This window comes from Flavobacterium pallidum, assembly GCF_003097535.1.
GTDB lineage: Bacteria > Bacteroidota > Bacteroidia > Flavobacteriales > Flavobacteriaceae > Flavobacterium > Flavobacterium pallidum.
On sequence record NZ_CP029187.1, the window covers coordinates 2,422,201 to 2,537,543 of the forward strand.

88 protein-coding genes and 1 tRNA gene (1 of these 89 running past the window's edge) are annotated in these 115,343 nt (G+C 44.9%); 40 read left to right on the forward strand and 49 right to left on the reverse strand.

Features of this window, described 5'->3' with window-relative positions; genetic code table 11:
* A protein-coding gene (locus HYN49_RS09950) for a type I restriction enzyme HsdR N-terminal domain-containing protein (RefSeq protein ID WP_108903974.1) crosses the window boundary here: on the reverse strand, nucleotides 1-328 show its 5' portion. 134 nt of this gene lie to the left of the window's left edge; only the first 328 of its 462 coding nucleotides appear in the window; the start codon lies at nucleotides 326-328; its stop codon lies beyond the left edge, outside the window.
* Nucleotides 329-415: 87 nt separating this feature from the next.
* Here HYN49_RS09950 and holA point away from each other — a divergent pair, with 87 nt between their 5' ends.
* Nucleotides 416-1,420, forward strand: coding sequence for a DNA polymerase III subunit delta (gene holA, locus HYN49_RS09955; protein WP_108903975.1), 1,005 nt, complete (start codon nucleotides 416-418; stop codon nucleotides 1,418-1,420).
* Between the two features lie 131 nt (nucleotides 1,421-1,551).
* Nucleotides 1,552-2,502, forward strand: coding sequence for a phosphoribosylaminoimidazolesuccinocarboxamide synthase (locus HYN49_RS09960; protein ID WP_108903976.1), 951 nt, complete (start codon nucleotides 1,552-1,554; stop codon nucleotides 2,500-2,502).
* 67 nt (nucleotides 2,503-2,569) lie between these two features.
* Here the strand turns inward: HYN49_RS09960 and HYN49_RS09965 are convergent, their stop codons facing one another.
* From HYN49_RS09965 to HYN49_RS09980, 4 genes are all read right to left on the reverse strand, one after another.
* Nucleotides 2,570-2,911: an MmcQ/YjbR family DNA-binding protein gene (locus HYN49_RS09965; protein ID WP_108903977.1), complete on the reverse strand. Its 342-nt coding sequence runs from the start codon at nucleotides 2,909-2,911 to the stop codon at nucleotides 2,570-2,572.
* Between the two features lie 74 nt (nucleotides 2,912-2,985).
* Nucleotides 2,986-3,441: a GNAT family N-acetyltransferase gene (locus tag HYN49_RS09970; RefSeq protein WP_108903978.1), complete on the reverse strand. Its 456-nt coding sequence runs from the start codon at nucleotides 3,439-3,441 to the stop codon at nucleotides 2,986-2,988.
* Nucleotides 3,428-5,206, reverse strand: coding sequence for an AMP-dependent synthetase/ligase (locus HYN49_RS09975; protein ID WP_108903979.1), 1,779 nt, complete (start codon nucleotides 5,204-5,206; stop codon nucleotides 3,428-3,430). The genes HYN49_RS09970 and HYN49_RS09975 overlap by 14 nt, the downstream gene beginning before the upstream one ends.
* Nucleotides 5,207-5,368: 162 nt before the next feature.
* A complete protein-coding gene (locus HYN49_RS09980; protein ID WP_108903980.1) occupies nucleotides 5,369-5,950 on the reverse strand; it encodes a Crp/Fnr family transcriptional regulator in 582 nt (193 codons plus the stop codon).
* A gap of 133 nt (nucleotides 5,951-6,083) precedes the next feature.
* Between HYN49_RS09980 and HYN49_RS09985 the strand changes: the two genes are divergently transcribed.
* Entirely contained in the window at nucleotides 6,084-8,441 is a 2,358-nt protein-coding gene (locus HYN49_RS09985; protein ID WP_108903981.1) for a GAF domain-containing protein, read from the forward strand.
* Here HYN49_RS09985 and HYN49_RS09990 read toward each other — a convergent pair.
* Nucleotides 8,438-9,610: a Pycsar system effector family protein gene (locus HYN49_RS09990; protein ID WP_108903982.1), complete on the reverse strand. Its 1,173-nt coding sequence runs from the start codon at nucleotides 9,608-9,610 to the stop codon at nucleotides 8,438-8,440. The genes HYN49_RS09985 and HYN49_RS09990 overlap by 4 nt on opposite strands.
* A 25-nt stretch (nucleotides 9,611-9,635) precedes the next feature.
* Here HYN49_RS09990 and HYN49_RS09995 point away from each other — a divergent pair, with 25 nt between their 5' ends.
* Complete coding sequence (locus tag HYN49_RS09995) at nucleotides 9,636-13,370, forward strand: metallophosphoesterase (RefSeq protein WP_108905027.1); 3,735 nt, start codon at nucleotides 9,636-9,638, stop codon at nucleotides 13,368-13,370.
* Here HYN49_RS09995 and HYN49_RS10000 read toward each other — a convergent pair whose 3' ends face one another.
* On the reverse strand, nucleotides 13,371-13,685 hold the full coding sequence (locus HYN49_RS10000; RefSeq protein ID WP_108903983.1) for a hypothetical protein: 315 nt from the start codon (nucleotides 13,683-13,685) through the stop codon (nucleotides 13,371-13,373).
* 204 nt (nucleotides 13,686-13,889) lie between these two features.
* On the opposite strand from HYN49_RS10000, the gene xth reads away from it, so the two are divergent.
* Both xth and HYN49_RS10010 read left to right on the forward strand, forming a co-directional pair.
* On the forward strand, nucleotides 13,890-14,663 hold the full coding sequence (xth, locus tag HYN49_RS10005) for an exodeoxyribonuclease III (protein WP_108903984.1): 774 nt from the start codon (nucleotides 13,890-13,892) through the stop codon (nucleotides 14,661-14,663).
* Nucleotides 14,664-14,732: 69 nt separating this feature from the next.
* Nucleotides 14,733-16,739 carry a tetratricopeptide repeat protein gene (locus HYN49_RS10010; protein ID WP_108903985.1) on the forward strand — a complete coding sequence of 669 codons (2,007 nt, stop codon included), beginning with the start codon at nucleotides 14,733-14,735 and terminating at the stop codon, nucleotides 16,737-16,739.
* Between the two features lie 20 nt (nucleotides 16,740-16,759).
* Here HYN49_RS10010 and HYN49_RS10015 read toward each other — a convergent pair whose 3' ends face one another.
* Entirely contained in the window at nucleotides 16,760-18,301 is a 1,542-nt protein-coding gene (locus HYN49_RS10015) for a T9SS type A sorting domain-containing protein (RefSeq protein WP_108903986.1), read from the reverse strand.
* Between the two features lie 217 nt (nucleotides 18,302-18,518).
* Between HYN49_RS10015 and HYN49_RS10020 the strand changes: the two genes are divergently transcribed.
* From HYN49_RS10020 to HYN49_RS10050, 7 genes are all read left to right on the forward strand, one after another.
* Nucleotides 18,519-29,885, forward strand: coding sequence for a LamG-like jellyroll fold domain-containing protein (locus HYN49_RS10020; protein ID WP_108903987.1), 11,367 nt, complete (start codon nucleotides 18,519-18,521; stop codon nucleotides 29,883-29,885).
* Nucleotides 29,886-29,912: 27 nt separating this feature from the next.
* Nucleotides 29,913-30,092 carry a YgaP family membrane protein gene (locus tag HYN49_RS10025; protein WP_108903988.1) on the forward strand — a complete coding sequence of 60 codons (180 nt, stop codon included), beginning with the start codon at nucleotides 29,913-29,915 and terminating at the stop codon, nucleotides 30,090-30,092.
* Nucleotides 30,093-30,250: 158 nt separating this feature from the next.
* A complete protein-coding gene (locus HYN49_RS10030; protein ID WP_181368944.1) occupies nucleotides 30,251-30,877 on the forward strand; it encodes a DNA/RNA non-specific endonuclease in 627 nt (208 codons plus the stop codon).
* Between the two features lie 91 nt (nucleotides 30,878-30,968).
* Nucleotides 30,969-31,433 (forward strand): YMGG-like glycine zipper-containing protein, encoded by a 465-nt coding sequence (locus HYN49_RS10035; protein WP_108903990.1) that lies wholly within the window; start codon nucleotides 30,969-30,971, stop codon nucleotides 31,431-31,433.
* A gap of 221 nt (nucleotides 31,434-31,654) precedes the next feature.
* Nucleotides 31,655-33,103: an MBOAT family O-acyltransferase gene (locus HYN49_RS10040; protein WP_108903991.1), complete on the forward strand. Its 1,449-nt coding sequence runs from the start codon at nucleotides 31,655-31,657 to the stop codon at nucleotides 33,101-33,103.
* 6 nt (nucleotides 33,104-33,109) lie between these two features.
* Nucleotides 33,110-34,066, forward strand: a complete 957-nt coding sequence (locus tag HYN49_RS10045; protein ID WP_108903992.1) for a hypothetical protein — start codon at nucleotides 33,110-33,112, stop codon at nucleotides 34,064-34,066.
* A gap of 87 nt (nucleotides 34,067-34,153) precedes the next feature.
* Nucleotides 34,154-34,228, forward strand: a tRNA-Val gene (locus HYN49_RS10050).
* Between the two features lie 37 nt (nucleotides 34,229-34,265).
* On the opposite strand, the gene HYN49_RS10055 is transcribed toward HYN49_RS10050, so the two are convergent.
* The 3 genes from HYN49_RS10055 to HYN49_RS10065 form a co-directional block, all read right to left on the reverse strand.
* On the reverse strand, nucleotides 34,266-34,910 hold the full coding sequence (locus HYN49_RS10055; RefSeq protein ID WP_146185083.1) for a hypothetical protein: 645 nt from the start codon (nucleotides 34,908-34,910) through the stop codon (nucleotides 34,266-34,268).
* Nucleotides 34,911-34,966: 56 nt separating this feature from the next.
* Nucleotides 34,967-35,659, reverse strand: a complete 693-nt coding sequence (locus tag HYN49_RS10060) for a Bax inhibitor-1/YccA family protein (protein ID WP_108903994.1) — start codon at nucleotides 35,657-35,659, stop codon at nucleotides 34,967-34,969.
* A 174-nt stretch (nucleotides 35,660-35,833) separates the two neighbouring features.
* Nucleotides 35,834-36,178 (reverse strand): hypothetical protein, encoded by a 345-nt coding sequence (locus tag HYN49_RS10065; RefSeq protein WP_108903995.1) that lies wholly within the window; start codon nucleotides 36,176-36,178, stop codon nucleotides 35,834-35,836.
* A gap of 359 nt (nucleotides 36,179-36,537) precedes the next feature.
* On the opposite strand from HYN49_RS10065, the gene HYN49_RS10070 reads away from it, so the two are divergent.
* Both HYN49_RS10070 and HYN49_RS10075 read left to right on the forward strand, forming a co-directional pair.
* On the forward strand, nucleotides 36,538-37,185 hold the full coding sequence (locus HYN49_RS10070) for a YciE/YciF ferroxidase family protein (RefSeq protein WP_394336394.1): 648 nt from the start codon (nucleotides 36,538-36,540) through the stop codon (nucleotides 37,183-37,185).
* Nucleotides 37,186-37,332: 147 nt separating this feature from the next.
* Entirely contained in the window at nucleotides 37,333-38,196 is an 864-nt protein-coding gene (locus HYN49_RS10075; RefSeq protein ID WP_108903996.1) for an alpha/beta hydrolase, read from the forward strand.
* 61 nt (nucleotides 38,197-38,257) lie between these two features.
* Here the strand turns inward: HYN49_RS10075 and HYN49_RS10080 are convergent, their stop codons facing one another.
* From HYN49_RS10080 to HYN49_RS10110, 7 genes are all read right to left on the reverse strand, one after another.
* Entirely contained in the window at nucleotides 38,258-38,479 is a 222-nt protein-coding gene (locus HYN49_RS10080) for a hypothetical protein (protein ID WP_108903997.1), read from the reverse strand.
* Nucleotides 38,452-38,634: a hypothetical protein gene (locus HYN49_RS10085; RefSeq protein ID WP_108903998.1), complete on the reverse strand. Its 183-nt coding sequence runs from the start codon at nucleotides 38,632-38,634 to the stop codon at nucleotides 38,452-38,454. The genes HYN49_RS10080 and HYN49_RS10085 overlap by 28 nt, the downstream gene beginning before the upstream one ends.
* A gap of 133 nt (nucleotides 38,635-38,767) precedes the next feature.
* On the reverse strand, nucleotides 38,768-41,482 hold the full coding sequence (locus HYN49_RS10090; protein ID WP_108903999.1) for a T9SS type A sorting domain-containing protein: 2,715 nt from the start codon (nucleotides 41,480-41,482) through the stop codon (nucleotides 38,768-38,770).
* 932 nt (nucleotides 41,483-42,414) lie between these two features.
* Nucleotides 42,415-43,368: a DUF6731 family protein gene (locus tag HYN49_RS10100; RefSeq protein ID WP_146185084.1), complete on the reverse strand. Its 954-nt coding sequence runs from the start codon at nucleotides 43,366-43,368 to the stop codon at nucleotides 42,415-42,417.
* Between the two features lie 212 nt (nucleotides 43,369-43,580).
* A complete protein-coding gene (locus tag HYN49_RS10105) occupies nucleotides 43,581-44,576 on the reverse strand; it encodes a hypothetical protein (RefSeq protein ID WP_146185085.1) in 996 nt (331 codons plus the stop codon).
* A 321-nt stretch (nucleotides 44,577-44,897) separates the two neighbouring features.
* Nucleotides 44,898-45,092, reverse strand: a complete 195-nt coding sequence (locus HYN49_RS15090) for a hypothetical protein (RefSeq protein ID WP_146185086.1) — start codon at nucleotides 45,090-45,092, stop codon at nucleotides 44,898-44,900.
* Nucleotides 45,093-45,206: 114 nt separating this feature from the next.
* Complete coding sequence (locus HYN49_RS10110; protein WP_108904003.1) at nucleotides 45,207-45,632, reverse strand: hypothetical protein; 426 nt, start codon at nucleotides 45,630-45,632, stop codon at nucleotides 45,207-45,209.
* Here HYN49_RS10110 and HYN49_RS10115 point away from each other — a divergent pair.
* Nucleotides 45,631-46,266: a DUF6266 family protein gene (locus HYN49_RS10115; protein ID WP_108904004.1), complete on the forward strand. Its 636-nt coding sequence runs from the start codon at nucleotides 45,631-45,633 to the stop codon at nucleotides 46,264-46,266. The two genes, HYN49_RS10110 and HYN49_RS10115, sit on opposite strands and share 2 nt — an antisense overlap.
* Nucleotides 46,267-46,399: 133 nt before the next feature.
* Here the strand turns inward: HYN49_RS10115 and HYN49_RS10120 are convergent, their stop codons facing one another.
* Nucleotides 46,400-46,609, reverse strand: coding sequence for a helix-turn-helix domain-containing protein (locus HYN49_RS10120; protein WP_108904005.1), 210 nt, complete (start codon nucleotides 46,607-46,609; stop codon nucleotides 46,400-46,402).
* Between the two features lie 3 nt (nucleotides 46,610-46,612).
* A complete protein-coding gene (locus tag HYN49_RS10125; protein WP_108904006.1) occupies nucleotides 46,613-47,152 on the reverse strand; it encodes a DUF2975 domain-containing protein in 540 nt (179 codons plus the stop codon).
* A gap of 241 nt (nucleotides 47,153-47,393) precedes the next feature.
* On the opposite strand from HYN49_RS10125, the gene HYN49_RS10130 reads away from it, so the two are divergent.
* Nucleotides 47,394-48,563: a proline dehydrogenase family protein gene (locus HYN49_RS10130; protein ID WP_108904007.1), complete on the forward strand. Its 1,170-nt coding sequence runs from the start codon at nucleotides 47,394-47,396 to the stop codon at nucleotides 48,561-48,563.
* A 102-nt stretch (nucleotides 48,564-48,665) separates the two neighbouring features.
* Here HYN49_RS10130 and HYN49_RS10135 read toward each other — a convergent pair whose 3' ends face one another.
* Both HYN49_RS10135 and HYN49_RS10140 read right to left on the reverse strand, forming a co-directional pair.
* Entirely contained in the window at nucleotides 48,666-49,106 is a 441-nt protein-coding gene (locus HYN49_RS10135) for a carboxymuconolactone decarboxylase family protein (protein WP_108904008.1), read from the reverse strand.
* Nucleotides 49,107-49,170: 64 nt separating this feature from the next.
* Nucleotides 49,171-49,746, reverse strand: a complete 576-nt coding sequence (locus HYN49_RS10140) for a Crp/Fnr family transcriptional regulator (protein WP_108904009.1) — start codon at nucleotides 49,744-49,746, stop codon at nucleotides 49,171-49,173.
* 322 nt (nucleotides 49,747-50,068) lie between these two features.
* Here HYN49_RS10140 and HYN49_RS10145 point away from each other — a divergent pair, with 322 nt between their 5' ends.
* Nucleotides 50,069-50,851 (forward strand): helix-turn-helix domain-containing protein, encoded by a 783-nt coding sequence (locus HYN49_RS10145; RefSeq protein WP_108904010.1) that lies wholly within the window; start codon nucleotides 50,069-50,071, stop codon nucleotides 50,849-50,851.
* A 70-nt stretch (nucleotides 50,852-50,921) separates the two neighbouring features.
* Nucleotides 50,922-51,773, forward strand: a complete 852-nt coding sequence (locus tag HYN49_RS10150) for a VOC family protein (RefSeq protein WP_108904011.1) — start codon at nucleotides 50,922-50,924, stop codon at nucleotides 51,771-51,773.
* Between the two features lie 210 nt (nucleotides 51,774-51,983).
* On the opposite strand, the gene HYN49_RS10155 is transcribed toward HYN49_RS10150, so the two are convergent.
* The 4 genes from HYN49_RS10155 to HYN49_RS10170 form a co-directional block, all read right to left on the reverse strand.
* Nucleotides 51,984-53,768: a chloride channel protein gene (locus tag HYN49_RS10155; protein WP_108904012.1), complete on the reverse strand. Its 1,785-nt coding sequence runs from the start codon at nucleotides 53,766-53,768 to the stop codon at nucleotides 51,984-51,986.
* A gap of 69 nt (nucleotides 53,769-53,837) precedes the next feature.
* Nucleotides 53,838-55,511, reverse strand: coding sequence for a gamma-glutamyltransferase (gene ggt, locus HYN49_RS10160; RefSeq protein WP_181369016.1), 1,674 nt, complete (start codon nucleotides 55,509-55,511; stop codon nucleotides 53,838-53,840).
* The gene (locus tag HYN49_RS10165) at nucleotides 55,511-56,095 is read right to left on the reverse strand and encodes an acyl carrier protein phosphodiesterase (RefSeq protein ID WP_108904014.1); all 585 of its coding nucleotides are present in this window, start codon (nucleotides 56,093-56,095) and stop codon (nucleotides 55,511-55,513) included. The genes ggt and HYN49_RS10165 overlap by 1 nt, the downstream gene beginning before the upstream one ends.
* A 50-nt stretch (nucleotides 56,096-56,145) precedes the next feature.
* Nucleotides 56,146-56,556 carry a DUF1801 domain-containing protein gene (locus HYN49_RS10170; RefSeq protein WP_108904015.1) on the reverse strand — a complete coding sequence of 137 codons (411 nt, stop codon included), beginning with the start codon at nucleotides 56,554-56,556 and terminating at the stop codon, nucleotides 56,146-56,148.
* Nucleotides 56,557-56,727: 171 nt separating this feature from the next.
* Here HYN49_RS10170 and glmM point away from each other — a divergent pair, with 171 nt between their 5' ends.
* Nucleotides 56,728-58,131, forward strand: a complete 1,404-nt coding sequence (gene glmM / locus HYN49_RS10175) for a phosphoglucosamine mutase (protein ID WP_108904016.1) — start codon at nucleotides 56,728-56,730, stop codon at nucleotides 58,129-58,131.
* 71 nt (nucleotides 58,132-58,202) lie between these two features.
* Here glmM and HYN49_RS10180 read toward each other — a convergent pair whose 3' ends face one another.
* A complete protein-coding gene (locus HYN49_RS10180) occupies nucleotides 58,203-58,724 on the reverse strand; it encodes a L,D-transpeptidase family protein (protein WP_245892160.1) in 522 nt (173 codons plus the stop codon).
* 246 nt (nucleotides 58,725-58,970) lie between these two features.
* Between HYN49_RS10180 and HYN49_RS10185 the strand changes: the two genes are divergently transcribed.
* Nucleotides 58,971-59,693: a DUF4197 domain-containing protein gene (locus HYN49_RS10185; protein ID WP_108904017.1), complete on the forward strand. Its 723-nt coding sequence runs from the start codon at nucleotides 58,971-58,973 to the stop codon at nucleotides 59,691-59,693.
* 8 nt (nucleotides 59,694-59,701) lie between these two features.
* Nucleotides 59,702-60,403: a DUF4197 domain-containing protein gene (locus tag HYN49_RS10190; protein ID WP_108904018.1), complete on the forward strand. Its 702-nt coding sequence runs from the start codon at nucleotides 59,702-59,704 to the stop codon at nucleotides 60,401-60,403.
* Between the two features lie 235 nt (nucleotides 60,404-60,638).
* On the opposite strand, the gene HYN49_RS10195 is transcribed toward HYN49_RS10190, so the two are convergent.
* A complete protein-coding gene (locus tag HYN49_RS10195; protein WP_108904019.1) occupies nucleotides 60,639-61,436 on the reverse strand; it encodes an ABC transporter substrate-binding protein in 798 nt (265 codons plus the stop codon).
* Nucleotides 61,437-61,499: 63 nt separating this feature from the next.
* Here HYN49_RS10195 and rlmH point away from each other — a divergent pair, with 63 nt between their 5' ends.
* Nucleotides 61,500-61,973 carry a 23S rRNA (pseudouridine(1915)-N(3))-methyltransferase RlmH gene (rlmH, locus tag HYN49_RS10200; RefSeq protein ID WP_108904020.1) on the forward strand — a complete coding sequence of 158 codons (474 nt, stop codon included), beginning with the start codon at nucleotides 61,500-61,502 and terminating at the stop codon, nucleotides 61,971-61,973.
* A 27-nt stretch (nucleotides 61,974-62,000) separates the two neighbouring features.
* Here the strand turns inward: rlmH and folP are convergent, their stop codons facing one another.
* Complete coding sequence (gene folP, locus HYN49_RS10205; protein WP_108905030.1) at nucleotides 62,001-62,828, reverse strand: dihydropteroate synthase; 828 nt, start codon at nucleotides 62,826-62,828, stop codon at nucleotides 62,001-62,003.
* Between the two features lie 88 nt (nucleotides 62,829-62,916).
* On the opposite strand from folP, the gene HYN49_RS10210 reads away from it, so the two are divergent.
* The 5 genes from HYN49_RS10210 to tpiA all read left to right on the forward strand — a co-directional run bounded on the left by HYN49_RS10210 (nucleotide 62,917) and on the right by tpiA (nucleotide 67,028).
* On the forward strand, nucleotides 62,917-63,459 hold the full coding sequence (locus HYN49_RS10210) for a DUF1599 domain-containing protein (RefSeq protein ID WP_108905031.1): 543 nt from the start codon (nucleotides 62,917-62,919) through the stop codon (nucleotides 63,457-63,459).
* A 58-nt stretch (nucleotides 63,460-63,517) separates the two neighbouring features.
* Entirely contained in the window at nucleotides 63,518-64,627 is a 1,110-nt protein-coding gene (locus HYN49_RS10215; protein WP_108904021.1) for a MauE/DoxX family redox-associated membrane protein, read from the forward strand.
* 12 nt (nucleotides 64,628-64,639) lie between these two features.
* On the forward strand, nucleotides 64,640-65,716 hold the full coding sequence (locus HYN49_RS10220; protein ID WP_108904022.1) for an ABC transporter permease: 1,077 nt from the start codon (nucleotides 64,640-64,642) through the stop codon (nucleotides 65,714-65,716).
* Nucleotides 65,717-65,781: 65 nt separating this feature from the next.
* On the forward strand, nucleotides 65,782-66,279 hold the full coding sequence (locus HYN49_RS10225; RefSeq protein WP_108904023.1) for a TlpA family protein disulfide reductase: 498 nt from the start codon (nucleotides 65,782-65,784) through the stop codon (nucleotides 66,277-66,279).
* A complete protein-coding gene (gene tpiA, locus HYN49_RS10230; RefSeq protein ID WP_108904024.1) occupies nucleotides 66,279-67,028 on the forward strand; it encodes a triose-phosphate isomerase in 750 nt (249 codons plus the stop codon). Before HYN49_RS10225 ends, tpiA begins: the two co-directional genes overlap by 1 nt.
* Nucleotides 67,029-67,081: 53 nt before the next feature.
* Here tpiA and HYN49_RS10235 read toward each other — a convergent pair whose 3' ends face one another.
* The 3 genes from HYN49_RS10235 to HYN49_RS10245 all read right to left on the reverse strand — a co-directional run bounded on the left by HYN49_RS10235 (nucleotide 67,082) and on the right by HYN49_RS10245 (nucleotide 69,198).
* On the reverse strand, nucleotides 67,082-68,251 hold the full coding sequence (locus HYN49_RS10235) for an acyltransferase family protein (protein WP_146185087.1): 1,170 nt from the start codon (nucleotides 68,249-68,251) through the stop codon (nucleotides 67,082-67,084).
* Nucleotides 68,252-68,281: 30 nt separating this feature from the next.
* Nucleotides 68,282-68,728, reverse strand: a complete 447-nt coding sequence (locus tag HYN49_RS10240; protein WP_108904026.1) for a DUF1569 domain-containing protein — start codon at nucleotides 68,726-68,728, stop codon at nucleotides 68,282-68,284.
* 110 nt (nucleotides 68,729-68,838) lie between these two features.
* Entirely contained in the window at nucleotides 68,839-69,198 is a 360-nt protein-coding gene (locus tag HYN49_RS10245) for a TfoX/Sxy family protein (RefSeq protein WP_108904027.1), read from the reverse strand.
* 784 nt (nucleotides 69,199-69,982) lie between these two features.
* On the opposite strand from HYN49_RS10245, the gene HYN49_RS10255 reads away from it, so the two are divergent.
* On the forward strand, nucleotides 69,983-73,420 hold the full coding sequence (locus HYN49_RS10255) for a methylmalonyl-CoA mutase family protein (protein ID WP_108904029.1): 3,438 nt from the start codon (nucleotides 69,983-69,985) through the stop codon (nucleotides 73,418-73,420).
* 64 nt (nucleotides 73,421-73,484) lie between these two features.
* Nucleotides 73,485-75,026 (forward strand): T9SS type A sorting domain-containing protein, encoded by a 1,542-nt coding sequence (locus tag HYN49_RS10260; protein ID WP_108904030.1) that lies wholly within the window; start codon nucleotides 73,485-73,487, stop codon nucleotides 75,024-75,026.
* Nucleotides 75,027-75,189: 163 nt separating this feature from the next.
* Here HYN49_RS10260 and HYN49_RS10265 read toward each other — a convergent pair whose 3' ends face one another.
* On the reverse strand, nucleotides 75,190-76,989 hold the full coding sequence (locus HYN49_RS10265; RefSeq protein ID WP_108904031.1) for a tetratricopeptide repeat protein: 1,800 nt from the start codon (nucleotides 76,987-76,989) through the stop codon (nucleotides 75,190-75,192).
* A 74-nt stretch (nucleotides 76,990-77,063) separates the two neighbouring features.
* Between HYN49_RS10265 and HYN49_RS10270 the strand changes: the two genes are divergently transcribed.
* From HYN49_RS10270 to HYN49_RS10290, 5 genes are all read left to right on the forward strand, one after another.
* The gene (locus tag HYN49_RS10270) at nucleotides 77,064-77,747 is read left to right on the forward strand and encodes an alpha/beta fold hydrolase (RefSeq protein ID WP_108904032.1); all 684 of its coding nucleotides are present in this window, start codon (nucleotides 77,064-77,066) and stop codon (nucleotides 77,745-77,747) included.
* A gap of 104 nt (nucleotides 77,748-77,851) precedes the next feature.
* Nucleotides 77,852-79,375: a DUF4153 domain-containing protein gene (locus HYN49_RS10275; protein ID WP_108904033.1), complete on the forward strand. Its 1,524-nt coding sequence runs from the start codon at nucleotides 77,852-77,854 to the stop codon at nucleotides 79,373-79,375.
* A 99-nt stretch (nucleotides 79,376-79,474) separates the two neighbouring features.
* Complete coding sequence (locus HYN49_RS10280; RefSeq protein ID WP_181368945.1) at nucleotides 79,475-81,178, forward strand: tetratricopeptide repeat-containing sensor histidine kinase; 1,704 nt, start codon at nucleotides 79,475-79,477, stop codon at nucleotides 81,176-81,178.
* A 53-nt stretch (nucleotides 81,179-81,231) separates the two neighbouring features.
* Nucleotides 81,232-81,852 (forward strand): response regulator transcription factor, encoded by a 621-nt coding sequence (locus tag HYN49_RS10285; protein WP_108904035.1) that lies wholly within the window; start codon nucleotides 81,232-81,234, stop codon nucleotides 81,850-81,852.
* 206 nt (nucleotides 81,853-82,058) lie between these two features.
* A complete protein-coding gene (locus HYN49_RS10290; protein WP_108904036.1) occupies nucleotides 82,059-82,787 on the forward strand; it encodes a hypothetical protein in 729 nt (242 codons plus the stop codon).
* An 86-nt stretch (nucleotides 82,788-82,873) separates the two neighbouring features.
* On the opposite strand, the gene tamL is transcribed toward HYN49_RS10290, so the two are convergent.
* The 4 genes from tamL to HYN49_RS10310 all read right to left on the reverse strand — a co-directional run bounded on the left by tamL (nucleotide 82,874) and on the right by HYN49_RS10310 (nucleotide 92,815).
* Nucleotides 82,874-85,177, reverse strand: coding sequence for a translocation and assembly module lipoprotein TamL (tamL, locus tag HYN49_RS10295; RefSeq protein WP_108904037.1), 2,304 nt, complete (start codon nucleotides 85,175-85,177; stop codon nucleotides 82,874-82,876).
* Nucleotides 85,174-90,273 (reverse strand): translocation/assembly module TamB domain-containing protein, encoded by a 5,100-nt coding sequence (locus tag HYN49_RS10300; protein WP_108904038.1) that lies wholly within the window; start codon nucleotides 90,271-90,273, stop codon nucleotides 85,174-85,176. The genes tamL and HYN49_RS10300 overlap by 4 nt, the downstream gene beginning before the upstream one ends.
* Nucleotides 90,274-90,444: 171 nt before the next feature.
* Complete coding sequence (locus HYN49_RS10305; RefSeq protein WP_108904039.1) at nucleotides 90,445-91,455, reverse strand: glycosyltransferase family protein; 1,011 nt, start codon at nucleotides 91,453-91,455, stop codon at nucleotides 90,445-90,447.
* Nucleotides 91,456-91,465: 10 nt separating this feature from the next.
* A complete protein-coding gene (locus HYN49_RS10310) occupies nucleotides 91,466-92,815 on the reverse strand; it encodes a GH1 family beta-glucosidase (RefSeq protein ID WP_108904040.1) in 1,350 nt (449 codons plus the stop codon).
* Between the two features lie 460 nt (nucleotides 92,816-93,275).
* Between HYN49_RS10310 and HYN49_RS10315 the strand changes: the two genes are divergently transcribed.
* Nucleotides 93,276-93,737 carry a hypothetical protein gene (locus HYN49_RS10315; RefSeq protein ID WP_108904041.1) on the forward strand — a complete coding sequence of 154 codons (462 nt, stop codon included), beginning with the start codon at nucleotides 93,276-93,278 and terminating at the stop codon, nucleotides 93,735-93,737.
* Nucleotides 93,738-93,757: 20 nt separating this feature from the next.
* Here HYN49_RS10315 and HYN49_RS10320 read toward each other — a convergent pair whose 3' ends face one another.
* The 4 genes from HYN49_RS10320 to HYN49_RS10335 all read right to left on the reverse strand — a co-directional run bounded on the left by HYN49_RS10320 (nucleotide 93,758) and on the right by HYN49_RS10335 (nucleotide 95,895).
* On the reverse strand, nucleotides 93,758-94,570 hold the full coding sequence (locus tag HYN49_RS10320) for an oxygenase MpaB family protein (protein ID WP_108904042.1): 813 nt from the start codon (nucleotides 94,568-94,570) through the stop codon (nucleotides 93,758-93,760).
* Between the two features lie 8 nt (nucleotides 94,571-94,578).
* The gene (locus HYN49_RS10325; RefSeq protein ID WP_219928744.1) at nucleotides 94,579-94,905 is read right to left on the reverse strand and encodes a potassium transporter KefB; all 327 of its coding nucleotides are present in this window, start codon (nucleotides 94,903-94,905) and stop codon (nucleotides 94,579-94,581) included.
* 67 nt (nucleotides 94,906-94,972) lie between these two features.
* Nucleotides 94,973-95,272 carry a winged helix-turn-helix domain-containing protein gene (locus HYN49_RS10330; RefSeq protein WP_108904043.1) on the reverse strand — a complete coding sequence of 100 codons (300 nt, stop codon included), beginning with the start codon at nucleotides 95,270-95,272 and terminating at the stop codon, nucleotides 94,973-94,975.
* On the reverse strand, nucleotides 95,269-95,895 hold the full coding sequence (locus tag HYN49_RS10335; protein WP_108904044.1) for a hypothetical protein: 627 nt from the start codon (nucleotides 95,893-95,895) through the stop codon (nucleotides 95,269-95,271). Before HYN49_RS10335 ends, HYN49_RS10330 begins: the two co-directional genes overlap by 4 nt.
* Nucleotides 95,896-96,092: 197 nt before the next feature.
* On the opposite strand from HYN49_RS10335, the gene HYN49_RS10340 reads away from it, so the two are divergent.
* Together HYN49_RS10340 and HYN49_RS10345 are read left to right on the forward strand one after the other, a co-directional pair.
* Entirely contained in the window at nucleotides 96,093-96,710 is a 618-nt protein-coding gene (locus tag HYN49_RS10340) for an FMN-binding negative transcriptional regulator (protein ID WP_108904045.1), read from the forward strand.
* A 92-nt stretch (nucleotides 96,711-96,802) separates the two neighbouring features.
* Nucleotides 96,803-97,252 (forward strand): PA2169 family four-helix-bundle protein, encoded by a 450-nt coding sequence (locus tag HYN49_RS10345; protein ID WP_108904046.1) that lies wholly within the window; start codon nucleotides 96,803-96,805, stop codon nucleotides 97,250-97,252.
* A gap of 90 nt (nucleotides 97,253-97,342) precedes the next feature.
* Here the strand turns inward: HYN49_RS10345 and HYN49_RS10350 are convergent, their stop codons facing one another.
* The gene (locus HYN49_RS10350) at nucleotides 97,343-98,257 is read right to left on the reverse strand and encodes a hypothetical protein (protein ID WP_146185088.1); all 915 of its coding nucleotides are present in this window, start codon (nucleotides 98,255-98,257) and stop codon (nucleotides 97,343-97,345) included.
* A 338-nt stretch (nucleotides 98,258-98,595) separates the two neighbouring features.
* On the reverse strand, nucleotides 98,596-99,330 hold the full coding sequence (locus tag HYN49_RS10355; RefSeq protein ID WP_108904048.1) for a DNA-formamidopyrimidine glycosylase family protein: 735 nt from the start codon (nucleotides 99,328-99,330) through the stop codon (nucleotides 98,596-98,598).
* 643 nt (nucleotides 99,331-99,973) lie between these two features.
* Between HYN49_RS10355 and HYN49_RS10360 the strand changes: the two genes are divergently transcribed.
* Nucleotides 99,974-101,944: a fibronectin type III domain-containing protein gene (locus HYN49_RS10360; protein ID WP_181368946.1), complete on the forward strand. Its 1,971-nt coding sequence runs from the start codon at nucleotides 99,974-99,976 to the stop codon at nucleotides 101,942-101,944.
* A gap of 150 nt (nucleotides 101,945-102,094) precedes the next feature.
* On the opposite strand, the gene HYN49_RS10365 is transcribed toward HYN49_RS10360, so the two are convergent.
* The 6 genes from HYN49_RS10365 to HYN49_RS10390 form a co-directional block, all read right to left on the reverse strand.
* Nucleotides 102,095-102,304 carry a YgaP family membrane protein gene (locus HYN49_RS10365; protein WP_219928745.1) on the reverse strand — a complete coding sequence of 70 codons (210 nt, stop codon included), beginning with the start codon at nucleotides 102,302-102,304 and terminating at the stop codon, nucleotides 102,095-102,097.
* 33 nt (nucleotides 102,305-102,337) lie between these two features.
* Nucleotides 102,338-110,287 carry a T9SS sorting signal type C domain-containing protein gene (locus HYN49_RS10370; RefSeq protein ID WP_108904051.1) on the reverse strand — a complete coding sequence of 2,650 codons (7,950 nt, stop codon included), beginning with the start codon at nucleotides 110,285-110,287 and terminating at the stop codon, nucleotides 102,338-102,340.
* Nucleotides 110,288-110,781: 494 nt separating this feature from the next.
* A complete protein-coding gene (locus HYN49_RS10375; RefSeq protein ID WP_108904052.1) occupies nucleotides 110,782-112,524 on the reverse strand; it encodes a 7TM-DISM domain-containing protein in 1,743 nt (580 codons plus the stop codon).
* Nucleotides 112,525-112,687: 163 nt separating this feature from the next.
* Nucleotides 112,688-113,065 (reverse strand): PH domain-containing protein, encoded by a 378-nt coding sequence (locus HYN49_RS10380; protein WP_108905033.1) that lies wholly within the window; start codon nucleotides 113,063-113,065, stop codon nucleotides 112,688-112,690.
* Nucleotides 113,066-113,206: 141 nt separating this feature from the next.
* Complete coding sequence (locus HYN49_RS10385; RefSeq protein ID WP_108904053.1) at nucleotides 113,207-113,752, reverse strand: hypothetical protein; 546 nt, start codon at nucleotides 113,750-113,752, stop codon at nucleotides 113,207-113,209.
* Nucleotides 113,753-113,896: 144 nt separating this feature from the next.
* Entirely contained in the window at nucleotides 113,897-114,250 is a 354-nt protein-coding gene (locus tag HYN49_RS10390; RefSeq protein WP_108904054.1) for a winged helix-turn-helix transcriptional regulator, read from the reverse strand.
* A gap of 146 nt (nucleotides 114,251-114,396) precedes the next feature.
* Here HYN49_RS10390 and HYN49_RS10395 point away from each other — a divergent pair, with 146 nt between their 5' ends.
* Complete coding sequence (locus tag HYN49_RS10395) at nucleotides 114,397-114,993, forward strand: FMN-dependent NADH-azoreductase (RefSeq protein WP_108904055.1); 597 nt, start codon at nucleotides 114,397-114,399, stop codon at nucleotides 114,991-114,993.
* The last annotated feature ends 350 nt before the right edge of the window (nucleotides 114,994-115,343 follow it).

Below are 115,343 nucleotides of genomic sequence, written 5' to 3' on the forward strand. Positions count from 1 at the left end.
TATTATAGCGTGCAATCTGGTCGAAAGTATTTTGGGTAATCCGCACTTCGGGCGCTTTGCATTCCACCAGTATATTGATGTGGCCGTTGTTGTGGAAAACCACAGCATCGTAGCGTTTGGTTAAATCGTTTACCTTCAGCAGTTTTTCAACATTGATCAGCGAATGAGGATATTTTTTCTGTTGTAAAAAAAATTGCACCACATGCTGCCGCACCCATTCTTCCGGTGTAAGGATTACGAATTTTTTACGTATCGGGTCAAAGATCGAGATTTTATTTTCGCTATTTTTGAACCTGAAATCGTATGTCGGGAAATTGAGCTGCTGCATGCGCAAATATAATTAAGAATTAAGAATTATGAATTTCGAATTGCAAGACGGAATCATAATTTGAAATTCATAATTCATAATTAATTTATGGATGAAGTCGTAAAAATCGTTAACGATATCAAAGCCGGAAGCATTAAACCCATTTATTTCCTGATGGGCGAGGAGCCGTATTATATCGACAAACTGTCTGATTATATTGAAGAAAATGTATTGTCGGAAGAGGAAAAAGGCTTCAACCAGTCGGTGTTGTATGGCCGCGACGTGAGTATGGAAGACATTATCGGTTCGGCCAAAAGATATCCGATGATGGCCGAAAGGCAGGTGGTCATCGTCAAGGAAGCACAGGAACTTGCGAAAACCATCGATAAGCTCGAAGGTTACGCCGACAATCCGATGCCGTCCACGGTTTTGGTTTTCTGTTATAAATACAAGACACTCGACAAACGCAAGAAAGTTACCAAGCTCCTGGAAAAAAACGGACTCGTTTACGAAAGTAAAAAGCTATATGAAAACCAGGTAGGGCAGTGGATCACGCGTGTGTTGCAGGGCAAGGGCTATACAATGGAGCCAAAAGCGAATGCGATGCTGGTGGAATTCCTCGGCACTGATTTAAGTAAAATCAGCAACGAGCTCGACAAACTCCAGATTATTTTACCCAAAGGCACCGTAATCAATGCGAAACATATTGAGGAAAATATCGGTTTCAGTAAAGATTATAATGTTTTTGAACTGCGTAAAGCCATCGGTGATAAAAACCAGGTGAAGGCTTACCAGATCGCGCACTATTTTGCTGAAAACCCTAAGGAAAATCCGATGGTCGTGACAACGAGCCTTGTTTTCAGTTTCTTTTTAAGCCTGTTGCAATACCATGGGCTGAAAGACAGGAATCCGAAAAATGTAGCTTCCGTTTTGAAGGTCAATCCTTATTTCCTTAAGGACTACGACATTGCACTGAGGAATTACCCGATGAAGAAAGTCAGCGCCATCGTTGCTGCCTTACGCGATATTGATGTAAAAAGTAAAGGTGTAGGTGCCAATTCGCTTTCCAATGCAGATTTATTGAAGGAAATGCTGGTGCATATTTTTAGTTAAGTCCGGAAGTCAGTAAAGACCTGGAGTCCGAAAGACTATTGACAGTTTACCTCGCAAGGAAACTTTCGGACTTCCGGACTTCTGGACTTTGCTGACTTTTATTTACATTTGCCCCCATAAACAACAACACAATGAGCAATACGATTACCCGGACGGATTTCAATTTCCCCGGACAGAAATCCGTTTACCACGGCAAGGTCCGTGATGTTTACAATATCAATGATGAGCTTTTAGTGATGGTCGCTACGGACAGGCTTTCCGCGTTTGATGTGGTGATGCCAAAAGGAATTCCGTTTAAAGGCCAGATCCTGAACCAGATTGCCACGCGTTTTATGGAATTGACTCAGGATATCGTCCCCAACTGGCTCGTCGCCACGCCGGACCCGAATGTCGCGGTAGGACATTTATGTGAACCGTTTAAGGTGGAAATGGTCATCCGCGGTTACCTTTCAGGCCATGCTGCGCGCGAATATGCTTTGGGTAAAAGGATGCTTTGCGGTGTCGTGCTTCCCGAAGGATTGAAGGAAAACGATAAATTCCCGCAACCTATTATTACACCCACCACAAAAGCGGATAACGGTGAACACGATATGGACATTTCAAGAGAAGAAATCCTGTCGAAAGGCATTGTTTCTGAGGAGGATTATCTGGTGCTGGAAAATTATACCCATGCTTTATTCCAAAGGGGAACGCATATTGCCGCTGGCCGCGGGTTAATTCTTGTCGATACAAAATACGAATTCGGGAAGACCAAAGACGGCAGGATTGTCCTGATCGATGAAATCCATACGCCGGATTCCTCACGTTATTTTTACGGAGAAGGCTATCAGGCGAGGCAGGACCATAACGAGGAGCAGAAACAGCTTTCGAAGGAATTTGTACGCCAATGGCTGATCGCGAATGGTTTCCAGGGCAAGGACGGACAGCAGATCCCGGATATGGATCAGGCATATATCGACAGTGTTTCGGAAAGGTATATTGAATTGTATGAAAATATCCTGGGTGAGCATTTTGTAAAGGCTGATATCGATGCAATTTCGGAAAGGATTGAGAAGAATGTGTTGGATTTTCTGAAGAAGTAGCATTTTGGATTCTCGGATTTTCAGATCATCAGAAAGTCTGAAAATCCGACAATCTGCTGATACCAAATCACAATTCCTTTCTCACCTTCGCGGGCAATTTCGCCTTCACCAACTCATATGACTGTTTCAGGTATTTTTCCCAATCCGATTTTGGCATAATAGTAATATCATCTGCCAAAACCCATTTGTAGCGTGCTACATACGGCGCCGGACGGAAACCCGACCGTGAAGACAATTCGTCAAACTCTTCATCGGTGACTTTAAATGAAGCTGAAGTTGGTTGTTGGTCCAGTCCTGTAACGCAGAACATTTTCCCAGCTATACAAAAGCAAAGGTCCTGTCCCCATTTGATATCTTCTGTGGCATGAGGCATTTTCATGCAGATTTCGCGGAGGTCTTCGATGTCCATATAGTTAGTAGGTTATGGGAAATAATAGTAGTTTAATCAGTTTATTATAGTTTGTTATTATGTTCCGGTTTTCATTATCGTTTGTAAACCATCTTATACAAATCAAAACCTTCTGCCCAGTAATCGTCGACGGTTTTCGTAAGCTCAAATCCATTTTTTGAGTAAAAACCATAAGCGAGCTGTGAAGTCCTGACGCAAATTTCGCGAAGCTGTTCCATACCCTTCAACACATGGAGCCGGTACTGCAACAAAGCCGTTCCCGCGCCAGTGCCCTGAAAACCGGGATGGATGCAGTCCCAGCTGATTTTTGCAGTCGTTTGTTCGGCTTCAAAATTAATGCCCCCGCCACCGATAATGACACCTTCAGCTTCAATTACGTAATACAGTTCAATTTCATTGTCGAGGTAATAGTTATAATCGGCTGATTCGCTTGGAGCAAAATATTTCGGAGTATTCCACTGTAACAATTCCAGCAATCGGGGTTTGTCGGCTGCATCATAAGCCCGGATATTGAATTCACGAGTTGCCATAAATCTTTTGGTAAAGGTCGCGGTATTTCTCCATAACGATTTTACGTTTCAGTTTCAGGGTAGGGGTGAGTTCGCCGCCATCAATCGACCAGATTTCAGGAGTGAGTTCAAAACGCTTGATCTGTTCCCAGTTGCCGAATTTCTTATTCAATGCTTCCACTTCCTCATCGATGCGTTTGATGACATCGGCATTGTTTGCGATTTCTTTATGTGTACTGCCGATGTTGATATGATGCAGCCTCGCCCATTCCTTCACAAATTCAAAATTAGGCTGGATAAAAGCGCCCGGCATCTTTTCGCCATCGCCGATGACCATAATCTGCTCGATAAACCGGGATTGTTTCATCGCATTTTCAAGCAACTGCGGTGCTATGTATTTCCCACCCGAAGTCTTGAACATTTCCTTTTTCCTGTCGGTAATCTTCAGGAAACCTTCGTTGTCAATCACCCCTATATCGCCGGTATGGAAATAACCGCCCTGCAATACCTCTGCCGTTTTTTCAGGATCTTTATAATAGCCCATCATGATATTCGGGCCTTTGCAGAGGATTTCGCCATCTTCAGCAATTTTTACCTCGACGTTTTCAATGACACGGCCTACTGTGCCGATTTTAAATCCGCCGTTTCGCCTGTCGTTTACAGCAATTACCGGTGAAGTTTCAGTCAAACCGTAGCCTTCCATTACATAAATTTCTGCAGCAGCGAAAACACGTGCCAGTCGTGGTTGCAGTGCGGCGCTGCCTGAAACCATCAGCTCAAGTTTCCCGCCGAGGCCTTCTTTCCATTTACTGAATATCAGTTTACGCGCAATCGAAAGCTGGAATTCATACCAAAATCCGTTTTTGCCATCAGGCTCATATTTCAGCCCCAAATCAATCGCCCAGAAAAATAATTTCTTTTTAATGCCGGTGAGTTCGGTTCCTTTGGCATAAATCCTGTCGTATACTTTTTCCAGGAGGCGTGGTACGGCCGTAATCACATTGGGTTGTGCTTCTTTTAAATTATCCACAAGCTTGTCGATGGATTCCGCGAAATATACCGAAACGCCATAATATTGGTAGATGTACAGGATCATCCTTTCATAAATATGGCAGATGGGCAGGAAGCTCAGCGCACGGCTTTTTCCTTCTTCAAAAGGGATCCTTGGCGCACTACCCAGTACATTTGCCACGATATTCTTATGCGAAAGCATGACGCCTTTCGGTTTTCCTGTAGTACCTGAAGTGTAAATGATGGTAGCCAGGTCATCGGTGTGTATGGTCGATTTTATTTGCTCCACGTCCGCCTGGTTACTGTCATCTTTTCCGAGTGTGAGCAATGTTTCCCAATGCTCACAGCCTTCAATCTGGTCAAAACAGAAGACTTTTTCCAGCGAAGGCACATTGGCCCGGATCTGGTTTACTTTTGCCAACACTTCGGTATCGGAAACAAAACAGTATTTCGATTCGGAATGGTTTAATATGTATTGGTAATCGTCTTCGGAAATCGTCGGGTAAATCGGGACATTCTGCGCGCCGGTCTGTAAAATCCCGATGTCCATGATGTTCCATTCGGTGCGGTTTGAAGAAGAAATCACGGCAATCTTGTCGTCTTTTTTCACACCCATACGCAGCAGTGCCCGGGATACGGCATTGGCTTTCGTAATATATTCCCTTGTTGAAGTTGCTATCCAGGCACCGTTGTATTTGGTCACAAGCGCTTCTTTTAAATCGTGTTTTTCAAGCTGGTGGTATGGGAAATCGAATAGCCGGGTAATTTGTGTCATCTTGGTGGGTGGAATTTGATGCAAAGTAATGAAAAAGTTGTAGAGTGGCAAAAAAGCGGCTGAGTAGCTAAGCGGCTGAGTTTTCGACATTATCCTTGAAGTTTTTTTAGAGCGCAAGAAAAAAAGCAAATTCTGCAGCTCAGTGACTCAGCAACTCAGTAACTATTTCCTCGCCAGCCTTGTCCTGATCTTACTCAGGAATTCAGCCGAAATCCCTAAGTAGGAAGCGATATGGTGTTGTGCCACGCGCTGCGGGATGGTCGGATATTGTGCAATAAATTCAAGGTATTTTTCAGTGGCAGTTTTTGCAATGGTATTGAACAGCCGGTTTTGGGTCACAGCCATGTTGCGCATGAGCAGGATCCGGAAGGCACGCTCGAACTTTGGCGCTTTGGCAAAAAGGGCTTCTTTGGCTTCCGATGTAAACATCAGGAATTCGCAATCCTCCAAAGTCTCGATATACAACTGGCTCGGTTTGGTTTCAAATATGCTGAACGACACATCGCTGACCCAGGCATCTTCGAGTGCAAATTGCAGGATCACCTCAAAGCCATTCGCATCAATATAATATTTGCGGATGCAGCCGCTGACTACAAATGCTTCAAAATCGCACTTTTCGCCTTCACGCAGCATGACCGTCTTACGAGGCACTTTTTTATATTCCAGCAACGAATGGAATATTTCGAGTTCAGCAGCTGTGAAAGAAACATAGCGGGAAATGGCAGCGTCGATTTGGTCGTACATGGGGTTGAGTTAGGAAAGTCCGAAAGTTATAAAGTTAATATGAAATATTTATTTTTTACGTAATAATTCTTCCTGACTTCCTGACTTCCTGACTTTCACGACTATTCCCTACCTTTGCAAAAAACTTCCCGTCATGATTCTCGAAAAAGCCATTGACAATCCATTCGAAGTACAGATTTCCTTCCATAAACTGCTTGAAAATCTTGAAGCTATCGCTGCCGCAGATGTTGATTACCGTGCGCATTATGCTAAAGGATTGCTTGAGGCTGCGGCCGCCGTTCCAGAACTCAGGGATGGGATCCGTGATTTTTCGACAATTAAACTTCATACCGAACTGATCAGGAATTTGTTGGCAGATTTATTCCCGACGGCTTTAACCAACAATGAAATCAAGGCGATTACAATCCCTTTTCACAATATTACCTTCAATTATTCGACACGTTTCCAGCAAATCCTGAACAATGCCGGCCCGGATTTCGATATGGAAGTCAGGGATTTCACTGATGAAAGTTTTTATGTCATGAGCTGCTGCATGATCCTGAACGGGTATTACGGTTATAATTTCGATTTCAGCAAACCCTTCTTTTATGATATCCCGGATGCGGCGGGCATTATGCGCCATTACCGCATTTTATATAATGCCGATTTCATTGAAATTTTCCCGACTGAAAAATCGCTGCCCATTGCTGCGGAAGATGTGGATTTATTAATCAACAATTTCGATAATGTGGCGCTTTGGAAAGAAAAATTTCCGTCCAAAAGCTGGATTATGCGTGGTTTCGGTATTATGACTTTATACGATGCCACAGTCGAAAGTGCTGTATCCAACTTAAAAACGAACCTGCTCACGCCGAAAAATGAAGCAGACAAGGATAACATCCATGAAAGTTTCCAGAATATTTTCCGTTCGATTTTCCGGTTTAACGATTTGCATATTGGTTACAGCGCCATAGATGCGGTGACGAACCACTTTTCGGTTTCGCCGTTTGAAAAAAAGATCAGCAGTTTCCTGACCTGTGGCAATGACGACCCGGATTGTGATTATTTCCTCTGCCATACTTCATTGTCTGATTTGATTCATGAGAAGAAATACTTTGTGATTTCTGACGTAGAACAATTCCTGAAGGACAACCCTGATGCTACACTCGCAAAGAAATTACTGGACCAGGATGTACGCAGCGCGATTTTTGCACCTGTTGTCAAAAATGGCAATCTGCTCGGAATTATTGAATTGGTTTCTGCTACAAAAAAACGCCTCAACACGATCAATTCCAATAAGCTCGATATCGTCATGCCGTATCTTGTAGATACGATTGACCGGTATTATTCGGAAATCAACAACCAGATAGAGGCTTTGATCCAAAAGGAATATACGACGATTCATCCGAGCGTGTATTGGAAATTTCGCGAAGAAGCGCACAGCCACCTCAACGATGCCTCTTCATTGCATGAAATTGTTTTCAACAACGTGTATCCATTGTTCGGGCAGATAGATATCAAAGGCTCGTCAGACCGCAGGAATGCGACGACCAAAGAAGATATCATTGAGCAGGTAAGTTTGCTGAAATCCATCTTCGAAAGCATCAACACGGGAAAAAAGCTTCCGATTTTTGAGCAGAAGATTTTCGAACTGAGTCAATACCTGGCTTCACTAAACGACGAAATTAAAGCCGATTCAGAACATATCATACAAAATTACATCCGCAGTGAAATCCACCCGGTGCTGAAGCTGCACAAACCCGAGCGTCCTGAAACGAAGCAACTGATTGAAAGTTATTTCGAAAACCTCGACCGCAATTCGGACACGGTGTATGCTGCACGTAAGAAATATGATGCGACGGTGTCGATCATCAATAAGAAGATGGCCGATATTCTGGATAAAAAGCAAGTCGAGGCACAGCAATATTACCCGCATTATTATGAGCGTTTCAAGACCGATGGCGTGGAGCACAACCTCTATATCGGGAATTCGATTACGAATGAGGCCGAGTTTGATTTTCTATACCTCTACAACCTGCGGCTTTGGCAATTGCAGGTAATGTGCGAAATGGAAAACCAATACCATTTATTGCAGCCGTCCCTGCCTTATCCGATGGAAGTTGCGTCCTTAATCCTTGTCATCAACCTTCCCATAACGATCCGTTTTCGTATGGATGAAAAGCGTTTTGATGTAGATGGTTCCTACAATGCGCGTTACGAGGTCATCAAAAAGCGCATCGACAAGGCATTCATAAAAGGAAGTACGGAACGCATTACACAGCAGGGCAAAATTACGATTGTGTATGCACAGCAGGAAGAAGAGCAGGAATACAAAAGGTATATTGCTTTTTTACAGCATAAGAAACGGCTCGGGCCAAAAGTCGAGTTCTTTGAGATCGAGGATCTGCAAGGCGTTTCCGGACTTAAAGGCATCCGGGTGGAAGTGCTTTATGACGAAACCAGCCAGAAATTGTACAGCTACGGCGAGTTGCTGAAGGAAATCGAAAACTAAGCGCGAATCGACTGGAATGCGAATACAAAAGCGATTACAGAAATTACGATCCCAATCATGAAAATGTTATACGTGATACGCAGCAGTTTGTATTTTCGGTTTAAAACCAATCCGAGGAAATACAGGTCGCGGATCATGCTGTTGTATAAATAATCCTTGTCTTTCATCATTTCGTTCATCGCCCATTCGTATTCATCAAGCGGCATTTTATAGAAGTTCCCGAAGAAAAGGAGGTTCACTTTTTTGTCTTCAATTTCCTTTCTAGTAAATGATCCGGAAGTGACTTTCGGGCGTGTGGAAAGTATCGCAAAGATGATCGAAATGACACTGAACAAAAGCAATACGAATGTTGGGATGACCAAATGTGCGTTTCCCGGACTGTCCAGTTTCGGGATTAAAGTGGAAAGTGAAATAGAGATGATGATGGCATTTACAGACAACAGGATATTGGCTTTGCTGTCGGCAATCTGGCTTAGTTGGGTATGGTTGTTCAGCGTCACTTTAAACATCGTTTCTACACCGCGTTCAGGTTTTTCGCTGTCTTTTTTCTTTTTATCTTTTTTGCTGGAATCCAGTGTTTTATCACCTATCATTTCCTGTAACCGGCTAATGTTCTTATCTTTCTTTGGCTGCCATTTTTCTTTGGCATAATTGGTGTAGTACCTATGTTTTTGCGTCAGCATTTTAAGGTTGCCTTCAAGCCATTCCATATCGCTGAAACTCTGGTTCGCGCACACTTTCCATTCCTGCCTGAGTTGTTCGCTGATAGTGAAATAATCCTTCTTTGCAAAGTGGGCTGCATCGGCATCACGGATAATAAATTCCGCTTTGGTTTGGGGGTCCTTACGGATATCTGTGGCCAGGATCAGGCTTTCCGTTAATTCGATGACGTGAATATCAAGTGGCTCATTTTTTGCAAAATCCCGAAATATGGCAACACTTTTCTGCTCGTGTTCTTCACAGCCACTGGTGTAGCCGGTATCATGGAACCAGGCGGCAAGCAGTAATGCGGTATGCTCATTTTCTGCCGGTTTTTCCGCTTCCGAAATCTTTTTTACCGCTTCCACCACACGTAAAGTATGGTTGAAATTATGGTAAGTATATGCCGGAGATAACTTATCTTTGAATAGCGTAAATACAAATTGTTCCGCTTTTTCTATAATGCCCATGATAAAATTTTACTGGAACCAAATTATGAAATTATTTTGTTGGAAATACGGAACCTCCACACAAATTTTCCCCTTCATCACTGTCTTTTTTTTATTGACATTACTGAATTCCTGCGCGACATATGAAGCGCAATATGGAAAAAATGTGTCAAAAAATGCTGTGTTATCTACTACCGAAGCCAAACTCGAGCACACGTTCTTCCTGGTTGGCGATGCCGGAAATGCCGACAAGCCCAATGCACAGCATACGCTTTCATTTCTCAAAAAAAGGCTTGACAATGCGCGGCAGCAAAGCACACTATTATTTTTAGGCGATAACATTTATCCTGCCGGGATGCCGATGCAGGGCAAGAAAGAAAGAAAACTTGCCGAAGTCAAACTTGACAACCAGGTGGCATTGGCGCAGGATTATAAAGGGAGAACCATCTTTATTCCCGGAAACCACGATTGGTACAGCGAAGGACTGCAAGGCCTGAAACGCCAGGAAAAGTATATTACCGAAAAGTTGCAGCAGAAGAAATCATTCCTTCCTAAAAATGGCTGCGGCATCGATAATGTCAAAATCAGCGATGATATCACGCTGATCATTATCGATTCGCAGTGGTATATGGAAAACTGGGACGAGAACCCTACCATTAATGATGACTGCGACATCAAGTCACGCGAGGATTTCTTTAACGAACTCGAAGACCAGCTTACAAAGAACCAAAAGAAGACCATATTGCTTGCCGTACACCACCCGCTGATCAGCAATGGCACGCATGGCGGCCAGTTTTCGATGGCCAAGAGCCTGTTTCCGTTCCAGTCGGATGTGCCGTTGCCGGTTGTCGGGTCAGTGATTAATTTCATCAGGAAAACTTCCGGGCTGGACCCGCAGGACCTCATGAATAAGAAATACACGGCTTTGGTACAACGCATCAAACCGATGATCCAGGACATGCCCAACGTGATTGTCGTGTCGGGGCATGAACATAATTTACAATACATCGAAAGGGAAAACATCAAACAAATTGTGAGTGGCGCCGGTTCTAAATCGGAGGCCGCGCGGGCGATTGATCCAAATGATTTTTCTTTCGGCGGCAATGGTTATGCGGTTTTGGAGGTATATGAAAAAGGCGAGGCCTGGGTTTCATTTTTCGGAATGAAGAAAAAACAGGAGCAATTGCTGCACAAATTTAGGGTGAATCCGCCGGTGTTGGAGAAAGAAGTGAAGGTATATCCGTCATCATTTCCTGCAAAATACGACGCTTCGGTTTACAATGATTCTCTGTTGCACAAATCCGGCGTACACAATTTCTTTTGGGGAAAGCATTACAGGAAATATTATGGCACAAAAATCCCTGTCCGTACTGCGTTGCTTGATACTTTGTATGGTGGATTATCACCGGTTACTGCCGGCGGCGGACACCAGTCGATGTCGTTGCGGCTCGAGGACAAGTCAAAAAAGCAATATACGATGCGTGGCCTTCGTAAAAATGCGGTAAAATTTATCCAGACCATGGCTTTTAAGAAGCAGTTCGTGGAGCAGGACTTTAAAAACACGTATGCTGAGGATTTTCTGTTGGATTTTTACACCACTTCACATCCATACACGCCCTTTATTGTGGGTGATCTGGCGGAATCGGTACAGATCAGCCATACGAACCCAAAGTTGTTTTACGTGCCAAAACAAAATGCGCTTGGGGAATTCAATGAGGAGTTTGGCGATGAACTGTATATGATTGAGGAACGTGCCGATAAAGGATTTGAAAAGCTGAAAAGCTTCGGCAAGCCTGATGCGATTGCAAGCACTGACGATGTGTTGCTGAACCTGCGTAAGGATGAAAAATACAAAATCGATGAAAAAGCCTACATCCGGGCACGCCTTTTCGATATGCTCATTGGCGACTGGGACCGCCATTATGACCAATGGCGCTGGGGTGAATACAACGAAAAGGATAAGGTCATCTACCGCCCGATACCACGTGACCGCGACCAGGCTTTCTCGAAATACGACGGCTCACTTTTGTGGCTGATTATGAAAATGCCCGTATTGCGTCATATGCAGTCGTTTAAGGATGATATTGCGAATGTAAAATGGTTCAATATGGAAGCCTATCCGCTGGACCTTGCTTTCATCACTGCCGCTACGAAAAAAGACTGGGAAGACCAGGCGGATTACCTGAAAAACAACCTTACCGATAAAGAAATTGAAACGGCGTTCAACAAATTGCCAAAAGAAGTCAATGATGCCACGATTGACGAAATTAAGAAAAACCTAAAGTCAAGGCGCGGTCACCTCAAGGAATATGCAGACCATTATTTTGAAGTCTTGCAGAAAACGGTTTTGATTGTCGGTACGGATAAAAAAGACAAATTTGTCATCAAAAGGATTGGGGATGACCAAACCGGCGTAAGTGTTTACAGGATTAAGAATGACAAAGAGGTTTTGATCAGCAGCAGAATATATGACAGGGATGATACCCGCGAAATCTGGATTTACGGACTTGATGATGACGATGTGTATGAAGTCGATGGAAAAGAAAATCACGCTATCAAAATCCGTCTTTTCGGAGGGCAGAACCACGATGTTTACCATGTGAAAAACGGCAAGAAGATCAGGATTTATGATTTCGCCTCAAAGGAAAATGATTTTGATACCGATGGGCATACCAAAAAAATCCTTTCCGACGATTATGACCTGAACCAGTATGACTACAAACGCCCTAAATACAATGCTATAGCGGGTTTCCCCAATGTCGGATTTAACCCTGATGATGGTGTGAAAGTGGGGATTTCAATGACCTATACCGTCAACGGTTTCAAGCGCAATCCCTATTCTCAGAAGCATAATATAAAAGCAAATTATTACTTCGCGACAGGCGGCTACGAACTGATATACAAAGGCAATTTCCCAAATATTACCAGCGATTGGGATTTCCAGATGGACGGTCGCATTACGAGCCCAAATTTCAGTTTTAACTTCTTTGGCTATGGCAATGAGACCAAAAACCGCGAGGAGGAAATAGACGATGATATGGATTACAACCGTGTAAAGGCCCAAATCATGTACGCTGCGCCTTCGCTGAACTGGAAAGGGGAGTTGGGTGCTTTTTTCACCGCTCAGGCAACCTTTGAATCGATAGAAGTAGAACGCAGTGAAAGCAGGATTATGGGTGCCGGAATTGTGGATCCGAAAGTATTCCGCACACAAAATTTTGCCGGGCTGAACCTGCGTTACGGCTTTGAAAATTATGACAATCCATCAAACCCGACATTGGGCATGAAGTGCTATATTGAAGCCGGAAGTGTCGTTAATATGGCCGATACGAAAAGAAACGTGCCACATCTGGAAGGCATGATCGGCTTCAGCCATAAGGTGCTTACAAGCGGAAAACTGGTCTTTGCCTCACAACTGAAATCCAGACTGCTTTTCAGCAATGATTTCGAATTTTACCAAATGGCAACGATAGGCGGGGATTTTGATATTCGTGCCTTCCGCAGTGAGCGTTTTTCAGGGAAAAGATCGTTCTTCCAGAGTTCCGACTTAAGGCTGCAGTTTGGAAAAATCAAGAACAGCATCGTTCCGATGCGTTATGGTATGCTTGCAGGATTTGATTACGGCCGCGTTTGGTTGCCTACTGAATTCTCGGAAAAATGGCATACTGCCTATGGCGGGGGATTGTGGCTCAGCGGCGTGAATGCGGTCACTGCGAAACTGAATTATTTCTATTCTTCTGAAGGCGGAAGGATATCATTTGGCCTGGGCTTCGGGTTTTAATTATTCGTCCAGTTCGTGCTTGATATTTTCAATTTCTTTGGAAGCCAATTGGCAGATCGTGTCTACGTCAGGTTGTGACAGGCTGGTGATGATTAGTTTTATCGATTGCCCGTCATCAGAAACGATGTGTTTGCTGGAATTGCCTTTGTTGGCGCGCAATGCAAGTAAGGCGCTGTTTCGCAGTTCTATAATAAATTCCTTTAAGCGCGGTTCGCGGTGCAGGAAGTTTTCTTCGTTTCGCTTTACAAGATTGTAAAGGGGCGTAAGTTGTGACTTTATGCCATTTGTGTCACTGGTAATTATCTCAATTTTCATAGGATTCAGGTTTTTCGGCCGTACATTTTACAGCAACCTAAAATTACACACTTGAAAAATGGGAAAATTACAAGATTTTTCAGGAACGTTATGTCATTTTATAACAACTGATCATGGCTTTGATCTGATGAAATAACTTACGATTGCTTTCAGTCTTTCATTTGCAGCCTGTTCCTGAAAATCGTAACTTGGAACAAAAACTTTATGAAAATTGCAACGTATAATGTCAATGGTGTCAATGGACGACTGTCAGTATTGCTTCGCTGGCTCCAGGAATCGCAACCCGATGTGGTGTGCCTGCAGGAATTAAAAGCACCGCAGGAAAAATTCCCGATTGAAGAGATCAATACTGCGGGATACAACGCCATCTGGCAGGGACAGAAACAGTGGAATGGTGTTGCCATCCTTGCAAAAGGGATGGAAATACAAGAGATAGGACGCGGTCTTCCCGGGGATCCTGAGGATTTGCAGAGCCGTTACGTCGAAGCCATCGTTAATGGTGTCGTCATAGTATGCTTATACCTTCCCAACGGAAATCCTGCACCAGGTCCAAAATTTGATTACAAGCTGAAATGGTTCGAAAGGCTTCACGCCCGTGCGGCGTCACTATTGGCACACAAAGCACCGGTAATCCTTATCGGTGATTTTAATGTCATGCCTACGGAACTCGATGTTTATAAACCGGAACGCTGGGTAAATGATGCCTTATTTCGGGAAGAAGTTCGTGCTGCATTCCATAAGTTGGTATCGCAAGGCTGGACTGATGCCATACGAAAATTATACCCAGAGGAAAAAATTTATACTTTCTGGGATTATTTCCGCGATGCCTACGGACGCAATGCCGGGCTGCGAATCGATCATTTCCTGTTGAGTCCTGAGCTTTCTGGCCAATTAAAATCAGGTGGTGTGGACCGGCACGTCCGCGGATGGGAAAAGACGAGCGATCATGCGCCGGTTTGGATCACACTTGAACCATAAATATCCACTTGGTTTTCTTGTTAATTTATGTTAAAATAAATTTCATAACTTGCAGCAAAACATATCGCTATGGTCCCCCATATATTATCTTTTCGGAAAATACTTCCGGGTTTATTCGTATTGCTGGCTATCAACGTTTTTTCACAAACAAAAAAGATAGACAGCCTCAATGCTGCGCTCGTGAAATACGACGCTGATAAAATGGCGCACGGCAACAAACTTTCCCTAAAAGATTCCGTAAAGATCAGGATCTACGAAAACCTTTCAATCGAATACTACATGATATCCGATGCCAAAAACGGCATGGATTATTCGACAAAAGGAGTGAGGCTTTCTGAAAAGTTGGATTATAAAACCGGGCTGCTCAACGGAAACCTGATGCTTGGCGTTTACTACAGCATACTGCATAACTTTGATAAAAGCATGTGGCATTTTAAAAAGGCTTTGGCGGTGGCCAGACAAACCCATAACCTCGAAATGGAACAGGGCCTTTACAATAATATCGGGAGCGCTTATTCTGAACATGGAAACTATGAAGAAGGCTTGGCCTATTTCTATAAAGGGCTCGGCATTGCAAAAAAGAGGAAGGACAAAGGCGTTTCCACTTTTTACAACAATATCGGGATCATATACGGCATCCAGGGGCGTTATAAAGAAGAAATCAGCAATTACATGCAGTCCCTGAAATACCAGGAAAAACTTAAATCGTGGTATGGGATTGGATTGACGGCGCAGAATATAGCGGAATCCTATTATAAACGAAATTTGATGGATGAAGCCGAAAAATGGTACACACGCGGCGTAACATATGCACAAAAAGGGGGTAATAAAATTTCAGAAGCCAACAACCATGAAGGGCTTGGAAAAGTGTCATTATTCAGGAAGGATTTTTCGGGAGCCGTTACCCAGCTCGAAATGTCATTGTCCATGCGTAAAATTACGGGAGATTCTGCCGGAATTTCTTCATCGTTGGTAAATCTGGGCGGTGTGTACCTCAAAAAAGGCAATTTTCAAAAGGCACTTTCAAACCTTAATGAGGGGCTATCCATTGCCAGGAAGGTGGGTAATCTCGATGCACAAAAGCTGGGATATTCATACCTCGCGGAAACCTATGGCGCCATGGGCAAGTACAAGCAGGCTTATGAAAGCCATGTGCAATTTAAAACGTTGAGCGATTCGATATTCAATGCTGAAAGAGATAAAAAGCTGACGGAACTCCGCCTCACAAACGAATTTAATACCAAGCAGAAAGAACAAAAAGCTTTGCAGCAAAAGAAAGATGCCGCTACGGCACTCAAAGCCAGGCAGCAGCGCAGTGCGATATATGCGGTTTTAATTGCGCTGATCATCGTGACGTTCTTTGCCTTCTGGATCAATTACAACCTGCAGCGCAATAAAAAACAGAAGAGGATTATCGAGGAGCAAAATGAAAAGATCGGGCATTCGCTTGACGAAAAGGAAACGCTATTGCGGGAAATCCACCATCGGGTGAAAAACAACCTGCAGATTATCTCAAGTTTATTAAATATTCAATCTGAAAATATCAAGGATGAAACCTTACTCTCTTCCATCCAGGAAGGACAGAGCAGGGTACAGGCGATGAGTCTGATCCACCAGAATTTATACCAATCAGAACACCTCAATACTGTAGATATTGAAAATTACCTGCGGGAATTGGTAGTATACCTTTCGCAGATGTTCCGTGCTGACTCAAAAAATATTGAAACGAAAATTAATACTGACGGCATCCAGTTTGATATCGATACTGCGATTCCACTAGGCCTTATTGTAAACGAATTGGTTTCGAATGCATACAAGTATGCATTTGAAAACAGGGAGAATGGTAAGATCAGCATACGGATTCATGCTAGTGGCGATGCTTATGAATTGCATATCGAGAATGACGGGAAACCTTTGCCAGCCGATTTCGATATGAAGACAACAAAGTCATTGGGTTTGAGGCTCGTATCGATTTTAAGCAGGCAATTGCGCGGAAAATTATCTTTTCATTCTGATGAACGAAATACTTCTTTTGTGGTGTCGTTTAAGGATTTGAAATCATTGGCAACTGACTAGAATTAAGATATCCGGTTATCCTATTGTTTCACGAACTTCAGCCCTTTTCCGTTAGCATTCACCAGGTAAGTGCCTTGTGCCAGCGAACTTACATCCACGGTCTGTCCTGCATCCACACTGAAATCTACCACCTTTTGCCCAATCATATTCCATATGGTCCCGCTGACCGCTGTATTTGCAGTAAACCGGATGTCATTTTTCGCCGGATTCGGGTATAATGCCATTTTGATGTCCTCATTTTCCGGCACACCCAATGGCGCACTGCTGATTCTGGTAAGGAAAGGATAACTCTGGAAATCGTCGGCGTCGTGCGTAAAATCGCCAAAATCGGCATCACCATATGCCATACCGCTAAGGTAAATAGCGCCGTCGGCGGCAATCCTGACACTATCGGTGCGGTCATAGGAATCGCCGCCCGCCATGACCGCCATTTGTGCATTACCATTGGAATCATATTTTACAAGGACCGCGTCATCATTGTAGTCGCCATTGTCCGTTATGATGCCATTTCCCCAGTTTACCACGCCTTTCGTACCGCCAGCAAAATAAATATTCCCTTCGTTGTCGAGCTCAAGGAAATTCTTTACGCCAGTAGTCACACTGCCGATGCCGCTTACTTCCCTGACCCATTGGTATTCCCCGGCACTGTTCAGTTTTGCAAGGAAGAAATCGCTAAATCCCCCTTCAGTCGGTCCTTCTGTATTAATCGGCCCGAAATCATAGCTTCCGAAAAGATAGGAACTGAAATAAACAGCATCCGGCGTTTTTGCTTTTATCTGAGGGAAAGGGCAGGTCACGTCTTCCACATATTTGATCCATTGGAATTGTCCCGCGGCATTATATTTTACGGCATAAGTATTGTAACCGAATGGCGCTCCGGCTGCAACACCGCCGAATGTAGCAATGCTTTCGGCACAGGCACCCGCGCCATAAATATTCCCCTGGTTGTCTACGCTGATCGATGTCACCATCTTGGCATATTCCTGCGTGATGGTCAATTGCGTTGCTCCGGAAGCGTCGAGTTTCATGATATATGAATAATTGTAATCATCATACCCGATGTAAATATTGTTGCCGGAATCTGTAACGATGGTGCGGAAATCATTGACGAAACTGTCCTGGATTTCAATCGGCCTGTACCAGAGCATGTTTCCGTCGGGATCAAATTTCACCATCAAGTACTGCACGTCATCCAGACCCGTTAAAAACGCTATATTGTCAAAAACGATCGAATGCCTGTAGCCAAGCGCCATGATCAGGTTCCCGTCATTATCGGTAGCCATTTCATACACCGTCACTTCGCCGGACAGTATTTTGGAATACAGCAGGTTTCCTCCGGTATCATATTTGTTGCAAAAGACGTTTCCCATAACGTCGTTGTATGGCACAGGGTTTTCCTTATAACCAGCCATATAAACATGGCCCGAATTATCAGTTGCCAAAGGATAGCTGATGCCGTCGGGATTCATGCCGAAAGTGATTTCGGGCGTTTGCAGCCACTCGAAGTTTTGTGATTGTGCTGCAGTGATGCAAAGCAGCAACAGGAAGGTAATTTTTTTCATAAGCTTTGGTTTTGTTTCCGACGTAACGTCGTTGGTAAGATGGATGATGGCGTGACGGGTTGCGTAATATTCGGGTAGATTTTAACTTTTTTTTTAAAAATGAATTTCAAATGTCACAGCCCAGCGCCATTTCATCCCGCGTACGCCGCCGTTCAGAACATTTTTTTTTTCATGTAAAACAGATTGACATCCTTTACATTAAAATAAATCTTTGGTCATGAGAAAAATCTACTATTCAATCCTCCTCGTTTTTGCTGTGGTGCTGCAGATTTCGGCACAGGGAACCGGCAAAGCACTCGATTTTGACGGTAATGATGATTATGTTACTGTTGGTGCAGGCACGCCGGTTGCAGGATCCTGGACCATATCGGCCTGGGTACAGCCAAAAGATGCTACAAAAAACATGCATATCTTCGATTCCAGGTCACCCAGTGAATACGGGTTTGATATGCAGATCCTGAACGGGAATACCATTCATTGCGACATCGGCAATGGTACGTCATGGAAAACCACTACGGCTAACGCGACTTATAACTATACGCCAGGCGTATGGTTTCATGTGGCACTTTCAGTGGATTATTATGGCTATTACATTTATGTGAATGGAAAAATCATCGCCAGCGGCCCATTGGATTATGTTGAAGATAATATTTTAATTGACAATAACCATCAGTTGCAGATCGGAAGAAATCCAAACTTCAATACGTATTTCCGTGGTGCGATAGATGAAGTAAGGGTGAATATTACTTCAGGCCATCCCACCGAAGCGCAGATGACTGCTGAAATGAACAGCCCGGTATACACGATTCCGAGCGGTATTATTTCATACAGTTTTACCAACGCAGCTACAACTGCTAACGGAAACAACCCGGGACAAACCACTGTGGTGAACAGCGTAAATGGAACACGCTATGGTACGATGCAGAATTTTTACCTGCAAAGCGCCATCGGGAACTGGACTACGGACAGGGATTATTATTCAGTATTAGTGAACGGGACTACGTATTACCAAAGCCTTGCCGCAGCATTTAGCGCGATTAACAACGGCGTGCATACCGGAGCGATTTCGGTAAAGATAATCCGTGATTCGGTAGAACCGCAAACACCTATCCTGGATGCCAGCGGAACCGGTGCAGCATCATATTCCTCCATCAACATATCGCCGGTCGGTGGTGTGGAACGCACGATTACGGTGAGTGGAAATGAAGGCATTTTTATCCGAAATGCGCAAAATGTAACCATCGACGGCCTCAATACCGATGGCAATGCGCTTACGATAAGAAACATCACGCCAGGATTCCAGACCATCACTACATTTGGTTCCACTGGGAATAACGTCATTACGCGGTGTAAATTGCTGGGATCGGGTGCGAGTGGCGTTGTGAGTTATACGACACACACCGTGGGCAACAGCCAGGGCAATACGCTTTCTTACTGTACGATCGGGCCATATGACAGCAGCCTGCCGCAATACGGTGTGTATTTATACGGAGATCCGAATCCGATTTCTTACTCTAATATTTCGAATAACACGATTTACGATTACACCTTAAGCGGTGTATATGCAAGAAGCAAAGTGATTAATATTACGGTTGCAAATAACAAATTGTTCCAGACGGTGTCAAGGGCGATTACCTCAGACCATTCGGCGATACACCTGGGCAACAGTTATGGTGCCAATACAGAATCCGTGATCAGCGGAAATACGATAGGTTATGCGAACAGCAATGGAACCGGCACATATACATTGACAGGTTCGGGTAAATTCACTGCCATCGACTGTAGTTTCGGGGATTCAGGTATGGGAACCCTTGAGGGCGGAATGACCAGGATTGAGAACAACACGATCGCCGGCATTGCGATGTCAGGCACATCAGCCGCAAATGCATTTAATGCGATCCATATGCACCATGGGCAATGCAATATCACTGGCAACACTATCGGAAGCTTAAGTGCTAACGGCAATATTAACTACAATTCCACAACTACAGCTGAAGTTAATATATACGGTATTTACAAATCGGGTATCGGAACATTTGTCATCAATTCGAACAATATTGGCGGTATTACAATGGCTTCCTCCGGTATCGTCAAAATGAAAGCAATTGGTATGACCGGGCTTCCACAAGTGGATGGAGCAATACATACGTGCAACAATAACATCATCGGAGGGACGGTTGCAAATTCCATATTGAATAACGCGACAGCATCCGGTTCGGATTGCGTTGGGGTTTACGCAGAACGCGAATCTACGATCAGCGGCAACACGATCCGCAATCTTACAGGCTACTCACCGGATATTAATGGGAAAGTCAACGGGGTCTATAGCTTTATGACTTTTTCAACAAACTATTCCCCATTTTTTTACATCAATACCAATACGATTTATAATATTTCAAATCTTAATGCTTCCACTACAGGTTATGTTGTGGGCATTGAAAATTATGGATATGGAAGTGTGCCGACTACCGAAATAAACCGAAACCAGATTTATTCGATCATTGGTAATTCACCTACGGGTTTTATCAGCGGGATTAAAATCTTAGGCAAGGGTAATTTTGATTTTAAGAACAATATGATCGCTTTGGGCAGCGGAATCAGCGTGGGTGCCACTATTGAAGGCATCTGTTCCCCTGGGCTGAATTCACCAAACTCGGATATCACAGCGTTTAATAACAGCATTTACATCGGCGGCACGCAGACTTCGGGCGCAGGAAATTCAAAAGCTTATTCTGTGAGTAACGCAAGAGCCAGGATTTACTATAACAATATATTCGCGAATTTCAGGAGCAATTCAGGCGGTACTGGTACCCATTGTAGTATGGATACCTATACGCAGGTGAATTATCTTGCTATGAATAACAACTTATATTTCGGTAACGGTAATGGGTATGTGATGGCGTATGTAAACGGACTTTCCTATCCAAGTACCAATATGAGCGGGTACAGGAATGCCTTAGGTGCACCACAGGAAACAAGTACGATCTTCTCAAATCCACAGTTTATCGATGCGACGGCAGCAACGCCAAACCTGCATATCAGCCCGACCATTCCGACACGTATTGAAAGTACCGGTGGAGACAACACCGGTTATCCGGCTGATGATTTTGATGGAGAGACCCGTTCGTCGCTTACGCCAATCGATATTGGTGCCGATGCAGGAAACTTTACTGTTTTTGCTGCCCCGTCGATTACGTCATTAAGCAGTGCTTCAGGCTGCGTCGGGACATCATTAACAATCAACGGCAATAATTTCTACCAGGTGACGGCTGTGAGGATTGGTAGCACGAACTGTACAATTACGGCAAATACTTCAAATAGTGTCACGGTTACGATTCCTGCCGTGGCATCAGGAACTTCAGGAGTGGTTACGATAGATGCGTTTACAGGTTCCGTTACAGGCGGCAGTACTTTTACGATTTACAGCGCACCGGTAATAACCCAGCAACCCCAGGATCCGCCAACGATCTGCAGCACGGCAGGCACGGCGCTCATCAGTGTTTCGGCAACCGGTGCAACAACATACCAATGGAGGCGAAACGGGATTAATTTGACCAATACGCCACCATTCAGCAATGTAACAACGGCTACGCTTACGATTACAGATCCAACTACTGCGCAAAATGGTTCCGGTTTTGATGTGTTGATTAATAATCCCGGAAATTGCGGGACTGTATTGTCAACAATGGCGACCCTTACGGTAGTGCCAAGGCCTACGATTGGAATTTCCGGTCTGACAACAGTGTGTAATGGAGGCTCTACAACGCTTACGGCAACTGGTGCGACTTCATATAGCTGGAGTCCATCCACCGGATTGAACACAAGTACAGGAAGTACGGTTATTGCAACACCATCTGCGACCACTACCTATACGGTAACGGGCATTAACAGCAGCAACTGTTCTAATTCACAGACGGTCACTGTCACGGTAAATTCACTCCCAACTGCCGATATCACTCCGTCGGCGGCAACGATTTGTGTGGGCAGCGGTGTAACTTTGACCGCTTCAGGAGGAACGTCATACAGCTGGAGTCCGTCTACAGGACTGAATACCACCAATGGGGCTGTGGTAACCGCTACACCCTCGTCAACAATTACTTATACAGTATCGGTAACTAATGCCAACGGCTGTATCAGTACGAAGACAGTTACGGTAACCGTAAATACCACCCTGCCAACTGTTGATGTTACCCCTTCAGCACCGACAATCTGCACAGGTAACAGCACCACGTTAACCGCAACAGGTGCTACAACATACAGCTGGGCTCCGGCTACCGGACTGAGTGCAACAACCGGCGCTACAGTAATTGCAAGTCCGGCATCTACAACCACTTACACGATTACCGGAACAACAAATGGATGCAGCAGTACAAAACAGGTTACTGTAAGCGTAAATGTAAAGCCCAGTGTGAATATAACTCCTGCCTCAGTGACAATCTGCTCCGGTTCAGGAACTACATTAACGGCGACAGGTGCTTCAACATATGCGTGGAGCCCGTCAACTGGCTTGAGCGCTACAACAGGCGCTACTGTCACTGCCACTCCGACGACGACAACTACCTACACTGTAACAGGAACGGGTTCTAACGGTTGTACCAATACGCAGACCGTGGTGGTTACGGTAAATACTACCCCTTCCGTAAATGTAACGCCCGCATCACCCTCTGTTTGTACCGGGGGAAGCGTTGCATTGAATGCTACTGGTGCCAATTCCTATACCTGGAGCCCTGCTACTGGATTAAACACTACAACCGGCGCCTCAGTCACAGCCAATCCAACAGTAACCACAACTTATACCATTACAGGAACTACAAATGGCTGCAGCAGCACCAGGCAGGTTACGGTCACAGTAGGGTCACAAAATATAGATGTCATTGCTGCTTCACCAAATATTTGTCCGGGGAGCGGAACAACGCTGACTGCTTCAGGAGCAACCACATATACCTGGTCGCCTGCTACCGGATTGAGTGCTACCACCGGTGCTTCGGTAACAGCCACCCCAACCGTTACAACTACCTATACCGTAGTGGGGACAACGGGAAGTTGTACTGGTTCGAACACTATTACCGTTACTGTTAAGGCGTTGCCAACAATATCAGTGACGCCATCATCGGCTACGATTTGTGTGGGTAGCAGTACTTCTTTGACCGCCAATGGTGCAGATACTTACACCTGGACACCATCTTCGGGATTGAACGCCACCACAGGCGCAACGGTCACTGCAAGTCCGGCAACCACTACGACCTATACGGTTACAGGAACAGGTACTAACGGATGTACTGCGTCTCAAACGGTTACGATTACAGTAACGCCCCATACACTTACAACAATTTCCCCGGCTGCGGTTACAAAATGCCAGGCAGATCCTGCCGTTCCTATTGCTGTTACAGATGTTGAAGCAAACGTAACTACATTATCTGAAAATTTTGACCTTGGCGTAGGAACCTGGACGGTATCAAATGCAGGCTCATCCCCGGCGACAGGAAACTGGAAATCAGTCAACTCTTCTTTCGGCACTGTGAAACTGATGCAGGCGCAGGGCGTTATCAGTTCGAATGCGGTAGATACGAAATTAACTTCGCCCTCGTTCAGTACAATGGGTTATGAAGGTGCCTCTTTATCGTTTAAGCAATATTATGCCAATTCCATCAGGATTGCGGCTACCGTACAAATTTCTGTTGATGGCGGGACCAACTGGCAGCAATTGGCGGATTATACATTCAGTACTTATACAAGCCTTACAACAATGACACTTGACCTTGGAAATTACCTGAATTATCCAAATGTAAAAATCAGGTTTTTCTACAGTGCTCAGGGGGCAACAAATGGCTGGTATATCGATGATGTGAAAATTACCACCGTTCAGCCGACGACCACCTGGACACCAGTAACAGGATTATTCTCCAATGCGGCAGGAACAATTCCCTATGCCGGTGAAAACAGGCTTAAAGTGTATGCGAAACCTTCAAATACGACAACTTATTCGGCTACAACGATTCCTGCCAGCGGCTGTCCCAACGAAGTAAGGAATGCTACTGTCACTGTGAATCCAATGCCTGTGATTGGAGTTTCTCCGGCTGCTACCATCTGCGAGGGTTCCTCAACAATACTGATTGCGAATGGCGCCAGCGGTTATACCTGGAGTCCCTCAACAGGATTAAACACGACAACAGGCGGCACCGTAATTGCCAATCCATCGGTTACAACAACCTATACTGTAACGGGAACAACCAACGGCTGCAGTGCCACCAATACGGTCACTGTTTCAGTCATAGCAAATACTCATCCTGTCATCAATGTTCCAAATGCCACCAAATGTTCAGCGGAACCAGCAATACTATTGTCGGTAAATGATCCCGGAGTGGATGTTACGGTACTTTCTGAAAATTTTGATACCGAAGCGCCTGATTGGTTGATATCAGGGGAGCCATATTCAGCGGTCGAGGCGGCATGGCAATATGAAGACAGTTTCGTTCCGGGCAATGGAAAACTGGTCAGGACACATCCGGGAGATGTATCTCCGTCTGCTTTTGTGTACACCTGGCTGAAGTCGCCTTCCTTCAGTACTGTAGGCCATTCGGATTACAAGCTGACTTTCGAGCAAAAATATAACAACAGCCCTAATGAATCGGCAATCAGGGTTGAAATATCCACTGATAATGAGGCCAGCTGGACCTTACTCAATGATTATCTGTATGACCCTAACGTGGGTTCCGGCACAATGCTGCCTTATACGATTGATTTATCTGCGTATGCCGGCATGCCGGATGTCAGGATCCGGTTTTATACACAAGGTGTTGGTGCCGGCGAAAGCTGGTATATTGACAATGTAAAAATTATCGCAAACCAATCCCAGACTACGTGGTCGCCTTCAGCAGGATTGTTTTCAGATGCTGCCGCAACGGTTCCATATGCCGGAGAACCCCTTAGTACGGTGTATGCCCAGCCTGTTGCTACAACCACTTTCACAGCGACCACGCCAGCGCCTTCAGGATGCCAGGATACACAGAATACTGCTGCCATCACTGTCAATCAAAGCGCAGTGATTACAATTTCAGGGAATACCGCGGTTTGCAACGGGATATCAACAGCATTACACGCCAACAGTTCCGTAACAGCTGTAATCGACTGGAGCCCTACGGATGGACTTGACACCACATCAGGTCCGGACGTTATTGCAACCCCGGCAATTACCACTACTTACACTGTAACGGCAACGACACCTGACGGCTGTACCAGCACTAAGGATATCACTGTTTTCGTGGCTGCAAATTATCCGGCTACTGTAGAATCGGCATCCACTGTTACAAAATGCAGTGTTGAAGCGGCTATTCCGTTTAAAGTCACCAATTACCTGATTTCCGAGGATTTTGAGGATAATGCTACGGATTGGGATTATAATGCATGGAGTGTTGTTCCGGGGCCTTACGCAAATCAGGCACAGACGCCGGTTTTTACCGGAACCGATAGTATTTTGACCTCGCCGGAATTCAGTACGGTTGGATTTACAAGCTGCGCACTTGATTTTTATGCCAATTATGTAAACTATGCAGATTACTTCGTAGGGGTTGAAATCACTACGGATAATGGCATCACGTGGAATGAGGTTGCAAACTATACCAATAGCGGTTTTCAAGGCACGAAGCATATCGATTTAAATGCCTACCTGAACCAGCCGGCATTAAAAGTCAGGTTTCATTATGCGGTAGCTTTTGGCATCGTCTGGGAAATCGACAACATAACAATCAGCGGATCAGCAAATACTTCAGTCTGGCTTCCTGCTACAGGGCTTTTTACAGACCCCGCTGCGACAACTCCATATACGGGAGGAACTGTTGATGTTGTTTATGCAAATCCTTCTTCAGATGTAAATTATACGGTCACTACAACTTCAGCAGGTGGCTGCGATTCAACCAATACCATTGCGGTAAATGTTTTGCCGTCTCCGCTGTTGAACATTACAGGCGCAACTGACACCTGCACAGGCACCGGAACGTTGCTTACAGTAAGCGGAGCGGATACCTATTTATGGAGCCCGTCCACAGGATTAAATACGGACAGCGGTGATGCAGTTATTGCTGACCCTTCCACGACGACAACATATACCGTTACAGGAACAACTGCAGGCTGCACTGCCACACAAACGATTACTGTGACACCACATGCACCGATTGCTGCCACCGTTGCTTTTAACAGCGTGGCAAAATGTGCCAGTACCGGCGCTGTGATGCTGATGGTGAATGACGCTGAACCACCGGTCGTGCTGATCAATGAAGGCTTTGATACGAACGCACCGGGCTGGACGGTAATTACAGCACCTACAGCAGGTCCTGGCTGGGAGTTTGCAGACAACTGGCCAAGCAGGCAGGCAAGGGCACAGAGAGGTCCCGGCGGCATGGATTCACAATTGATTTCTCCTGCTTTCAGTACTGTAGGCCTCACTACATTGAAATTGGATTTTGATTTCGATTATTTCGCCGGATCTGGGAATTTTAATACGGCAGCCGTTGAGGTTTCCGGAGATAATGGCACAACATGGGATCAGCTGGTGAATTATGAAGGGCAGTTCCTGAGTTATGCCCACACTACTTTTGATTTACAGGCGTATGTAAACCTGCCATCAATTATGATCAGGTTTAATTATGTGAGCAATAGTACCCAACTCTGGAGGCTTGACAACGTTGTGGTAAGCTCAAAAATAGCGCATTCATCCTGGTCACCGGTTACAGGCCTGTATATTGATGCTGACGCTACGATTCCTTATAACGGGGAATTGATGGATACGGTTTACGCAGACCCTTCAGAAACGACAGTGTATACGGCGACCACTACCGCGCCATTCGGCTGTAACACCATCAATACGATTACTGTTAATGTAGGAGAAGCGCCTGTTGTTACAGTATCAAACGATCAAGCCATTTGTGAAAGTGGGGCAGGAGTGACACTGACAGCTTCAGGAGCAACAAATTATGTGTGGAGCCCTGCCACAGGCCTGAATACGACCAATGGTAATACAGTGGTTGCAAGCCCTGCGGTGACCACGACGTATACCGTTAGTGGCGATGATGGCGGATGCACGGATTCCAAAACGGTTACGGTAACGGTGTATAATAATCAATTGGCGATTACCCCGGCTTCAGCGGCAATCAATTCGGGAGATGCGGTGAGTCTTACTGCAACGGGCGCCGACACGTATTCGTGGTCTCCGGCTACAGGCCTGGATACTACGATGGGTGATACCGTTATCGCTTCACCAAACCAGACCACGACATATACCGTTACCGGTACCACGAATACGGGATGTACGTTTACGAAGTCGGTTACCGTGACAATAAGCATCGTCAATTTCACCGACAATTCGCTGCATTTTGACGGCACGGATGATTATGTAAATATGCCGAATCCGTCAGTAACCGTACGAGGTAATTTCACTATCGAAGGCTGGTTCAAGCCTGAGGAAGCTACTAAAAGGATGCATATTTTCAGTACCAGGGGTGGCGGTGATCAGTCGTTTGACCTGCAGATACTGGACGGGCATACTTTCCATGCCGATTTCGGGACGGGAAATTATTGGAACAACACTGCCGCAGACGTAGATTTCGGCTATGCGCCAGACACGTGGATGCATATTGCCTGTACTTTTGATTTTGACAAATACCTGCTTTATGTCAACGGCAACCTTGTTGGTCAAATCTATCATTTTGACAATATACTGCTGCTTGACGGAAATCATTTCCTTTCATTAGGCAACAGCCAGACAGAAGATACTTTTTTCAAAGGTAATATAGACGATGTCAGGATCTATGATTATACACGTTCCGGATCTGATATACAGTCCGATATGAATGGCGCCGCTCCCGGCAGCGGCATTGTAGCCCATTATGATTTTAATGTAGGTACACCGGGCGGAAACAATACAGGGTTGACGGCTTTACCCGCTTCAATTGGCGGAACCGTTTTTGACGGGACGCTGCATAATTTCAGCCTCATCGGAAATACAAGCAACTGGGTGATCGGGCAGTCATTGCCTGGCTATTGCAATAATGTTACGGTTTGGAATGGTACAGCGTGGAGCAACGGTGTTCCCGATATGAATACCGCTGCGGTCATTTCCGGGAATTACAGCTCAACTGCCAATCTTGATGCCTGTACTTTAATTGTAGGCAATCATGCACAGGTGATAGTAAACGATGGCAATGATTTCAATATACAAGGTAAGGTTACCGTTTCGCCGGGTGCAAATATTACGATCAATAATGATGCAAACCTGTTACAGGTACTTGATGTGGCCAATTCCGGAACGCTTGAGCTGAAAAAAAATGCGGCAATGGTACGCCAGGATTACGTATACTGGTCGGCGCCGGTAGCAGGGCAGAACCTCCTGGATTTCTCAGGGGAGACTTTGCCGAACCGTTTTTATACGCTGGATGAAGCAGCAAACAATTTTGCATGGATTAATCCTGCAATCAATGATTTCCAGCCTGCAAAAGGGTTCATGATCCGTGCAGCGAATAATTTCATCAATCCGCCTGCGGCACCGCAGCCCTTTATCGGCACATTTACCGGTGTGGCCAATAATGGAAACTTTGATGTTCCTGTTACGGTTGATGGTTTAGGATACAATCTGATAGGAAACCCGTATCCTTCGACATTGAGTGCAGACCTGTTCTTAGCGCAGAACCCGGGGACACTGTATTTCTGGACACACAGGGCACAAGGCTCGGCTTCAGGGGCAAATTACTGCAGCTATAATGCATTGGGAGGCACTGCTGCCATAACCGGAGGCGACCAACCAGATGGATTCATCGCTTCAGGGCAAGGATTTATCCTGCAAGCCGCTACCGCAGCGACAGCCCATTTCGACAACAGCATGAGAAGCGGAAATGATGCAGCGTTCTATCGGTCTTCCACTGAAAAACACCGCATCTGGCTGGATCTGAATAGTCCGGTTTCAGGATTAAACCAAATCCTTATCGGATATATGGAAGGCGCTACGGTTGGGGAGGATATTGCTATAGATGGCAGGCAGATTGAAAGCGGAAGCGCCATTTCCAGCCTCATAAACGGGCAAAGCTACCTCATCCAGGGAAGGCCGCTGCCATTTGTAAATACGGATGTCGTGCCGCTGAATTTCAATGCTGCAGCTGCCGGTACTTATACTATTGCAATCGACCATGTGGATGGCTTATTTTCGGGCAACCAGGAAATTTACCTTAAGGATAATCTCTCAGGCACCATCCAAAGCATCAAAAATACAGGCTACACCTTTGTATCTGCTGAAGGTGTTTTCGCAAACCGTTTTGAGATCGTCTATACCAATTCGACTTTAGGAACGGAAAATCCTGTAATTGATGGAAATTCCGTAATCGTTTACAAGCAAAATGGCATCCTGAAAATCGATAGTGGAAAAATGACCATGCAAACGGTGCGTATCTTTGACATCCGTGGCAGGCTGATTTATACCGCCGACGATGTGGATGCTTCAAAGATCTCCCTGGATGATTTGAAAGCGGAACAACAGGTGTTATTGCTACAGATCACTTCTGATAACCAACAGGTGGTCACTAAAAAAGCCGTGTATTAGTCAGATGTTCAGTTTAAATTATTTGGTATGAAGAAAAACATTAATACTTCCGATAAATATATCAGGTTCATTGCTGCAGTGCTGTTCCTGCTGCTTTCCCTCATCGCCTGGGATGACCGTTTCGTGGGGATTACTTCAGGCGTTATCGGGATTTATCTTTTGCTTACCGTGGTTTTCGGGAGTTGTGTCGTGTATCGTTTTCCTTGAGATTGACACGACGAACACCAAACGGAATTTATATTTAACCAATCGGCGCCTGCATGATCATCAGAATTAATTAATAACAACCAACTATTTTTAAAATGCCCCCAACAGGGCATTTTTTATTTATATTTGAAAATCATTATACGCCAAAAATAAATTTTATGAAAGCCAAAAAACTATTCCTCATTTGGGCATGCTTACTCACGGCAAGCCTTTCTGCCCAACTCAAAACCGACACCATCGTCAATACGGGTGTTTACAAATCATATTTCTGTTATGCGATTAAGGAGCCGTTGTATGTCACGTATACTTTATATAAAGGTGGCGGGTCATGCGACCGGGAGCAGGAAAGTTTCCATTTTAAAAAGTGCGGTATAAAAACTGCCTCCGATAAGGATTATTCAGGATCTGGTTATGACAAGGGCCATCTGGTAAATGCTGAAGACTTCGCATATGATTGTACGATGGAAGAAACCACCTTCTGTTACTACAACTGTCTTCCGCAAACCATCGCACTGAACCGCGGCATCTGGAAAACCTGGGAAGAAAAAATTCGCGACAGTTCACAAAAACGCAGACTTTTTATCATTGCAGGTGGTATTTACAGTGATAAAACCATTGGGAGCAACAATATCGGCGTTCCGGATTTTTGTTATAAGGTGGTATTGGATGCCAAAACCAGCGAGGTGCTTTGGTGCCTTTTATTTCCAAATGACGAAAGCAAACGCGCTACAGCAATCACGCTTGAGGCATTAAAAAGGAAACTTGGTTATGATTTGGTACCCTAAATGTTAAATTGAAACAATTGTCAGAAATACCATAACCTTTTTTTCAGCGGCAGCTATTAATTTTACCATTATAAATCAAAATAGTTTAGCCATGAGAAAATTAGCATTAATACTCGTCAGTGCACTTACAATAGCTTCTTGTAAGAACGCCGCAAAAGAACAGGCAGAAGCCGAACAGGCAAAACAGGCCACCATCGATTCTATCAGGGTGGAAGTAGCGGCAAAACAAGCCGAAGAAGCCAGACAGAAAACCATCGATTCAATGAAAGCTGTAGCTGAAACACAGAGAATACAGAGACAGCATGCCGTTGCTTCAAATTCATCCTCTACGACTACCAGCTCGTCAACCACAACCACCACACAGAAGAAGGGTTGGAGTAACACTGCAAAAGGCGCAGTAATCGGGGCCGGTGTAGGTGCTGTAACCGGTGCTGTAGTATCTAAGCATAAAAAAGGGCAGGGCGCTATCATCGGTGGTGTAGGTGGTGCTATCCTTGGAGCCGGTGTCGGATCTGTAATTGATGAAAAAAAGAAGAAAGAGGCAGCAGGACAATAATCACGACTATCTCTACATATATCCACGAAAAACCGGAACTTTTAGTTTCGGTTTTTTTATTGTTGGTTATGGGGATGAGGTTCTGAAAACGAATTAATTTAAAACTTCACATTTCATTCGTTCCTGCAACCGCACCTTTTTTCAATTCGAATCTTGTTTTGGGCAACTTTTTACTATTTTTGGGCAAATGTTAATGAAAACCAAAAACAAATACCTGCGAAATGCTATTTAACTCCTTAGGATTTGCCATTTTCCTGCCCATCGTATTCATTCTGTATTGGTTTGTGACCAATAAAAGCCTGAAGCTCCAAAACCTGATGCTTGTGATTGCAAGCTATTTTTTTTACTGCTGTTGGGACTGGCGCTTCGGATTCCTGCTGGCGTTCTCGACAGCGCTCGACTTTTATTCGGGCCTTGCCATTGAGTGCAGCGATACCAAAGCCAGGAAGAAAATGTGGCTGATTATCAGTGTGACCATTAATCTTGGTTTCCTGTGTTTCTTCAAGTATTACAATTTTTTCATTGAATCGTTTTCCGAATTCGTTGGTAATTTCGGGCTGCATCCGCACTTTAGTACGCTGAGTATCATCCTGCCTGTCGGGATCTCATTCTACACGTTCCATGGATTGTCTTATGTTTTTGATATTTATAATGACAAAGCCAAACCAACGACAAACCTGACCAATTATGCCCTCTTCGTAAGTTTCTTTCCATTGCTTGTTGCCGGGCCTATTGAACGCGCCACGCATTTATTGCCACAGTTTTTCACAAGGCGTGAAATGACCTACCACCGTATGGTGGACGGAAGTTTCCAGATCCTTTGGGGATTGTTCAAGAAAGTCGTGATTGCCGATAATGCCGCACAACTGGTAGATATCATCTTTCATAAGGAAGGCGGTTCAGCGAGCGTATTTGCATTAGGTCCGATCCTTTTCGCATTCCAGGTGTATGGCGATTTCTCGGGATATTCAGACATTGCGCTCGGAACGGCAAAATTGTTCGGCATTGATTTGATGACCAACTTCCGTTATCCTTACTTTTCAAGGGATATTGCTGAATTCTGGAGAAGATGGCATATTTCCCTCTCTACCTGGTTCCGCGATTACCTTTACATTCCGTTGGGTGGAAATAAGGACGGACTCTGGATCAAGATCCGTAATACGATGATTATTTTTACCGTCAGCGGTTTCTGGCATGGCTCGAGCTGGAATTACATCTTCTGGGGGGTGCTTAACGGATTATATGTGGTCCCGCTCATTTTGCGCAACAGCCACCGAAAGAATATCGAGATCATTGCCGCCCACAGCGCTTTGCCTTCATTCCGGGATGCTATGGGAGTCATCATCACTTTTGCGTTGACGTGCTTCGGGTTTATCATTTTCCGTACCGAATCGATGCACCATGCCTTCGAATACATGGGCCACCTTTGCAACCGCTCGATTTTATCAATCCCGAAATTGTCCAGCGGCCAGAACACCACCATGCTGATCGTATTGGTCATGGTGTCGATACTGTTCATCACTGAATGGTTTTACCGCAGGAAAGAATACGCCTTCCAGGACATTTATAAAAGCAGCCTGTGGAAACAGTCTGCCATCATTTTCGTCTTAGTGTTGCTGATTTTCTTCTTTGGTGGAAAGCAGGCAGATTTTATTTATTTCCAATTTTAACAGCTTATGAATCCGTCATTAAAACGTTTAGCCATATTCCTTGTTGTCGCCGGATGCACCATACTGCTGGCGATTTACCTGCAAACCTACCTTTACCGCGTCATGGACAGCAATGACCGCCGTTTTGTATCCATGATGAGTGTGCTCGAGGATAAAAAACAGGACAATGTATTGTTGTTTGGCGACAGCCGCGGCGTACTGGGTGTCAATACAAAAGTGGTCAGATCGCACGCCGGAATTGACGTTCCGATGTACAACCTTGCCAATTTCAGCCAGTCGTTATACCAATCGTCTTATTTTTATGGGATGATTGAAAAGAATACCAGGATGGTGGTACAATGTACTTCACCGGAATTCTTTGCGACCGATGAGCCGCACCTGATGCCCGAAGTGAAAGCCATCCCGATGTACTTAAGCGGTTACCGCGTGAATGAGCAGACCAGAAAACTGATCCCGGATTACAACCGGTTCTTCGATAAGCCTGCTTTGGACGGTTATTTCGAATGCAGGGAATATTTCAGGAATTACATCACCACTGCCATCAGGCCGATTTTTGATAATGAAAGATATGACCAGTCACTGATGATGGATAAATTCTTCCCGCACATTTACATCGACCAGAAGTCGCCTAATTATCCTGTGCAGCAAACCGGTTGCAAAAAATACCAACCGGCCAAATATCCCAAGACACAAATCGAATTCCTTAAGAAAACCAAAGCCTATTTTGATGCAAAAGGCATCGAATATGTCATCATCCTGATGCCGATAAACCCGGATGATTGCAACGACCATCAATTGGCTTCAGCCAAAACCAAGGAAATGGTGACCAGGGAAACCGGTATCCGTGTGATCGATCTCACGAGCCTTTTGCCTGTAACGGATTTCTATGATGCAGTGCACGCTAATCATCATGGGGCGGAAGTATTGTCCAAAACGTTGGGGGATAGCCTTAAAAGGAAATAATAAATGGTACAGTCAGCAGGCTCTAAATAAAAATAACGGGTTTTCTTGCAGATATAAATCCGATACTGTATTATTGCAATCCCATTCGGGCGATTAGCTCAGCTGGTTCAGAGCACTACCTCGACAAGGTAGGGGTCACTGGTTCGAACCCAGTATCGCCCACAAAAAAACTCCATTGAAAAATGGAGTTTTTTTTATGCTATTTACAATTCTCATCATAAAGGTCGACAATTAAAGAGAAACCTTTTTCAGCGAGATCTTCCACGGTAATCAAATCAAATAATCCTGGGCAGTCTTTGCCAAAATGAAGGTTTACTTCCTTCTGGATCGACTTCGTTTTCTTGAGTTTAAAAGAATGACCGCCACCCTTGCCTAATACCATATAAAAATACAATGCGTAATCAACACCTTCTTTTTTAATGAAATACTTTTCGTTTTCAACGTCTGCATTTGCAAATCCGTTAGGCCCGGCGGCCGGGCTCCAACCCGAATAGGCAGCATACATACTGCACCTTTTGCCTTCCTTGATTACCTCGAGCCAGAATTTTCTTTTTTCTACCTTGATTTCACTGGTATTGAAAAGCTTGAAGAATGCCACGTAAGTCGAAACAAATTTGACAGGTTTGCCTTTATGAACAATGTCAATGCTGGCCACATCATTAATACTAAGTTTTTGGGTCTTGCCTTTTTCCTCTGTCCTGTAGCTGACGTTCTTGTCGAGGTAAGCTGGTATCTCGAGATAACCTTTTTTTGTATTGCCATCGTTCATCGTAACCGTGCCTTCCATAAAACGTGCCATCGCACACAATGGAAGCAGCAATAAAAATAACAAAATCTTTCTCATGGTTGATCAATTAAAAAGCCGGGCTATACCCGGCTCTATTGGTTTACTTGCTACGATTATTTCCTGCTCATCAAAATCCTGAGTACATACCAGAACAAGAGCATCACCGAAGAAAACAACTGCAATGCTGCGCCCACGTATTGCTCGGTGCCATATTGGTCCTTAATCTGGCTGGTTTGATAGAGGATGCTGCCACTGGCCACAATCACCATTCCTACGGAAAACCACAGCCCAAGTTCGAATCCGAACAGCGCACCGGCAACAATCAATCCCAATGCAATAAATCCGCTTATGATCAATGCAGATCTCAGGAATGAAAAATCGGTTTTTGTAAAAAATACGACTGCTGTCAACCCGCCGAACATGAATAACGTAATAATGGCCGCCTGGGTAATTACAGCCGTGCTCCCGGTATAATACATGGCGATAACGAGCATCGGAAGGAAAATCAGCGCTTCTATCAATACGTACAATGCCAATCCCATATACTGCTGCGAACGCGTGGCCGCAAAAGCGAGTTTGGATGACAACATCGAGCCAAGCCAAAACATCCCGATAATGAACAGCCAGATGAACCTGCCACTGAATAAATTGCCAATGACTTCACTCGGCACGGTATTGATCAGGATGGTTTCCACCCCGATAAATGCCAGTATGGCCAACGCAACATGCAAATAAGTCTTTTTGTAAAATTCCGCTTTCTGTACTTCAGAAGCGTATGCCACCAAAGTCGTGTTTTGGTATTCCATTTTTGTAGTTTTAAAATTTCCCCGAAATGTATGAAAAAGAAAACAAAAGTGCGAAAAAAGCGGTGTGAAAAAAATGCCAAAAGGCAACAACCAAAAGTCAGGGGTGTCGCCTTATGGAAATCGGCATCCATGTCTTTTGGCTGTTGCCTGGGAGAAATCAGTTTATTTACCTGATTATAAATCCCTGCCCGGAGAAGACCTTCTTTCAGATTCACCTGAATCCATGTCTTCGTCCCTGCTTAAACGCGCTTCATCGTCCTGCTCTTCAGAGGAGGTCGAAGAACCATATCGGGAATTTCCCATATCGCGCTGGCTGTTTTCACTGTCCTGCCAGTTTTCGCTGCCGCGTTGTTCAGTGCGTGACGAATTCATGGCGCGGTCGTTGTCCTGCATGTCTCTGTTACGGGAAGCTCCTGAGCGGCTTTCGTTTTCCCCTGAACGCGAAGTTCCCTGTGCGTTCCGTTGGTTTTGGTCCTCGCGATTCCAATCGCGGTTTCCATTGTTGTTGTTAGATTCCATTGTTGCGTGTTTTAAGGTTAACAATTACTTTTTGGTCGTCCCTTTACCTGATTTGGTATCGGTTTTTGTGGTTGACTTTTTAGTAGTCGGCTTTGTTGATGCGGCACCGGTTTTGGTGTCTTTTGACATTGGAGTTTTCATAATTGAAAAGTATTTGTGGTTAATAATATTCCAAAACTACAACAACGATTTAGCGTTGTTTTACACTTTATTATCAGTGGGTTACAGGATTTCCATTTTAACATTCAATACTGGTGAGCTTAAAATCTTGTAACCTTGCGGCCCAAAAACATAAGTTTTCCTTCGGCTAAACTTCCATCTTTGTGATGTTCATTTTAATTATTAAACAACACTATATTATGAAGACAACAACCAAAGCACCGGCAAAAAAAACCGCTGCAACCAAAACCGCTGCAACCAAAACTGCCATGACGAAAACGCCTGCTTCGAAGACAGCTGCGTTCAAAACTCCGGCCACGCCTAAAGGAACCGTAAAACCAAAATCGTCTGCCGCTGAAGGCCTCACCGAATTGTTCGAAGACAGCCTGAAAGACATCTATTGGGCTGAAAAGGCACTCACCAAGGCCCTGCCCAAGATGGCTAAAAATGCCACTTCGGCGGAATTGGTAACGGCACTGGAAGACCACCTTGCACAAACCCAGGAGCATGTACAGCGACTGGAAGGTGTATTCAAATCCATCGGACAAAAAGCTGTAGCCAAAAAATGCGATGCCATGGACGGCCTTATCAAAGAAGGCGAAGGCATCATGGAAGAAACCGAACTCGGTGTAGTACGCGACGCCGGAATCATTGCCGCTTCTCAAAAGATCGAACATTATGAAATCGCCACTTATGGCACTTTGGCTGCTTTCGCTAAGACATTGGGCCATGATGAGGCACTGCAATTGCTTGTCATGACTTTGGAAGAGGAAAAGCAGGCAGACTCGCTGCTGACACAGATCGCCGAATCGCATATCAATCTTGACGCTGCCGCAGAAGATAAATAAGCTAAAATCAAATCTAAAACTCAACGAGGAAGCCTGTCTGTATTTGACAGGCTTTTTTTATGATGCAGTGCAGGGTTTTCAATCAGGGATAGTGCAGCCGATTGTTTTGGTTTTTTATATCTTTAACCGAATCTAATTCCGTTTCCTATGAGAAGACTATTGTTACTCGTTGCTGTTTTTTTGATTTCCGCCACTTCATTCGCTGCAAAAGTCGACACGCTCGATATCAAAAGCACCGCTATGGACCGCACGCTGCACGCTGCCGTCGCGCTTCCTGATTCTTACGCCAAAAGCAAAGGCAATTATCCTGTATTGTACTTGCTGCATGGGGCATGGGGCCATTTCAACGACTGGCTGAAGAAGACACCGGATTTGAATACCGTAAAAGACCTCGCCGACAAATACAACATCATCATCGTGATGCCGGAAGGGGAAGCCTTTAGTTTTTATATCGACAGCCCCACTTTAAAAACGTCCCAGTTTGAAACGTTCATTACCAAAGAAGTCATTGCCAAAATCGACGGCACCTACCGCACCATTGCCAACAGGAACGGCCGTGTGATCACTGGTTTATCGATGGGCGGCCATGGCGCGATGTATCTTTCAGTACGCCACCCCGACCTGTACTGCGCCGCCGGGAGCATGAGCGGTGCGCTCGATATGGGCACCATCCGCAAAGTAGAATCTGCAGACGAGGTGAATAAAATGTTTAAGGAGGTCTATGGCCCGGAACCGCCTTCTGATGAAGAACTGAAATCGCATGCCGTAATTGGGATGGTCGATCAATTCAAGGCCAACAACATGCCGCTGATCATCGACATCGGCGTGGATGATTTCCTGATTGAATCCAACCGCGAGTTCCACCGCAGGCTGGTATACGAAAAAATCCCACATGATTACATAGAGCGCCCGGGTGGGCATACATGGCAGTACTGGCAGGATTCGCTGCCGTACCAGGTGTTGTTTTTTTCGAAGGTTTTTAAGGGGAATGGCAGTGCAGTTAAGAATTAGAAATTATGAATTATGAATTACGGTGTCGTCAGTCCTATGCGTGGATTCTAATTCGTAATTCCTAATTATTCATGCCCGATTTCTTCCGCAGTTGTTCCAGCAACGCCGAATAATGCCCGGCTTCCAGCACATCTTCATCGGTGACGGAGTGGTCGAGTATGTCATCTAACATATCAGTAGCTGCTGCGAGTTTCTCACGCGCATAATCATAATCCCTGATGCCGATGTGGTCAATAATTTCCTGTACGGCTATTTTTAATTTGATGAATCTGAGTCCGTCCATGGCGTGGTGTCTTTAGGTGTATCCTGATTGTTAAACTTCTTTACTATCGCCGCCAATTTCTCCTTACGCTCCGCAGCGGCTTTTTTGGCTTTCGCCTGAGCTTTGTGGAGCTTGTTGTTATGTTTCTGTATGTTGGAAGCGTTGTTGCGTGACATGGTGCAAAGATAATGATTTTCTGCGCTGTGGCGTGTGGCCCTGCCTCAGTACCCAACTTTAACAGGCTATCACTATTATGATAAAAAGAACGCCCCTGCTGGGAGGGGCGCTTTTTTTTTAAAGAAATGGCGGTTATTGCTTCACCACTTTCTTATTGATGGTGCCTTTTTCGGTGGCCACCCTGAACAGGTAGACGCCGGCCTGCACATTAGTAAGGTCGATGTCTCCACTGCCGTTTACAAGTTGTTGTGTATAGATCAGCCTGCCGTTGATATCAAACACCGTCACAGTCGCAGCCGCGGCTTTCGTAGCCACTTGTACACGGTCGTGAGTTGGGTTTGGATACAGCATGACGCTGTTTGATCCGATCGGATCGATGCCCAGCACTACCGAAAGTGTAGCCTCATTACTGATCGCGTTACAGTTGCCATTGGTGATCACGCATCTGAATAGTACGCCATTGGCATCCATCGTAATCAGTGCGCCATTGATCTCCAGCGTAGCGCCGTTGGTACCGGTAAAACCACTGCCTTCCGGAATATCGAGCCAGGACAGTCCGTTGTCCGCACTTCCCTGCCATTGGTACGTACCCACATTCTCAGCCGCTACCGAAAAGAATACCGTACTGCCTTCAGCTACCTCCGTACTCACAGGTTGTACCGTAATAAATGGGCCAGCGGTAATCGTCAGGTCAAGTATTTCGGTATGGCAGCCGTTCGTGATATCGTAATTGCCGGTTTCCGTATAGGTAACGCCATTTACATCCCAGGTATAGGCGTCGCAAACGCTGACTACCGAAGTATTGACCGTCGTTGGTGTAATCGTCAGCTCAAGCATTTCAGTATGGCAGCCCGTGACCACCTCATACATCCCGGACTCCGTATAGGTCACATTATTCTGATCCCAGGTATAGCTGTCGCAGGCGCTGATGGCGGTAATGTTCGATGTAGCAGGCGTAATGGTCAGCTCCAATACCTCGGTATGGCATCCCGTGACCACTTCATAAATACCTGAGTCGGTATACGTGATGCCGTTTTCAGCCCAGGTATAACTGTCGCAGGCTTCGACGGCGGTAGTGTTGGAAGTCACCCCGGTAAACGTCAGTTCCAGCGTTTCGGTATGGCATCCTGATACGGCCTGGTACACCCCGGCATCCGTATAGGTTACACCGTTTTCTGCCCAGGTATAGGTTTCACAGGCATTGACGGAGGTCGTATTCGAAGTGTAAGGCGTAATCGTCAGCTCCAGTATTTCGGTATGGCAGTCAGTTACGACGTTATACACACCCGAGTCGGTATAGGTCACACCGTTTTCGGCCCACGTATAGTTGTCGCAGGCATCAATTACGGTAGTGTTTGAAGTTGCAGGAGTTATCGTCAATTCCAGTATTTCGGTATGGCAGCCGGTCACGACGTTGTAAAAGCCTGAGCCTGTATAGGTCACATCGTTTACAGACCATGTATAGCTGCCGCAGGCATTGACCTGGGTAGTATTTATGGTCGATGGCGTTAACGTCAGGTCCAGTATTTCGGTGTGGCACCCGGTCACAACATTATAAACACCCGAATCGGTATAAGTCATGCCGTTCTCTGCCCACGTATAATTGTCACAGGAAACTACGGTGGTAGTATTTGACGTTACCGCATTCACGGTCACTGCCACAGGAATCCTGTCACTGTAGCACGGCCCATCATGCTGGGAAACATAATACGTATCGGTTGTTAATGCCGTATTGCCCGCCAGTGCCGTGCCACCAGCCGCATCGGCAAACCATTCGATACCGACTCCCGTGGCATTCAGGTTATTCACTGTCGCACCGGCGCAAAACTCCTGTGCTGCAGCTACTGCGGGATCAGGCAGCGTACAGACGAGGTTCGCCCGGATCATATAAGCCTTGTTAAAACCGCCACCGAAGTCTTCGTTGTGTGCCCAGCCGCCAAAAGGACTGGTGGGCCAGTTCACATACGTGGCACCTTCCGTAAAGATAGTTGGCGTAAGCCCTACGGATATCGTCTGCCCAAATTCCTGTGCGCACAACAACAGTGTATCCCCGGCTTCGATAGCCATCGGAGGATTCACCGCATAATACAGCATGTTTGCTTGCGCACCATCGGCGATTTGCTGCGAAGGGGCGGTATAGACCAGTTGCGGCACCCCGGCTACCATCTTGAATACCGCACACGCCATCTCGACGCTGTCGCCGTTGCCAGTGTTGTTGCCCATATGGAAAATGCTGACAGAGGACAAAGTAGCCGCCTCGCTGAAGGTAAACGTCTGGCCAAGATAGCCACCGTTGCCGGCACCGATGCCGAGCGCACCTGCAGGGTTGTCATCATCGCGTGCCATCAGTGTACCGGTAAAATCGACGGGATAGCTGACGCTGTCACTGCTGTCCGGTGTGCCGTCAATGATCTTATCATAGGTAAAGGTGTAGGTTCCCTGCACTGTGGGGTTAAACACAGGCGCTACAAACAGTTCTGCGCTCGTGGCGTTTGCTGCCACGACTTCTGGTGCGCTGACAGCCGTAGCCAATTCATTCATCGCACCGTTAAAGATCCGCAGCCGCACCTGTGCCGTTACAGGGTCCGGGTTGCCATTGAACACCATTGCCGAGTAGACGGACTGCGGGGCCTGCCCTAAAGGCACACGGGTGTATTCTGATTTTTTGGGCTGTAATAGCGACACCGCATTGGTGGCCCTTTGCAGCGATACATGGCCTGACTGCGTGGCAACAACGCTACTGTTTGTCCCCGGTACCGGTGCGCCGGATAGCTTAATGGCGTGTGTACCCTGTGCAAAGGCCACGCCCATCGAAAGCAAAGTAAAGAAGAGTAATGTTTTTTTCATAAGTAGATATTTATTTGGTTATATTTCAGTTCCGCGCTTCGCAATGGCATGATGGTAGATATTATGGCAAGGTTCACCGTCGGAATCCGTTACACTAATTTACGAAGATTAATCGTCGGGTTCGAAGTGCCCCGTGACCCATACCCGTTTTGCATGTGCATCCAAATCTCCCTTTGCAGAGCGCCTGGAAGGGGTGAGTCTGGTTTGGCATGCCGCGTCTTTTAAGGTCGCGATTATTTGTCGCCACGAAATTCAGGTTCACGCCAGCGGATAATATGGTGATTTCTATGGATGGCAAAGATGGTAATTATGCAATTATTTTTGGTAAATTTTGTAAGATAATGAATGTTGTATTCGGTTTTGCAGATGCTTAATACTTCCTTTTTTTGGAGCGTACTGGCAGGATGGTTTGTTTGTATGGTTTTAGGGTAGAAATTCTTTGTGGGCAGGGAATGCAATTACGTACTTTAAGTAGTTTGATTCCGCACCATCTAGGTTGGTAAATTTAATTTTTATATAGGACTATTTTAATAAATACATTTAAAAATTTGAAACACCATGAAAAAGAGAAAATATTAAACCACAGCACAAAATGTGAAATGATATAATCATCATAAAACAAATCCTTTATAAGGAAATAAAGCATCGAAAAAAAGACTGAGCCAAAACTGTAATAGGTAGCTTTTTTAAAGTAGTTTTTTAAATCTTCCCCACCACCTGATTTTATTAAAAATTCCATCGCTGGACTCTTTATTGTACTAAGGATAGATGCCGTAGCTAATAAGAAACCAAGTAAAACGCTAAAAACATTAATTGAAATTTCAAAAAATTTATCATTATTTAGTTCGCATTCATAGTAAAAACTTAATCCACATAGAATTATCAAAATAAATAAACTTGTTAGTATTGGAAAGTGCTTACTACTTATCATTTTATTTTTGCAGCAGTTCTAATTGTTCACGATATCGAAGAAAGTCGCCTAAAAGTTGTTTGTATTTACTTTTGATTTGAAAGGTACTAATTGTTCTTCTTTTCTCAACTGCAAGGTAAGTAATTAATCTATTTGAAATTAAGTCAAAAATATGAGAGTGATTTGTATCTGCGTCAACCCTAGTTATACGTAAGTTCTTAGTTATGTCTTCGCCGATATCGCTTTTGATAAACCAGTTTGCAATATCTCTTACGGATTTAATTGAGAGCTTTTTTGTCCGACTTCTTCCGTTGGAAATGACAATTTTTGCATTTGCACCTTTCAAATCTTGCATTAACTCAATTATCCTTTCTGGATTTCGTGCATTTGTACCCAAAATTCCCATCTCATTATTTGGAATTGCTAAATCCAATTCAACTCTTGTATAATCCGAAGCCTTAAGAAATTTTTTGTATTCCTCAGGAAGAACTACATCCTTAAGCAAAAAGCCAGATATATTGAAATTTGTTTCGATGAACTTAATTATTGAAGTTACCGATGTTCCCGGTTTTTTGCTTTCAATTCCAAGTATTCTAGTTTTGGTATCGTAAATAAATGAACTATCATATCCTAAACCTTCAAAATTTCCAATTTTAAGAGCAGATGGCTTATTCTCTTTTTCATCGAAGGCTGGTGGTATGTTGGTCGTTTGATTATAAACAAATGTACCTAAGACATATCTTTGATGCTCAGTCGTGATATCAAAAATATTTATATTTCCATCAGCATGATCTTGTGAAAGATATGTTTCTTTAAGTTCAAATATTTGTTTATCCCAAATTTTGAAGAATAATTCCTTGTCATTATCATCCATGTTTTCATCTGCTGGAAAGGCCTGAAAATAATATACATTTGTGTTTTTTGGATTTATAAAATCGGTCTTAGGCGCTTTCGGCTTTGTTACTTTCTGTTTCATTTTATTGATTAGGATTTCGTTATTTCTATTTCTATTGCTTCTTTTAAACCATTATTTGGATTACGTACAACTTTACAGTTTACTATTTTTCCTGCGAGGTTGTTAAACTGTATTGGTAAGCCCATAGCTTTCGCGAAACATTTTAAATCTAGCATTGATTATTGGTTCATTAGTCATGTTGAAATATTTTAATTAGTTAAATAAATATTTAGTTAATTTTTCAAATACGGTACCTTCTTCCCCTCAACCACCATCTTCCTAACTTCTCTCACCCCCCAAACCTCATTAAAAGAAACCGCTGCAATTTTTACATTTACAGTGACACCCATGACCGCATTGTCATTGATCAAAGTCACATAATACCTTCCTGTTAGAGGTGTGGTCATTGACGAATAATCATTGATAACTTTGCCCATTTTTACAGGGTAGAATGACTGCCCTTTAAGCAGAAATTCTGTATTCTGTGTATCAGTTATGTAAAAGCCGATATCTTCCCCTGATTGCAGTTTCGGTATTGAAGAAAATATGCCTAATGCAATTTGGTTGATAGGCGTTTTTGGAATTACCGAACCGGCAGCTTCACTCAAAAAGTGGACTGCATCCTCATAAGCCTTTTGTCCTTGCTGATCAACACCAATATAATAACCCCAGGCAACCGTATTAGATGGTAAGATAAAGTCAAACGTCGTTTTATTGTCATCACTGAGATTACCGCGGGAATGCACTTTTGCAATTTGGTCTGTAACAGTAGTAAAAACTGTATCCCGCCTTACAAGATAATTTTCCTGCGAAGTATTATAAGTCGTATCATTCACAGTCTTCCAGTATACCGAAGTATCAAACTTCCGCGTTTTATCATCACTGGGAATTCTTTGTAGTTTCAGCTTACAAATGCGTTGGCCTAGTGAAGAATTATAAAGCCTGAACTTATAAATTCCGGATTTGGCGATGGTTATAGCCTTGTTTTCCAGCTTTGTGGTTTTGTAATCCATGAATTTTGAAGAGGAAGGATACTCAGTAATCTCAAATTCTTTGAGTTCCTTACCGTTTATCTCATTAAAGTTCACGATAAGCTGGTCGCCTTCAGCCAATCCATAGTAAAGTGATTCTTCACCAAGCATTGGAACTTTGATGGTAGTTTCCGCAATGTCAATGGATTGTGCGGATAAGTGAGCTGTAAATAGCAGCAACAGTAGTTTTTTAAACATGTTTCTTGTCTTTGGTTTTACTAATATCCCTGCGGGGCTACAGGAACGCCAATTGCCACATCAACGTGCTATAAATATAAACCATCATTCCTACAAAACCATTGAGAATTCCTCAAAAATCTACCCGTAAAAACCCCTGATTTCATGCGAATATTTTAACGCAAATGACGAAATCGGATGAAATTGTTTAAAATTTGTATTTAGTAAGCAGTCATAACATGGAGTTCCGGAGTTTTCCCCAAATTGCTTCTGCGTCTTAAATCCGACATCGCCTTTTCTACTGCATACGACTGCCTACTGAGACTGCGACTGCGACTCTCCTCACTTCCCGTTGATGATCCTGATCACCTCTTGCGGATCCATCTTCGTGTAGCTCGAAAAATCGTAGGCGGTGAGTGGCACGTTGCGGCCCTTGTTGGCGTGGATGCGGAGCGTTTTCATGAATCCGCGCGACGTCTTGTCGCTTGTACCCATCAGTACACATACATCCTTGACATAAATGATTACCCTGCTCATCTCGATTCGTTTTTGGTTGATACATCGGTTATACCTGATTAGGGGCTCAGGCTTAGGTCATTGCGAAGAACGTAAAATATTCGGCACGCATACTATTTGTTTTCAAAATTTTAACTATAACGATTTCGTAAAATCACTATTTGTCCATATCTGATACGATTTGACGCATTTGTTAACTTTTTCATAAATCCGGTTTTGATGATTTTTTAGCATGGTTACCGCAGGGGTTTCAGAAGTGTTTTGTTCGGGAGTTGTTCGGGGCGCCCCGAACAAACCACAGCGTTTCCCGAACCAAACCATAACCAAACCCGAACAAAACCATACCAAGAGCGGTAGGGTATAGGGCAAAAAGCGGTAAAAAGCGGTAATTCCAATCCTTTCCCTTCCCAATGCGGTAGCCTGCGGTAAAACCCGGCCAATAGCGGCTGCAGGCTTTGCGGTTAGGAAAATGCGTTTTAGTTTTGATCCAGAATCGGGAAAGGATCCCGCCAGTCCTGCAGGCTGATATGACTTGCTAATTTTTAAAAAATCAGAACACATGGGAAAATTTGAAAAAGGAATCCTCGGCGGATTCAGGGGCACCATAGGGCCCGTAGTAGGAACCAACTGGCGCGGCATCGACGTGATGCGCAGCCGCCCCAAGAGAAGCGGCCGCCAGCCGACCGAAAAGCAGCTGGAACAGCGCATGGTGTTTGCGCTGGTCATCCGCTTCGTAAACCCGTTGCGCAGCCTACTCGACAAGTATTTCGGGCAGCCGGCCAACGAGCGCTCGCGTGCCGACCTGGCCTCGTCCTACTTCCTCAGGGAAGCGACCACAGGCATGTACCCGGACATCACGCTCGACTACAACAAGGTCATCATCACCAAAGGCGAACTCGCCGGGCCGCAGGATGCGGTGCTCGTGGCGCAGGCCAATGCGATGCTCGAATTCACCTGGACGGACAACTCGGGGCAGCCGGAGGCCGTGTCGACCGACCTGTTGCTGGTCGTCGTCTACAACCCCGAGAAGGCGCGCTTCCAGTTCGACCATACAGAACAGCGCAGCGCCGGATCGCTCACCGTCTCGCTGCCCGACAGCTGGGGTGGGGACGTGGTACACTGCTGGATCGGCTTTACCGCGCTGGGCGGATACCGCGCCTCGACAAGCCTGCACCTGACCGCGACCGTACTGTAATGCCTCATTGCAGGTCAGATACCCGGGGGATGCTCCGGGTTTTTTTATGGGTTTTATTTTTAAACGCTGCCTTTTACAGCAAAGCTGCAGAAGGTGGGTGGTACATTGCTGATAATACCAAGGGTTTGGTAAATCAATGATCCTCCCGAAATTCCAGGATATCACCCGGCTGGCAATCCAATACCCTGCAGATCGCTTCAAGCGTCGAGAAACGGATGGCTTTGGCTTTACCGGTCTTTAATATCGAAAGATTGGATAATGTCAGGTCGACTTTTTCAGAAAGTTCATTGAGTGACATCTTGCGTTTGGCCATCATCACATCAAGGTTTACAATTATGGCCATGGCTTATATGGTGTATTGGTTTTCGGTTTGTATTTCGACGCCCCGTTTGAAGATTTGCGCAATGATGAATAGTATGGCGCTCATGAACAACCATATGTCGGCACCTTCAAGATGCAGCTTGCCGGGTTCGGGCATCATGACCGAAGCCCGAAGCCATTCGGTATAATTGACTGCAGCCATCGTAAAAAGTCCAATCCCTGCTGCAAGTATGGAAATCATGAGCGTAAAACGCTGCAACGCCTCGTTAAACGGATTGTCCATGTCGAGTTTCTTATCGTGCAGTATTTTTATGATCAGGTAAAACATGATCGCCTTCAGCACAAGCGGAATCGTGATCAGCAGAATTTCCGCTGCAAAATAGCCGGAGTCAAAGCGATACAATACGGAAAGCCCCCAGTAATCCGCATTGTTGTGATTTATAAAATGCGTGTAGCCCGCACTGAAAAGATACGTCCCTGCATCGACGCACAAGAACGGAAAGATGATCCATGACAGGATGTACAGGATTTTGAGGACGTGTTTGGTACTGATTTTGGTTTCCATAATAGTCAAGATTAAAAATAATGATGTGGCTAAAGTAATAAATATTTATTGATAAACAATAAATTATTAATTTTTATTGATAAAATAATTGTCACCGCAAAATCTGATGATTATCTGAATGATATTTTTAAACCACTTTATACCTGGCCGTTTTCCTCTTATGTGATATGCGGCGTTTATTCATAATTCCTAATTCTTAATTCATAATTCATCTTATATTTGCACAATCAACAACATTTCCATGGAAAAAATCTTCAACAATACACAAACCGCATTTGCCCTTAAGACCGATACCGAACTCGACCGTGCCTATTTCCTTTTTAAGATGATTGCCAGCGAACCGCTGGTACGTATCGGGACGGCGGTGACGAACTTTGCCATTAAGGCGCATTTGCCAGTAGAAGGGTTGATCCGTGCGACGGTTTTTGATCACTTCTGCGGCGGCGTCAATGAGGCAGATTGCCTGCCTGTGGTGGATAAGATGTTTACCAAGGGCGTGTCGTCTGTACTGGATTATTCTGTGGAAGGGAAGGAAGAGGAGGCACAGTTTGATGCGGCGCTGCAAATGACACTGAAGACGATCCATTTTGCCGAAGAAAGGCAGTCGATCCCGTTTGCGGTGTTCAAGCCGACGGGTTTCGGACGTTTTGAACTGTATGAGAAGTTGGGTGAAAAGCAAACGCTTACCGCAGAAGAACAGGCAGAATGGCACCGCGTAGTAGAGCGTTTCGACCATGTCTGTAAAGTTGCCCATGACAAGGATGTCGCCTTACTCATCGATGCCGAGGAAAGCTGGATGCAGGATGCTGCCGATGATCTTGTTGCCGACATGATGCGCAAATACAATAAAAACAAGGCCATTGTTTTCAATACCCTGCAGATGTACCGCCACGACCGTATGGATTACCTGAAGAAATTGCACGAACAGGCAAAAGCGGAAGGATTCTATATCGGAATGAAGATCGTGCGTGGCGCGTATATGGAAAAAGAGCACAAACGCGCGGAGGAAAAAGGGTACCCCACACCGATCTGCGCCAGCAAGCAGGCCACCGACGACAATTATGATGCCGCCATACTTTACATGACAGAACACCTTGACCATATGGCTATTTTCGCCGGGACCCACAACGAGGACAGTTCGTATAAACTGATGGAACTGATGCAGCAGCATCATATTTCTAAAAACGACCAGCGCATCTGGTTCGGGCAGTTGTATGGCATGAGCGACAACATCAGCTTTAACCTTGCTGCAAATGATTATCATGTGGCGAAGTACCTACCCTTTGGGCCGGTACGTGATGTGATGCCTTACCTGATCCGCCGCGCTGAAGAAAACACTTCCGTTGCCGGACAAACCAGCCGCGAGCTGTCGCTGATCAAAGCAGAGCGAAATCGCAGGAAAGGGAAATAGTTGCCGCATGGCCGAACGGATTGCGGCCGATTTAAACCTTTCGCCGAGACCGTCAAATGTTAATTTTACGCAACAGCACTGCCTGCTACTGACAGCAGAACACTATTCCGCCGGTTCAAGGTTCGTGCTGATCGCTATCCTGTTCCATGCATTGATTGCGACAACGCCCATAATCAGCTGTGCTACGGTATTTTCACCGAAAAGCTGTACTGCCTTATGGTAGGTTTCAGAAGACAGCCCGTGTTTATGGATCAGTGTAATTTCCTCGGTGATGGCCAGGATGACTTTCTCTTCTTCAGTGAATAAGGCCGTTTCGCGCCAGGCATTCAGGAGGAAAATGCGTTGGTTGGTTTCGCCATTTTTTATGGCATCTTTGGTGTGCATATCAATACAGAAGGCGCAGCCATTGATTTGTGACGCCCTGATTTTAATCAGTTCTTTGTGTTTTTTAGGAATGTTGGTTGTTGCCATATATCCTTCAAGGGCAAAAAGGGCTTTGTAAGCCTGTGGCTGTACTTCATTGATGTTGACTCTGGTTTCCATGTTACTGATTTTAAATTAACAAGGCAAAGCTAGGCCACACCAAACACAAAAAACTTAAACTGGTTTAAGAACGTTTCTTCTTCCTGATTTCACTTAAGTATTCAGGCGTAAATCCTAAATAAGATGCTATAAGGTATTGTGGGATACGCTGTACGAAGGCAGGCTGCATGCGGCACAGGTGATCGTAAATCTCTTCTTTGGAGAAATCGTACAGGTATTTCAGCCTGATTTGTGCCGCGGCAAAAGCGCGTTGGTACACAAACCGGAAATAACGTTCCATTTGTGGGAATTCCGCCACCAGTTGTTCCTGTGTTTCCCAGTCGATGTATAATACGGCAGCATCCTCTACTGCCTGGATGTAAAAATCAGTGGGGCGTTTGTGCTCATAAGCCATGTTGTCGGTCATCCACCAGGTCTCAATGGCGAATTCCGTCGTCTGCTCGACACCTTTATCATTTATAAAAAACTTGCGCAGGCATCCGTTCAACACAAAATAATGCCATCGGCAGGGCTCCCCTTCAACAAGAAGGTTGTCTTTCTTCCTGACATCAATTACTTGAAAAAAAGCGGCAATGGCGAGATATTCGGTATCATTTACCGTAATGAATTTTTCCAGATGTTCCCTGAATATTCCGTTCATGGGGCTAAGTTATGGAAAAACCGACAATCTTAGTTTTCACAGCACAGCATCATTCAGGCTGGTAGCACGCTACATTCCGGACACAGCCACAGCAAAAGCTACAGGGCATTCAAAAAATTAACAGATGATGTGTATTTGACGTAAAAGCATGTCGCGGAAAATTTGTATTTTACCTTCAGGGAAGGGGATCATGAAGTCCCTACGAAATCTTAGAATTTTTTCATTACGTAAAATCCATACCATTTGTTAAAGTTTACTAATATACCATGGATTTGTGTTCCAGGCATTAATTTAGGGAACGCTTATTTAGAGTCAAAAGGCTATGAAAAACCATTATCACAAACCGAACCTGTTACTTGCAGCATGCGTCAATAGCGTCCTTGTAATGGAAGGTTTTTCTGGATCGGATGCGAACAGCCTGCCTGTTTTTACAAATGGTTTGCCCACGATGGTCTGCCGTACAGAAAAGGATGGTAAAGGCAAGGAAAGATTGTTGCAATGGTCGCTTTTTGGAAAATCACCGTCTGTGGAAGATTGGAAGCTTGGCCTTAATGCCACCACGATTGTGTATTTCTTTAAGCCCTTTGAAATGGCGTGCCTGTTTAATATTTCTTCGGATAAACTATCTGAAATACCGTTTGATTTAAGTGATTGGAATGCTTCAAAATACAATGAACTCCAACAGCAATTGATGCATGCGAAATCTCCTTCTGAAAAACTGTCATTATTTGACAACCTGCTGATTTCAGAATTCCATAACAATAAGCAGATCAGCGATATCATCCGCCATGCCACCGATACGATGATGCTTAATCCCGATGCAGCAGTGTTACCGGAAATCTTAAATACGCTGAACATCAACGAACGCACATTGCAAAGGCTCTTTAAGAAATATATTGGTGTGACCCCTACACAATACCGTCGCGCCTGCCAGTTTCAATTGTCGTTCGGGCAGTTGCATGCAAACCGGTTTGATAAAATATCGGATGTGGCTTTCGACAGCGGATTTTCCGACCAAAGTCATTTTATACGTTCTTTCAGGGAGTTTACAAGCATTACCCCGAATGATTACGTTAAGAATGGACTCAAAGGAAAAAAAGGGTAGTGTCGGTTTTATACAATTTCGTTCGGGTTGGCTGCCTTAATTTCGCCTCAATAATTTAAAAAATGTCAACATGAAAAAACAAATCACGCCTTGTTTATGGTATAACAACCAGGCGAAAGAAGCGGCTGCACTGTATTATTCGGTTTTTGCCGATGCAAAGATTACGGCACAATCACCCATAGTCACCGAAATCGAAATTTCAGGGCAGAAGATGATCCTGCTCGACGGCGGCCCGATGTATCAACCGAATGCATCGATTTCGTTTTATTGCATTTGTACAACACCGGAAGAACTGGACAACGCGTGGAATGCTTTGAGCAATGGCGGAACAGTCATGATGCCATTGGATAAATATCCGTGGGGCGAAAGATACGGCTGGGTCAACGATAAATTTGGCGTGTCATGGCAACTGGCCTTAGGCAAGATCAGCGACGTCGGGCAGAAAATTACCCCTTGCCTGTTTTTTACCGGAACAGGATATGGCCAGGCTGGGCAGGCCATCGCACATTACAGCGACGTTTTTGAAAATGTGACCATCGACGGCATCCTGCGCTACGGACAGGACGAAGCACCTGAGCAGGAAGGAAAAATAAAGCACGCACAAATCGCATTGGACGGACAGAAATTTATGCTGATGGAAAGTACGGCAGCGCATGATTTTACATTCTCAGAAGGCGTTTCGTTTACAGTCTACTGTGAAACCCAGCAGGAAATCGATTACTATTGGGAAAAATTCACCGAAAGCGGGCAGGAAAGCATGTGTGGGTGGCTGAAAGATAAATTTGGCGTTTCATGGCAAATCATCCCTACCATGCTCGGCACCATCATGAGCGACCCTGCTAAGGCGGGTAAGGCGGCAAAAGCCTTTATGTCGATGCGCAAGCTCAACATCGCACAGCTTATAGAAGCTACTGTCCGATAGGCAATCCCGTTTTTCTATGGGCAGCTTCACTCGTCGCCATGTCTGTTTAATGCAAAAAAAAACCGGTTCAGGACACTCGACCGGTTTTTTATATATCATATGTATATATTATAATAATAAAATAACTTTGTACTCAGCTACTCAGCTACTCAGCTACTCAGCTACTCAGCTACTCAGCTACTCAGCTACTCAGCTACTCAGCTACTGCTACTATTCAAAAACCATTGATTTTAATTTCGAACGATACGCTTCCAGTGCCTGGGCTTTGGAAATAAACCCGAAATATTTCCCATTCTTAAGTACGGGAAGGAACGCCATCTTACTGTTTTCAAATTTATTCATCACGGTCTCCATCGTATCGTTTGGCGAAATGATCTCTCTCGGTTGTGCCATCACTTCCCTGATTCGGGTGTATTTCACTTTAAAATTACTGAAGATGATCTCGCGGATATCGTTAAAATGCACAATGCCCTTCAGGTTATTTTCCTTATCGGTCACGGCAAAAATCACCTGGTTCGAATGGGATATCAGGTCTACGAGCTTTTCGAGGTTTTCATCTTCTGTTACGGTAAGGTAATCGGTCTGGATAATCTGCGTGGTTTCGAGTGTATTGAGGATATTGGTATCTTTATTGCTGGTAAAAACATGTCCTTTTTTGGCCAGGTGCTTCACATCCATCGAATGTTTTTCAAAACGTTTCGATACCGCGAAACTGATTGACGATACGATCATCAGTGGAATCATCAGGTTGTAGCCGCCCGTGATTTCTGCAATAAGGAATATCGCGGTAAGTGGCGCGTGGAAAATTCCGCTTAAGATCCCCGCCATGCCTACCATCGTAAAGTTGCTTACCGGCAATTTTGTCAATCCCGTGAAATTCAGCAAAGAGGAAAAGAAAAATCCGCAATAAGAACCCAGAAACAGCGAAGGGGCAAAGTTGCCTCCGTTTCCGCCGCTGCCTAAAGTGATGCCCGTAGCGAAAACCTTCATCATCATCGTCATGCCTACGAAGGCAAGCAAGGCAAACTTATTGTTGCGCAATCCACCGAAAAGCGTATTCTCGAGCAGTTGCCCGGGATCACTTTCAGACAGGATTTTAATGCTTTCATACCCTTCGCCGAACAGCGTTGGAAAGATGAAAATAATCACTGCCAACAAGGTAGCGCCGACAAACGCCTTTTTATAAGGCGTAAATTTCAAACGGCTGAAAAAATGCTCCACACGTTGGAAATTCCTTGAATAATATACGGCAATAAATCCGGTGAAAAGCCCAAGTACTGTGTAGAAAGGAATGTTATGGTAGTCAAAGACTTGTTGCTGCTTAAACGACATCAATATCGTTTCATCCAAAACAATCACCGATACCAAAGCACCCGTGGCTGCCGCAATCATAATGGGTGTAAATGCGGAAATGCTGACATCGACCAGCAATACTTCAACGGCAAAAAGCACGCCTGCAATAGGGGCGTTGAATGCCGCCGCAATACCAGCTGCCACGCCGCAACCGATCAGCAATGTCCTGTCTTTGTAACTTAAGCGGTAACGCTGTGCAAAATTGGATCCGAAAGCTGCTCCCGTAATCACAATCGGGCTTTCCAATCCGGCCGATCCACCAAGCCCCACGGTAAGCGAGCTTGTAACAATCTGCGCATACATTTGCTTCCGCGGAATGATACCGGCTTTTTTCGCCACAGCGAACAGGATCTGCGAAGTGCCTTTCTCAATCGTGCCGCCGAGGATTTTCTTCACCACGACCACTGTGAGCAATATCCCCACAATCGGCAGGATACTGTTGATGAAGCTCAGTTTCAGGATGCCGTTGATGTAGGTTGCAAAATAATATACATAGTGTGCAAACGACTTCAGCAAAATCACCGCAAATGCAACGGAAATGCCCACCAATACGCTCGACAGGAAAATGAACTGTTTTTCTGTAAGCCGATTGCGTGCCCACACCAACAGGTTTTCTGTGCGATAAAGGAATTTTCTGAGCATTTGATTTTTATGGATCCGCAAATGTAGGCTGTATTTGTTTTACACGGTTACAATTTAACGCTTCTTTGATTAATAACCAACTGCCTTGTCATCGCCGCGATAATCGGCGCCGCCTTCGCGTTTGCCTTGTGCATTGATCAATATGGCATCCACTTTGCCGATGACGGGCGCACTTTTCTCATTGATATGATACCCTTCGACAGTGAGTTCATCAATGGTTTGCTGCGGAAATTTACCGGGTTCAAAAAGCACCTCATCCGGCAGCCACTGGTGGTGGAACCGCGGTGCGTTGACAGCGTCCTGTATGTTCATATGGTATTCATAAACGTTTAAGATTGTCTGCAATACGGATGTAATGATGGTAGAACCACCCGGTGTTCCCAAAACCATGAACAATTTTCCTTCCTTTTCCACGATCGTGGGTGTCATCGAACTCAGCATGCGTTTCTGTGGCGCGATGCTGTTGGCTTCCGCACCGATGAGCCCGTAGGAATTCGGTTCGCCTGGCTTTACGCTGAAATCGTCCATCTCATTGTTGAAGAAGAAACCCAGTTCGTCACTATAGAGCTTTGACCCGAAAGCGCCGTTCAGTGTCGTAGTGACCGCCACGGCATTGCCTTCCCCATCTACAATCGAATAATGCGTGGTTTCGTTGCTTTCTGAAATCGTAATCTGCCCATGTGACACTTCAGATGATGGTGTCGCTTTGTTGGGATGGAATGATTTCATTCGTTTTTTCAGGTAGCTTTTGCTGAGCAATTCATCATACGGAATGACGGTAAAATCAGGGTCACCGAGGAAATAATTGCGGTCCGCATAGGCGCGGCGCTCGGCCTCGGTAATGACCTGTATCGCCTGAGGACTGTTGTGCCCGTATTTTGCCAACGGAAATCCTGAAATCATTTTCATGATTTGTGCCAGTGTAATACCACCACTTGAAGGCGGCGACATCGAGGTGATTTTCAATTTCTTATAATCGAAAGTCACCGGTTTTCGCCACTTTACTTCATATCTGGCTAAATCTTCCATGGTGATAATCCCACCGCTTTTTTGGATGAAAGCGACGATGGATTTCGCAGTTTCCCCTTTGTAAAACTCATCGCGGCCGTTTTTTAATATGCGTTCCAAAGTCTTTGCCAATGCGGGATATTTAATGGTATCACCGGATTTCCAGGCTTTCGCCAAAAGCGTGCCGCTGCCACTGATTTTAATGATGTTTTCCCTGTAAGTGCTGCATTGCTTTTCCTGCCCCGCGGTTACGATGACCCCATTTTTTGCCAAAGCGATCACCGGTTCGATAATATCCTTTATCGGCAATTTCCCAAACCTTTCATGTGCTGCAAAAACGCCCGCTACCGTTCCGGGAACACCTACTGCCATGGCACCATCTGTACTTAATTTCGGGACGACGTTTCCTTTATTGTCAAGATACATGTTTTTGGTCGCTGCCATCGGTGCTTTTTCGCGGTAATCGAGCGCACCGGTCTCGCCATTTGCTTTTCGGTAAACCATGAATCCGCCGCCGCCGATATTTCCGGCATAGGGATAAGCGACTGCCAAAGCAAGTTCCGTTGCCGCCATCGCATCAAACGCATTGCCGCCTTTTTTCATGATATCTGACCCTATTTTTGAAGCTTCTTCCCTTGCCGAAACGACCATGGCGTGATCGGTCACCAAAGGTTGTTGGGCTGGAGCGCTTACGCAGAAAAGCAAAAGCAACGCAGGCAGGATTTTTTTAAGCATCATAAAGACTTCTTTTTTTCGGTACAAAAATGCTGTAGTTCGACGAAATATTCCGTGAATTCTTTTTCAAAAGCGTCGTAATGCCTGCGAAGTTCCAGATGGGCAAACCGCATGTTTGATTTGTCGCCGGTGCGGTGGTCCATTTGCGTCAGGATGCGTTCCATGCCTTGCAGTGTGCGGTAACTGAGCAGCCAGTTGTGGCGGATCATATAAGGCATCATGGCTTTTGTCTTTTCGGTCAGGATGTCGTAATGCGCGATCAGTATTTTGTAAAAGCCATCGGTGAAATCCTCGAGTGTTTCCGTAGAATATTTATTCCAGTTTTTGGCCAGGAAATGATCATAAAATACATCCACGATCACGCCCGCATAATGATGGTAACGTTCGTGCAGTTTTTTAGTGCTTTCCCTCCAGATCGGATGCGCGTCGGTATAAGTATCGATCTCGCGGTGGAGTAAAATGCCTTTGCGGACCCCTTCAGGAAATTCCTCAAAGTGTTTTCCGCGGATGCCATCTGCCATGAAGTTCCCGATCTTCATCAGGTCGTTATCGCCGGAAAGGTAAATGTGTGCGAGGAAATTCATTTTTTGGTGGCTGAGTTGCTGAGCTGGTTCGTTTTGTAAATATACTAAACCTATTCCGTAAATCCCGATGCATCCAATTTTTCCAAACGTCCTTTCCTTTTGACGATGTTTTTATAATCCCATTGGATTTCCCTTGATTTTTTGAGCCAGCGCATTATATCTTCAGTATTGATCTCGGACAGGCTGCAATAAAAAATGGAAGCATCCCTGAACTTTTTTCCAATGACATTTAAGCCCTCTTCATCGAAGTCGGCACCGCTCCAGAACATCAGCCTGATTCCGGCCTTCTGTTTGCTGTAGCCCACTATGGGATTCCCGTTTAAAAGCCAGACGGGATGCGCATGCCAGATTTTACTTTCCGCATCGATTAAATGGTCATCGATAATTGAGGCAATCCGGTCGCAAACCGCTTTGTCAGTTGAATTTTGGCTGTTGTTATAATCAATGATTTCTGTTTTCATTCGATGTGGATTCTGGAAGTTTTTTTTGAATCAATTCCTGATCTCTCAAATATAGTTAAATAGATGACGTGCCTTAAAATTCCATTCCACCCCTTACACACGCAAAAATCTCAGCCGCTCACTAACTCAGTAACCCAGCAACTATTATATTTGCATCAAACAAAACCATTTATGACACTTATCAAATCCATTTCAGGTATCCGCGGTACCATCGGCGGGAAAGCCGGTGATAACCTGACGCCGGTCGACGCAGTAAAATTTGCTTCGGCATACGGTACTTTTTTAAAGAATAATATCGATACTTCCGCACGTGACAATAAAAAACTTGTAGTTGTCATTGGCCGCGATGCCAGGATTTCCGGTCCTATGATCCACAACCTTGTCGTCAATACGCTGGTCGGCCTGGGCATTGATGTCATTGATTTGGGCTTGTCCACCACGCCAACCGTTGAAGTCGCCGTACCGTTGGAAGAAGCCGATGGCGGTATCATCCTTACGGCCTCGCACAACCCAAAACAATGGAATGCATTAAAATTGCTCAATGCCAAAGGCGAATTCCTGAGCGGTGCCGATGGCGCTAAAATATTAGAAATTGCTGAAGCCGAAGCGTTTGATTTTTCAGATGTGGACAACCTGGGTGAAATCACCTCAAACGATGCTTATATGGATATTCATATCGATGAAGTCCTGAACCTCCCTTTAGTGGATGTTGAAGCTGTAAAAGCTGCTAAATTCAAGGTAGTCGTTGACGGCGTGAATTCCTCAGGCGGCATAATCGTCCCGATGGTTCTGGAACAAATGGGTGTAGAGGTCGTAAAATTGTATTGCGAACCCAACGGACATTTCCCGCACAATCCCGAACCCTTGAAGGAGCATTTAACCGACATCTGCGAATTGGTCATCAAAGAGAAAGCAGATTTAGGAATTGTTGTAGATCCTGACGTGGACCGCCTGGCGTTTATCAGTGAAGACGGCGAAATGTTCGGTGAAGAGTATACGCTTGTAGCCGTCGCCGATTATGTCTTAAGCAAAACGCCTGGAAATACGGTTTCAAATATGTCGTCGTCGCGTGCGCTGCGTGATGTGACCAACAAACACAACGGTTCTTATGAGGCCAGCGCAGTAGGCGAGGTGAATGTTGTTGAACTGATGAAAAAGAACAATGCCGTGATCGGCGGTGAAGGCAATGGCGGGATTATTTATCCTGAATTGCACTATGGGCGGGACAGCATCGTGGGCATCGCGTTGTTCCTGACCCACCTGGCGAATAAAAAAATGAAGGTTTCCGAGCTACGCGCTTCATATCCCGAATACTACATGAGCAAGAACAAGATCGAGCTTACGCCGCAGATCGATGTAGATGCCATACTGGAGGCCATGACCAATAAATATGCGGATGAAAATATTTCCACCATTGACGGCGTAAAGATTGATTTCGCCTCAGAATGGGTGCATTTGCGCAAATCAAATACCGAGCCGATCATCAGGATTTATACCGAAGCGCCTTCGCAAAAGCAGGCCGATGAACTGGCGTTGAGGATTATTGGGGAGATAAAAGAAGTTGCTGGGATTTAAAAGTGGATTTTCAGATCTTCAGATTATCCGACAATCTGAAGATCTGAAAATCTGATAATCCAATAACCAAATCACGGCTTTATCTCAATCGAAGTTCCAATCGCTACGGCATCAAACAACTCATCAATTTCCTCATCCGTTACAGCGATGCAACCATGGGTCCAATCGGTCCAGCGATGGAATTTCCCGATATAACCGCGGCCATTCCTGATGCCGTGGATCTTAATATCACCACCCGGCGATTTTCCGATCCTTTTCGCGACGGCACAGTCGAGGTCATTGGGATAGGATACACCTAAATTCTTATGATAGCCGCTGTTTGCATTTTTGGCATTGATGGTGTAAGTCCCTTCGGGTGTTTTCATGTCGCCTTCAAAAACCTTATGCCCGATAGGATTTTTACCCAATGAAATTGCGTAGGTTTTTATGAGATTGCCGTCAGAGTAGGCGAGTAGCTGCCTTTCGGATTTATAGACCACTAACGAGTCGATTACAGTGCCGGCAGGAAGTTTCTTTTCCGGCCAGAAATAGTAGATGGCAGCACAGCAAGTGATCGTTATGAGCGCGTACATCAGCATTTTTGCAAATTTCATTTCGTTTGTTTGATTTCAAAATAAATGTATCCGGACGGTTCATTGGCATCCTTATGCCTGATTTGTTTCGATGACCTGTTCATCGGTCACATCCCAGTATTCTGTTTTCATGGCATTTTATTTAGGATATAAACTTATGAAAAATGGAATTACACTTTCGTGACTCATAATGTTTTTTTAAAATTTAAGCCTAAACGATGCAGTTGCAGTAATCGGTTTTATATTTGTTAAGCTAAAGAAAAATCTATGAGAAAAATACTGCTCTTGCTACTGGTTTGCCCCATCGTCGGCAATGCACAATTGAAAGGAATACTGAAGAAGGCTTCTGATAAGGTCGAATCGGTGACCAAAGGAAACGGCGCAGTCGATATCGGTGCCGGGCTTAAGGAAGCTTTGAACAAGGGCGTTACCGAGCAGGTTTCGAAACTCACCGCCGTCGACGGTTTTTACAAAAATGAAGCAGTAAAAATCCTCATGCCCGAAGAATTGCAGAAAGTCGATAAAACGTTGCGTAAAATGGGCATGGCCAGTCTCGCCGACGAAGGCATACTCGCCCTGAACCGCGCCGCTGAAGACGCTGTAAAAGAGGCCACCCCGATATTTGTCAGCGCTATTAAAAACATCAATATCAACGATGCTAAAAGCATCCTGATGGGCAATGATAACGCCGCAACGTTGTACCTTCAGTCAGAAACCACCACGCCTTTGTATGCGAAATTCAATCCCGTGGTAAAGCAATCTATCGGCAAAGTGGGTGCCGATATAATCTGGGCGTCGATCATAAAGAAATACAACAGCATTCCACTGGTCACTAAAGTCAATCCAGATATTAACGATTATGTGACCAATAAAGCGCTCGAAGGTGTTTTCAAAATGATTACAGTTGAAGAGAAGAATATCCGTAATAACCTTGGTTCCCGCACATCGGATTTACTCCGAAAAGTATTTGCGATGCAGGACAATAAATAAAAACAAATATGAAAAAACTTACAGCATTGCTCTTCATTTTTACCCTTACCTCCTGCGCCGAACTACAGCAGGTAGCCAGCCAATACCCGCAAATCGGCGGTTTGGGCAATCCCGATATCGCGGCCGGTCTTCGTGAAGCACTGAACAACGGTATTACGAAACAGGTCACCAAACTCACTGCTACTGACGGTTTCTTTAAAAATGAAGCCGTAAAGATTTTACTTCCGACGGAATTGCAGAAAGTGGATAACACGCTTCGTAAGATCGGGCTATCAAGCCTCGCCGACGAAGGACTGAAAGTGTTGAACCGCGCTGCAGAAAGTGCTGTAAAGGAAGCGACACCCATTTTCGTCAGTGCTGTAAAAAACATCACTTTCAATGATGCCAAAAACATTCTTTTAGGCAATGACACCGCGGCAACTGCTTACCTTGAAGGCGCTACAAATGCGGCTTTATATGCTAAATTCAGCCCTGTAGTGCAGTCGTCTCTTTCAAAAGTAGGCGCAGACAAGGTTTGGGCCAACATCATCACTAAATACAACGCCGTGCCGCTTACCAATGATGTCAACCCGGATCTAAAGGATTATGTCACCAAAGAAGCCATGAAAGGCGTTTTCAAAATGATCGCCGTGGAGGAGAAAGACATTAGGAACAACCTCAGCGCGAGGACCAGCGATTTGCTGCGCAAGGTTTTTGCAATGCAGGATTAAAATGGATTTTCAGATTATCAGAAAGGTATGTCCGATGATCTGAAGATCTGACAATCTGAAAATCCAATCTGAGATTTACACTATCACTAACAAATAAATAACAGAGTGTTAACATATTGATTCTGAAAAATGTACGACATTTGTATCATAATATGCACTCATATTGGTTTGGTTAGTTAGAGTTTTAAGGAGCCGGGATTTATTCCGGCTCTTTTTATTTTACAAGGCGGCTGTTTTATGAAATCCGTTCATGCAGTTTCCTGAAATATGAAAATGCTTTCACCAGCCGGGTCCCGTACCACGAGAACATTTCCCCATCTACAAAAATGACTTTGGCGTGGTGCGTGAATCTTCCGACCTCAAAAGCGTCCTGCTCATTAAAAGGGTAGGGTTCTGATGATAAAAATACAATTTCCGGGTCGCCCTGTATGCGGATTTTCTGAATGATGACTTCAGGATAACGGCCTTTGTCTTCATAAATATTGCTGAAGTGATTCAGTTTCATCATCTCATTAATAAAAGTATCACAACCCGCTGACATCCATGGATTTTTCCAGATAAAATAAGCGGCTTTCTGTTGCGGCATATTTTTAACGAAAGCTTCAAAATCCTGTCTCGCAAACCGGATCTTATCGATCCATTTCCGGGCTTCCGTGCGGCGGTTGAATAAGTTTCCGAATTGCAGGATCACTTCCAGGCTGTCCTCTATCGTGATGATATTCGTAACCCAAACCGGCGCGATGCCTTGCAGCGATTCCACAATCTCCAGCGTGTTTTCTTCCTTGTTGCAAATGATGATGTCGGGCTGTAACAGGCGTATTTTTTCCACATGGACTTTCTTGGTGCCGCCTACGATTTTTTTTGTTGATTTTAAATGAAATGGATGTACACAGAATTTCGTAATCCCGACAAGTTGGTCTTCAAGCCCCAGATCATAAAGCAATTCCGTTTGTGATGGTACCAATGACACAATGCGTACGGGGGCTTTTTCAAAAGTGAAATGGTGGCCAAGCTGGTCCTTAAATTCGGGCATCGGAATAATTTTGGCCAAAAATACTAAATAACTTCGCACCTTTGCAGTACCAATTTTTATGAAATGAATATCAGGTTGCTGGCCATCGGGAAAACGGATAATAAGAGTTTACAGGCATTGATTGACGAGTACACGAAACGTTTGTCGTTTTACATAAAGTTCGACCTCGAAATCATCCCTGATATCAGGAATGTCAAAAACCTTTCCGAAGCACAGCAAAAAGAAAAAGAAGGGGAGTTGATCCTTTCAAAACTCACTGCCACGGACCAGTTGATTTTACTGGACGAAAACGGAAAAAGCTTTTCTAGCGTAGGTTTTTCTGAGGAATTGCAGAAGAAAATGAATTCCGGCGTAAAAACGCTGGTGTTTGTAATAGGCGGGCCTTATGGCTTTTCCGAAACGGTTTATGCGAAAGCGAATGGGAAAATTTCGTTGTCGCTGATGACTTTCTCACACCAGATGGTGCGGTTGTTTTTCATTGAGCAATTGTACCGCGGGTTTACGATTTTGAAGAATGAACCTTATCATCACCAATAGGATCGCCGGATTTTAAGATTATAAGACTTAAGGTTTAGATACCATTTGAAAAAGCTTCACACATTCCACCGCCTCCTTTACATCATGCACACGAAGGATATTTGCGCCTTTTGTCAATGCGATTGTGTTTAAAACTGTTGTTCCGTTAAGGGATTCTTCAGGTTTGATTCCCAGATGTTTGTATATCATTGATTTCCTGGAAATCCCTATCAGCAAAGGCAATTGCAATAGTTGCAACAATTCCGTTTTTTGCAGCAATTCATAGTTCTGTTCCAAAGTTTTTGCAAAACCAAATCCCGGATCGATAATCACATCATTGATACCGAAACTCCTGGCTTCTGCCACTTTTTCGGAAAAATAAAAAATCAACTCTTTGATGATGTTTTCATATTGCGCGAGTTGCTGCATGGTTTTCGGGTCGCCTTTCATGTGCATCATGATGTAAGGTACTTTCAGATTGGCCACAGTTTGCATCATCTCCGGATCTAGATTCCCTGCAGAAATGTCATTGACTATCGCTGCACCCGCCTCTACAGCGGCTTTGGCGACTTTGCTTCGGAACGTATCAATCGAAAGGAGCGTTTCCGGAAAATGTTGTAAGATGGAAGTTATCGCAGGAACTACCCTTCCGATTTCTTCAGATTCAGAAACGAATTCGGCGCCGGGCTTACTTGAATATCCTCCGATATCAATAAAATCAGCCCCTTCTGCAAGCATTTTTCCAGCCTGTGCCAAAAGCGCTTTTTCAGAGCCATATCGCCCGCCGTCAAAAAACGAATCTGGCGTGACGTTCAGGATCCCCATCACTTTGGTGGCGGTCAGGTCAATGAGTTTTCCTTTGCAATTGATGGTCATGTGTTGGATTTTCATGTGCGTTACCGGCTTTGTACTTCAATCTTATTTCCATACTTTTGGAAAAATTACAAAACAAAGATACACCGAAATGAGTAACACCATCCAGGAATATGACAATGTGATTGCAACCTGCCGCCAGCTGTACATCAATAAAATGAAGGATTACGGTAGCGCCTGGCGTATTTTGAGGCTTCCGTCGCTTACCGACCAGATTTTCATTAAGGCACAGCGCATCCGCAGTCTGCAGGAAAATGAAGTGCGCAGGATTGATGAAGGAGAGGCGGGTGAGTTCATCGGCATCATCAATTATTCGCTGATGGCACTGATTCAACTGGAATTAGGCGTGGCCGACCAGCCCGATCTGGATGTGGAGAAAGCAACACAGTTTTATGATGAAAAAATACGCATCACCAAAGAATTGATGGAAGCCAAGAACCATGATTATGGCGAGGCATGGCGTGAAATGCGTGTCAGTTCACTTACTGATTTGATTTTGCAGAAGCTCTTACGCGTCAAGCAAATTGAGGACAATAAAGGCAAAACGCTCGTTTCGGAAGGGATTGATGCCAATTACCAGGACATGATCAATTATGCCGTTTTCGCGCTGATCCTGATGGATTTTCACAAATAACAACTCATTAACAAACGGGAAAAACTGTTTGGCTTATTTTTGGGGAAACTAAAAAAACATGACTACCAATACTAAAAACTATATTGCCTGGAGCCTGCGCATCGTGATCGCTTTCCTGTTCATCCTTTCTGCGGCAGCGAAACTTTCCAAGAGTGAATTGTTCGATTCCCCATATTTCGCCATTTCCACTTTCGAAGTGAAACAGCTGTATCCGATGGGATTTTCAGAAAATTTTGCGCCTTATTTTTCAAGGATTCTGATCGGAATTGAACTGGCTTTGGGATTTTTATTGTTGCAGAAGCATTTCTTAAGGAGGTTCGTTATTCCCGTGACGACATTGCTGTTGCTGGTTTTCGTTGGGCACCTGACCTACGTAACGTTCATCAGCGGCGGAAATATTGGGAACTGTGGCTGTTTCGGGGAACTGCTCCCGATGACGCCCATTGAAGCTATTATTAAAAATGTTGTAGCCATTGGACTTTTGGCATGGTTGTATATGCTGCTGCCGAAAAATGAAAAAGACGGTAATTTCTGGATACTGACGACGGTATTGTTTGCAACGATACTGGGTATTTTTATGCTGGCTCCCATCCAGCCGAAAGCGGTCGAACTGCCTGCTGCCATAACCGATACGGAAACGCCTGCAGACAGTACGGCATTGCCGGAAACCACAGGCACGGTTGATTTGCCTGAGACGATTGAGAAAGCCACCGATACCGTTAAAAAACCGGACGCCCCAAAGGTACAAATGGAGCCGGCACCACATAAATCAGGGTATAAATCGTATTTTGCGGACATCGATAAGGGTAAAAAACTACTTTGTTTCCTCGTTCCGGGCTGTGACCATTGCCGTGATGCTGCGAAGGAAATCACGGAATTGCGCAGGAAAGACAAAAATTTCCCTGCCGTCCGCATTATTTTTATGAATGAGGAAGCCGATCTGATCCCGGAGTTCTTTAAATATGCCGGTGCCGAATACCCGTATAAGATCATTGACGTGATTCCGTTCTGGAATGTGTTGGGAAGCGGCAAGGATACGCCCGGGATAAAATACCTTTGGAATGGCAACGAATACAAATATTATTGGGGAATCACCGATAATAAATTCAATCCGGAAGACCTGGAAAAACTGATTAATAAGCCGTTTTCCGAACTCCCTAAAAAATAGCACACACGCCGGATGATCCGATATTTTCTCCATAAAGCCGGTTATGCACTCCTGACACTCTTTGGGGTAGTGACCGTGATTTTTTTCCTGTTCACCATTTTGCCGGGTGACCCCGCGCGCATGATGCTCGACCAGAATGAGAATTCGGAACAATTGGCCATCATACGCAAGAAATACGGTTTTGATAAACCGGTTTCGACGCAATATATGTATTACCTGAATGATCTTTCGCCGGTTTCATTGCACAGCAAATTCCCGGATGATTATACTTTTTTAAGCGAAGGCAAATACAATGCAGCGCGTTTGTTTTCAATAGGGAATAACGAACTCGTACTGAAAACACCGTACCTGCGGGAGAGTTTCCAGAAAAGCGGCAAGAAAGTCTCGGAAATTATCGGGAATACCCTGCCCAATACTTTCCTGCTCGCTTTGGCAGCAATCATCATCGCAGTCATTTTCGGGATTCTTCTGGGGATTGTTTCCGCTGTTTATAAAGATACGGTTACAGACAGGCTGATCGCGCTGATCAGTACACTCGGGATGAGCATTCCGTCGTTTTTCAGCGCGATATTATTTGCATGGGTTTTCGGTTTTGTATTGCATGAATATACGAATCTGAATATGACCGGAAGTCTGTATGAAGTCGATGATTTCGGCGAAGGATCCTTTATCCAATGGAAAAATATCATTTTGCCAGCTGTAGTGCTCGGCATACGTCCTTTGGGTGTCGTAATCCAGTTGATGCGCAATGCATTACTCGAAACCTTCAGCCAGGATTACATCCGTACGGCGAGGGCAAAAGGGTTAAGCGAATGGCAGGTAATCAGGAAACATGCACTGAAAAACTCAATGAATCCGGTCGTAACGGCCATTTCCGGCTGGTTTGCATCGATGCTTGCCGGTGCGGTTTTCGTGGAATTTATTTTTGGGTGGAACGGACTCGGCAAGGAAATCGTGGAAGCCTTGAGCAACCTCGATTTGCCGGTGATTATGGGTTCAGTGATCGTAATTGCGGCGACTTTCGTCATCATCAACATCCTGGTCGATCTGGTTTATGCGTGGCTTGATCCGAAAATCAGGCTGCAGTAATTGGATTAAAATTGACTATTTTTGTAAAGCTTCAAATCTGCCGCAAGGCGATAAAACCATTTAAAATGAAAAACATATTCTTATCGATGCTTTTGGCCCTTCCATTGGTATCCTGCAATGCACAAAAATCGTTTTCAAAAGACGCGCTTTCTGAAAAACTGAAAGCTTTCGACGGTAGTGACACCAACCTGAAAACCATCCTGGAAAAACATAAAGGCAAAGTCACTGTTATTGAAATCTGGGCTTCGTGGTGCGGCGATTGTGTCAAGGCCATGCCTAAACTCAAAACGTTGCAGGCGAACAACCCGAACGTGGATTATGTATTCATCTCCATGGATAAGGCTGAGGAAAAATGGAAAGCAGGCATTGAAAAACACGAGCTCAAAGGAGACCACTATTGGGCTAATGACGAGAAAATGATGAAAGGCGCATTTGGTAAAGCGATCGACCTGGACTGGATCCCGAGGTATATCATTATTGATGCCAAAGGCCAAATCGTAACCTACCGTGCGATTGAAACCGATTTTGATTCCATGGAAAAAACACTAAAAACACTACAATAATGAGGACAAAAATTGTTGCCGGAAACTGGAAGATGCATAAAAATGCTGAAGAAACCGAAGATTTACTCAACGAGTTAATCAATGCACTTCCCGATGATAAGGAAGCACGTATTATTGTTGCGCCAACATTTGTGAACCTGGCATCGGCGGTGGACCATCTCGAGTTTACGAACATCGGGGTGGCGGCACAAAATATGCACCAGGCGGAAAGTGGCGCTTACACGGGAGAGATTTCGGCAGATATGCTCAAAAGTATCGGTGTTGGGATTGTAATCCTTGGACATTCTGAGCGCAGGGCGTATTTCCATGAAACCGATGCATTACTGGCTTCAAAAGTGGATACAGCACTAAAGCACAACCTGGAAGTGATTTTCTGTTTTGGAGAAGAACTCAAGGACAGGCAGTCCGGGAACCATTTCAATATTGTAGAAAATCAGTTGCAGGATAGTTTGTTTCATCTTGAGCAAGGTGCCTGGGAAAATATCATCCTGGCCTACGAGCCGGTTTGGGCCATCGGTACCGGAGAAACTGCAAGTCCGGAGCAGGCACAGGAAATGCATCATTTTATCCGTGAGACGATTAATAGAAAATACGGCAACATCGCGCAGGACGTTTCCATTTTATACGGTGGCAGCGTAAAGCCTGAAAATGCAAAGGAGATCTTTTCAAAACCGGATGTTGACGGCGGACTCATCGGCGGTGCAGCACTGAAGGCAGTTGATTTTGCTGCAATTGTGGAGGGGATTTAAGTAATTTTTTTTTACACCATAGTTATAAACAAAAGCAGCCCAAGGCTGCTTTTTTAGTTAACCGGCTTTTCCTTCCCACTGATGATTTCAGTAAATTGCTGCTTTCGCTTCAAAAACCAGCTTTCGAAATATTGATAAGAAAGGGCAGCCATGGCGCTCGTTAATACCATGGCCAGCGGGTAAATGAACCAATTTGAAAAATGCCCGGTATTTCGGCAAATGGCAAATGCCAGTACTATCGCAATCGGGTGATACATATATAAACCATATGAAATGCGCCCCAAATAATTCAATATATTGTTTTCGAGCGATATCGAAAGCGTATCATTCGCAGCAAGATTCAATACAATGATCCCAAATAGCACCGCATAAATTTTATCATGGAGATAAGGGAAATGATACCCCATAGCCAATAAAAAGATGGTTGCCATCAATACAACGTAGAAGACACGGTTATCCATTAACAAGGAAAGCATGCGGCTTTTCCTGAAATACAGTAAGGCCAGGATTCCGCCAATTGCCATGCAGTCGATGCTAAATCCAGGCCAAAAAAGGCGCAACACAAGGCTTCCGGGCAAATCGTCTGACCAAGGTGATTTAAGCAGGGCTAAAATGATATTATAACATAGGATAATCCCCAGCATCATCGCCATCCTGTATTTTTTAAAGAATCTCAGGAGCAGCGGCCACACGAGGTAAAATTGCTCTTCCGTACCGATGGACCAGGTATGTGAGGCGTATGGGATGGAACTCAGTGCCGCACAAGCGAGATTCGGCAGGAAAAAAACGTAAAAGATAATTTTTAGCGCCAGTTGTGAATAAATGGCATCCTTACCAAAACGGGGCAATACAAAAATATCAATATTGGGCAATACCAGGAAAGCCAGCAGTAAAATCAGGAAATATAATGGCCAGATGCGGAGTATCCTGCGGGTGTAAAAATTCCTGATGTTGATTTTACCAAAGGCGGTTTCTTCAAACAAAAGCAAATAAGTAATCAGGAAGCCGCTCAATACGAAAAACAAGATCACGCCAAGCGGCCCGGCAATTGTAGCAAAAGGAATGTCATCATGTTCCATCCTGAAAAAGCCTTTGTATGCTTCGACATGATGGATAATAACCAGCAACGCTGCGATGAAACGCAGCCCGTTCAGGTTTGGGAAATATATTCTGGGTTGTTCCATCGTGTTCAATGAAGTCTGATGACTGTTAGAGGAAACCACAACAGGAGAGACGTTTTTGCAGTCATTTTGTTATACCCCGAATTGCCTCAGATGATGATCTGCATGCTTATAAGCAAACAACCCGACCTGTTCCCTGTTCATCTTCCCGAAAAAAGGATGCACGAAATCATTATTGGAAAATGCCTCGTATTGACTGATTCGCCCAAGCCATTCATTTCGCTGTTCCTCAAAGTTTCCGGATTGGGAAGTAGTTTCAAAAAGGGGCGCAGTAGGTGAATTTTTTCCGAAAGGCCTGCCTTCCTCCAACGCTTTCTTCAAAATCATCTTCCCGATGATCCGGCCAATGAAAACACGTTTGATCTTAAGGTGCCCAAGCAGCATATCTTCGCAAAGTGTGCAATGTTTCAGCATTTGGTACCCATTCATTTTGCCCCAAAGCGCCTCATGCTCAGGAGTCAGGGATCTGATGCGCGAGATGATATTATCGGCATGGACGGGATTGAACATCGAAGTCATGGGATTTGTTTTTAGTTTAAAGGCGAAGTTAGGAAAATATTCAGCTCATATAAATCCTTGTATTATGAAAAGCCATTAATGCCACGCATTTACCTTCATGACGTTACTACTTATTTCCGCTTGCTCCTTTTCGCAAATGGATTAAAGTCAACACACAACTGCAGCCAATACGCAAGGTCCTTCGCGCTTCTGAAGCCGTCTTCAATGACATAAACATACCCTTTCATTGACTTTCCCGTGAATTCCATCGGGATTACATAATCCTTTTCCAAAGCACCTGCATACGCTTCATCGCCAATCCTGCATAGCAGGTAATTGGCTCCAGATGCTTTGTCAATATGCGCAGCACAGCACATTTTGTCATCGACCATAAAACAAATGCCGCGAAACATCTCCTTTTCATAAAAATCCATTCCTGTGTGCTGTAAGAACCCGCGAATGCGTTGCACAGTGTTTTCGTTGTAAGCCATAGTCTGTATAAATGCTGTTATTTCAAAATGTCTTTTGTAATCCGGTCCTTATCTAAGGTTTAGCGGCGCTTTTTTCATCCCCTTGCAGCTTGAAGTTTGATTTATAAATATCAAAAAATATGAAGCCTGCCATTAATAATGATGCTGACATAAAAATCGCTAAAAAACCATTTTCAATCTCCAGAATGTCCAGGATCAGGCAAATTACCCAAATAATAAAAATATTAAGATTAAATATTCCGCTCAGCACATAAAAGAAGTTTGATGTCAGCATACTTGGCTTCTTCCTTAAATGAAGCACCAATCTGATGATTAATAAAATTAAAGCGAACCCGGTCCCAAACATCACACTATAAAAAAAGTTGAATAATAATCCCCAACCTTCAAACATCCTATGCTCCTGTGTAAAATAATCAAAGAACAGATAGAGTGTCCAAAAATTTATAAAAACGAATGATAATGTGGAGTACCTGAATATTTTTTCCCGCATTTCCAAATAAATTGAATAAGTTATCGCATAGCAATTATAAAAACAAATAAGACAGCTCCCACAAACATACAAAAAACCGCTATCGATGCTTTACTATTTCGGTACTGATACGCTTCTAATGCGGTACTAGTGCGGTACTAATGCAGTACTAAAGCGGTACTAAAGCGGTACTGGTGCGGCAGAGAGCGGTAAAAGCATCCTCAATTTACTACTTTACAACTTTGTAACTTTCCCACTTTCCCACTGATTATAAAATCCGTAAATTGCGCGCTCAAAATCCACAGTAAAATACAAATGGAACAAGTAAAGCCTTATATTCCTGTCAATAAAGTAAGAATCGTTACCGCTGCGTCATTGTTCGACGGGCATGATGCCGCAATCAATATCATGCGACGTATCATCCAGTCCACCGGCGTTGAAGTGATCCATCTCGGCCACGACCGTAGCGTAGAAGAGGTTGTCAATACGGCCATTCAGGAAGATGCCAATGCCATAGCGATGACATCTTACCAGGGAGGTCACAACGAATACTTCAAGTACATGTACGACCTGCTAAAGGAAAAAGGTGCCGCGCACATCAAGATCTTCGGCGGCGGCGGCGGTGTCATCCTGCCTTCAGAAATCTCCGAACTGCACGAGTATGGCATCGAACGCATCTATTCCCCGGATGATGGGCGCTCCCTCGGATTGCAGGGCATGATCAACGACCTTGTGAAGCGCAGCGATTTTCCGATAGGGGACAGGCTCAACGGCGAAGTGGACAACCTTGAATCCAAAAATCCGACCGCCATCGCGCGTGTCATCTCCTCAGCCGAAAATTTCCCCGAAGTGGCCAAGGCAGCCATGGAAGCCATTTATAAGAAAAACAAAAAAAGCAAAACCCCTGTACTCGGAATCACCGGAACGGGCGGTGCAGGGAAATCATCACTGGTAGACGAACTCGTACGCAGGTTCCTCATTGATTTCCCTGAAAAAACCATCGGACTGATATCCGTAGATCCATCCAAAAGGAAAACCGGCGGTGCGTTACTTGGTGACCGCATCCGCATGAACGCCATCAACAACCCGCGGGTGTACATGCGTTCCCTGGCAACACGCCAGTCCAACCTGGCCTTATCGAAATATGTAGCTGAAGCCATCGAAGTACTGAAGGCTGCAAAATACGACCTGATCATCCTCGAGACTTCCGGCATCGGACAGTCGGACACCGAGATTATGGACCATTCAGATGTTTCCTTATACGTCATGACGCCCGAATTCGGTGCTGCAACACAGTTGGAAAAGATTGACATGCTCGACTTCGCCGACCTCGTGGCAATCAATAAATTTGACAAGCGCGGCTCGCTTGATGCGTTGCGCGATGTGAAGAAGCAGTTCCAAAGAAACCACCAGCTTTGGGATACCGATCCTGATACGTTGCCCGTTTTCGGCACCATCGCCTCGCAGTTCAACGACCCTGGAATGAATACGCTATACAAGTCCATTATGGATAAGATCCATGAAAAAACCGATTCGGATTTAAAGTCGGATTTCCACATCACACGCGAAATGAGCGAGAAGATTTTCGTCATTCCGCCACACCGTACGCGCTACTTGTCAGAAATTTCAGAAAACAACCGCAAATATGATGCCGATGCGCTGTCACAACAGCAAGTCGCACAGAAACTTTTCGGGATTTTCAAGACGATTGAAACCGTTTCCGGTAAAATTCCTGTGATTACCAAAGCAGGTATCGACGATGATTCGATCTTAGCCCCTTTTGATGAAGGCCATGAAAACCGCATCTTCTTAAACCTATTGCTGAACCAGTTCGATAAATTAAAAATGGACCTCGACCCCTACAACTGGGAAATCATCCTGAATTGGGATACAAAAGTCAACCGCTACAAACACCCGGTTTATTCATTCAAAGTACGCGACAAGGAAATCAAGATTGCCACGCATACCGAATCGCTTTCGCATACGCAGATTGCCAAAGTGGCTTTGCCAAGATACGAAGCCTGGGGTGATATCCTCCGCTGGTGCCTGCAGGAGAATGTTCCCGGAGAGTTCCCGTTTGCTTCCGGACTGTACCCGTTCAAAAGGGAAGGCGAGGACCCTTCGCGTATGTTTGCGGGGGAAGGCGGCCCGGAGCGTACCAACAAGCGTTTCCATTATGTAAGCCAGGGCATGCCCGCAAAGCGTTTGTCTACGGCCTTTGACAGTGTGACCTTATACGGAAATGACCCACACCTGCGCCCTGACATTTACGGAAAAATCGGGAACGCCGGCGTATCGATATGCTGCCTTGACGATGCCAAGAAACTGTATTCCGGTTTCGACCTCGTGCATCCGCTGACGTCGGTTTCGATGACCATCAACGGGCCTGCCCCGATGCTGCTGGGATTCTTCATGAATGCTGCCATCGACCAGCAATGCGAAATGTACATCAGGCAAAACAATTTACTGTCTGTCGTCGAAGAAAAAATCAACGAGATCTACAAACAGAAAGGCACCAAAAGGCCGGCTTATCAAGGGGAGTTGCCAAAAGGAAACAATGGACTCGGATTATTGCTACTTGGCGTTACCGGAGACGAGGTGCTTCCCGCCGATGTTTACAATGACATCAAAGTGAAGACACTCGCACAGGTTCGCGGTACCGTGCAGGCGGATATCCTAAAAGAAGACCAGGCGCAGAATACCTGCATTTTCTCGACCGAATTCGCGCTGAGGCTGATGGGTGATGTGCAGGAATATTTCATTACAAACAATGTACGCAATTTCTACTCCGTTTCGATTTCTGGCTACCATATTGCCGAAGCAGGCGCAAATCCTATTACGCAGTTGGCTTTTACGCTTGCGAATGGTTTCACTTACGTGGAATATTACTTAAGCCGGGGTATGAGCATCAACGATTTCGGGCCGAACCTATCGTTCTTCTTCTCAAACGGAATCGATCCGGAATATGCCGTTATCGGTCGTGTGGCCAGAAAGATTTGGGCGAAAGCCTTAAAATATAAATATAAGGCAAACGAGCGCGCCCAGATGCTGAAGTACCACATCCAGACTTCAGGCCGTTCACTGCATGCACAGGAAATCGACTTTAACGATATCCGTACGACGTTGCAGGCGCTTTATGCGATTTACGATAACTGTAATTCACTGCATACCAATGCTTATGATGAAGCCATCACAACACCCACTGAAGAATCGGTACGCCGTGCGATGGCCATCCAGCTGATCATCAATAAGGAATTGGGATTGGCCAAAAATGAAAACCCGATACAGGGATCGTTCATCATTGAAGAACTGACCGATTTGGTTGAAGAAGCCGTATTACAGGAATTCGACCGCATCACCGAAAGAGGTGGTGTTCTCGGTGCGATGGAAACCATGTACCAACGTTCGAAAATACAGGAGGAAAGCCTGTACTACGAAACGCTGAAGCACAATGGCGATTTCCCGATCATCGGTGTCAATACGTTCCTGAGTTCCAAAGGTTCCCCGACGGTTGTTCCTGCCGAGGTCATCCGCGCTACCGAAGAGGAAAAGCAATACCAGATCACGATGCTCGACGAACTGCATAAAACCCATGCGGGCAAAGAGGAAGAGCAGCTTGAAGCCATCCAGGAAGCAGCAATCAGCAATAAGAACATGTTCGAAAAACTGATGGAAGCGACGAAAGTCTGTTCTCTGGGGCAGATAACTTCAGCTTTATTCGAAGTGGGAGGGCAGTATCGCAGGAATATGTAATACAGATGATGCTCAGGAAATTAATTCTATTATTTTTACACCGAAAACAATTAAACAAAACATTATGAAAAAAATCTACTTCTTATTATGTTGCATCTGTAGCATGAACGCTTTTGCGACGATTATTTATGTGAACAAGAATGCTACGGGAGCCAATAACGGCACTTCGTGGACGAACGCTTACCTGACGATTGAACAGGCTTTTGGCGATGTTATAGTAGGAGACCAGGTATGGGTGGCTTCAGGGGTTTATAAACCAGTCGGAAATACTTCCAGTTCTTCCTTCAGCATACCTAATGGCGTTGCAGTCTATGGGAGTTTTATGGGAACCGAAACTACATTGGCACAGCGTGATATTACTGCTGGCGTATCAACAACGCTTAATGGAGATGTCGGTACAGTGGGAGTAAACACTGATAATTGCAGAAGTGTGGTGACATTCACTAATTCTAGTAATCTCACGATTTTTGATGGATTCAAAATTGTAAATGGTTATGCAACTACTATCTGGGGTGGAGCGATCCGTGTTTCACAAGGTCAGCCTATAATAAGAAATTGCGAACTTGTTGCAAATTACGGCTCTGACGGTGGTGCAGTGGGTATTTATGCACAGACATCAAATATAACTACACTTATTTCCTGTAAAATCAGGAACAATTCATCTGCTGGTGACGGCGGTGGGATATGGCTTGGTGGCGGAACCTTGAAACTTATTGACTGTGATATAAGTAGCAATACTGCTCAAAACGGAGGTGGTGTTTTTTTGGATTCCAACAGTGCTCTGATTGTGGACAGGACGGTAATGAGTGGCAATAGCGCTTCGTTGTACGGCGGTGCAGTTTGCAATGATGATTCAGGTTCTACAGTAGAATTGTATAACTCTTTATTTGTTGGGAACGTTGCAGACTACGGTGCTGCTTTAAGTTCTGTTGTGCCTGCCGGTACACCTCCGGTTTCGAAAATTATAAATTGTACTATAAGCGGAAATAAAAATAATGTTACTAACGTTTCGGTTTATACTGTAGAGCTAGCAGGACAGTTGTCCGTATTCTATAATAATATAGTTTGCAACAATATTGCGGGACGTGCATTGGACAATGGAGCTGCTGCAAATAGTATTATTGAAGGGATAAATGATGCTAACAGCAGCACAAATATTTCAACTACAGTCCCAACTTTTGTCAACGCAGGGGTCGCTGCTGCTGCACCATTCTCAATTGACGGTTACGATTACCACCTCCTCGCCGGATCAAACGGAATTAATATGGGGGATAACACACTCATAAACCAGGTTTACAACCTTGATTTGCAAAAAACGGCACGCATCCAGGACACTACCGTCGATATGGGCGCTTATGAATTCTCAGTACTTGGTGTTGGCGAAGTACATGCTGCGGCTGTGCTTACGGTTTACCCGAATCCGGCTTCAGGGAAAGTATTTATCCAGGCTACGGACCACCTTGATTACGAAGTCTACAATATTAATGGCCGCATGCTTTACAAAGGAAATACCGGTTTACAATCGCTGGATGTTTCAGCATATGCTGCCGGCGTGTATGTAATGAAGTTTGCAAATGGGGAAACCCGTAAACTCGTTAAGAAATAAGGTCATTTTTATAATTTATAAAGCCGCAAAGCCCTGTAACATGGTTTTGCGGCTTTTTTATTATATGTTGCGAGACGATAAGTCACTTCAACCGAAAGGGAAAAAACGAATAAATTATCGCCCTGATTTTCACATTCTTATTTTTGTACTCAGCCACTCAGTACTAATCACACACTGACATCCGTTTCACTCTTGCCTCCATAGAACCCAATTTCTCTGCGGCTTTAAGATAGTAGCAAGCTTTGTTTTTATCACCGGTTTTCAGGTAAACCAAACCCAGGTTGTAATAGGCGCCCGTGTAGTTTTGGTCCTTTTGTATGGCGCTTGATAAATACGCTATGCCTTTTTGGTAGTCTCCTTTTTCGGCATAGATTAATCCAAGGTTATAGGAATCCGGCGCATATTCGGGATGCAGTCGTATCGCTTCAAGATATGTCTCCACCGCTTCATCGGTTTTGCCGGTGTACACCAGGGCGAACCCCATTGCACTGCGTGCCGTACCGTTGTTCTTGTCGAGCGATAAGGCTTTCTTATAATCATTGATTGCGCCAGTATAATCTCCGTTGCCGCGCTTGTACAATCCACGGTCAACATACAGCGACGCCGAATCGGGGGCAACGGCAATCATTTCATCATATTTTTTCAACACATTTTGTACATCGTTCTTGTCATAAAACTGAAGCAGTTGATTGTTCAGGTCCATTATTTTCAAATCTTTCGAACTGAAAGTGCTGCGGCAGTTATTGTAAAGGAAATTGATACTCAAAAAATAGTCTTCCGATTTCTTGTCCTTCACCAGTTTGTTGGCGGCCTGCATATCGGTACATGCAGCAGCGATGTCACCGATTTGCTTTTCGCACAAAGCCTTTTGCGAATAGGCAATGAACGTGGGTTCCTTTTGGATGACACCTCCCCACAAACGGATGGCCTCTTTAAAGTTTTTCGTTTTTGCGGTAAAATCGGCTTGTTTCATGAGCCCCTGGTAAGAGTCGGGTTTTATTTTCAGCAGCCACCCGATCACCTCCAGTGCCTTATCATATTTTTCCTGCCAGTCGTATAAAGTAGAAAGCTCAAAATAGGCAAACTCCATAGAAGGCCTTATGGAAATGGCCCTTTCATAATCTGCAATGGCTTTATCAGTTTGCCCCATCTGGTCTTCCGTAAAAGCCCGCAGGGTATAGCCAGCATAACTGTAGGCATCCAGCGCGACGGCCTGGTTACAATCGAAAATCGCCTTGTCGTACAATTTTAAATCATGGTAAGCGCTTGCCCTTCCGGAGAAATATTTGGCATTCCCGGCATCTATTCTGATCAGTGTGGTGTAATCCGCAATAGCCCCGTTATCATCACCCAGATCATCCTTAAGCTGCGCCCTTTCTGATAGAATGCCTTCGTTTTTAGGATCTTTGGCCAACGCAGCATCCATTTCCGCAAAAACCATATAATAGTCATTCTTCAGGCGGTAATACGTGGCGCTTACCGCATAACTTTCCGCTGAATCCGGATATTTAGCCTTAATCAGGTCGGCAGTTTTCCGGGCGTTTTCATCCTGTTTAAGTAGCATAAATACGGTAATCTTATTGGCGTAAGCGTTGTAAAAATCAGGTTTAAGCGCAATGGCCTTATCGTATGCCGTTAATGCCTCGGGATATTTTTGCAGTGCTTTGAAAACCAAACCCTTATTTCGGTATGCCACCGAATTCCCGGGATCTATTGACAGCAAAAAATCATAATCCGCCATTGCTTTTGCATATTCCCCCAACTGCAAATAGGAATTACCGCGGTTGTTGTAAGCCAGGATCAAGTTAGGGTCAACTTCAATGACGCGATTGTATCCTTTAATGGCAGCGGCATATTCCTCATGCGCATACTGCCTTTCGGCTTCGATGAAAAGGGTTTCAGCATTCTGGGCGGAAATAAGATTGGAAATTAAAAAGGAAACCAGGAAAAGTACTTTTTTCATACGGTAAAAAATGATTCCAAATATAAATCTTTGCGCAAACAGTTGGCGGAAATTTTTAAATTTGGAATAAAAACATGCAGCATCTCCTTTTACTCCACGGCGCCATTGGTGCGAAGGAACAGTTTGATACGCTGGTTCAACAACTTGAAGGTAAATTTACCATGCACACGATGAACTTCAGCGGTCATGGCGGTACGGTCATGCCCGGTTCTTTTTCAATAAAGGGTTTTGCCAAAGATGTTGCCGATTTCCTCGCTGCCAAAAATTTACAATCCATAAACATTTTCGGTTACAGCATGGGCGGGTACGTTGCGTTGTATCTTGCAAAGGAGCACCCGCAGTTGGTGGACAGGATTTTTACACTGGCCACAAAATTCGAATGGACACCCGATATCGCCGCAAAGGAAACCAGGATGCTCGACCCGGACAAGATCGCTGAAAAAATCCCGGCTTTCGCAAATACATTGGAAAAAAGGCATTACCCGAACGATTGGAAAACCGTCATGACCGCAACGGCAGAAATGATGATCAACATGGGCAATGAAAATCCTTTGCCCGGGGATTTCAAAGATATCGGCATTCCCGTCAGGATTTCGATCGGCGATAGCGATGCCATGGTCACGCTTGAAGAGACTATCGCGGTGTACAGGCAGCTGCCAAATGCTTCACTGATGGTTTTCCCAGGTACGCATCACCCCATTGAAAAAGTGGATGTAACCGTGTTGGCCATTGCGCTGGAAAACTTTTTTAAATTATGAATTGCGAATTATGAATTACGGACAGCATCGATTCATAGTTCGTAATTGATAATTCATAGTTATAATACGTTGCGTATTTCTGCGTTAAAATCCAAACTACAAACATGATGGATTTCAAAAAAGGCCTCAACGGCGCACTGCTCTTTGCAGTCTTATTTACGCTGCTTTTCCACAACCAGTATTTAGGACTCAATATTTTGATTATCGAAACCGCTGCGCTGCTTTGGCTTGCTTTTACAAAACAAATTGATTTCAGGAACCGCAACCACCTTATTTTTGGCAGCGGTTTTTTTATTACTGCGCTCGCCGTAGTGTTCGTTTTTTCGGACTATGCCGTGGTGATGAATTTCCTGGCGCTGTTCGTTTTTGTTGGGATTTTGATTTATCCGCAGGCGAGGTCGCTGGTGAGTTCGGCCAAACTGTCCTTCTTCAATATCTTTTATGCCCAGATCCGTTTTATGGATGCCTTTTTTACAGGTAAATTAGGTAGCGGAAAAATTGCACGGGCCTTATGGAAATTTCGTATTTTTTCAGTCCCGGTTATCATCATTTCAGTATTTGTCATGTTTTACCGCATTTCAAACCCGGTTTTTAACAGACTTGTAATAAAGATATTTGACAGCATCGAAAAGTTTTTCGATATGATGTCATTCACACTTGATTTCACATTAATCTTTACATTCTTCTTCGGTTTGATCCTTTGCAACTATTTCTTTATCAGGAATACGAACGAGCAAACGATTAAGGATGATGCCAATGCCAGTGATGAAATCGTCAGGATTAAAAGGAAACGCTATTGGCGCGGCCTGACAACGGGATTAAAAGGGGAGCTGCGCGCTGGGGTTTTCCTGCTGATTGGGCTCAACGCGATCCTGCTCGTCGTCAACAGTATCGATGTGTATTGGGTTTGGTTCAATTTTCGATGGAACGGCGATTTCCTGAAGCAATTTGTACATGAAGGCACGTATTTACTGCTGTTGTCTATTGTATGCTCGATTTTGGTTGTACTGTATTTCTTCCGTGGCAACCTGAATTTTTATTCGGCAAATAAATTCATTAAAGGCCTTTGTATACTGTGGATCGTGCAGAATGCCGTACTGACCGTTTCCGTTGGCGTGCGCAATTTCCATTACATCCGGTATTTCGCCTTGGCTTACAAACGCATCGCATTGATTATTTTCCTTGTCTTTGTAATCTGCTGGCTGTATACGGTGGCGTTGAAAGTACTCCAGAAAAAATCTTCGTTTTACCTCATCAGGACCAATGCATTCGTATTATATATCCTGTTCATTTCGGCTTCGGTTTTCAACTGGGACCAGTTCATCGTAAGTTACAATTTCAGGAATTATAAAGAATCCTTTGTCGACCTGGATTACAATTCTGATTTCTCCGATAAAGTGCTTCCTGAACTTGACAAATCTCAAAACGAGCTTTCTGAAATCGATCAGATGCAACAAACCAAATTTCATTTCGATACTGAGCTGATGCCTGTTGCGATATTCCACAATAAAATCCAAAGACGAAAAAAAGAATTCATCCACAAATGGGAATCGAAAAGCATATTGTCATGGAATTATCCGGAATCCCAGGCGTATGAATCGTTGAAACGTTCTGAATCAAAGCCATAAGCAGCCATCTATAATCTTTTTCGTACCTTTCAGCATCTAACCGACGGTATGAAAATATTTTTACGCTGTTTATTGTTGCTGTTGATAAACCTACACTGTGTGGCACAATCGCCTTCGGCGGCGCAATTGCTGCAACAGGGCATTTCCGATTTTGAAAGCGGGAAATATGAGCACGGACTGACGGTATTGACGCATTGTATTGCATTGGCACAAACACCATCAGACGGAATTATCCTGCAAAAGGCATACAACAATCTCGGCAACATTTATTCCCAAACCGGAAAATCCGAATTGGCGCTGCGACATTACCTGCTGTCATTATCCATTGCTAAGAAAAGGAATGACATTCCGGGCATGGCCAAGATCAATAAGAATATTGGCGCCATGTATTCTGAGCAAAAGGATTTTACGGTCGCCCTGGCTTATTATAAGAAAGCGATGGACCTTATCGGCAAGGACCATAAACCGATAAAGGCAGACTGCCTGAACAATATGGGTGTGGTGTATGAGCAGCAGGAAAAATATACCGAAGCGTTAAAAGCATATTCGGAAGCCCTTTCCATTTACAAATTGGTTGAGGACAAGCCACGCATTGCAATGTCACTGAACAATCTGGCCATCGTCCGTAAATACCTCGGGAAATATGAAGAAGCAGTCCAGGATTACCTTCAGGCACTTTCGATTTCAGAAAAGACGGACGATCGTTTTATGGTGGCCGCCACACAGAACAACCTGGGCAATGTTTATATATTAATAGGGGATTATCAAAAATCGCTGCAATATTGTCTTTTGGCGTATAAAACCGCGGAGGCCATAAAAGCAGCTGAAATTGCGGTGGAATCCCTTGACGGCATCGCTACGGCCTATGAAAAATTGCGGAATTACCCCAATGCCATTGCTTACAGGAAAAAATATGAAGCAGCGAAAGGCGATTTCATCAATTCCGAAAGATCGTCACAGCTTGCAGAAATGCAGGTGAAGTATGACACGCTGGATAAGGAAGCGAAAATTCGTTCCCTGCGGCAGCAATCAAAAATTGACGCGCTCAAAATCCAGAAACGCAATAGGCTGATTATTCTGATTCTGGCGTTTTTAATGATTTTTATCGTCATCTTATTTTTCTGGCGCAAAAACCAACAGTTGAAAAACGTGGTGGCAAGGGATAAAGCCATCCGTGACACTGAAGAACAGGAACGCATCAGGATGGCACGCGACATCCATGACGATCTGGGGTCGGGGTTGTCGAAAGTCAATTTCCTGAGTGAGATTATTTTGCAGAAATCGGCACAAAATCCCGAGATCGGACAACATGCAAAATCTGTCCAGGAAACCGCTGCTAAAATGATCGGCAACATGCGCGACCTGATCTGGGCATTGAATCCGGACAATACGACGCTGAATAACCTCTTGGCCCGGATCAGGGAATATGCGACGGATTACCTTGAAGATTACCAGATAAAACCTCATTATTCATTTCCGGAAGCCATTCCGACGGACCCTATTGCAAAAGAAATCCACCGCGGAATTTTTATGGTGGTTAAAGAGTCACTTAACAATATATCCAAATATTCCGGCGCTTCGAATGCCTATTTTAATGCAATAATTGACCGCGGCTGCCTGTTTATCTCGATTAAAGACGACGGGGATGGTTTTGATGTGGCAGGTGTAACTGCAGGAAATGGTTTGCCCAATATGAAAAAAAGGCTCGAATCCGTCAGTGGGTTTATTGAAATCACCAGCGGCCCCGGAATCGGAACTGAAATCAGCCTCAGGATTCCGATGCAGCAACTGCTCAGGAATTGACAATTACTACTTTTGTAGTATGCTGCTGCAAACGATAATTTTTAATTTTGGATATGGAAATCAGGGTCGGAATTGTAGAAGACGAAAAGCAGATTCGCGAAAGCCTCGCCATTTTGATCAATGGCAGCGAAGGCTTCCGCTGCACGGACACATTCGAATCTGCGGAAGCGGCCATCATTTCCTTGCCGCAGCTACAACTTGATGTGGTTCTGATGGACATCCACCTGCCGGGAAAAGACGGTATCCAATGCATCAGGGAATTGAAGCTGTCGTGTCCGGGAACACAGTTTTTGATGTGCACCTCTTTTGAAGATACCGATTCCGTATTCAGTGCGCTCAAGGCAGGCGCAACAGGCTATCTGACCAAAACCACACAGCCATCCAAAATCCTTGATGCCATTGTTGAAGTACACAAAGGCGGTTCGCCCATGAGCAGCCATATTGCACGTAAAGTCGTCGCCTCCTTCCAGCCCGATAACAGCCAGAATAAGGAATTGCAGAAATTATCGGAACGCGAAAAACAGATCCTGAGCGAACTCTCACAAGGCCTTCGCTACAAGGAAATTGCCGATAAATTGTTCCTCAGTACCGAAACCGTCCGCACGCATATCAGGAATATTTATGAAAAACTCCAGGTGAATTCGCGTACGGAAGCGTTGAATAAGACCAGATAGAAGCGGCTGCGCCTGCGCCTTTTGGAAACGCTGCACTATAGACACGCCCTACGGGCTTTAGCCTTCTAGCCTTGTTGATTGTTGGGATTTGCGGGTCATAATCCAAAAAGTCTAAAGTGAAGCAAGTCCCAAATTACTACTTTTTAGCGATTGCGCGCCCCTGCATCTCCTGCTAACTTTGCTTCATTAACCATAAATTAAATCTTATGAAGACATTTAAAAAAACATTGTGGATGCTACCTGTATTGTTTGCAGGGGTATTCCTTTCTTCCTGTTCAAAAGACAGCGACAGCGACCCGGCTTATGTATGCACTACCTGCAACGACACGCCACAGGGCATTGCGGCTAATGACATGAGTGCAAAAGGGCTTTACAAAGGCATCGTGGTGGGTTCGACCGGCACCATCAGCATCGACATCCAGAACGGTTCGAATACCATTACTGGAGTGATGGTTTTAGATGGCGTAACGGTGAACCTCATTTCCAATGTTTCTGTGGTAAATGGTGAAACGTATATCGCGCCGTTTACCGGAATGATGAATGGCAGCGCCGTGACATTAACGTTCCAGGTTGGAGCGGGAGGGGAGCAGCCGACGATGGTTTCGGCAGATATTCCAGGGCATCCCAATGCCACATTTATTCTCGCAAAAGAAACGTCGACGTCACTTATTGAAGCTTTTGTGGGGACTTATACTGCCGGGAGCGATAGCGGAACTTTTAATGTTGTCCTTTCCACCAGCCTTGCCAAATGGGGTTATATTGCCAAAGACAACCAGACCGGCGAGATCAATGACGGTGACGGTATCATTGCTGATGGGAATAAATTAATGGAAGATGGCAGGCATATGGCTACCATAAATGGAGATGAACTCAATGGTTCATTTGCGGATAGTAATGGAACTACTGTGACGCTTGAGGGACACAGGACTTTGTAAAAATTATGAATTGCGAATTATAAATTAGGAATTATGAATTATGATTCGGCTAGCGTAATTCATAATTCATAATTTCTGATTCGCAATTAAAAAGGATAACCGATTGCAAGATTGAATATCAAATTCTCCTTACGCCAAGACCCGCTGCCGAAACTGATGTCGTCAATCACCCAGCGTTGCCCGGCAGGAAGATAGGGCTTACGCAACGGAAATGCCAGATCGGTTCGTAACACAAGGAACGACAAATCGAAACGCAAACCAACCCCGGTCCCGACAGCAATCTCACTGAGGAATTTCTTTGAGAATTCGGCACCGGGTTTGTTTGTGTCCTTATGCATCAGCCAGATGTTTCCGGCATCGACAAATACGGCACCTTTTACAATACTGAAGATTTTTGCACGGTATTCCGTATTGAATTCCAATTTGATGTCACCCGATTGGTCGGGTAGGAAATCACTGCTTTCCGACTCGCCATTATAAGAGCCAGGACCCAGCGAACGCGCCCTGAAAGCACGGATACTGTTTGTACCGCCAATGAAAAACTGCTTGATGTAAGGCAATTCGGTCGAGTTTCCATAACCATATCCGACACCGGCAATAATGCGGCTGGCCAATACCGCTTCACCGCCAAGTTTCAGGTAATGCCTGAAATCATTTTCCATTTTTACAAACTGGCTGAAGGCGACACCCAGGACTTCTTTTTCTTTTCCTGCCTTAACATCAGCACCTAAAGCAAGTCCGGCAATGGTTCCGGCCACATCGAGGCTGCCTTTATAATAGAAGGTATTTTTCCTGGCGGTCTGCATCGTATTGGTATACGTAAAAGAATAAGTCGGCCCGAAAATCAATTGTTTTTCAATGACTTTTTCGAGTGTTTTGTTGCCCAGTGCCTGCTGGCGGTATAAATCGGTAACCAGCGACGGAGCTACATAATTGATTTCGGTGATATTCAATTGGTGTTCCTTACGGATGTTCTCTTTCCACAGATAACCGAACGAGCCCTTAAACGAATTCAGTGAATACAACTTTTCCCTTTTCTGGAATTCATAACCTAAAGTAGCTTTGGTCTTTGGCACAAATCCGCTCGACGACCTTAATTTAAACGGCGCAATGAACCGCGGCCAGGTCAAACTCACTTCAGATCCGACGCGGTATACATTATAACCATTATTTTGCCCGGAAATCTGTGCTTCCAGTCCACCGAAAACCGATACATTCAGCAATTCTGCACCGCGAAAGGTATTGCGGTTACTCCAGTTGATGTTCAGCTCGGTTCCGGTATAATTCGCCGAATTGGTTTTCCCAAGCACTTCGACACGGATTGATTTCTTAGGCAACGGTGTCAGGTAATAGTAAGCATCAAGCGCATTTTCATTCTCCTTTGAGATCTTAAACTGGTTTTTTACGAATTTAAAAGTGCCGAGGTTTACCAGACGGTTTAGCGAAAGATTATGGTCTGTCCGGTTGTACACATCATATTTATTGAAATACAGCGTGCGGTCAAAAATCCTCGGGTCAAACAATTTTTTCTTATCGAGGATCGTAAAATCCTTGTATTGCACCACACCGGTCGTATCCCCGCGGACGCTGTCGCGCTGCATCCTTCGCAAAGAATAATCGGGATAAACGTAAATGTCGTTGATGGTGAATACTTTAGAGCCACGCGCCGGCATATCGTCTTTGGCTTTCACCAATAAATCCACGTGGTAACTCCCCACGGTGCTGTCTACCTGGACTTTCAGGAAATCGGGGCTGAAGAAATAAAAACCTTCTTCCTTTAAGCGCGCATCGATACGCGTGCGCTCCAGCTTGATGGTTTCGAGATCGTATGGATTCCCGGATTTCAGTAAGGTTTTGTCGGCTGTCCTGGTAATGGCCTGTTCCAGCGCGCTCGAGTCCTGAGGGAAAATCACGTTGCGGATTTTGTATTGTTTGCCGGGCATCACCGTATATTCTGCACTGACCCTTTTGCCTTTTTTCGTGGAATCAGAAGTGACCATCGTTTTGAAGTAACCCCGGTTTTCGCTGTAATTCTGCAAAATATCGGCGTTCAGATCCAGGTCTACCTGGCTGAACAATACCGGCGGTTCCCCTACTTTGGTGCGAAGCCAGTGCCGGAATCCCTTCTCCTTTTTAGGTTCGCCGGCCAGGTTGTAAATCAGCAGTTTCGGGCGCAGCCCCAATATTTTTGAATTCGGTTTCGGGCGCAGTAATCCCTTCAGTTCCCGTTCGAGTGATTTACGTTCTTTACGTGATATGAGTGAATCTTTGACCTTGATTTTTCCCCCGACGTATAGGTATTCGCCGTCCGGAAGGTATTTTGTATTGCTGCACGAATACGATACCAGCAGCAGCATGCAAAGGCAATATTGTAAAATCCGTTTTATCATGGCTTTTTAGTTTCAGTGGTTTTGTCGGCTTCCTTCTCTTTTTGTTGTTCCTTGAATTCGGCGGCTTTTTGCGCTTCTTCTTTTGCCTTCAATTCCTTTTCTTTCCGGAGTCGCAGGCGTTGCTCGCGTTTTTCTTCCTTGCTGCGGTGGAACAGCTCGCTGAATTTATCATAATCCATCGTAATGATGAATGCCACGCCCGTTTCGATTACCTGTCCCTGCAGCGCCACCTGGTATTCGTTTTTGCGATACGCACGAAGTACATACCGTCCATCCTTCGACAATTGATAATCAGCCGAAACATCGCCTGCAATCGTATTGGCCTGTTCATTTACCTGCTGTTCGCCCTCAACATCAAAATTGCTGCCGACGGTGACTTTCAGTCTGTCATTGAGCAGTTTTTTGGAAACCGCTACATTCAGGTCGGTTTTATTTTCCCTTTGCCCCGAAGTGTAATCCTCAGTGGATTCAAGGTCAAAAACAATGTCCACGCCTTTAATCAGGTTTCCTGCCAGATCATTGAGTTGCTGTGACAGGATTTTGCTGACACTTTGCCTTGCCATCCCTTCAGCGCTTGTTCCCGACTCGCTGGCAAACGGATTCTCTCCGATGAATCTGTTGAGTAAAAGCAACGCAAAAACCTGCTTGTTCAATTCTGCCGGTTCCTGGCGCAACTGCTCTAGCTTTGCACGGGTATTTGTAGTAACATCAGAGGAAACACCGTAATTCTTTTCAGGCAGCGTAATGTCGAAAGTAATATCTGGCTTCAGCAATTCTCCGTTAAGCTTCAGCAGCAATTCAAACGGAAGCCGCTGTTTGTAAGTATTCCTTATGGCTGGCGTAACCGATCCCAACTGGTCGTCGAGCAAATCAATCGGCGCGACATTGGCATTGTATACCGCGGTAATATTAATATCGGCAGATGTGGGTTCGCCGGTCCACAAAATGTAACTGCCCTCACGAATGTTGAATTTTCGTTTAAGCAGGTTGAACGTCATTTCATAAGAACCTTCCTTGAGTTCATAACGGCCGGTCAGCGTAGTTTTCCCGGATTCATCAATCCCGCCGGAAAGCCTGGCTTCGCCTTTCACTTTTACGAAGTCACCATTGCCTTTGTCGATGATCAGCGTGAGTTCGGCATCCTTATCGATTTCTATATTGACAGAAACATCGAGGCCTTTAAACGGTGTTTTGCTTATTAAATCAGCATCGGTAACCAGTTTTTCGTTTAATTGCGGATTGTCCTGATCGATAAATTCCACAATGCCTTCACGGTCAGCAATAGAAGGATCAGGTTGTGGCAGGACGATGGTCAGCCTGGTATCTTCATTGATTTTAATCGTGCCGTCGATAATCGGTTTGTTCAGGTCGCCTCTAATGCTAAGGCGGGAATTCAGGAAGAGTTTTCCGTAATACAAATCGTTGTCTTTAGCCTTGGAATCCATCGCACGGAAATTATCGGCGTTGATATTCAGGGCGAAACCATAATCTCGGTAATTAGATGTATTTACTTTTCCTTTAATGGTCAGCGTATTTTTTTCAGCATCCGAAAGGGAGAAATCGGTAAACACAATCCCTGTTTCGGTAAAATCAATCCTGTCATTCATCAGGTTGAAAGGTGAATTGAGTTTTACCACCGTAAAAGCACCGTTGTGGAATTGCAGTCCGCCGATGATTTTTGGGGCATCGACTGTTCCTGAAATTTTCATATCACCTGATACATAACCGCTTCCTTTGGCGATATTGCCCGCCGTGAAAGGCTGGATGCTGGTGATGTTCAGGCGGTCGATATCAAGGTTCGTGTCGAAGCTGCTGTTGTCGCTGCGGTATGTCCCGTCGAGATTTACGAGGTTTTCCTGGCCGGTGATACGCACTTTCGCACGATAGGAATTCAGCAGTTCATTGTCGACCTGGATGGCGACATCACCGATGGTGTCTTTCTTAAAGGTGAGATTGGCAATCTTTAAATCAGACGTAAAGACGGGTTTCTTCATCAGGTCCTTCAGCACCACATTCCCGTTCAGCCTTCCGCCAAGCGCCAGTGAATCTTTCTGGACCATACGTGAAATCGTCTCGATATCGAAATCCCGGAAGTCCACATTCAAAGGCGCGTTGGCTGCCGTAGATTGTGACTGGATTTTTACGGCACTGCCGTTATTGCTCAGCTCGAAATTATCCGCATAAATGCCTTTGCTGCCAAAACGGACGACATTATTATCGGCAATCAGCCACGGCTCGTAATTGAGCAGCAGATCGGCGGGAATCAGGTGCAGTTCGGTATCGCCATCTAGGGATTTCAAAGTCCCGGCGACGATATAATGGTCTTTGTCCTTTGCGTCCTTCAGCTGCAGACGGTAAGCAATCAGGTTGTTTTCAATCCTTCCGGTCAGGCTGGTGTATGGCAGGCGGAATTCCTCGCTCTGCACTTCATCAATTACCGCGCTGTACACTAAAGCGTTGCCTTCCTTGCCAATCTTAATCACGGCATTTGAAATCGTGTTGGCACCATACACCAGCCTCGGGATGGACGCATCGACAGTAATCGTATCATTCACGCTATTGTACCTTCCGGAAATCGTCATGGGCTCGATACGGGTGATTTGCGGTACCAGTTTCATAATTACCGGGTCGTTGATGATATTGACTTTAAACGCGAATTGCTGTGGCGGCGTGGCTGTTTTTTTTGCTTTAGGGTTGGTGTCGTAATATTTCGCAATGGAGTTTGAAAGTGCTGTACCGATTTTCGTCAGCTGGTATTTCCCGTCAATATCGGCTTTCAGGAATTGGGAACGGATTTGCAGCGAATTTCTTTCCGCTGTAGAGACGGCGATGATATTAACGGAATCCAATTGGAATTGCTCTTTTTCATTGGCGATGACCAAATGATAGGCACTGATCTTTCCGTTCAGGAAATCCGGATCGGCGGTATCGATATCGGCATCCACCTTCCCGCGGAGCTTCATGACACCGGCGTGGAGGTTGAGTTTGTTCAAATCGGCAATATCCACATTCAGGCGCAATTTTACCGCAGGATATTTTCCGCTGAAATCCCCTTCGGAAACCAGGTCGAAATCCAGGTTCGGATCGTTCATGCCCGCCGTAGCTTCAAATTTTCCGTTACGGATGGTGCCCTTTAGCGCTAAGTTTTTATAATCATATCCATTAAAACGGGCCTTAACCAGGTTGATATCTGCGGCAGCGTTCGCTGTTTTCGGATTCAAACCGACACCCTTTACTTTTGCTTTCACGCTGATTTTCCCCAGGGAATCATTTTTGAGCAGTTTCCCCAAATCGAAATTGTCCAGCGCGACATCGCCATCATATCGCTCACGGTTTTTAACCCTTTGATCGAACCGGCCTCTGACTTTCGCATTCCCGAAACTGCTGTTCAAGGTAAGGTTGGTATTGAAATTGTTGATTGCGCCTTTGAACTGCCCTTTGAGCGCTATTTGCGATGGCAATTGGATGTTCGACGGCAAAGTTCCTTCAGGGACAAATCCTTTGATATCTTTTGCAGAGGTTTTCAGATTACGGATGTTCAGGTCGAAATAAGCCGTTTTAACATCGGGAAGTCCCTTTATTTTTCCGCTGGCGGCAAGAGTGGTGTTGCCGATGCCGCTGACTTCAAGATTCGGGATGTTCAGGTCAGACAGCTGGCCGTCGATTTTGCCATTGATGTTCAGCACGGCTTTTTTGTTATCCTTGAAGGGATTCGTTCCCGAAAGTCCGGGAACAAACATCAGGATGTCTTCAAAAGCGATATGGCTGTCTTTTAAATTGGCATTTACGGAAAGGTTTCCGGGATTTTCCTTGATGGCGTCCAACGATGAATATGCTACGGAAATCTGGTCCTGAATCAGCGTTTTCGGGGTTTTTAAATATAAGTTCCGAAGCGAGGCACCTTTGTCATTGTAACTGAAATCAGTTTTTAAGGACTGGATGTCGAGGCCTTTTTTCTCTTTTGCAGAAAGCGAAGCAAGTTTTCCAGAGATGCCGTATTTACTATAATTGAGTTTGTTGGCTTTCAGGTTGAAACCAGAAATGGCCATGTGTTTATAATCGATTCCGTTGGCAACGGGTTTGGCATTTTCATCATCAAACCGGAAGTTGATATTTTTCAGGTTGGTGTTATTCACACTGATTTTCCAGTCGTTTTTCAAGCTCCCTGGAGCGGTTTTGATTTCAGGGGCTTTGTCATATTTCCCGATGGTGAGTGCGCCTTTTACACCTTCAAGATTGAGATTGTCGATGATGATTTGCTGTTTCGGCAGATCTGATTTTTTAAAATCAATGCCGAGTTTGTCCAGCGATAATCCACTGTTTAATTGGGTACCCTTATTGTCATAAGCCACATTGATTTTTGACAGCCTGATTTTTTTAAGTTTTATGTTCAGGTGGGGCGTTGCCTTTACGATGGAATCTGTTTTCTCGATGGTATTTACTGCAATTTCCCTCACTAAATCGCCCTGTTCGAGATTCAGTTTCAATCCGTCGAGATTGATTTCAGGAACGTCGAAGTCCATTTTATCGAGATCGAATTTCTTGACATCAGTATCAAAATGCGTCAGTTTTATCTTAAGGTTGTTCTTTGAAATCGCATCGTCAAAACGCAGCCGGACGTTATCCAGCTTTACTTTTTTCAGCGAAAAAACCATGGGTGCCGAACTATCTTTGGCTTTGCCAGAATCGAATGCTTTGATGATGTAATCAAAATTAAAAACCGAATCTTTATTGCGTTTTACATTGGCAGTAATCCCTTCAAGCATCACCGAGTTCAGCTCGACCTGATTGTCAAGAAGCTTAAACAGGCTAATATCGACCTTGATTTTCTCTCCTGCCAGCAGCGTGTCTTTTTGTTGGCTTTCAATGTATACATCTTCCAGGATAACATATTTAGGCAATCCGATTTCAATACGGCCGATTTTTACGGGAGTGTGGATTTTGCCCTCAAGGTAAGTAACGGCCTTGTCCTTGATGCGTTGCTGGACGTACGGAATCTGTATGAGCAATACTACAAGCAGGAAAAGCCCAAGTATGGATCCGATGGTCCATGCGAGTATCTTAAGGGTTTTCCTTACGTACTTATTTAATGCCATATCACATCCTGAATTTGAAAAATTTTACTTACAAATGTGATGTTTTAGTGGGTTTTTTCGCTTATAATTGTGGGGTTGTTTGTTATAGAATTTCAATGTTTGTTACCACGTATGTGCCTTTGAAGATGCTTTTACTTTGAAAAATGCCTCGGCGTAATAGTTCTTAAAATATTAATCTTGCTCATGGTTTAATTTTCTTAAAATCTCCCCCACAATCCCATCTATAATCTCCTGCGTCATATCTGGATAATCCACGGGAATTATTCTTCCATTTTCAAGCCAGTCCTTAATGATGTCGTTGTGTTCTGCTTTGAGGCTTTTCACCACTGGAACGCCCATCGCTTTCAATGCTGCAGCATTGAGGTGTTGCTCGTATTGGTTTTTCATCGGGATGACCAATAGTTTTTTGCCCAGGAACAGTGCCTCAGCAGGCGTTTCAAAACCAGCGCCGCACAGTACGCCAGCGCTTGATGCCATGCTCGCCGTAAACGCATTCCCGTCTATCGGGCGGATGGTGATGTTGCCTTTAGTGATTTTCTTCTTGTTGTGCTTTGAAAAAACTTCCCAGCGCACTTCAGGATGATCGGAAAGACGTTTGAGCAGTTTACGGTCGTCATAAGCCGGAAGGTATACCGTGTAATGCCCGTCGTTCGTTATTTTATGGTTGCGCACCTGGTGCCTGATCACTGGCGTGGATATGTTGCTGCCGTTGCCCGAGAAATGAAAACCGTAGGAATGGTCGGCGGGAGCATAATGGGATAAGATCAGTTTGCCCATACGATCCACGTTTTCAGCAGGCGGGTAGCCGGGTGCCAGTACTGCAGCCTGGTGGCTCAAGGCAATGCACGGCTTTCCTTTAAAATAGCATGCCCAGGCCGATACCGGTTCGAAATCACTGATCACAAGGTCATAATCGTTTACAGGCAATCTTCTGATATTTTTTACAAGCTTGCGCGTATTGGCTTTCGCAAAAGTCTTCCACAGGTCGACACCGCCGCTTTTGCCAAAGATGAAGCTGAGTCCGCGTACCTCAAACTGCACCGGAAAAGGCAGTTTCAAATCGCCCTGCGTACCGCTCACAAGGATATCCACCTGTCCATGCCGCTGCAGGCACGGAATGATATCGACGGCACGGCTCAGGTGCCCGTTGCCTGTACCCTGGATTGCGTAAAGTATTTTCATATGATAAGAATTAAAGGTCACTTAAAAAATCACGGTACCAATAGCCTGACTGCTTGATTGTGCGCTGCTGCGTCTCAAAGTCGACATGGACCAACCCGAAACGTGGGTGATAGCCTTCGGCCCATTCGAAGTTGTCGGTGAGCGTCCATACGAAATAACCGTGTACGTTTACGCCTTCCAGCTTTGCCCGTAACACTTCACGCAGGTGCGCTTTAAGATAATCCCTGCGGCGTCCGTCATATACCTGCCTGTTAACAATATCGTCGGGAAAGGCCGCGCCGTTTTCGGTAATGATGATTTTGTTGATGTTTTTGTAAGTGTGCAATCGCTTCAGCGTATGGTACATTGATGGCGGATGCACTTCCCAGCCCATATCGGTGGTTTCCGTACTGCGTTTGGCAGCCGGGACCAGGGCAGCACCGATGTAAGGGGTAAGCCATCGCGAGCGCACAATTTCCCGCGTATAGCACTGTGCCCCGATGAAATCAAAATTGAAAGCCATTTGCTGTTCATCATCGGGCTGCATGTAACGCCGCATTTTGCGCAGGACAGCAAGATCAGCATCAGGGTAACCCATCCCGAGTATGGGTTCTATAAAGGTACGGTTGAGCAGCGTATCCACACGGGCACAGGCCGCCATATCCTTTGATCGCTGCGTATGCGGCTCAATATGCGTAAAGGAGAAAGTGGTACCTATCTGACTATCAGTATCGCTTCGTAAGATCCTGCCGCCTGCCGCCGTGGCCATAGTCACGTGATGAATGGATTTCAGGTAAGAAGCCAGCCCGCGTTTTCCAGGAGCATGGATGCCCAGGAAATAGCCCGCGCCGGTAAAAACCGATGGTTCATTCATCACCATCCAATTGGGGATGCGGTCCCCGAAATGCTTTGCGCATAAGGCAGCATAATCAGCGAACCACGATATGCTGTCACGGTTGGTCCAGCCGCCCTTGTCCTGCAATGCCTGTGGCAAATCCCAATGATATAGCGTTGCCCAGGGAGAAATGCCACATTCGAGCAGGTGGTCGATGACGCGGTTGTAGTAATCGATGCCTTTCTGGTTTACGTTCCCTTGTCCGTTGGGCAGGATACGCGACCAGCTGAGGGAAAAACGGAAATCAGGAATGTGGAGTTGCCGCAATAAGGCAATATCATCTTCATAGCGGTTGTAAAAATCACAGGCCATGCCGGCATGGTCATTGTTTCGGACAGTACCTTTTTTCGCTGTGAAAGTATCCCAGATAGACGGACCTTTGCCGTCAACATCAACAGCGCCTTCAATCTGGAAGGCGGCAGTGGATACACCCCAATGAAAACCAGGCCCGAATTGCTGTCGTTGCAACGGATGTTTTTCTTCCATTTAGCGGTATAACATCATCAATGAAGGAAAGAAGACTGCATCGCCCGGAGGAAAAGCCACTGGCGGAAGGATTTGATAATATGGATTATGGAATATTTCATCATCAATCGTTTTATACAAATTAATGATGGGAATGTTATTTAGGGGTAATGCGGGGGTTATGGTTTGGTTAAGGATGTGAAAGGCATTGGGTGCAAGGTGCGTGTTGATTGTCTGATTTTAGAATATTATGCTGAACTTTGTACGTGAAAATGAACCCTGACATTCCGGTAAGGTGTGACCGCGTGAAGGATGGAAGCGGCAGCCCGGAGCCTGCAAGGCGAGGACTAAAGCGGACAGCCCGGCCCGCAGGGACACGCCCAATGTATTAATATTTTGGAATTGCAAATCGATGTTGCTTTTGCGATCCGCCACAATAACCCGCCCAAAAATGCGTTTCTTTGCAATCTAACCAACGTTTATGAAAAAACTGCTTTTCCTTTTCCTATTTGTTTCTGCTGCTACATTTTGTTCCTGTACCGCTGATGATGATGCCGATATGAGCAACACCGTCACCATGAAAATCAATGGCGTATCACGTACTTTCGAGCCACTAGGGGTAGAAACCGCACTGCAGCAGAACGGGCAATACAAGCTTACGATCTGGATGTATGCCAATGACGGGCTTTCAGAAGAATCGGCGAAGCTGGTTACCAATTTTGGAGATACGGGAAATGATGGTTTCCATGAATTCTACATTACGCTGAATCCTTCCGGTTTCCAGAGCGATGCCACCGAAGGAACCTTTACGAGCCACATCAGCACGAACAGCGACACCGAGTTTGAGGCCACCTTTTCAGGAACTATGCAGGGAAATAACAATACGGTGACGCTTACCGGTGGGCGTATTCATTATTTATATGATGATCCGCTTGGGATATAGTATGCTATCAGCGTGCCAAATTACATCCGGAGAGGTTCAAGCTGTTGTTTTTGAAAAGGGCAGCCTCTTTTTTCAATCCCCACGTCCAACCGCATAATCGCTTTTTTATAAGCACCGGGCAGGAGCAATTCTTTTAATAACCAATCCAAATTAAATTGCCTGCCCAGCTTATAAATACCGATAAAAGGTTTTAGTGTCTTAAAGTTTGAAAATCCGACGCGGCTGCTTACGCATTTGGGGATGACCAGTTTCTGTGATTCAATCAATATGGCATACCGGAGAAATCCAAGGTGCCTGCGGTATTGCCCGAACAAATCGGCGGTGTAATTACTGTATTGAAGGTTCTGCTCCAATTGCGCTTCGCGAATCCATTGCCATACACCAAAATCCTGCGGCAGCCCGCGGATACCCATACGGGAGCCTACACGGTGGAACACCTCAAATACTTCTTGCTTTTCAACGATGGAAAGCGGGCGCTCCAGCAGTTCGTATGACCGTATGGAGTAATCAATCAGCATAAATAATACATCACGGTAAGCCCAATCGGGAATGTCCATGCCTCGTTTGACTTCAACCGCCTTATGTATGGCGGCCATTTTATCGATGGACCGCAGCGCGTCTTCCTGCTCCGCAAACACGATATCGCGTGCATATGATACCGTGGAAAGGAAGCGTGCGATAGGGTCGGAGGGGAGCTTGCCCGTGAAATACAGCCAGTCGACTGATTTGTTTAGCGCAAATTCTGCAGCAGCGCCGGCAAATATGAACATGATCGTATCACTGCTACCCCATATTTGCCGGACAATCGAATTTTGTTTGGTGAAATATTCCATAATATTTTTTAGTGCCAATAAGTTCCGGCCAAGCCCAATACGCTGCCAAGCCACAGGAAGATAAGAAACACAAGTGCGCTCACGATAGTGGCAATAATGCGGGGTGTGCCACTGTGAAACCAGCGGGCCATGAAGTAATAGAACGCGCCGCCAACAGCACCTGCAAATGGTACGACGATCAGCGGACGGGCACGCCAGTAATCCGGAAAACCGGGCTGGGTTTCTGCACCAAGCAAGAACAGGCTGATCAATGCGAGTCCGATAAGCGCGCCGACAGCCATCGGGCGTAGTAAAGCTGCAGGATTGATTTCTGGGTTTGTTTTCGTTTGTGTCATAATGATGAAATTTAAAATTATAGTTTAAAAGAACTTTGTTTTTCAAAGTGTTTATGTAAAAAAATAGCTACTGCTGTGATTTAATTAATTTTTCCAAAGCGTTGATGTGTGCTGCGAAGGCATGCTTCCCGCCCGCAGTAATGCGGTAACTGGTATTGGGTTTCCGGCCCACGAATGACTTGGTGACTTCAATGAACAGTTCTTTTTCGAGCGCCTTGAGGTGGCTTGCAAGGTTGCCGTCGGTGACATCAAGGTATTCCTTGAGCGCATTGAAATCGACGGCTTCATTTACCGAAAGTGCAGACATGATCCCAAGCCTGATCCTGCTGTCAAAAGACTTATTCAAACCACTGATGATCGCTTTCACTTTTCGTATTTCATATAAATATACAGGCCATAAATGATGTGCAAGATACCAAAACCCGTGGCCCAGAACAACAATGCGTAGTCAATAAAATTTACCGCTACCAACCCAAGCGCAATATTGATGGCACCGAGATATCGGAGTTCAGCATAAGAGTATTTCCCGGCATTGACCAGTGTAAGTCCGTAGAATAGTAACGTCAGCGGCAATATCAGCCCCGGAAATCCTTTAGAGATCAGGATGAATATCAAAATACCGCCAGTAAAGAGCGGGATGCACATGTTGATGACCAGCCTGCGCGCGGTGGCATTCCACAAAGGTTCGTTTATCTTCCTCGATTTCCTATGCGAAAGGAATATTGCAGTGCCTACCGCCAAAAAAAGCAATACCACTCCCATGCCGATTAATTCCAAAAGGGTTTCTGAAGGCCCCGGAATGCCGCTCATTTCGTATAACGAATAATCACTGCGCTGCTGCATCAGCAGGTTTGCGAAGAAGGCTGCCGCCAAAGCGTAAATGCCTATAACCACTCCGGACCAGCCTGATAATGACAGGAATTTACTGGAACGCTCCATCATCGAACGGATTTCAGTAAGGTCGTTAATATATTCTTCTTGCTTTTTCATAAAATGTACTTTGCGATTCAAAGTTAATGGAATATTTTGAATGGGCAAGTATTTTTTTTTAAAAAATGACGGCTGCGCTCTAGATACGCTGCGCTTTTAGATTGTCAGACTTTTTAGACTGAATGTATATTTTGATAATTTTGTCCAAGAAGTCGAAGAAGTCCAAGAAGTCCAAGAAGTCTAATAATCCATACCAAATGTACATTCCGCCACATTACGAAACCACTGACAAAGCCACGATAATCGCGTTCATGAAGCAATACCCATTTGCAACAATCATTACGGTAAAAGACAATTTCCAAAGCGCCACCCACCTGCCGTTCACCATCAGTGAAAGGGAAGGGGATATGATCCTGACGGCACATTTTGCAAAAGCAAATCCGCAATGGGAGCAGTTGACAGAAAATGAAGTGCTGGTGATTTTTGCCGAACCGCATGCCTATATTTCGCCCTCGCATTATGAAAGTGATAAGAATGTCCCGACATGGAATTACATTGCCGTACATGCTTATGGTAAGGGAAGGCTCATTACCGAAAATGCTGCTGCTTACGAAGTGCTCGAAGCAATGATCGCACAATCTGAGCCTGGATATAAAGTGCAGTGGGACAGCCTTCCGGCTGATTATAAGGACAGGATGGTTAAGGGAATCGTCGCTTTTGAAATCACTGTGACGACCTTGCAGGCGAAGCATAAATTGAGCCAGAATAAAAAATTATCGGAAAGGGAAAATATCATTTCTGCTTTTGAAAAGAGTGATGATGGAAATGAAAAAGCGATTGCAGGATTTATGAGAAATGTTGAAAAGGAAAATTAAAATCGGAAAGCTATAAAAATACGCGGAGATAGTGTAATTTTTACTTGAGTGTAAACAGGAACTTTACACGAATCATTTAAAAAATATGCATTATGGAAACCAGTAAAAGTATCAGTGCGCTAAACGAACTGATTGAAATCAACAACGACCGTGTCGAAGGATACGAAACCGCTTCTAAAGAAACCAAAGACAACGACCTGAAGTCACTTTTTGCCTCACTACAAACTACCAGCCAGGGTAACCTGACGGAACTGCGCAGTGAAGTGACGCGCCTTGGGGGTACTCCTGAAGAAGGAACCCGCGTTACCGGAAAATTCTTCCGTGCCTGGATGGAGGTTAAGGCGGCGCTTACAGGTGATGACCGCCAGTCTGTGCTGAATTCCTGTGAGTTTGGAGAGGATAAGGCGCTCGAAGCCTATGAGCATGTCCTTACAAACCATGTTGCCGACCTTTCAGCTGAGCAGATTGCACTGGTAAGGAAACAACAGGCCAGCCTGCAGGCCGAGCATGACAAAGTGCGTGCGTTGCGAGATGCGGCATAATACGATGCTGCACGATATTAAGCCTCCTTTCGGAGGCTTTTTTTTGATACGAATAGTAGTGGAATTGGTATACAGAGTATATTACAAATGCTAAATTTCAACCATGACTTTTTCGCTGCGCAGGGCGTTTTCGGCATTTTTGCGTTTGAGTGCTTCGTTCATTGCCTTTACGCTCTGCCTGTAGGCTTCGGTTTCACGGTCGTATGCCAATCTTGATTTATAAGTGATTTTAATGACGGAACCAGAAAGCAGTTCGGTAATCTTGTATTTGGAATGAGTGCAAATGTACTGGCGCTGCTCGTCTGTAATGGCATGAGTGGATTTGTATTGCTGCATTTCCGGACTCAGGCTCAGCGAATAGGTGACCGATGGCAACGGTATGCGCGAAAAGCTTTGTTCAATGACGATAACGTTATTTTCTTTCTCTACGACTATCGGGGATTTTGAAAGCACTTTTTGTTTATTGCTTTGGGTGCTGAAAGAGAAATTTTTTACGCCGTTAGAATACAAGGATTTATCGTTGAAGCACACCGGCAGCTCTTTGACCGTATTGCGATGATAAAGTGGCAAGGGACGGTAATGGCTGTTTTCCTCTACATACCTTTCGGCTACGATATTTTTCTCGACCAGTCCGGGAAGCTTATATTTCTGTTGGTAGATATCATAAAGATTGTTGCCCTGGGAAAGCTCTATCTGATCGAGGGTATTGTTAATGAAATAAGGTTTTAGCATCGGCTTAAAGTGTGGGACCTTATAATAAACCGCGTCATCATTGTCTTTTACAAGCACATTTTCAGCGACAAGGATGTCTACAACTTTGTGGAACTCTTCCTTCGACATGCCGTACCAGAATTTCAGGAAAATTTTAGGATGGCGGGACAATTCCTGCCTGAATTTCATGTCTGTGAATGCCTTTTGCAGCTCCATCCTGTTATTGGAAGGGTTTTCTTTCGAGCTGCAACTCATCAGGAGGTATATGGACAACAGGGTAAAAATGCGCTTCATGCCGTAGATCTGATTAAGAATATGGTACTATTTCAGTATCCAAATTTCATAAATAGGTAAAAGCTTATTTTACAGCATTATCTGAATTTTTTATAGAATATGCGATAAGTGATTGTAAATGTCTTTATTAGTGAATTATTATAGTCAAAGTAACGAAAATACAGAACATTTCATAATGCGTATTTTTTTATGAAGAAGATGTCTTAGTAGAAGTATATTTCGACTGAATTGACATCAGAGTAATTCTATTTCATTTTCTGCGAATATGTGTTGAGTCATTTCCGTTTGAAAAGACATCGTTAAAGTGTCGCAGTGATGCTTCCGTAATAACAATCACTTTATCCATGATACAATTTCTGGCAGTTGATGCAGAAGAAGCTTCGTCGTTTTTTAGCGCCGGTGTATTCTTTAATGATTGGTAAATCACATCGCTTACAGGTCTTTTTAGTGTAGGCAAGCCAGTGTTTCTTCAATTCGGATTTCTTTTTCCATTCCAGGAATTCAAAACTGTAATGTTGTGCCTCTTTGATGATTTCGCGGATTTCAGCATCGGGGATCGAGCCTGTCAGTGATTCAGGATGCACCTTCAAGCGGTAAAGCACTTCATTTTTGATGATGTTGCCCACGCCCGAGAAGATGTCCTGTTCCAATAAGCTGTCGCAGATCATCTTGTCCGGAATGGCTTTTAGTTTCTTTTTTGCCTTTCTCGCATTCCACTCAGGATTCATCACATCTCCGCTCCAGTCGTAATGGTCGTTTACATCGCCCTCCAGTACTTTTATAGCACAGGTATAAAAATTGATTTCACCATCGTCAAATTCCAGTCTGAGGCGAGGTACCGCCTTTTTTCGCTCATTGATAAGGTAACTGCCGAACATCAGGAAATGGATCCGTATGGTGAAACCTGCAAAACAGATCAGGAAATGCTTTCCCCAGCTTTTGAAAGATAAAATCTGTTGCTCTTCGAGGCGGCCCATATCAATCCTGGCATTACCCTGTGCCGCTGCAACCCGTTTGCCTGTGAAGGGTGACGCTTCTTCTTTAAGGATGACGATGGTGGGACCTTCCGGCATGATATTGCTTTTATAAGCTCTAAAATTAACCACTACGAAGACCTGTTATATTATATTTTCCGAACCTTTTTTTTCGAAATTGCGGGTATAGAGATACGTAAATCATAACACCCTTCAGGAATATTGTAACCCTAAACGTCATTACTGCCCTAATTTTACCAAATGGAAGCGTCTCTGAAACAAGGATGCACATGCAAAAAACCGGGCGGTGAAAAACCCGGAATGTCCTGGATAATGTCAAAGTGATGATGCAACGGATTCAGGATATCCGGTTTTTTCACTTGTTTTGGTTTGGCGGCACGAAAGTGCCGCTTTTTTTTACGGTAATTTACACTTACAATTATTCCGATCCTGATACCTCGTTTGTAGCCCCCGCCATTTCAATCCTTTCATGTAATGAATAGGTGATTTGGGACGTCAATATTGTATGGAGTGTGTAACCTTAAATTGTAATGTTGTAATGTTTAGCGCAAGGGTAACTGTAGTTTTGCCACCGGCAGTCGAGGTTGTATTTTGTCTTACTGAATTTGAAGTGCTTTGGGACACTGCAGGTTTGTGAAAGTTGCATAAGGCACAAGCTGACGCCATAACCCGTGCAATCTTAATGCTATTAAATCCGGGATTGTACAAAATAAAATCTGCTATGAAAATTAAATTACTACAAATGTGCGCCTTTGGCGCTATGGCTTTCTTATGCCTGTCGCCAGCTTCGGTTGAAGCTAAAAAACGTTCAGACTTGTCCTTTGCCTTCGCCGCGTCCCAAGCTCCTGTTGCGGCAAATGCAACAAACATCATGAATACCACCTTTGGCGCGCAGTGGGCTGGAGTTTCAGGCGCTACAAGCTATAGGCTCGATGTGAGTAGAACGCCATTCGGGCAGCCTGGAGATGCGGAGTATGTCTATCAAAACCTTTTTGTTGAAAATGTTACTTATTATACTGTAACAGGCCTGAATCCGGCAACTCCGTATTATTACAGGGTACGGGCAATCGATGCAGATGGTGCTTCGCCCAACTCCAATACCATTAGTGTTTTTACTACCGATGTAACCACATGGGACGGGATCGGATGGTCTGATACGCCACCTACAGCCAGTATAAATGCCTTTATCAGTGGGGCGTACGACACTGCAAACAACGGTTCGTTCACCTCGAAAAGCCTTACTGTAAATACCGGCGGAAGCCTCGTTGCACGGGCAGGGACCAATATGACGGTGGTAAATACGATCGTGAATGAAGCAGGTGTGGCTTCGCTGACCATTGAAAGCAATGCAAACCTGTTGCAGATTGCCAATAACAATTTGAATTCGGGTGACATCACCGTAAACAGGAATGCATCGATGCGCAGGCTGGATTATGTATACTGGTCGGCGCCCGTTACAGGGCAGAACTTACAGGATTTTTCCCAGCAAACATTATCCAACAGATTTTACACAATCAGTGAGCCTGCCAACGGTTTTACGGTTGTAAATCCTTCGACAAACGACTTTACGTTATGCAAAGGTTTTGTAATCCGTGCCCCGGATGATTTCCCCACGGCACCGCAGGAATTTAACGGAATTTTTACAGGTGTCCCTAATAATGGCGACCTGATGATACCCGTTACGCTGGATGGGCAGGGGTATAACCTGATCGGGAATCCTTACCCGTCCACCTTAAGCGCATCATCGCTGTTGAATGCAAACCCGGAAATCAGTACGATTTACCTTTGGACGCATACCGTACAGGGTTCAACCCCGGGGGCCAACTATGCGACAATCAATGCTACCGGCGAAACTTCGGCATCATCGACAACGCCCGAAAGTGAAACGCCAAACGGGATAATACAGGTAGGGCAGGGATTTGTTGCCAAAGTAAATGCGCCGGGCAATGCCATATTTAAAAATACCATGAGGATTGCCAACAACCAGGACCAGTTTTTCAGGACATCCGCTGCGGACCGGGACAGGTTATGGCTTAATGTTACGTCCCAGGGTGGAGGTTACAGCCAGATGCTCATCGGCTATGTAGAAGGAGCAACAGATATGGTTGATAACCAGTTTGATGCACCGCAACTTGATAGTGAAGGGACCCGTCTGTACAGCATCATTGATGGCGAAACGCCGTATGTGATCCAGGGAAAATCCAGTCCCTTTAACAACAGCGATACTGTAAAACTTGGATTCGTTGCCAATCAGGCCGGGAATTATACATTGGCTCTGGACCATATGGAAGGCATTTTCTCGGAAGGGCAGGCGGTTTTCCTGAAAGACAATGAGACCGGGTCGGTTACCAATCTGGCAACAGGCGCATATCAGTTTATATCAGCCGCCGGAAACTTTGCAGACCGGTTTTCGATCCAGTACTTGATGGCCACTCTAGGTACCGGAACTCCGCAAGCCGTCACAAATGACATCCTGGTGTTTAAAAAGAATAACAGGCTGCAAATCATGTCGTCTGCTGCTGTTATTTCGGAAGTTTCAGTATATGATACAAGCGGGAGATTGCTTTATTATACCAATCAGGAAGACAGCACAAGCCTGAACGTCCCCGATGTGAGGGCTGCCGGAAGTCTGTTACTGGTGCGCGTTACCACTGCCGACGGTAGCATCTCGACAAGAAAGGTGATTTTCTAGCCCTCGGTCAAATATTTTGAAGAGCCTGCCTGACCGCAGGCTTTTTTTTTATGCCTGCCTTTACTGACAATATACATGAACCTGTTCGCATAAATAAAAAACTTCCCGTCGTGCAAACGGGAAGCTTCTCGGTTATTAATTAAGGGACGGTCAATAAAAACGCTTTTTATTTTTGGATGCCAACGTGCTCACATCGAGGAACGCGTATACGATACAGGTACCCAGCAGCGACGTCAGGATCAGGTAAATACCGCTCACACCTGAAGCCCATTGCATGGCACGGTCGTCGTCGCACAGGTACATCAATAAGACAAGCAGCCCTCCGATCGTGGTGCGGATAAATTTATCTGGAGTACTCATATTCTGCTTCATGTTAAAAGCTATAAAAAAAAATTAGTAAATGTATTTTTTCGTAATCAGCGTACCTTCTGCAGTTGTCACCTGAATCAGCAAAACCTGTTTTTCGCTCATAAAATCTGACAGTACGGAATCTGAAGCATTGATGTTGGCTTTTTCGTAAACCAGCCTGCCGCGCACATCGAATATCCTGATATGTTCCATAATATCCACACCGGAATTAATGTGTATGGAATTGCCGTCCTTATAAATCACTACGGCAGCATCATCTGCAACAGGATTTGTGCCTAAAATGGCATTCGTGTACACTACTGCAAACCTTTCGGCAAAATTCCCTGCATCGGTTGCAAACGAATAGGCACTTGCTGTAAGGTCGTGAACCGCTGCCGTCAGGTTGTCTTTCAGGTAAATATGCTGACCTGCAGCAAATAAGCCGTCGGTGTGATCGATGGCAATCTGGTAAGTCCCGCCTGTAGCGACTTTGAGGCTCAATGGCACAATATCATTAACATCGAATGGCAAAGCCCTTCCCTGGATTACAAAATCGGATGCGCCAATGCGGCTTGACAGCGCGTTACTGCCTTCAATCTGTTTTCCATCAAATCCAATATCAAAACCTTGTGTAGCACCTTGTGTATAACCGATCAGGATTTGGTTTATACCGGATTGCGTCGCACTTAAATTCAGCCAGAAACGGTGTTGTTCAGTAGGTGCCGTCCTGTAAAACTGCCCGTCGGTATTGGCGACACGCATAGCATTGGTAAAGGTAGCCATCGCCGCATCGTCAGTTTGCAATATGAATCCCTGCCCGGTCTGTATCAGCCCGTTCGGTGTTTCGCCGCCGGTTTCAGCAGCAGTGCCGCCCAGCAGGTTGTAAGAAGCGTAATTTGCGCCACTTTCCGCACCATGCGTACGGTGTGTCCAGAAATAAATCGTACCTGGGGCAGCATCCAGCAACGCATCCGCACTGATAGGAGAAGGGTAGGGGTTTCCAATCAGGTTGTAACCCTGTCCGTAATTGGTAATCGGTATTGCTATATCACCATTATTAGGCACACCGGTAAAAATTCCAGTGAAAAGCTGTGCCGCAGCGGGGAAATTCAGGTAATTGTCAGGAGCGCGCACCATATAGCCTTTTGCAGGCAGGAAGGCGTTGTGGGCAGGATTAGCCCATACAAAAGCATTGGAAGCCTCATCGATTGCATAAAACCTGGTATCGAGCGTAGCCGGGGAGAAGCTGCGCAAAAGCTGCCCGTTGACCGGTGAAGACCAATATACATAATCCAGTCTGCGCATCATGGCATCGCGTGTAATGGTCACATTGCCAGAATTTGTGGCCGTTTCAGCCTGCAATAGATTGGCGTTGTTTTCAAAAGTCAGCGTGGCAGATGGTGACACTGTAATGTTGCCATTGATATTGACGTTCGTTCCTGAGGCCACAACCACATTGGCATTTTCCGAAACATCGAGGCTACACGCGGTAAAGTCTGACGCGATTTCATAATCGCCCATAAAAACCACCTGGTTTGCATTCCCCGGTGCCGACGGAATCCAGTGATTTCCGTCCCACACCGCATAAGTGCAGCCACCGCCCGGACAATCCAGATCATATATAGTGTCTTCGTCTTTGTAATAATTGGAATTATTGTAAGCTTCATCAACATCAGCGACTTTAATACAAGTCATGGGGTTTTCATCGCATTCGAGGTCATAAAGATTTGGTTGGTGTGATATATCAAGCCCCTGCAGGTTATTCACATGGCATACAAGGCTTTCCAGTTGTGTTAAAGCTGAAAGATCGAGGCTGGTCAGTTGGTTGTAGCTGCACGATAGATACATCAGGTTATCGTTCAGGCCGATCGCAATCAACTGATTTTCATCACAGGAGAGCTCGTAGAGGTTGTCACAACCAGTTACATCAAGTGTTTTCAATTGGTTGCCATAGCAGTACATTTCTTCAAGGCCGGTCAATCCTGATACATCGACTGATGTGAGCATATTATAATCACACTCGAGGTATTCCAATGCTGAAAGTCCGCTCAGGTCCAGTGTGACCAAGTTGTTATAGCTCACATTCAGGTACGTCAGTGCGGCAAAATCCTTAATGCCTGTCAAATCCGAAACGCCTCTTTCCGGAAGGTATAGGTTCTCAATCACAGCGATATTTGCCGTGGCTACCCGCCCATCAACAAATTCATCCGAATTCATGTTTACCAGCTCTTGTTCAAAAACCGGATCAGGAATCAGCGTGTAAGGCCCTGCATCGCATAACAAGGCATAATTTGAGGAGGCATCTTTAATCCATCCCGCCTGCGCTTCTGCGGCAGCGACATCATTTACGAGAAGGCAACTGATATCATTTCCGGTGGTGTTCATATCGGTAAGCAAAGGTTTGTCCCTGAGGTTGAGTTTTGTCAACACATTATTCTCTACATGCAGGCGCTCCAGGTTTGGCATCGGAGGCAATATGAGGTATTGCAGGCTGTTGTCCGACAGGTTGAAGTTTTTAAAGTTCGCGATGTCGATTGCTTCCACCGATTGTATCATGTTTTCGGACAGGTCGATATCCTCTCCTGCAGGAAGCGCTAGCAATGCCCATATCAGTTGGTTGTTAGTTGCTTTCAGGTATTTCAGCGCATCATTATCAAAATATGCAAATTGACCCTGGTTGTGGCTTAAATCGGCATACGTAATGGTATTCCCCGGCAAATACAGGTAAGTGAACACATTGTGTTGCAGGTCTACGTGCTGGATCGAATCCATCTGGTCCGTGGCCAGCGTGCTGAGGTTGTTGTATGAAGCGTCCAGCGTTTGCAGTGCATCCAGCATCGATAAACCGACTGATGAAAGTTGGTTGTGGCTGATATTCAATGTTAACAGCGAAACGAAATCGGCAATCCCTGTAAGATCTGCGATACCTTGATTGCTCACATCCAAAGTAGTAATCCCTGAAATATGGGAAGTAATTACATATCCGTCAATCGCATCGTCATAGCCCAGATCGATCAGTGCCTGTTCGAAATTCGCATCGGGTATGCTGGTTTTCGGTTCACAGTTTAACGCGTAAACGGCCCATGATTCTTTAGTCCAGTTCGGCCTGCTTGCTGCTTGCGCGACATCATCCACCGTAATACAGCTTACCCCGAAGGTACTTGTAACAGTCATGTTGGTCAGGTCCGGTTGGTGCCTTAGGTCTAAAGCGGTCAGTTCCGTGCTGTTCACAAACAGGTACCTCAGCGAATCAATTTGTCCTAAATTCAGCGAAGCCAGCGGATTCTGGCTGCAATACAAATAGTGTAATGATGGACAGCCGCTCACGTCCAGAGTCGTCAGGCTGCACAACATCAGGTTCAATTCCTCCAGGTCTTCGAGGTTTCCTACGGTAAGCGATGTCAGCGGATTGTGGAAAAATTCCACTTTATGCAGTCCCGTATGCACACTGATATCCATTTGTGCCAGCTGATTGTCCCGAAGATGAAGGTATTGCAATGCGGTCAGTGTTGGGAAATCAAAAGTAGTAAGCGCATTGTTATTGCCATTAAAAGTTTCGAGTGAGGTGAAATCCTGAAGCCCTTCCAGGCTGGCGATATTCCTGTTGGACACATTCAGGTTGTTTATACCTGAAATGTTCCCGGTTATGACTTCGCCATCAATTACATCATCATAGCCAAAGTCGATCAGCGCCTGTTCGAAATTCGCATCTGGAATCAAAGTTGCCGGCGCACAGCTTAATTTATAAGTTGCCGTAGCATCCTTGAACCAATTCGGCTGGCTGTTTGCTGAAGCCACATTTCCCACTTCAATACAAGTAAGGTTTGGATTGTCAGTCAGGTTTAATAAACTTAAATTGGGCTGACCACTAAGGTAGATTATAGAAATCAGTGTTTCCTGGCAATGCAAAGCAGTCAGTCCTGAGATTTCTCCAAGATTAAGTTCGGTTAACGGATTTTGCCCGCACGAAACCATTTCCAGGCTTCCAAGCGTCCCGATGTTGAGCGATTCCAGCGCATTGTGGTCGCAATATAAGGTTTGCAGGCTGTAATCGCCGTCAAAGCCAATACTGGTAAGGCTGTTATCACCACAATTTAGGTAATTCAGTGAAGCCAGGCCGTTAACAGTCAACTGAGTCAATTGGTTGTAATGGCAATCGGCATATTCCAAGGCAGGATATAAGGTTAAATCCAAAGTGGTTAAGTGGTTCAATTGCAGTTCAAGCCTTTTCAGGTTCGTGAGCGTCGGGAAGTTAAAGGAAACAATGGTATTGCTGTCGCCGTTGAAATTTTCCAGGGCAGTGAAATCTTCTAACCCTGTCAGGTCGGCTACATTTTTGAAAGAAAGATCCAAAGCGGTAACTCCTGAGATGGCGGCAGTCATTACCATCCCATCGATAACATTATCGATTCCGAGGTCGATCAATACCTGTTCGAAATTGGCATCCGGTATCGAGGTCGTTTCACAGCTTACGGCATAATTGGCAAAGTTGTCCTTATGCCATAAGCTGTTGTCATTAGCTGCAGCCGGATCATCTGTGGCGATGCAATACAGGTTGTTGCCTTCTGCATTAAAGTTGTTCAACGGAAGGCCGGTAATGTCAAGCGAATACAACTGGTTCTGGCTGCAATCCAAATAGGTCAGCTGTGTCATCGCCGACACATCAAGCGATGTGAGTGCATTATAATTGCAGGCAAATTCAGTCATGGTCGTAATCCCGCTCAGGTTCAGGCTCGTCATGCCGTTATTCCAGCAGCCCAGGCGTTCCATCGGTTTGTTGCTGACGTCGAGGCTAGTAATGTGGTTGTTGCTGCAATTCATCTGCGTCAGGTTGGCCTGGTTGGTCAGGTCGAGCGATGTCAGTTGGTTGTCTTCACAGGAAATCCCCGTAAGCGATGTTACACCGTTTAAATTAATATTAGTCAGCGCATTATCTTTACAATATAGCGTTTCAATTGCAGTATTGCTTAAATCAAGCGTTGCCAATTGATTTTGCTCACAGGTCAGGTACGTCAGCTGTGATTGCCCGGAAAGGTCAAGGCTTGTCAATTGGTTCGACCCGCAGTACAATTCCCTTAGTGTTGACACCTGGCTTAAATCGAGTTCTGTCAGCTGGTTTTCCAAAATATACAGCACTTCTACCGGAGCTCCTGAAATGTTGATGGAGCTTAGCTGGTTATAGAAAGCCTGGATCTTAGTAAGCGAGGGAAGCCCGTTCAGATCCAGCGATGTGATATTGTTGTTGCTACAGTTTAAGTCTGTCAGCGCGGTGAAATCCCTAATGCCCGTCAGGTCTGAAATCCCCATGTTATTCACATCAAGGCTGGTAATCCCTGAAATAGCCGAATTAGGGACCTGGCCGTTGATCAAGGTGTCATAGCCCAGGTAAATCAATGCCTGTTCGAAGTTAGGATCTGGAATCAGCGTCATGGTATTACAGTCTGTCGCATATCCCACATCGCTATCCTTAAACCAATTTGGATTGTTATTTGCCGCAGCGACATCGTCCACTTGTATGCACGTAAGCAGGTTATTGAAACATGACATAGCATTCAGGTTGGAGCCACTTAGGTTCAATGAAGTCAATTGGTTGTTGTCAATCTGAAGATCCGTCAGCTGGTGGATGATATCGAAATCAAAGCCGGTCAGTTGATTGTCAGTGCAATTCAACACCTGTAAGGACGTAAAAGAATCGATACCCGTCAGGTCTGAAATATTTTGCGATATCAGGTAAAGTTCGGTTATGTTGCTGATATTTGCATCATAAACCATCCCATCCAAAGTCAAATCATAACCGTAATTGATCAATGCCTGCTCAAAATTCGGATCGGGAATTGATATCTGCTCACAAGCTACCGAATATCCGGTAAAGGAGTCTTCGATAAAGTTTGGATTGGCTTGTGCCGCAGCCGGATCGTCAATCGCTATACACGACAGCTGGTTGCCTGCGGTATAAAGCATTCCAATGCCATCGCTGTTGGTTAAATCCAAAGATGTCAATTGATTGCCGCTGCAAAAAAGCACCGCTGTTGACGGCCCTACCTGTAGTGAATTAATCTGGTTCGTAGCACAATTCAGGATGGCAAGATCGGTCATGGCGCTAAGGTCTAATGTAGTGAGATGGTTGCTGAAACAGGTCAGGAACATCAATCCCGGGTAGTTCGCAATGCCAAGTCCTGCATCGTCCAACTGATTGCTGCCGCAGAATAAGTTCTTCAGGTTTGCATTGTAAGCCCCGTTTATAGTTTCAATCTGGTTGGTGGCGCAATCCAACATTGTAAGCCCAGGCAGCATTGAAATATCCAGATCCGTCAGCATATTATCCGCGCAGCTCAGCGATGTCAATGGTGCACCTGCAAAATGCAGCGTTTGCAGTTGGTTCTGATTGCAATTTAGTGACGTAAGCTGTGTCAACTGACTTACATCAAGTGAAGTCAGTAAATTGTTGCTGCAATCGAATGAATTCAGGTTGATGAAACTGTTGATTCCGGTCAGGTCTGTGATGTTGCCATTTGCAACATTCAAATCTGTGATGTTTTCAATAGTTGATTTTTGCACCGTTCCGTCAATAACATCATCATATCCTAAAGTAATGAGGTATTGTTCAAAATTGGCATCGGGAATCATTACGACGTTGCATAATGTTGAAAAACCCGTTCCGGCATCCACTGCGAAGTTTGTATTTGCTGTTGCTGCAGCAGGATCGTCAATCGAAATGCATGAAATCGCATTCCCCGTAGCATTCAGCATCGCCATCGCATCACTGTTAAGCAGGTTCAATTGCGTAAGCAGGTTGTTGCGGCAATCCAGGTTTTGCAAGGCAGGCCCTGCCTGTAACGACGTAAGCTGGTTGGAAGAACAATTTAAATTACTAAGGCTGTTCATTGCGCTGCAATCCAAAGCACCAAACTGGTTTCCGGAAACATACGCCTGGGTCAGTCCGGGAAAATTGCCGGTGTTGAACCCGGCTTCCGTCAGCATGTTGTTGTTGCAGAACAATATGCTCAGGTTCGGATTGTAATTACTGTGGATTGCCGTCAGTTGGTTAGAACTGCAATCCAGTGTCACCAGGCCTGTGAGTGCCGTAATGTCCAGAGTAGTCAAGGCGTTGCTGAGGCAGCTTAAGGATGTCAGCGCTGTACCGGTAACATTCAACGACTGCAATTGGTTTTCGCTGCAATTAAGCGACGTAAGCTGCGTCAGGCCGCTTACATCAAGCGAGGTCAGTGCATTATAACTGCAATCCAGCGATACCAGGTTGATAAAACGATTGATTCCGGTAAGATCCGTAATCGAACTGAATGACATATTGAGTGTTGTAGCGGCCTCGGCACTGGCGATCAGCACTTTGCCATCCGCGACATCATCAATCCCATTTAAGATGAGCGCGTCCTCAAAAGCGGCATCCGGAATATAAAAATAAGGATCGCAGGAAAGTTTAAACGCAGCGCCTGCATCTTTCATCCAATTCGGATTGGCAGAGGCTGCAGCCGGATTATCCGTTTCAATACAGCTCAGGTATGGATTGTCATAGGCATAAACCACACTAGCGGTCGGATCGATCCCATGCAGGTTCAGGCTTGTCAGCTGGTTTCCGTAGCAATAGAAATCGAAAATCGCTGTCCCGGCAATATTCAGCGTGGTAATCTGGTTCGAAAAGCAATACAGGTAATTCAGATGGCTCAGGCCGCTCACATCCAAAGAGGTCAGCGTGCCATTAATACAGGTCAGTATCTGGAGTGCAGTAAAATCCCGTATTCCGGTCAGATTCGTAATCCCTGCAAAACCAGGAACATTTAAATTCGTAATTCCTGAGATGTTGGCGGTGAGCACCTGGCCGTCGATGACGTTGTCATGGCCATTATAAATCAGGAATTGTTCAAATGCAGGATCGGGAATCGCAGTGTATTGCGAATGTGCTTCCGTCACCGCGATGAAAAACAACAATGCTATAAAACCACCGTGTTTTTTTAATTGTGTAAAAATTCGTCCCATAAAAAAGTTCTTTTGGTTTAAAAATCCGGAAACCAGTTTCGTGCCTGATTTCCGGAACCAAAGAAACCGTCATTCATCGGCAACACAAAAAAAACGATAGGGACAAAATAGGGACAAGGGGTAAAATCGTTGATATTAAAGGGATTGCAGGAGATTTCGGCATATTAAAGAATAGTTAAAATCTTACAGGAAGTTGTCCCGGGACAGGGAAGAGTTTGCAGTAGGCAGTTGCAGTAGGCAGTTTTTCAAGCACTAATATAGACAATGTTACTCCGTCCTCCGCTTCGAGGCGGGCACCTAACGTTTGAAGATGGCGACACGAGCAAAGCGAACTGGCGAAGCAAAAATTAAACATTGTTTGAGCGGAGCGAGTTTGTTTAATTTAGCCATCGAAAACTGTCAGGTCGCTGACCCGAGGCCAGCGGCCGAACTGGGCGGAGCCAGAAGAGGCAGACTTGAATTTTTTTTCTTTTGTTTCCAGACAAAAGAAAAATTTACAAATTCATTTTCTTATTCATCCTCGTTTTCGCTTTCCGGACACTTTCCGGATCAATATTAAGCAAAGTCGCAATCTCCTTTACGGTGAGATTTAAATGGAAATATGCGCTGAGGCGGATTTCATTTTGGGTTAAGTTTGGATGTTTTGAAAGCAAATCCTCAAAGAACTGCGGGTTGACTTTTTCAAAGTGTATGCGGAATTTGTCCCAATCGGCATCCATATACAGGTTATTCTGTATCGTCGACTTGATCTGTTTCAGCGTTTCCTTATTGTCTGAAGTGAGTCCGCTGATCTGCTTCTTCAATTCCGCCAGCATCTCATTTTTCTGGTATACATACATCGTCGTCGATACGAGTTCACGCTGGTTGTGGTCGAGTTCTTCCTGCAATTTGTCTTTCTCTGCCTGGGCAATGACCATTTGTGCATTTACATATTGATTTTCTACGGTAATCAATTGACTTTTGAGTAAGATCTGGTCATTCTCGAGTTTAAGCCTTTCTGCCTCAATCTCCTTTGCTTTCAAATCGTCCTTAATCACATTCACCCTTGCGACGAGTGCCACTGCCAGTGTAATAGCCTGTAGCACCACCGCCAGGTTCGGCAGGAATTCCGGTCCGCGGTTGGTGATATTGACCATGAAGAAAACCGTGATGATAAGGACTATCACCATCGGGAGTGAATTGGCAATCAGGAAATATTTTGCCTGCTTCAGCCCTTTTTTCCAGCTCAGGAAACCGATATAGAAAATGATGAAAAGAATGACGACCACAAGCAAATTGGTAATATAATTGCTGTATTTATAGGTGTATGCAATGCCGCTGGCGGTCAGGAATGTGGAAACCGTCAGTAGCGAAACCAATGCACGGTTGCAGTTTAAAATAATACGGTCCCATTTTGGCAACAGCGTAGCGGTTTCAAGATAAGTCCTGCAATATTGTACGAGTCCGGTGATAATCATAATGATGGCAAGCTGCATCATTATGATGTTCAGCGAAAAAGTATACAATCCCGGTGCCGACAATGAGGCTGTAAAATACCGTGCATTCCATACCACATCTATAAAACCGCTGTAGGTAGTGATATACAACATGGCCCCGGCCAAGATCAGCAGGTAATACAAATACGCTTTATCCTTAAAAAGAAAATAGATATACGTATTATAAAGGAAAAATATGGCAATGATGGCCATAGTCGCGGTCCAGTAGCGCAGGATTTTTTCTTCTTTCAGGTCAATCGGGGCCGCTTTTCGGAACGCCACGCCAATGTTGATGCTGCTGTTGCTGCCTCTTAAATCCGAAAACCGTAATTTCAGGAAAAATGTTTCCGGCTTCCTGTCAAGGAACGTATACGGTATATTTCCCGGGCTCCGCATAGAATCGGCCACGGCAAAACCGCTTTCACGCGAACGCCAGCGTTTCTTCTCACGGTCAAAATAATACAGCGTATTGTGGAGGTTAGGAAATGCAAATACATAATATTTTTCAGGATAGCGCGAGGTATTGGCAGCTTTTAGCCGTACCCAATAATAATCGGTATTGCTGAAGTCAGTGATTTCATGCGGTTTGCTAAACGGTAATGTCGAATCTTTAAGGATTTGGTTCACCGGATACCCTTTGTCCTTCAATATTTCAAAATGTGCTGCCCAGGTTTCTTCCGTTTTTTCAGCAAGGACATTGACCTGCGCCGTTGTGGTCAGTGTCAGAAGCAGGCCAAAAAAAGTCAGGAAAAGCGACCTCATGCAGGATAACGGGATTGATATACAATGATAGGAAAAAAATGGATGGATTACAATGGGTTTTCTTGTTCCGAATCTTTCGTAAATACTATTCAATGTTTATAAAAAAACCGACCAGATTGCTCTCAGTCGGTTTTTAGTAAGAATTGATTTTATTCGAAATGTCTTAAAGTACATGATGGGCCAAAACCTTCTGCACTTCATACACATTGACCGACTTGCTGAATTGTGCCCGGATGCTGGGTTGCTCTTCTCCGGAAATCCAGATCTTCAGTTCCGCATCCAGGTCAAAAGTACCCGCAGATTCAATACTGAACCTCGAGATGCTTTTGTAATTGACCGATTTATATTCGACTTTGCTGCCTGTAAGGCCCTGTACGTTAACAAATATCAGGCGCCTGTTGGTAAATATGAAAGTATCACGGATGAGCTTGAAGCCCAGCTCGATGACCTCATTGTCGATAAGCAACTGGCCGTATTTTTGAGTTAAGTCGCTCGGATCCACAGCGCCGGCATTTCCGAGTAAGGCAGAAAAAAGTCCCATAGTATAAATTATTTGTTTAATTGAATTGATCAGGCTGGCCTGAAGTGTCGCGAAGTTACGGAAAAGTAAGCTCATTTAAAAGTAGGCAATTCCAGTTGTCCCATCATCCGGGGTAAACTTCATGTCAAATTTCATTGCTGCTCAGCAACCTTTGTTTTTGCTGAAGTCGCGTTTAAAAAGGACCTTATTATTTTGTGCAATATAGTCGCCAGATAAAATCAAATAAGGATGGTTAGGCGAATATCCCGCGCTGCGGCTTCTCACGGTGATTTTGTCATCTACTTTCAGGCTGCTTAACTGTTTGAAATCTTTCGGCATGAATTGCATCATGTACGCTTCGCCGTTAATCCTGACGACAAGCCATTTTGGCCCTGATTTTGCATCTTCGCGCTGAAAGGTAACTGAAGTGACCACGGCATCCATATCAGCGAAATCCTTTAGGTACGGCTTTATCTTATCATGGCTGGCATGTACTTTTTTGCCTTCGGAAGAAGTCTCCCATGCTTTATACTTTATACCGTCGGGTGAAGCTTCCCATTTTTTCCTTCCTTCCACCGCCGATTGCTTCTCAGCCATGGACAACGGCTTTTGGGCAGTCCTGCTTTCATTTTTAACTTCGCGGTTAGCAAATACTACGCCGCTCACCACGACCAGTGATAAGGCCAGCACATAGATTGTTTTTTTCATACTTTAATATTTTAAGATTGATACTGCGAATCTAGCCTGTTTTTATCGGGTGAAGTGATTTGGATTGTAAATTGAAATGTAAACTTTGTAAATTAACTGTAAAACCACTGCCAGCCATCAACTTGCGCTGACTGCTGCCACAGACTAATGCGCTCCCGCACGCCTCCTGTGCTCCACACCCCATTTCCGCAATTCGATAATCACCGGATCGAGTGATTGCCCATATTCCGTCAGCGAGTATTCCACTACCACAGGAATACTGTCATGCACCGTGCGTTTCACGAGTCCATTCATTTCCATATCCCGCAATTCTTTTGAAAGCATCCTGTCCGTGATCTTAGCGATTTCCTTTGACATTTCAGAAAACCGCTTGTTGCCAAAAGACAGCGAGATGATGATCGGCAGTTTCCACTTGCCATTAAGTACTTCAAGTGCATCATGTACAGGACGTATCAACGACTGGCATTCAGCATGGCTTCTTTCGGGTTTATCTATCATAATAGGTGATTTGTAAGGTTACTATATCAGAGTATAGTACTATACAACGGTATAGTACTTCCTTTTGTATAGCAAAGGTACGTAATTTTGTAATGTAAAATCAAAAGGATTTTCAACCTAACGCCGAAAGGCATAATATTAAAAACATGAAAACCATATTGAATATCATTTCAAGTCCGGGTAAAGGCGCTTCCGCCAGCATCCGTGTAGCAGACAGCATCATAGAAAAACTGCAGGAAGAGCATCCCGGAAGCAGCGTCATTGTACGCGACCTTTCAGCAAATCCCTTGCCGCACCTGGATGCAACATTGCTGGCATCGTTCTTTTCGCCCGCTGAAACCCACAGTGATGCGCAAAAGGCCGCCATCGCCAACTCGGACCAGGCCATTGCCGAAGTCAAAGAAGCAGATGTCATCGTCATAGGCGTACCGATGTACAATTTCGGGATTCCGTCCACCTTAAAGGCGTGGATCGATCATATTTTCCGCGCCGGCGTTACCTTCAGTTACGGTCCGGATGGCCCGGTAGGATTACTCGGGGATAAAAAGATCTACCTGTCCATTGCTTCCGGCGGAAAGTATTCGGAAGGTGCCATGGCACAGTATGATTTCACAGATCCATACCTGCGTAAGGCGCTTGGTTTCATCGGCCTGACCGACATCACCACGTTCCGCGCAGAAGGGCTTAAAATGGCAGATGGCGATAAGGTTGTGGAAAATGTAGTGGACTCGATGGTACTTTGAGGAAAGCAGGCAGTCTCAGTTGGTGGTTTTCAATGTGCTGCAATCGTAGTACTGAGACTGAAATTATAGTAATAAGTTGACTCCTTAAACTTCACGCAATGTGATTCTGCATGTCGCTCCCCCTTCCGCTTCGAGGCGGGCACCTGCATTTCGAAGATTCCGTAAAATTAAACACTGTTTTTGCCGTAGGCGAGTTTGTTTAATTTAGAAATCAAGGAATTGCAGGTCGCTGACCCGAGGCCAGCGGCCGAACTGGGCGGAGCCAGAAGAGGTGTGGCTTGAATTTTTGCTTCTTTTGTTTCAAGACAAAAGAAGAGAACCAATAAATTATTTCTTGGTGTAAATTTCCC

Excerpts from the sequence above, each read along its gene's own strand:
- holA (WP_108903975.1), top strand. The coding sequence starts at position 416 with ATGGATGAAGTCGTAAAAATCGTTAACGATATCAAAGCCGGAAGCATT.
- HYN49_RS09960 (WP_108903976.1), top strand. The coding sequence starts at position 1,552 with ATGAGCAATACGATTACCCGGACGGATTTCAATTTCCCCGGACAGAAA.
- HYN49_RS09965 (WP_108903977.1), bottom strand. The coding sequence starts at position 2,911 with ATGGACATCGAAGACCTCCGCGAAATCTGCATGAAAATGCCTCATGCC.
- HYN49_RS09970 (WP_108903978.1), bottom strand. The coding sequence starts at position 3,441 with ATGGCAACTCGTGAATTCAATATCCGGGCTTATGATGCAGCCGACAAA.
- HYN49_RS09975 (WP_108903979.1), bottom strand. The coding sequence starts at position 5,206 with ATGACACAAATTACCCGGCTATTCGATTTCCCATACCACCAGCTTGAA.
- HYN49_RS09980 (WP_108903980.1), bottom strand. The coding sequence starts at position 5,950 with ATGTACGACCAAATCGACGCTGCCATTTCCCGCTATGTTTCTTTCACA.
- HYN49_RS09985 (WP_108903981.1), top strand. The coding sequence starts at position 6,084 with ATGATTCTCGAAAAAGCCATTGACAATCCATTCGAAGTACAGATTTCC.
- HYN49_RS09990 (WP_108903982.1), bottom strand. The coding sequence starts at position 9,610 with ATGGGCATTATAGAAAAAGCGGAACAATTTGTATTTACGCTATTCAAA.
- HYN49_RS09995 (WP_108905027.1), top strand. The coding sequence starts at position 9,636 with ATGAAATTATTTTGTTGGAAATACGGAACCTCCACACAAATTTTCCCC.
- HYN49_RS10000 (WP_108903983.1), bottom strand. The coding sequence starts at position 13,685 with ATGAAAATTGAGATAATTACCAGTGACACAAATGGCATAAAGTCACAA.
- xth (WP_108903984.1), top strand. The coding sequence starts at position 13,890 with ATGAAAATTGCAACGTATAATGTCAATGGTGTCAATGGACGACTGTCA.
- HYN49_RS10010 (WP_108903985.1), top strand. The coding sequence starts at position 14,733 with ATGGTCCCCCATATATTATCTTTTCGGAAAATACTTCCGGGTTTATTC.
- HYN49_RS10015 (WP_108903986.1), bottom strand. The coding sequence starts at position 18,301 with ATGAAAAAAATTACCTTCCTGTTGCTGCTTTGCATCACTGCAGCACAA.
- HYN49_RS10020 (WP_108903987.1), top strand. The coding sequence starts at position 18,519 with ATGAGAAAAATCTACTATTCAATCCTCCTCGTTTTTGCTGTGGTGCTG.
- HYN49_RS10025 (WP_108903988.1), top strand. The coding sequence starts at position 29,913 with ATGAAGAAAAACATTAATACTTCCGATAAATATATCAGGTTCATTGCT.
- HYN49_RS10030 (WP_181368944.1), top strand. The coding sequence starts at position 30,251 with ATGAAAGCCAAAAAACTATTCCTCATTTGGGCATGCTTACTCACGGCA.
- HYN49_RS10035 (WP_108903990.1), top strand. The coding sequence starts at position 30,969 with ATGAGAAAATTAGCATTAATACTCGTCAGTGCACTTACAATAGCTTCT.
- HYN49_RS10040 (WP_108903991.1), top strand. The coding sequence starts at position 31,655 with ATGCTATTTAACTCCTTAGGATTTGCCATTTTCCTGCCCATCGTATTC.
- HYN49_RS10045 (WP_108903992.1), top strand. The coding sequence starts at position 33,110 with ATGAATCCGTCATTAAAACGTTTAGCCATATTCCTTGTTGTCGCCGGA.
- HYN49_RS10055 (WP_146185083.1), bottom strand. The coding sequence starts at position 34,910 with ATGAGAAAGATTTTGTTATTTTTATTGCTGCTTCCATTGTGTGCGATG.
- HYN49_RS10060 (WP_108903994.1), bottom strand. The coding sequence starts at position 35,659 with ATGGAATACCAAAACACGACTTTGGTGGCATACGCTTCTGAAGTACAG.
- HYN49_RS10065 (WP_108903995.1), bottom strand. The coding sequence starts at position 36,178 with ATGGAATCTAACAACAACAATGGAAACCGCGATTGGAATCGCGAGGAC.
- HYN49_RS10070 (WP_394336394.1), top strand. The coding sequence starts at position 36,538 with ATGAAGACAACAACCAAAGCACCGGCAAAAAAAACCGCTGCAACCAAA.
- HYN49_RS10075 (WP_108903996.1), top strand. The coding sequence starts at position 37,333 with ATGAGAAGACTATTGTTACTCGTTGCTGTTTTTTTGATTTCCGCCACT.
- HYN49_RS10080 (WP_108903997.1), bottom strand. The coding sequence starts at position 38,479 with ATGGACGGACTCAGATTCATCAAATTAAAAATAGCCGTACAGGAAATT.
- HYN49_RS10085 (WP_108903998.1), bottom strand. The coding sequence starts at position 38,634 with ATGTCACGCAACAACGCTTCCAACATACAGAAACATAACAACAAGCTC.
- HYN49_RS10090 (WP_108903999.1), bottom strand. The coding sequence starts at position 41,482 with ATGAAAAAAACATTACTCTTCTTTACTTTGCTTTCGATGGGCGTGGCC.
- HYN49_RS10100 (WP_146185084.1), bottom strand. The coding sequence starts at position 43,368 with ATGAAACAGAAAGTAACAAAGCCGAAAGCGCCTAAGACCGATTTTATA.
- HYN49_RS10105 (WP_146185085.1), bottom strand. The coding sequence starts at position 44,576 with ATGTTTAAAAAACTACTGTTGCTGCTATTTACAGCTCACTTATCCGCA.
- HYN49_RS15090 (WP_146185086.1), bottom strand. The coding sequence starts at position 45,092 with ATGAGCAGGGTAATCATTTATGTCAAGGATGTATGTGTACTGATGGGT.
- HYN49_RS10115 (WP_108904004.1), top strand. The coding sequence starts at position 45,631 with ATGGGAAAATTTGAAAAAGGAATCCTCGGCGGATTCAGGGGCACCATA.
- HYN49_RS10110 (WP_108904003.1), bottom strand. The coding sequence starts at position 45,632 with ATGTGTTCTGATTTTTTAAAAATTAGCAAGTCATATCAGCCTGCAGGA.
- HYN49_RS10120 (WP_108904005.1), bottom strand. The coding sequence starts at position 46,609 with ATGGCCATAATTGTAAACCTTGATGTGATGATGGCCAAACGCAAGATG.
- HYN49_RS10125 (WP_108904006.1), bottom strand. The coding sequence starts at position 47,152 with ATGGAAACCAAAATCAGTACCAAACACGTCCTCAAAATCCTGTACATC.
- HYN49_RS10130 (WP_108904007.1), top strand. The coding sequence starts at position 47,394 with ATGGAAAAAATCTTCAACAATACACAAACCGCATTTGCCCTTAAGACC.
- HYN49_RS10135 (WP_108904008.1), bottom strand. The coding sequence starts at position 49,106 with ATGGAAACCAGAGTCAACATCAATGAAGTACAGCCACAGGCTTACAAA.
- HYN49_RS10140 (WP_108904009.1), bottom strand. The coding sequence starts at position 49,746 with ATGAACGGAATATTCAGGGAACATCTGGAAAAATTCATTACGGTAAAT.
- HYN49_RS10145 (WP_108904010.1), top strand. The coding sequence starts at position 50,069 with ATGAAAAACCATTATCACAAACCGAACCTGTTACTTGCAGCATGCGTC.
- HYN49_RS10150 (WP_108904011.1), top strand. The coding sequence starts at position 50,922 with ATGAAAAAACAAATCACGCCTTGTTTATGGTATAACAACCAGGCGAAA.
- HYN49_RS10155 (WP_108904012.1), bottom strand. The coding sequence starts at position 53,768 with ATGCTCAGAAAATTCCTTTATCGCACAGAAAACCTGTTGGTGTGGGCA.
- ggt (WP_181369016.1), bottom strand. The coding sequence starts at position 55,511 with ATGCTTAAAAAAATCCTGCCTGCGTTGCTTTTGCTTTTCTGCGTAAGC.
- HYN49_RS10165 (WP_108904014.1), bottom strand. The coding sequence starts at position 56,095 with ATGAATTTCCTCGCACACATTTACCTTTCCGGCGATAACGACCTGATG.
- HYN49_RS10170 (WP_108904015.1), bottom strand. The coding sequence starts at position 56,556 with ATGAAAACAGAAATCATTGATTATAACAACAGCCAAAATTCAACTGAC.
- glmM (WP_108904016.1), top strand. The coding sequence starts at position 56,728 with ATGACACTTATCAAATCCATTTCAGGTATCCGCGGTACCATCGGCGGG.
- HYN49_RS10180 (WP_245892160.1), bottom strand. The coding sequence starts at position 58,724 with ATGAAATTTGCAAAAATGCTGATGTACGCGCTCATAACGATCACTTGC.
- HYN49_RS10185 (WP_108904017.1), top strand. The coding sequence starts at position 58,971 with ATGAGAAAAATACTGCTCTTGCTACTGGTTTGCCCCATCGTCGGCAAT.
- HYN49_RS10190 (WP_108904018.1), top strand. The coding sequence starts at position 59,702 with ATGAAAAAACTTACAGCATTGCTCTTCATTTTTACCCTTACCTCCTGC.
- HYN49_RS10195 (WP_108904019.1), bottom strand. The coding sequence starts at position 61,436 with ATGCCCGAATTTAAGGACCAGCTTGGCCACCATTTCACTTTTGAAAAA.
- rlmH (WP_108904020.1), top strand. The coding sequence starts at position 61,500 with ATGAATATCAGGTTGCTGGCCATCGGGAAAACGGATAATAAGAGTTTA.
- folP (WP_108905030.1), bottom strand. The coding sequence starts at position 62,828 with ATGACCATCAATTGCAAAGGAAAACTCATTGACCTGACCGCCACCAAA.
- HYN49_RS10210 (WP_108905031.1), top strand. The coding sequence starts at position 62,917 with ATGAGTAACACCATCCAGGAATATGACAATGTGATTGCAACCTGCCGC.
- HYN49_RS10215 (WP_108904021.1), top strand. The coding sequence starts at position 63,518 with ATGACTACCAATACTAAAAACTATATTGCCTGGAGCCTGCGCATCGTG.
- HYN49_RS10220 (WP_108904022.1), top strand. The coding sequence starts at position 64,640 with ATGATCCGATATTTTCTCCATAAAGCCGGTTATGCACTCCTGACACTC.
- HYN49_RS10225 (WP_108904023.1), top strand. The coding sequence starts at position 65,782 with ATGAAAAACATATTCTTATCGATGCTTTTGGCCCTTCCATTGGTATCC.
- tpiA (WP_108904024.1), top strand. The coding sequence starts at position 66,279 with ATGAGGACAAAAATTGTTGCCGGAAACTGGAAGATGCATAAAAATGCT.
- HYN49_RS10240 (WP_108904026.1), bottom strand. The coding sequence starts at position 68,728 with ATGACTTCGATGTTCAATCCCGTCCATGCCGATAATATCATCTCGCGC.
- HYN49_RS10245 (WP_108904027.1), bottom strand. The coding sequence starts at position 69,198 with ATGGCTTACAACGAAAACACTGTGCAACGCATTCGCGGGTTCTTACAG.
- HYN49_RS10255 (WP_108904029.1), top strand. The coding sequence starts at position 69,983 with ATGGAACAAGTAAAGCCTTATATTCCTGTCAATAAAGTAAGAATCGTT.
- HYN49_RS10260 (WP_108904030.1), top strand. The coding sequence starts at position 73,485 with ATGAAAAAAATCTACTTCTTATTATGTTGCATCTGTAGCATGAACGCT.
- HYN49_RS10265 (WP_108904031.1), bottom strand. The coding sequence starts at position 76,989 with ATGAAAAAAGTACTTTTCCTGGTTTCCTTTTTAATTTCCAATCTTATT.
- HYN49_RS10270 (WP_108904032.1), top strand. The coding sequence starts at position 77,064 with ATGCAGCATCTCCTTTTACTCCACGGCGCCATTGGTGCGAAGGAACAG.
- HYN49_RS10275 (WP_108904033.1), top strand. The coding sequence starts at position 77,852 with ATGATGGATTTCAAAAAAGGCCTCAACGGCGCACTGCTCTTTGCAGTC.
- HYN49_RS10285 (WP_108904035.1), top strand. The coding sequence starts at position 81,232 with ATGGAAATCAGGGTCGGAATTGTAGAAGACGAAAAGCAGATTCGCGAA.
- HYN49_RS10290 (WP_108904036.1), top strand. The coding sequence starts at position 82,059 with ATGAAGACATTTAAAAAAACATTGTGGATGCTACCTGTATTGTTTGCA.
- tamL (WP_108904037.1), bottom strand. The coding sequence starts at position 85,177 with ATGATAAAACGGATTTTACAATATTGCCTTTGCATGCTGCTGCTGGTA.
- HYN49_RS10300 (WP_108904038.1), bottom strand. The coding sequence starts at position 90,273 with ATGGCATTAAATAAGTACGTAAGGAAAACCCTTAAGATACTCGCATGG.
- HYN49_RS10305 (WP_108904039.1), bottom strand. The coding sequence starts at position 91,455 with ATGAAAATACTTTACGCAATCCAGGGTACAGGCAACGGGCACCTGAGC.
- HYN49_RS10310 (WP_108904040.1), bottom strand. The coding sequence starts at position 92,815 with ATGGAAGAAAAACATCCGTTGCAACGACAGCAATTCGGGCCTGGTTTT.
- HYN49_RS10315 (WP_108904041.1), top strand. The coding sequence starts at position 93,276 with ATGAAAAAACTGCTTTTCCTTTTCCTATTTGTTTCTGCTGCTACATTT.
- HYN49_RS10320 (WP_108904042.1), bottom strand. The coding sequence starts at position 94,570 with ATGGAATATTTCACCAAACAAAATTCGATTGTCCGGCAAATATGGGGT.
- HYN49_RS10325 (WP_219928744.1), bottom strand. The coding sequence starts at position 94,905 with ATGACACAAACGAAAACAAACCCAGAAATCAATCCTGCAGCTTTACTA.
- HYN49_RS10335 (WP_108904044.1), bottom strand. The coding sequence starts at position 95,895 with ATGAAAAAGCAAGAAGAATATATTAACGACCTTACTGAAATCCGTTCG.
- HYN49_RS10340 (WP_108904045.1), top strand. The coding sequence starts at position 96,093 with ATGTACATTCCGCCACATTACGAAACCACTGACAAAGCCACGATAATC.
- HYN49_RS10345 (WP_108904046.1), top strand. The coding sequence starts at position 96,803 with ATGGAAACCAGTAAAAGTATCAGTGCGCTAAACGAACTGATTGAAATC.
- HYN49_RS10350 (WP_146185088.1), bottom strand. The coding sequence starts at position 98,257 with ATGAAGCGCATTTTTACCCTGTTGTCCATATACCTCCTGATGAGTTGC.
- HYN49_RS10355 (WP_108904048.1), bottom strand. The coding sequence starts at position 99,330 with ATGCCGGAAGGTCCCACCATCGTCATCCTTAAAGAAGAAGCGTCACCC.
- HYN49_RS10360 (WP_181368946.1), top strand. The coding sequence starts at position 99,974 with ATGAAAATTAAATTACTACAAATGTGCGCCTTTGGCGCTATGGCTTTC.
- HYN49_RS10365 (WP_219928745.1), bottom strand. The coding sequence starts at position 102,304 with ATGAGTACTCCAGATAAATTTATCCGCACCACGATCGGAGGGCTGCTT.
- HYN49_RS10370 (WP_108904051.1), bottom strand. The coding sequence starts at position 110,287 with ATGGGACGAATTTTTACACAATTAAAAAAACACGGTGGTTTTATAGCA.
- HYN49_RS10375 (WP_108904052.1), bottom strand. The coding sequence starts at position 112,524 with ATGAGGTCGCTTTTCCTGACTTTTTTTGGCCTGCTTCTGACACTGACC.
- HYN49_RS10380 (WP_108905033.1), bottom strand. The coding sequence starts at position 113,065 with ATGGGACTTTTTTCTGCCTTACTCGGAAATGCCGGCGCTGTGGATCCG.
- HYN49_RS10385 (WP_108904053.1), bottom strand. The coding sequence starts at position 113,752 with ATGAAAAAAACAATCTATGTGCTGGCCTTATCACTGGTCGTGGTGAGC.
- HYN49_RS10390 (WP_108904054.1), bottom strand. The coding sequence starts at position 114,250 with ATGATAGATAAACCCGAAAGAAGCCATGCTGAATGCCAGTCGTTGATA.
- HYN49_RS10395 (WP_108904055.1), top strand. The coding sequence starts at position 114,397 with ATGAAAACCATATTGAATATCATTTCAAGTCCGGGTAAAGGCGCTTCC.